This window comes from Escherichia sp. MOD1-EC6475 (genome assembly GCF_003046645.1).
Classification (GTDB): Bacteria; Pseudomonadota; Gammaproteobacteria; order Enterobacterales; family Enterobacteriaceae; genus Escherichia; species Escherichia ruysiae.
In genome coordinates, this window is record NZ_PZKQ01000047.1 from 1 (window position 1) to 87,542 (window position 87,542).

At 51.7% G+C, this 87,542-nt stretch carries 77 protein-coding genes; 57 read left to right on the top strand and 20 right to left on the bottom strand.

Features of this window, described 5'->3' with window-relative positions; genetic code table 11:
* On the top strand, positions 1-224 hold a 224-nt coding region (locus A7589_RS23325), incomplete at its 5' end, for a hypothetical protein (RefSeq protein WP_235613316.1).
* A 116-nt stretch (positions 225-340) separates the two neighbouring features.
* The gene (gene kgtP, locus A7589_RS15275; protein WP_000852117.1) at positions 341-1,639 is read left to right on the top strand and encodes an alpha-ketoglutarate permease; all 1,299 of its coding nucleotides are present in this window, start codon (positions 341-343) and stop codon (positions 1,637-1,639) included.
* Here the strand turns inward: kgtP and A7589_RS15280 are convergent.
* The 5 genes from A7589_RS15280 to trxC all read right to left on the bottom strand — a co-directional run bounded on the left by A7589_RS15280 (position 1,636) and on the right by trxC (position 7,355).
* The gene (locus A7589_RS15280; protein ID WP_071988118.1) at positions 1,636-1,959 is read right to left on the bottom strand and encodes a YfiM family lipoprotein; all 324 of its coding nucleotides are present in this window, start codon (positions 1,957-1,959) and stop codon (positions 1,636-1,638) included. The two genes, kgtP and A7589_RS15280, sit on opposite strands and share 4 nt — an antisense overlap.
* Positions 1,960-2,005: 46 nt before the next feature.
* On the bottom strand, positions 2,006-3,361 hold the full coding sequence (gene pssA, locus A7589_RS15285) for a CDP-diacylglycerol--serine O-phosphatidyltransferase (RefSeq protein ID WP_000949267.1): 1,356 nt from the start codon (positions 3,359-3,361) through the stop codon (positions 2,006-2,008).
* A gap of 113 nt (positions 3,362-3,474) precedes the next feature.
* Positions 3,475-6,135, bottom strand: a complete 2,661-nt coding sequence (patZ, locus tag A7589_RS15290; protein WP_105282873.1) for a peptidyl-lysine N-acetyltransferase PatZ — start codon at positions 6,133-6,135, stop codon at positions 3,475-3,477.
* Positions 6,136-6,166: 31 nt separating this feature from the next.
* A complete protein-coding gene (tapT, locus tag A7589_RS15295) occupies positions 6,167-6,865 on the bottom strand; it encodes a tRNA-uridine aminocarboxypropyltransferase (protein ID WP_000138188.1) in 699 nt (232 codons plus the stop codon).
* Positions 6,866-6,935: 70 nt separating this feature from the next.
* Complete coding sequence (trxC, locus tag A7589_RS15300) at positions 6,936-7,355, bottom strand: thioredoxin TrxC (protein WP_001098726.1); 420 nt, start codon at positions 7,353-7,355, stop codon at positions 6,936-6,938.
* 206 nt (positions 7,356-7,561) lie between these two features.
* On the opposite strand from trxC, the gene A7589_RS15310 reads away from it, so the two are divergent.
* Positions 7,562-8,599 carry a tRNA/rRNA methyltransferase gene (locus tag A7589_RS15310; RefSeq protein WP_000997406.1) on the top strand — a complete coding sequence of 346 codons (1,038 nt, stop codon included), beginning with the start codon at positions 7,562-7,564 and terminating at the stop codon, positions 8,597-8,599.
* A gap of 47 nt (positions 8,600-8,646) precedes the next feature.
* On the opposite strand, the gene ung is transcribed toward A7589_RS15310, so the two are convergent.
* Positions 8,647-9,336, bottom strand: a complete 690-nt coding sequence (ung, locus tag A7589_RS15315) for a uracil-DNA glycosylase (protein WP_000184513.1) — start codon at positions 9,334-9,336, stop codon at positions 8,647-8,649.
* A 303-nt stretch (positions 9,337-9,639) separates the two neighbouring features.
* On the opposite strand from ung, the gene grcA reads away from it, so the two are divergent.
* Positions 9,640-10,023 carry an autonomous glycyl radical cofactor GrcA gene (grcA, locus tag A7589_RS15320; protein WP_000627804.1) on the top strand — a complete coding sequence of 128 codons (384 nt, stop codon included), beginning with the start codon at positions 9,640-9,642 and terminating at the stop codon, positions 10,021-10,023.
* A gap of 60 nt (positions 10,024-10,083) precedes the next feature.
* On the opposite strand, the gene eamB is transcribed toward grcA, so the two are convergent.
* On the bottom strand, positions 10,084-10,671 hold the full coding sequence (gene eamB / locus A7589_RS15325; RefSeq protein WP_000189200.1) for a cysteine/O-acetylserine transporter: 588 nt from the start codon (positions 10,669-10,671) through the stop codon (positions 10,084-10,086).
* Between the two features lie 102 nt (positions 10,672-10,773).
* Between eamB and A7589_RS15330 the strand changes: the two genes are divergently transcribed.
* Positions 10,774-11,655 (top strand): LysR family transcriptional regulator, encoded by an 882-nt coding sequence (locus A7589_RS15330; protein ID WP_016158805.1) that lies wholly within the window; start codon positions 10,774-10,776, stop codon positions 11,653-11,655.
* 206 nt (positions 11,656-11,861) lie between these two features.
* On the opposite strand, the gene srmB is transcribed toward A7589_RS15330, so the two are convergent.
* Positions 11,862-13,196 (bottom strand): ATP-dependent RNA helicase SrmB, encoded by a 1,335-nt coding sequence (gene srmB / locus A7589_RS15335; RefSeq protein ID WP_000219187.1) that lies wholly within the window; start codon positions 13,194-13,196, stop codon positions 11,862-11,864.
* Between the two features lie 131 nt (positions 13,197-13,327).
* Between srmB and trmN the strand changes: the two genes are divergently transcribed.
* Entirely contained in the window at positions 13,328-14,065 is a 738-nt protein-coding gene (trmN, locus tag A7589_RS15340; RefSeq protein WP_010349146.1) for a tRNA(1)(Val) (adenine(37)-N(6))-methyltransferase TrmN, read from the top strand.
* Here the strand turns inward: trmN and nadB are convergent.
* Positions 14,050-15,672 carry an L-aspartate oxidase gene (nadB, locus tag A7589_RS15345; protein ID WP_001020196.1) on the bottom strand — a complete coding sequence of 541 codons (1,623 nt, stop codon included), beginning with the start codon at positions 15,670-15,672 and terminating at the stop codon, positions 14,050-14,052. The genes trmN and nadB overlap by 16 nt on opposite strands.
* A gap of 255 nt (positions 15,673-15,927) precedes the next feature.
* Here nadB and rseD point away from each other — a divergent pair, with 255 nt between their 5' ends.
* The 13 genes from rseD (at position 15,928) to shoB (ending at position 26,117) form a co-directional block, all read left to right on the top strand.
* Positions 15,928-16,083: a rpoE leader peptide RseD gene (rseD, locus tag A7589_RS22855; protein WP_032147913.1), complete on the top strand. Its 156-nt coding sequence runs from the start codon at positions 15,928-15,930 to the stop codon at positions 16,081-16,083.
* Positions 16,080-16,655, top strand: coding sequence for an RNA polymerase sigma factor RpoE (gene rpoE / locus A7589_RS15350; RefSeq protein WP_001295364.1), 576 nt, complete (start codon positions 16,080-16,082; stop codon positions 16,653-16,655). Before rseD ends, rpoE begins: the two co-directional genes overlap by 4 nt.
* Before the next feature lie 32 nt (positions 16,656-16,687).
* Positions 16,688-17,338, top strand: a complete 651-nt coding sequence (rseA, locus tag A7589_RS15355) for an anti-sigma-E factor RseA (protein WP_001168448.1) — start codon at positions 16,688-16,690, stop codon at positions 17,336-17,338.
* The gene (gene rseB / locus A7589_RS15360; protein ID WP_000812043.1) at positions 17,338-18,294 is read left to right on the top strand and encodes a sigma-E factor regulatory protein RseB; all 957 of its coding nucleotides are present in this window, start codon (positions 17,338-17,340) and stop codon (positions 18,292-18,294) included. The genes rseA and rseB overlap by 1 nt, the downstream gene beginning before the upstream one ends.
* Complete coding sequence (gene rseC, locus A7589_RS15365) at positions 18,291-18,770, top strand: SoxR-reducing system protein RseC (RefSeq protein ID WP_000589061.1); 480 nt, start codon at positions 18,291-18,293, stop codon at positions 18,768-18,770. Before rseB ends, rseC begins: the two co-directional genes overlap by 4 nt.
* A gap of 197 nt (positions 18,771-18,967) precedes the next feature.
* Positions 18,968-20,767 (top strand): translation elongation factor 4, encoded by a 1,800-nt coding sequence (gene lepA, locus A7589_RS15370; RefSeq protein WP_000790174.1) that lies wholly within the window; start codon positions 18,968-18,970, stop codon positions 20,765-20,767.
* Between the two features lie 15 nt (positions 20,768-20,782).
* Positions 20,783-21,757 (top strand): signal peptidase I, encoded by a 975-nt coding sequence (gene lepB, locus A7589_RS15375; RefSeq protein WP_000002551.1) that lies wholly within the window; start codon positions 20,783-20,785, stop codon positions 21,755-21,757.
* 272 nt (positions 21,758-22,029) lie between these two features.
* Positions 22,030-22,710, top strand: a complete 681-nt coding sequence (rnc, locus tag A7589_RS15385) for a ribonuclease III (protein ID WP_001068343.1) — start codon at positions 22,030-22,032, stop codon at positions 22,708-22,710.
* Complete coding sequence (era, locus tag A7589_RS15390) at positions 22,707-23,612, top strand: GTPase Era (protein WP_000020735.1); 906 nt, start codon at positions 22,707-22,709, stop codon at positions 23,610-23,612. Before rnc ends, era begins: the two co-directional genes overlap by 4 nt.
* A 131-nt stretch (positions 23,613-23,743) precedes the next feature.
* The gene (recO, locus tag A7589_RS15395; RefSeq protein WP_024257370.1) at positions 23,744-24,472 is read left to right on the top strand and encodes a DNA repair protein RecO; all 729 of its coding nucleotides are present in this window, start codon (positions 23,744-23,746) and stop codon (positions 24,470-24,472) included.
* Between the two features lie 11 nt (positions 24,473-24,483).
* The gene (pdxJ, locus tag A7589_RS15400) at positions 24,484-25,215 is read left to right on the top strand and encodes a pyridoxine 5'-phosphate synthase (RefSeq protein ID WP_010349139.1); all 732 of its coding nucleotides are present in this window, start codon (positions 24,484-24,486) and stop codon (positions 25,213-25,215) included.
* Positions 25,215-25,595, top strand: a complete 381-nt coding sequence (gene acpS, locus A7589_RS15405) for a holo-ACP synthase (protein ID WP_000986045.1) — start codon at positions 25,215-25,217, stop codon at positions 25,593-25,595. The genes pdxJ and acpS overlap by 1 nt, the downstream gene beginning before the upstream one ends.
* Before the next feature lie 441 nt (positions 25,596-26,036).
* The gene (gene shoB / locus A7589_RS15420) at positions 26,037-26,117 is read left to right on the top strand and encodes a type I toxin-antitoxin system toxin ShoB (RefSeq protein ID WP_000128779.1); all 81 of its coding nucleotides are present in this window, start codon (positions 26,037-26,039) and stop codon (positions 26,115-26,117) included.
* A 190-nt stretch (positions 26,118-26,307) separates the two neighbouring features.
* On the opposite strand, the gene yfhL is transcribed toward shoB, so the two are convergent.
* On the bottom strand, positions 26,308-26,568 hold the full coding sequence (gene yfhL / locus A7589_RS15425; protein WP_001196294.1) for a 4Fe-4S dicluster ferredoxin YfhL: 261 nt from the start codon (positions 26,566-26,568) through the stop codon (positions 26,308-26,310).
* Between the two features lie 55 nt (positions 26,569-26,623).
* Positions 26,624-27,472, bottom strand: coding sequence for a MurR/RpiR family transcriptional regulator (locus A7589_RS15430; protein WP_001013777.1), 849 nt, complete (start codon positions 27,470-27,472; stop codon positions 26,624-26,626).
* Positions 27,473-27,680: 208 nt separating this feature from the next.
* Here A7589_RS15430 and yfhb point away from each other — a divergent pair, with 208 nt between their 5' ends.
* Both yfhb and tadA read left to right on the top strand, forming a co-directional pair.
* The gene (gene yfhb, locus A7589_RS15435) at positions 27,681-28,316 is read left to right on the top strand and encodes a phosphatidylglycerophosphatase C (RefSeq protein ID WP_000190662.1); all 636 of its coding nucleotides are present in this window, start codon (positions 27,681-27,683) and stop codon (positions 28,314-28,316) included.
* A 57-nt stretch (positions 28,317-28,373) separates the two neighbouring features.
* A complete protein-coding gene (tadA, locus tag A7589_RS15440; RefSeq protein WP_016158802.1) occupies positions 28,374-28,877 on the top strand; it encodes a tRNA adenosine(34) deaminase TadA in 504 nt (167 codons plus the stop codon).
* On the opposite strand, the gene mltF is transcribed toward tadA, so the two are convergent.
* The gene (mltF, locus tag A7589_RS15445) at positions 28,874-30,430 is read right to left on the bottom strand and encodes a membrane-bound lytic murein transglycosylase MltF (protein ID WP_000734182.1); all 1,557 of its coding nucleotides are present in this window, start codon (positions 30,428-30,430) and stop codon (positions 28,874-28,876) included. The two genes, tadA and mltF, sit on opposite strands and share 4 nt — an antisense overlap.
* A 257-nt stretch (positions 30,431-30,687) precedes the next feature.
* Here mltF and purL point away from each other — a divergent pair, with 257 nt between their 5' ends.
* The 5 genes from purL to glnB all read left to right on the top strand — a co-directional run bounded on the left by purL (position 30,688) and on the right by glnB (position 39,238).
* Complete coding sequence (gene purL / locus A7589_RS15455; protein ID WP_000970151.1) at positions 30,688-34,575, top strand: phosphoribosylformylglycinamidine synthase; 3,888 nt, start codon at positions 30,688-30,690, stop codon at positions 34,573-34,575.
* A gap of 634 nt (positions 34,576-35,209) precedes the next feature.
* The gene (gene qseE, locus A7589_RS15460; RefSeq protein WP_108188908.1) at positions 35,210-36,637 is read left to right on the top strand and encodes a two component system sensor histidine kinase QseE/GlrK; all 1,428 of its coding nucleotides are present in this window, start codon (positions 35,210-35,212) and stop codon (positions 36,635-36,637) included.
* Positions 36,638-36,801: 164 nt separating this feature from the next.
* Positions 36,802-37,515 (top strand): two-component system QseEF-associated lipoprotein QseG, encoded by a 714-nt coding sequence (gene qseG / locus A7589_RS15465; RefSeq protein ID WP_105282589.1) that lies wholly within the window; start codon positions 36,802-36,804, stop codon positions 37,513-37,515.
* Positions 37,505-38,839: a two-component system response regulator GlrR gene (gene glrR, locus A7589_RS15470; protein ID WP_000018522.1), complete on the top strand. Its 1,335-nt coding sequence runs from the start codon at positions 37,505-37,507 to the stop codon at positions 38,837-38,839. The genes qseG and glrR overlap by 11 nt, the downstream gene beginning before the upstream one ends.
* Positions 38,840-38,899: 60 nt before the next feature.
* On the top strand, positions 38,900-39,238 hold the full coding sequence (gene glnB / locus A7589_RS15475; RefSeq protein ID WP_000717694.1) for a nitrogen regulatory protein P-II: 339 nt from the start codon (positions 38,900-38,902) through the stop codon (positions 39,236-39,238).
* Positions 39,239-39,281: 43 nt separating this feature from the next.
* Here glnB and hmpA read toward each other — a convergent pair whose 3' ends face one another.
* Positions 39,282-40,472 (bottom strand): NO-inducible flavohemoprotein, encoded by a 1,191-nt coding sequence (gene hmpA, locus A7589_RS15480; protein WP_000883106.1) that lies wholly within the window; start codon positions 40,470-40,472, stop codon positions 39,282-39,284.
* A gap of 327 nt (positions 40,473-40,799) precedes the next feature.
* On the opposite strand from hmpA, the gene glyA reads away from it, so the two are divergent.
* Complete coding sequence (glyA, locus tag A7589_RS15485) at positions 40,800-42,053, top strand: serine hydroxymethyltransferase (RefSeq protein WP_000919151.1); 1,254 nt, start codon at positions 40,800-40,802, stop codon at positions 42,051-42,053.
* A 63-nt stretch (positions 42,054-42,116) separates the two neighbouring features.
* Here glyA and A7589_RS15490 read toward each other — a convergent pair whose 3' ends face one another.
* Positions 42,117-43,310 carry an ROK family protein gene (locus tag A7589_RS15490; protein ID WP_010356351.1) on the bottom strand — a complete coding sequence of 398 codons (1,194 nt, stop codon included), beginning with the start codon at positions 43,308-43,310 and terminating at the stop codon, positions 42,117-42,119.
* A gap of 117 nt (positions 43,311-43,427) precedes the next feature.
* On the opposite strand from A7589_RS15490, the gene A7589_RS15495 reads away from it, so the two are divergent.
* The 6 genes from A7589_RS15495 (at position 43,428) to A7589_RS15520 (ending at position 52,357) form a co-directional block, all read left to right on the top strand.
* The gene (locus A7589_RS15495; protein ID WP_105282587.1) at positions 43,428-46,709 is read left to right on the top strand and encodes a DUF5107 domain-containing protein; all 3,282 of its coding nucleotides are present in this window, start codon (positions 43,428-43,430) and stop codon (positions 46,707-46,709) included.
* A 96-nt stretch (positions 46,710-46,805) separates the two neighbouring features.
* A complete protein-coding gene (locus A7589_RS15500) occupies positions 46,806-47,789 on the top strand; it encodes a substrate-binding domain-containing protein (RefSeq protein ID WP_001124983.1) in 984 nt (327 codons plus the stop codon).
* 22 nt (positions 47,790-47,811) lie between these two features.
* Positions 47,812-49,323 carry a sugar ABC transporter ATP-binding protein gene (locus A7589_RS15505; RefSeq protein ID WP_000493498.1) on the top strand — a complete coding sequence of 504 codons (1,512 nt, stop codon included), beginning with the start codon at positions 47,812-47,814 and terminating at the stop codon, positions 49,321-49,323.
* Positions 49,324-49,347: 24 nt separating this feature from the next.
* Complete coding sequence (locus A7589_RS15510; RefSeq protein ID WP_001276673.1) at positions 49,348-50,346, top strand: ABC transporter permease; 999 nt, start codon at positions 49,348-49,350, stop codon at positions 50,344-50,346.
* Between the two features lie 32 nt (positions 50,347-50,378).
* Positions 50,379-51,473, top strand: a complete 1,095-nt coding sequence (locus A7589_RS15515) for a zinc-dependent alcohol dehydrogenase family protein (protein WP_024191155.1) — start codon at positions 50,379-50,381, stop codon at positions 51,471-51,473.
* Positions 51,474-51,484: 11 nt separating this feature from the next.
* On the top strand, positions 51,485-52,357 hold the full coding sequence (locus A7589_RS15520; RefSeq protein WP_000158520.1) for an aldose 1-epimerase: 873 nt from the start codon (positions 51,485-51,487) through the stop codon (positions 52,355-52,357).
* Positions 52,358-52,472: 115 nt separating this feature from the next.
* Here the strand turns inward: A7589_RS15520 and A7589_RS15525 are convergent, their stop codons facing one another.
* The gene (locus A7589_RS15525; RefSeq protein ID WP_001094719.1) at positions 52,473-52,895 is read right to left on the bottom strand and encodes a DoxX family protein; all 423 of its coding nucleotides are present in this window, start codon (positions 52,893-52,895) and stop codon (positions 52,473-52,475) included.
* A 256-nt stretch (positions 52,896-53,151) separates the two neighbouring features.
* Here A7589_RS15525 and A7589_RS15530 point away from each other — a divergent pair, with 256 nt between their 5' ends.
* Positions 53,152-54,291, top strand: a complete 1,140-nt coding sequence (locus tag A7589_RS15530; protein ID WP_000244170.1) for a 3-phenylpropionate MFS transporter — start codon at positions 53,152-53,154, stop codon at positions 54,289-54,291.
* Here the strand turns inward: A7589_RS15530 and csiE are convergent, their stop codons facing one another.
* The 3 genes from csiE to suhB form a co-directional block, all read right to left on the bottom strand.
* Entirely contained in the window at positions 54,292-55,566 is a 1,275-nt protein-coding gene (gene csiE, locus A7589_RS15535) for a stationary phase inducible protein CsiE (protein ID WP_000987936.1), read from the bottom strand. It abuts the gene before it with no gap.
* Between the two features lie 174 nt (positions 55,567-55,740).
* The gene (locus A7589_RS15540) at positions 55,741-56,601 is read right to left on the bottom strand and encodes an alpha/beta hydrolase (RefSeq protein WP_001207721.1); all 861 of its coding nucleotides are present in this window, start codon (positions 56,599-56,601) and stop codon (positions 55,741-55,743) included.
* Positions 56,602-56,745: 144 nt separating this feature from the next.
* Complete coding sequence (gene suhB / locus A7589_RS15545; protein WP_000553451.1) at positions 56,746-57,549, bottom strand: inositol-1-monophosphatase; 804 nt, start codon at positions 57,547-57,549, stop codon at positions 56,746-56,748.
* Between the two features lie 118 nt (positions 57,550-57,667).
* Here suhB and trmJ point away from each other — a divergent pair, with 118 nt between their 5' ends.
* The 11 genes from trmJ (at position 57,668) to sseB (ending at position 66,537) form a co-directional block, all read left to right on the top strand.
* On the top strand, positions 57,668-58,408 hold the full coding sequence (gene trmJ / locus A7589_RS15550; protein WP_000940022.1) for a tRNA (cytosine(32)/uridine(32)-2'-O)-methyltransferase TrmJ: 741 nt from the start codon (positions 57,668-57,670) through the stop codon (positions 58,406-58,408).
* A gap of 269 nt (positions 58,409-58,677) precedes the next feature.
* On the top strand, positions 58,678-59,166 hold the full coding sequence (iscR, locus tag A7589_RS15555; RefSeq protein ID WP_001241355.1) for a Fe-S cluster assembly transcriptional regulator IscR: 489 nt from the start codon (positions 58,678-58,680) through the stop codon (positions 59,164-59,166).
* A gap of 115 nt (positions 59,167-59,281) precedes the next feature.
* Positions 59,282-60,496: a cysteine desulfurase gene (gene iscS, locus A7589_RS15560; protein WP_010357141.1), complete on the top strand. Its 1,215-nt coding sequence runs from the start codon at positions 59,282-59,284 to the stop codon at positions 60,494-60,496.
* 27 nt (positions 60,497-60,523) lie between these two features.
* Positions 60,524-60,910 (top strand): Fe-S cluster assembly scaffold IscU, encoded by a 387-nt coding sequence (gene iscU / locus A7589_RS15565; RefSeq protein WP_000331707.1) that lies wholly within the window; start codon positions 60,524-60,526, stop codon positions 60,908-60,910.
* 16 nt (positions 60,911-60,926) lie between these two features.
* Positions 60,927-61,250, top strand: a complete 324-nt coding sequence (gene iscA, locus A7589_RS15570) for an iron-sulfur cluster assembly protein IscA (protein WP_000028953.1) — start codon at positions 60,927-60,929, stop codon at positions 61,248-61,250.
* Positions 61,251-61,345: 95 nt separating this feature from the next.
* Positions 61,346-61,861: a co-chaperone HscB gene (gene hscB, locus A7589_RS15575; RefSeq protein ID WP_000384413.1), complete on the top strand. Its 516-nt coding sequence runs from the start codon at positions 61,346-61,348 to the stop codon at positions 61,859-61,861.
* 16 nt (positions 61,862-61,877) lie between these two features.
* The gene (gene hscA / locus A7589_RS15580; protein WP_001196619.1) at positions 61,878-63,728 is read left to right on the top strand and encodes a Fe-S protein assembly chaperone HscA; all 1,851 of its coding nucleotides are present in this window, start codon (positions 61,878-61,880) and stop codon (positions 63,726-63,728) included.
* 1 nt (position 63,729) lies between these two features.
* Positions 63,730-64,065 (top strand): ISC system 2Fe-2S type ferredoxin, encoded by a 336-nt coding sequence (fdx, locus tag A7589_RS15585; protein WP_001124469.1) that lies wholly within the window; start codon positions 63,730-63,732, stop codon positions 64,063-64,065.
* 11 nt (positions 64,066-64,076) lie between these two features.
* Positions 64,077-64,277 carry a Fe-S cluster assembly protein IscX gene (iscX, locus tag A7589_RS15590; RefSeq protein WP_000523616.1) on the top strand — a complete coding sequence of 67 codons (201 nt, stop codon included), beginning with the start codon at positions 64,077-64,079 and terminating at the stop codon, positions 64,275-64,277.
* 58 nt (positions 64,278-64,335) lie between these two features.
* Positions 64,336-65,619 (top strand): aminopeptidase PepB, encoded by a 1,284-nt coding sequence (pepB, locus tag A7589_RS15595; RefSeq protein ID WP_000133551.1) that lies wholly within the window; start codon positions 64,336-64,338, stop codon positions 65,617-65,619.
* Between the two features lie 141 nt (positions 65,620-65,760).
* On the top strand, positions 65,761-66,537 hold the full coding sequence (sseB, locus tag A7589_RS15600; RefSeq protein WP_010357136.1) for an enhanced serine sensitivity protein SseB: 777 nt from the start codon (positions 65,761-65,763) through the stop codon (positions 66,535-66,537).
* Between the two features lie 31 nt (positions 66,538-66,568).
* Here the strand turns inward: sseB and timP are convergent, their stop codons facing one another.
* Together timP and sseA are read right to left on the bottom strand one after the other, a co-directional pair.
* Entirely contained in the window at positions 66,569-66,694 is a 126-nt protein-coding gene (timP, locus tag A7589_RS23520) for a small toxic inner membrane protein TimP (protein WP_258286489.1), read from the bottom strand.
* A gap of 601 nt (positions 66,695-67,295) precedes the next feature.
* Positions 67,296-68,141: a 3-mercaptopyruvate sulfurtransferase gene (sseA, locus tag A7589_RS15605; protein ID WP_000108603.1), complete on the bottom strand. Its 846-nt coding sequence runs from the start codon at positions 68,139-68,141 to the stop codon at positions 67,296-67,298.
* Positions 68,142-68,346: 205 nt separating this feature from the next.
* Here sseA and yfhM point away from each other — a divergent pair, with 205 nt between their 5' ends.
* The 12 genes from yfhM to sinH all read left to right on the top strand — a co-directional run bounded on the left by yfhM (position 68,347) and on the right by sinH (position 87,413).
* On the top strand, positions 68,347-73,305 hold the full coding sequence (gene yfhM, locus A7589_RS15610; protein WP_105282585.1) for an alpha2-macroglobulin: 4,959 nt from the start codon (positions 68,347-68,349) through the stop codon (positions 73,303-73,305).
* Positions 73,306-75,618, top strand: coding sequence for a peptidoglycan glycosyltransferase PbpC (gene pbpC / locus A7589_RS15615; protein ID WP_108188909.1), 2,313 nt, complete (start codon positions 73,306-73,308; stop codon positions 75,616-75,618).
* Positions 75,619-75,766: 148 nt separating this feature from the next.
* On the top strand, positions 75,767-76,198 hold the full coding sequence (ndk, locus tag A7589_RS15620; protein WP_000963837.1) for a nucleoside-diphosphate kinase: 432 nt from the start codon (positions 75,767-75,769) through the stop codon (positions 76,196-76,198).
* A gap of 149 nt (positions 76,199-76,347) precedes the next feature.
* Positions 76,348-77,502, top strand: a complete 1,155-nt coding sequence (gene rlmN / locus A7589_RS15625; RefSeq protein ID WP_000003311.1) for a dual-specificity RNA methyltransferase RlmN — start codon at positions 76,348-76,350, stop codon at positions 77,500-77,502.
* Between the two features lie 284 nt (positions 77,503-77,786).
* Positions 77,787-78,797 (top strand): cytoskeleton protein RodZ, encoded by a 1,011-nt coding sequence (rodZ, locus tag A7589_RS15635; RefSeq protein WP_021551220.1) that lies wholly within the window; start codon positions 77,787-77,789, stop codon positions 78,795-78,797.
* A 26-nt stretch (positions 78,798-78,823) separates the two neighbouring features.
* Positions 78,824-79,942 carry a flavodoxin-dependent (E)-4-hydroxy-3-methylbut-2-enyl-diphosphate synthase gene (gene ispG / locus A7589_RS15640; RefSeq protein ID WP_000551807.1) on the top strand — a complete coding sequence of 373 codons (1,119 nt, stop codon included), beginning with the start codon at positions 78,824-78,826 and terminating at the stop codon, positions 79,940-79,942.
* 110 nt (positions 79,943-80,052) lie between these two features.
* Complete coding sequence (gene hisS / locus A7589_RS15645) at positions 80,053-81,327, top strand: histidine--tRNA ligase (RefSeq protein WP_016158779.1); 1,275 nt, start codon at positions 80,053-80,055, stop codon at positions 81,325-81,327.
* 17 nt (positions 81,328-81,344) lie between these two features.
* A complete protein-coding gene (gene yfgM, locus A7589_RS15650; protein WP_000409213.1) occupies positions 81,345-81,965 on the top strand; it encodes an ancillary SecYEG translocon subunit YfgM in 621 nt (206 codons plus the stop codon).
* A gap of 10 nt (positions 81,966-81,975) precedes the next feature.
* Positions 81,976-83,154 (top strand): outer membrane protein assembly factor BamB, encoded by a 1,179-nt coding sequence (gene bamB, locus A7589_RS15655; RefSeq protein ID WP_001177080.1) that lies wholly within the window; start codon positions 81,976-81,978, stop codon positions 83,152-83,154.
* 117 nt (positions 83,155-83,271) lie between these two features.
* On the top strand, positions 83,272-84,738 hold the full coding sequence (der, locus tag A7589_RS15660; RefSeq protein WP_024257348.1) for a ribosome biogenesis GTPase Der: 1,467 nt from the start codon (positions 83,272-83,274) through the stop codon (positions 84,736-84,738).
* Between the two features lie 67 nt (positions 84,739-84,805).
* On the top strand, positions 84,806-85,021 hold the full coding sequence (locus tag A7589_RS15665) for a zinc ribbon domain-containing protein (protein ID WP_000422356.1): 216 nt from the start codon (positions 84,806-84,808) through the stop codon (positions 85,019-85,021).
* Positions 85,022-85,232: 211 nt separating this feature from the next.
* Positions 85,233-87,413, top strand: a complete 2,181-nt coding sequence (gene sinH / locus A7589_RS15670; RefSeq protein ID WP_000946972.1) for an intimin-like inverse autotransporter SinH — start codon at positions 85,233-85,235, stop codon at positions 87,411-87,413.
* Positions 87,414-87,542 lie beyond the last annotated feature (129 nt).

An 87,542-nucleotide genomic window follows, 5' to 3' on the forward strand; every position in this document is an offset into this window, starting at 1 on the left:
AGGGAACTGCCAGGCATCAGATAAAGCAGAAGGCCATCCGTCAGGATGGCCTTTTTGCATTGGCGCAGAAAAAAATGCCTGATGCGACGCTGCGCGTCTTATACTCCCACATATGCCAGATTCAGCAACGGATACGGTTTCCCCAACTTGCCTACTTCCATACGTGTCCTCCTTACCAGAAATTTATCCTTAAGCTCCTCAATAACCATTTTCCTGCTAACTAAATTCATGGTTAAGGTTGCATAATGATATGCAACAAATGTATAACATTTTCTTTACCAGAAGAAATAAACAAAAGCGACCGACAAAAGCATCGGATTACGGCAGGAGACATAATGGCATGGCTGAAAGTACTGTAACGGCAGACAGCAAACTGACAAGTAGTGATACTCGTCGCCGCATTTGGGCAATTGTAGGGGCCTCTTCAGGCAACCTGGTCGAATGGTTTGATTTCTACGTCTACTCGTTTTGTTCCCTCTACTTCGCCCACATCTTCTTCCCTTCTGGTAACACGACCACTCAACTACTGCAAACAGCCGGTGTTTTTGCAGCAGGATTCTTGATGCGCCCAATAGGCGGCTGGTTATTTGGTCGAATTGCCGATAAGCATGGCCGCAAGAAATCGATGCTGTTATCAGTATGTATGATGTGTTTCGGCTCTCTGGTTATCGCATGTTTGCCAGGCTATGAAACTATTGGCACCTGGGCTCCGGCGTTGTTACTTCTCGCGCGTTTATTCCAGGGATTATCTGTAGGTGGAGAATATGGCACCAGCGCCACCTATATGAGTGAAGTCGCAGTAGAAGGTCGTAAAGGTTTTTATGCCTCATTTCAGTATGTCACGTTGATCGGCGGACAACTGTTGGCACTACTGGTTGTCGTGGTTTTACAACACACCATGGAAGACGCTGCACTCAGCGAGTGGGGATGGCGCATTCCCTTTGCGTTAGGAGCGGTGTTAGCCGTTGTGGCTTTGTGGTTACGCCGTCAATTGGATGAAACTTCACAACAAGAAACACGCGCTTTAAAAGAAGCTGGATCTCTGAAAGGATTATGGCGCAATCGCCGTGCATTCATCATGGTTCTCGGTTTTACTGCTGCGGGCTCCCTTTGTTTCTATACCTTCACCACTTACATGCAGAAGTATCTGGTGAATACTGCGGGAATGCATGCCAACGTGGCGAGTGGCATTATGACTGCCGCATTGTTTGTATTCATGCTTATTCAACCACTCATTGGTGCGCTGTCGGATAAGATTGGTCGCCGTACCTCAATGTTATGTTTCGGTTCTCTGGCAGCCATTTTTACAGTTCCTATTCTCTCAGCATTGCAAAACGTTTCCTCGCCTTATGCCGCTTTTGGTCTGGTGATGTGCGCCCTGCTGATCGTGAGTTTTTATACTTCAATCAGTGGAATACTGAAGGCTGAGATGTTCCCGGCACAGGTTCGCGCATTAGGCGTTGGCCTGTCATATGCGGTCGCCAATGCTATATTTGGTGGTTCGGCGGAGTACGTAGCGTTGTCGCTGAAATCAATAGGAATGGAAACAGCCTTCTTCTGGTATGTGACCTTGATGGCCGTGGTGGCGTTTCTGGTTTCTTTGATGCTGCATCGCAAAGGGAAGGGAATGCGTCTTTAGTGATGCGCCAGTTGCCAGATGGTATAGCCGGTAGTTGCACCGGCGACATCCCAGGCAAAATCTTTCCAGCTCCAGCCGCTCCCCTCGGGGCGGCTATCCCAAAATTCTTTTGACGCGCCCAGCCCAACAGAGAACATCAGCCCGAAAGTCGCACTGCCATCGCGACTCATCCCCTGATGCTGTGCATATTCATTTCCGACTGCGGAAAGCATCGCCGAGGCGATAAAGTGTTGAGCTTTATCCTGCCCGCTCCAGCTATCGTTAGCCATATGGCTGCATCCAGAAAGTAACAATAGCGAACAGATAAAAAGAATACGCAAAACGTGGGCCTCCAAAAAACAAACCCCGTACAGGACGGGGTTGTGATTACAGGATGCGACTAATTAATCGGTCGATGCGGATACGGCGCAAACGGCGGATAAGTTTGCGGACCTTCACCGGATAATCGGCAATACTTTGCAGATCGCGGTAGTGCTTAACGATGGTGGTATGCTCGCGGATCAGCTCCAGTTCTTTCTCACGCTGTGGCGCAAGTTCCAGTTGCGGATCGTGGATCAAAATGGCATTTTCCAGATCCAGACGCCAGGCGCGTGGGTTCAGGTTATTACCGGTTACCAGCATCCACTTATCATCAACCCACATTCCTTTCAGATGATAGGTGTTGTCGTCATCTTTCCATAACCGAACCACTAACTGGTCAGTATTAACGTAATACTGCAAACGGCTCAGGAAGCGACGCAGATTGATCTCATAGAGATAAGGCAGTGCGCCAATTATCTTGAAAGGTTCATCTTCCGGAATGTAGAAGTCATTCGCGGTTTTATCACCAACAATAATTTCGACCTTTTTTCCTTCGCGCAGCAACTGGATGATATTGCGCACAAGGATTGCTGGCAGGTTGAAGTATGGCGTACAGATGGTTAGTTTCTGCTCGGCACAAGGCATAAGATGGAAAATGGTCTTGTTCAACAGACTCGATTTCCCCAGCCCCACTAGCGGCGTTACGGAAAGCTGATCGTTATCGGCATCGCCCTGGAAATGATAAGCGGCATCACGCAGTTCCTGGCGGAACAGGCGAATGTCGTTCTTGATTTCCGGACTTTTTGGGCGATTAACATCATCCAGACGGTTAACTCCGCGACCATTCATAATATTCTGTGTAACCCATTCAAACATAATGTCTGACATCTTACGGTTACGGATCAGATGATAACGGTCGTAGCGGTATTTATCGTGCTGATGCAGATAAACATCGTTCAGGCTGGCACCGCTATAAAGTACGCTATCGTCGATGATAAAGCCTTTAAAGTGCAGAACGCCAAGGGCTTCACGGGTATTGATTGGAACGCCATAAACCGGAACATCTACGCCCGGATTTTCCTGCGCCATGCGGCAGTACCAGTCAGCATTAGTGTTAGATGCCGCAGCGCCAATGCGTCCACGTTGTGCACGATGCCAGTCGACCAGCACCCGCACATCCAGTTCCGGACGCTGCCGTTTAGCCTCATACAACGCGTTCAGAATGCCTTTGCCACCGTCATCCTGTTCGAGATACAGGGCAACGATGCAAATGCGCTGCTTCGCGCTGGCTATTTTTTCCAGCAGCGTCTCCCGGAAGTCGGCGGGAGCGTAAAAGAAATCGACATCATCAACTGATTGAGAAATCTTGGGTAGTTGGGCAAGGTGTTGTTGATGTTTATTACGCTTAAATTTTGACAACATCACAGTGCATTTCTTCTCTGTTCATTGAAGGGTCCTCTGTGCAATGCAGACGACATAAGCGGGCAATAATAACACCAGTCCCGATTAAGTGGTCAACATTTCCAGTACCTTACTCATGATTCCTCGCGCTGGGCAAGATTTAGCGTAAGCCCAACGATCCCCTCTTCGAGCTGGATATCAACGTTAAACCCGAGCTTGCGGGCCAGCGCCACCATGCCACGATTGTTTGGCATCGTAATACCATTCAGACGTTGCAGTCCGTGATCTCGCGTATAGGTAATCAACTTTTCCATTAAGCGGCGGCCTAAGCCTAATCCTTTGAGGTCCGATCGAACCAGTACGGCAAATTCGGCATCGATGTTATCAGGGTCAGAGATCGCTCGTGTGACGCCAAGGATCTCTTCTGTTTGATCAATACGTCGTACCGCCACAAAAGCCATTTCTCGATCGTAGTCGATCTGCGTCATGTTGGCTAAATCTTCATGGGTAAATTCGTTGATCTCGCTAAAGTAGCGGTAATAAAGATCTTCTTTGGTGACTCGCGAAATGAATTGCTGAAGCTGTGGCTCATCTTCCGGCAAAATCGGGCGGAACAAGCAGCGTTCACCGTTTTTCAATTCTACCCACTCTTCCAGCTGATGCGGATACGGACGCACAGCAAGGCGACTCTCGTTATCGCCTTCAAACGGCGCGATATCCAGCGTGACATCCAGCGCGGTAAATTCATTGCCGGAAGCCAGCAAAGGATGAATATCCAGCCGCTGAATCTCCGGGCAATCGACAATCAGGTTGGAAACCTGCACCAGAAGCTGACTCAAGCCTGCAACATCCAATGGACGTAGCGCACTGCGCGCACGAATCTTTTTACTTTTGATCCCCTGAATAACCAGATAGCGAGCCAGGTTCATGTTCAGCGGTGGCAACGCCACGACGGCTTGATCTTCAGGACGCCATTCCACACCGCCTTCACCAAGCATGATCAACGGCCCGAAAACCGGATCGTGCTCGACGACTACGCGCAACTCCTGAGCGCCTGCACGGTTAGCCATACTTTGCACCAGCAGTCCGTGGATCCGCGCCTGCGGCCAGGCCATTTTTACGCGATCGAAAATAGCGTTTGCCGCTTGCTGGACTTCGTTAGCCGTACGCAAATAGAGCATCACGCCCTGAACTTCTGATTTATGCGGAATATCCGGCGAGCGCAACTTCAGCGCCACCGGATAACCAATCTGTTCAGCAATATGCACCGCTTCGGTGCTATCGCTGGCAATCCAGGTGGGGAGCGTGTTCATGCCGTACGCTTGCAGGATTGGCTGAACTTCATGGGTATCGAGTGATGTCGCTCCTTCAGCAATGGCTTGCTGTAGCAGAATATGCGCTTCTGCGGTATTAGAGGTCAGATTGCTGGGCAGCGCCGGCGTTTCGCGTAGTTGCTTCTGGTTTCGCCGGTATTCCACCATATGCATAAAAGCGGTGATGGTTCCTTCCGGCGTTCGATAGGTTGGTAGTCCGGCTTCGCTGAATAAACGTCGTGCCTCTTGCGAGGAGTGCTCGCCACACCAGTTCGTCAGTAGAGATACATACTTGCTGCGGGGATGATGTTTTACCGCTTCAATTAATGCTTGCGCACTTTCTGTTGCGGGCGCTGCGGCGCTGGGCGAATGAATAACCATCAGTGCATCAAAATCCTGGCTGTGGAGCAGAATATCCAGCGTTTTAACATAATGTTCACTGCTGGCGTCATCGCGCAGATCGAGCGGGTTAGAGATAGCAACATGTTCTGGCAGCGCATCGCGCAGTTTCTGGCAAATCTCTTCACTGAGCGTTGCCAGTTTGCCATTGCGCGACCATAAGGCATCCAGCGCCAGCGCGGCAGGCGCGGCACCGTTGCTAATTATCATCAGCCGGTCGCCACGTAGCGGGCGCATATGGCTAAGGGTTTCCACTGCCGAAAACAGTTCGTGAGTGTCCTGCACTCGTAATAAACCTGCACGCTGAATAGCCGCATCCCACGCCGGATCCATTCCTGCCGTGGTGTTCAACAGACGTTGAGCCGCTGGGCTACGTCCGCTTTTAATCACCAGAATCGGTTTATTGCGAGAGGCGCTACGGGCAGCCGAAACAAAGCGTCGCGCGTCGCTTAACTGTTCGAGGTAGAGCAGGATGGCACTGGTTTTACTGTCGCGCGCCAGATAATCGAGCAATTCGTCAACGTCGATATCCAGGCTGTCGCCGAGAGCAATAAAATACGAAAAGCCCATCTCACGCTGTTGCGCCCAGTCGAGGATGGTGTTGGAGACGGCAGCAGACTGCGAAATAAACGCCAGCTTGCCGCGTTTAATCGGCACGGGCGAAAAGCTGGCATTCAGACCTTGCCAGGGAGCCAGTAAACCCAGACTGTTTGGTCCTAGCAGGCGCATGTTATGGCGCAGGGCGCAGGCGCGGAGATCTTCGTGTTGCGATGCTGGTGCAGAAAGAATAATGCAGGTTTTACAGCCTTTCTCGCCGAGCTCTTCCAGAAGAGCAAGATTGCGGCTGGCATTGGTACACAAAACCGCAAGGTCGGGTGTAAAGGGCAAGCTGGCAATATCCGGCCAGGCCAGCACACCCAACACCGCTTTCCAGGCTGGCGTCACCGGGAGTACCGGCCCGTTAAAGCCTCCCGCCAGCAGGTTACGCATCATCAGGTAACCTGCGCGATTGGGTTTCATCGATGCGCCAATTACCGCTATCGATTTTGGTCGCAGTAGTGCTTCCAGTCCTCGCTGACTCATACCGGTCTCCCGCAGAAGTGACCGAATGATTTTAAACGCTTTCTAACTGTTCTGCTGTGATGCTACCCAGATGTTGCGTTTTTCCTGCCAGATAGCGCGTTTTAAAACGAGTGAAATGCTCGCCTAAGCCCGTTGCTGCTTCGGTATCGCCCGCCATATCTAAAAGTGCGATGGCTACTTCGGCAGTACAATATTGGCCTTCGGCCTGGGCTTCACGCAGGCGATAGGCAGAAAGCCGGGAAAGATCGACGGAAATGACGGGAAGATTATCCAGATACGGACTTTTACGAAACATTTTCCGAGCTTCCGGCCAGGTGCCATCGAGCATGATAAACAGCGGCGGCTTACCGGAAGGCGGCGAGAAGATGACTTCCCGTTGCCCGCCGGCATACGAGGCGGGAAAAACCACCATTGGTTGGTAATCCGGGTTTTGTACCAGCTCCAGCAAATCTTGCGATGGTTCAGTGCGCGACCATTGAAACGCGACAGTATCCGGCAAGATATCAGCAATTAAACGTCCGGTATTGCTGGGCTTCATTGGCTCGGTATCGAACATCAGCAAACAAAAACGGCTTTTTGCTTCAGTTGGGGTGATTGTCGAACAGAGGCAAAGTTTCTCTGGCAAAAGGCAGCGTTGGCAACGACGAACGCGATTACCACGGGCAAGAAAAGGACGCGTTGCGCGTGCAATACGTTCGGCGCGTAACTGGAGAACAGCGTTTTCGGTCATGAGAGAGGGCGTCGAAAAACCGCCATTGTCGCAGAGGAGAAAACGGGGCACAAGATGCGCCCCGGTAAGATTAAAGAGATTCGTTCAACCAACTATCGAACGGTGCTTTCGGCACTGCGCCGTTGAGCATGTCAACAACCTGACCATTTTTGAAAATCATAATCGTCGGAATGCTACGAATACCAAAGCGGCTGCTTAATTCACGTTCAGCTTCGGTATTCACTTTTACAAAACGCACTTTACCGCTACGCTCTTGCGCAACATCTTCAAAAATCGGCGCGAAGTTACGGCAGGGGCCGCACCACGGCGCCCAGAAGTCGATCACTACAGGCAGATCGTCTTTCAGCAATTTGTCGAGTGTTTCACCGGTCGCATTAATCACCTCTCCGTCAAACAGGTCGTGACCGCAGCGTCCGCATTTTGCCGCATCTTCGATCCGATCGTCGGGAATGCGATTGATGGCCTGACAATGGGTACAAACGGTATTCATAACTAACCTCGAGATGAGTAAGGAGACTTATCGGCAATGACGCCGGTATGTTTCTAATATGTTACATATTATCAAAGGCAATGTTCCAGACAACAATCTGTTTTATTCAATAGGTATGATAGTCGCAGGCTTTGGTACGAAATCATGGCGAACCGCGCGCACTTCGGGTAATCTGCGCGCTTCGCGCAGCGCTGGTGGAGAAAAGCATGAACGATGAAATGAAAGGTAAAAGCGGCAAGGTCAAAGTGATGTATGTCCGCAGTGATGATGATTCTGATAAACGTACCCATAACCCGCGAACCGGGAAAGGGGGCGGGCGTCCAGGAAAATCTCGTGCCGACGGTGGCCGTCGCCCCGCCCGCGATGACAAACAGAGTCAGCCCCGTGACCGCAAGTGGGAAGATTCGCCGTGGCGCACGGTTTCCCGCGCGCCGGGTGATGAGACGCCGGAAAAGGCCGATCACGGTGGCATCAGTGGTAAAAGTTTTATTGATCCGGAAGTGTTGCGTCGTCAGCGTGCGGAAGAAACCCGCGTTTACGGCGAAAATGCATGTCAGGCACTGTTCCAGAGCCGTCCGGAAGCGATTGTTCGCGCCTGGTTTATCCAGAGCGTAACGCCGCGTTTTAAAGAAGCCTTGCGCTGGATGGCTGCAAACCGCAAAGCGTACCATGTAGTGGATGAAGCGGAACTGACAAAAGCGTCAGGCACGGAACATCACGGCGGCGTTTGCTTCCTGATTAAAAAGCGTAACGGCACAACCGTACAGCAGTGGGTAAGCCAGGCCGGCGCGCAGGATTGTGTACTGGCGCTGGAAAACGAATCTAACCCGCATAACCTGGGTGGCATGATGCGTAGCTGCGCGCACTTTGGCGTGAAAGGCGTTGTGGTGCAGGATGCGGCGTTGCTGGAATCGGGTGCGGCAATCCGTACCGCAGAAGGCGGCGCAGAGCACGTTCAGCCGATTACCGGCGACAACATTGTTAACGTGCTGGATGATTTCCGTCAGGCGGGTTATACCGTAGTGACCACTTCCAGCGAGCAGGGTAAACCGCTGTTCAAAACCAGTTTGCCAGAGAAAATGGTGCTGGTGCTGGGTCAGGAATATGAAGGGTTACCGGATGCCGCACGCGATCCGAACGATTTGCGCGTGAAGATTGATGGTACTGGCAACGTTGCCGGGCTGAATATCTCTGTCGCAACTGGCGTGCTGCTTGGCGAATGGTGGCGTCAGAACAAAGCCTGATAAATCAGCCGGATGGCAACGATGTCATCCGGCATTTTCCCGCAAATTTACTCACTCTCTGCCGGTAACACTGGCATCCAGTCAATCGGTTTTTCGCCACGTTGTTCCAGCCACTGATTTGCCAGCATAAAATGGTTGCAGCCAAAGAATCCACGATGCGCCGAAAGCGGCGACGGATGCGGCGCTTTCAGCACGTGATGGCGTTGCTTATCTATAATCGCCCCTTTCTTTTGCGCATGTGATCCCCATAACAAAAACACCACGCCTTCACGATGCTGATTAATCAGGCTGATGACTTTATCAGTAAACGTTTCCCAGCCGAGGCTGGCGTGGGAATGTGCCTGGCCTGCGCGTACCGTCAATACGGTGTTGAGCAGGAGAACCCCCTGACGTGCCCAGCTTTCAAGATAGCCATGTGTCGGGCGAGTAAAGCCTGGAAGGGTATTTTCCAGTTCTTTATACATATTCAGTAGAGAAGGCGGTATAGCAATACCTGGGCGAACGGAAAATGCCAGACCGTGCGCTTGTCCGGGGCCGTGGTAAGGATCCTGACCGAGGATCACCACTTTGACATCGCCCAGTTCAGTAAAGCGAAAGGCGTTAAAGACATCTTTTTGTGGTGGGTAGATGGTTATCCCGGACTGCCGCTCGCTGGCAACGGTCTGGAGGGTGTTAAGAAAATAGGGTTGCTGCTTTTCTTCAGCCAGCACATCATGCCAGGTTAATTGGTTAGTCATCTCGCTCTCCTGCGGATCTTCAATCCGCCTAGCTTAACTGCTTCTTTCTACAGAACAAAATCAAGCTCATTTTTTAGCCATAAACGAGTGCAAAAAAGTGTAAATTGGTAAAATCTCACGCTCGCATAAGTTGATGTAAAACAATAAAATCCATTTCTGACCACATTTGATGTGTGGTTTTTGTTGATTTAAATCAAAGAATCAAGGGTGTTTGAGGAGTATATATACACTCAAGCAACAATGGTTTTACCAATTGGCCGCGACAGGCTAATCAAATCAAATAATTTGCCGGGGAGGCATCACATGATTACAGGTATCCAGATTACTAAAGCCGCTAATGACGATCTGCTGAACTCTTTCTGGCTGCTGGACAGCGAAAAAGGCGAAGCGCGTTGCATCGTTGCGAAAGCAGGTTTTGCAGAAGACGAAGTGGTTGCAGTAAGCAAACTGGGTGACATTGAATACCGTGAAGTTCCAGTAGAAGTTAAACCAGAAGTTCGCGTTGAAGGTGGTCAGCACCTGAACGTAAACGTTCTGCGTCGTGAAACTCTGGAAGATGCAGTTAAGCATCCGGAAAAATATCCGCAGCTGACTATCCGTGTATCCGGTTATGCAGTTCGCTTCAACTCTCTGACTCCGGAACAGCAGCGCGACGTTATCGCTCGTACCTTTACTGAAAGCCTGTAAGGCTTAAGTAGCAAGTTATTAAGCGGAAGAGGGTAATCTCTTCCGCTTTTCTTTTGTCTTTCAATAGAAAATACGTACCGCACAATAGACCAGCAACAGCGCCAGAACGATATTCAACTGGCGACCATAGTGGCGAAACAATCGCTGAAACAGATGCCCCGCCAGCGCCCAGCACACATTGCCAAACGTCCCAATCATCGCCAGCAAAACGCTGACGCCAACTACCCAGCTTAACGCCTGTGTTTGCGGCAGAACAAACGTCGACAGTGCCGTAATGCCGTACAAAATAATTTTGACGTTCACAAACTGTAGCGCAAAGCTCGCCCAAAAGCTGATCGGTTTTGCCTGAAGTCCGTCTTCTTTTGTTGGACTGGTAGCGATTTTCCACGCCAGCCAGACAATATATGCCGCCCCCGCCCAACTCAACAGATGCACTGCTGCCGGGTCGATAACAGCCAATGAAAATGAAATTCCCGCACACAGCAGCATGACAATCAAAAATCCCAGACTCATCCCCGCCAGTACGCGGGTACTCTGACGAAACCCATGCGACGTGGTTGAACTCAGCGCAAGAATATTGTTCGGTCCAGGCGTGAGGGCAGTAATCAGGGTGTAGGTCCAGAAAGCACTTAATAGGGTCGGTGTCACTTGTTATCTCCTTTGTTTTGATAGACAGTACCCGACATGAAACATTTAAAAAAATGAATGTTTTTACATTCTAAATTCGACAATATCGATAGGTTTGGGTTTATGGATCTGCGCCGTTTTATTACGCTTAAAACCGTGGTGGAAGAGGGTTCCTTTTTGCGAGCTTCGCAAAAATTGTGCTGCACACAATCGACGGTGACTTTTCATATTCAGCAGCTTGAACAGGAGTTCTCGGTCCAGTTGTTTGAGAAAATTGGCCGACGGATGTGCCTCACTCGCGAAGGAAAAAAGCTGCTGCCGCACATTTATGAACTCACCAGAGTGATGGATACGCTACGCGAGGCTGCCAAAAAAGAGTCAGATCCGGATGGGGAGCTGCGCGTTGTTTCAGGCGAAACGTTACTCTCTTATCGAATGCCGCAGGTGTTGCAGCGTTTTCGGCAACGCGCACCAAAAGTGCGTTTATCGTTGCAGTCGCTGAACTGTTACGTGATCCGTGATGCGCTACTGAATGATGAGGCAGATGTCGGGGTTTTTTATCGCGTAGGGAATGATGATGCTCTGAACCGACGAGAGTTGGGTGAACAATCACTGGTGCTGGTGGCTTCACCGCAAATTGCAGATGTCGATTTTACTGAGCCGGGAAGACATAACGCCTGTAGCTTTATTATTAACGAACCGCAATGCGTCTTCCGTCAGATCTTTGAGAGCACGCTGCGTCAGCGGCGGATCACGGTGGAAAGCACCATTGAGCTTATAAGCATTGAAAGTATCAAGCGATGTGTCGCAGCAAATATCGGAGTCAGCTACTTACCGCGCTTTGCGGTAGCAAAAGAGCTGGAGTGCGGAGAATTAATTGAATTACCCTTTGGCGAACCGCCGCAAACCATTACGGCAATGTGCGCTCACCATGCCGGAAAAGCGGTTAGCCCGGCGATGCACATTTTTATTCAGTGTATTGAAGAGTGCTTTTTGCCGGGATAAAAATAATGCCGGGCTTAAACCCGGCATTCAATTTGTCGACAAATGCGCTTTGTTCATGCCGGATGCGGCGTGAACGCCTTATCCGGCCTACAAAATTGTGCAAATTCAATACATTGCATGAGTCTCGTAGGCCTGATAAGCGTAGCGCATCAGGCAATTTTGCGTTTGCCTGCACTTTTAATACCGGGCTTAACCCGGCATTATGATTACTCTTCTGTCGTTTGCGGCGGCACGCCCGTTCCGCTTGGTTTGCGGCGCTTACCAATATTTTTGGTATCGCGATGGCGTTTTTTCACCCGTGGCTTCTCTTTCTCTTTAGCCTTTTTCTTCTCGGCGCGTTTTGCCAACACTTTTTTCGATGGCTTGCCGGTCTGTTTCTCGCTTGGTGCACGGGTCTTCGGTCGTAACTCATCAATTACGCGTGCTTTAATCGGCTCTTCAATATAACGACCGACCTTACCCAGCAGCAGATGGTCATGAGCTTCAACCAGCGAGATAGCGATACCTTTACGACCAGCGCGAGCGGTACGCCCGATACGGTGCAAATAAGTATCGCCACTGCGCGGCATATCGAAGTTAAAGACGTGGCTGACATCCGGAATGTCGATACCGCGTGCGGCAACATCGGTTGCAACCAGCACGTTAACACGACCTTCGGTCAGGCGTTTGATCGCTTCGTTACGCTTGCCTTGTACCATCTCACCTTCGAGATAGCAGTTGTTGATGCCCGCTTCGCGCAGCCAGTTTGCCAGCTCATGCACACGCTCACGCTTACGCACAAACACAATTGAGCGGGTCGCTTCTGGTTGTTTTAACAGATGCACCAGCAACGCGGTTTTATGCTCAAGGTCATCGGCACGGTAATACCACTGATGAATTTTTTTGCGCTCACGAGTGGACGGATTCGCAGAAACCTCCACTGGATCTTCCAGTAGACGCTCGGCAAAATCCTGAATGGCATCGCCTTCCAGCGTTGCTGAGAAGAGCAGGGTTTGTTTACGCCAGCGAGTTTCGCCAGCAATATGTTCGATATCCTGGGCGAAGCCCATATCCAGCATACGGTCTGCTTCGTCGAGGATCAGTGTTTCAACCGCGCGGCAATCAAAGTTCTCTTCTTTTATATACTGCAGCAGACGACCGGTTGTGGCGACCACGATGTCCTGGTTTTCGCTGAACACTTCTGCGTGGTTCATATAAGCCACGCCACCAGTGATGGTGGCGATATCCAGATGCGTATGTTTCGCCAGTTCGCGGGCATGATCGGCCACCTGCATCGCCAGTTCGCGAGTTGGGGTGAGGATCAAAATACGCGGCGGACCGGATTTCTTACGCGGGAAATCGAGCAGGTGCTGCAACGCTGGCAGCAGATACGCCGCCGTTTTACCGGTGCCTGTCGGCGCAGAACCGAGTACATCACGGCCATCGAGCGCAGGCGGAATGGCGGCAGCCTGAATGGCGGTCGGGCGAGTGAAACCTTTATCCTGGAGAGCTTCCAGCAGGCTTTCGTCGAGTTCAAGTTCGGAAAAAGTCGTTACAGTCATGTTCTACCTCTGTGTGGGGCGCTGATTATAGACGTTACGGCTGCAATCTTCATCTGTTTGTATGGATATCGCTTCTCAGGTATTGTTCTTACCCGGTGCTATCGCCGTTTTTCCAGCAAGGTTTTATTTTCATGTCACAGTCTACATCCGTGCTTCGTCGTAATGGATTTACTTTTAAACAGTTTTTTGTCGCACACGATCGCTGTGCAATGAAAGTGGGAACGGATGGAATTTTGCTGGGCGCATGGGCTCCTGTGGCTGGGGTAAAACGCTGCCTTGATATCGGTAGCGGTAGCGGGTTATTGGCTTTGATGCTGGCGCAGCGCACCGATGATGGCGTGATAATCGATGCGGTTGAAATTGAAAACGAAGCGGCTGCCCAGGCGCAGAAAAATATCGCGCAGTCCCCGTGGGCAGAGCGGATTAACGTCCATACGGGGGATATTCAGCAGTGGCTTACCCAGCAGACAACGCGCTTTGATTTAATCATCAGTAACCCGCCGTATTATCAGCAGGGAGTAGAGTGCGCAACACCACAGCGGGAGCAGGCGCGCTATACCACTACGCTTGATCACCAGACGTTGCTCACTTGCGCGGCAGAATGCATTACCGAAGAGGGATTTTTCTGCGTGGTGCTGCCAGAACAGATCGGTAATGGTTTTACTGAACTGGCGTTAAATATGGGCTGGCATTTACGTTTACGGACGGATGTGGCGGAAAACGAAGCGCGACTGCCGCATCGGGTGCTGCTGGCATTCTCCCCACAGGCGGGGGAGTGTTTTAGCGATCGCTTAGTGATTCGTGGGCCAGACCAGAACTATTCCGAAGCGTATACGGCGCTGACCCAGGCTTTTTATCTGTTTATGTAATGATTGCCGGGGGTGAGAATCGATGGACCGGAATGCGTGAGTAGCTCCGGGTAATCCAGCGTGTAATGCAAGCCCCGACTCTCTTTGCGCATTATCGCGCAGCGAACAATCAACTCGGCAACCTGCACCAGATTACGCAGCTCCAGCAAATTATTCGACACACGGAAGTGAGCATAATATTCATCTATCTCCTGCTGCAGCATATTGATCCGCCGCAGGGCGCGCTCCAGGCGCTTTGTTGTGCGTACAATGCCCACGTAATCCCACATAAACAGGCGTAACTCATGCCAGTTATGTTGAATCACCACCAGTTCATCAGGATTCTCAACGCGGCTTTCATCCCACGGCGGTAACGTACTGACGCCGCGCACATAAGGCATACGCTTTGCAATATCTTCCGCTGCCGACCAGCCGTAGACCAGACACTCCAGCAATGAGTTAGAGGCCATTCGGTTAGCGCCATGTAATCCTGTATAGCTGACTTCACCAATGGCATACAGGCCATCAACGTCGGTACGCCCATAATCATCTACCATCACGCCACCGCAGGTGTAGTGCGCAGCGGGCACTATTGGCACAGGCTCTTTCGTGAGATCAATGCCCAGCCCCAATAATTTTTCATAAATCATTGGGAAATGCTGACGAATAAAATCGGCGGGCTTATGGCTGATGTCGAGGAACATACAATCCGCGCCGAGGCGTTTCATTTCATGGTCAATGGCGCGGGCGACAATATCGCGCGGGGCCAGTTCGCCGCGCTCATCAAAATCGGGCATAAATCGTGTACCGTCCGGGCGTTTCAAATAAGCGCCTTCGCCACGTAAGGCTTCCGTTAACAGGAAATTTCGAGCCTGTGGATGATACAGTGCGGTAGGGTGGAACTGATTAAATTCAAGATTAGCAACCCGGCAACCCGCGCGCCAGGCCATGGCAATACCATCGCCAGAGGAAATATCCGGATTGGTGGTATACTGATAAACTTTCGATGCGCCTCCGGTTGCCAGCACTACCGCTTTTGCGTGGCAGGTTTCTACCGCTTCTTTATTGCGATTCCACACCCATGCGCCAACAACCCGTCGCGTACCCGGCAGACCAATTTTGTCAGAAATAATCAGATCGACGGCGTTGCTGCGTTCCAGCACGCGAATATTCGGATGGTTCTGCGCCTTGCTCACTAGTGTGGTTTCTACTTCTTTACCAGTAGCGTCGGCGGCATGAAGAATACGACGGTGACTATGTCCACCTTCACGAGTCAGATGGTAGCTCTCTTCGCCATTTGGCTGAACGTGGGTATCAAACAACACCCCCTGGTCGATCAACCATTGCACGCAGGAACGCGCATTGCTGGCAACAAATTCAACAGCATGGCGATCGCAAATTCCGGCACCAGCAATTAAGGTATCTTCCACATGTGAATCGATGCTGTCAGTTTCATCAAACACGGCGGCAATTCCGCCCTGGGCGTAAAACGTCGAGCCTTCTGTAACTGGACCTTTACTTAGAACGATGACTTGATGCTTATCCGCCAGACGTAGCGCCAGTGAAAGCCCGGCGGCACCGCTACCAATAATCAACACATCACAAGAATGTTCAGGGAAAATATTCATTTTGATTGTTTAATTTACTAAACACCGTTCGGCCAGCATAGCATCATGTTGTACAATTAAACACCTGTTATTTTGATGTTTGTTGCATGGGCTAAACATGTTGATTCAGGGAGACGGGAAAAAGAGAAGTTGATCGTTGGCGGAGGATTAGGTGGTGAAATAAAAAGGCCGTTGGGTTACTCTTCAGGCAGTTAAATGGGCATTTCTACACAGATAATGCGTTATTCAGATTCTGTAGACTTATAATGATAGATAATGATCCGTCTACAGCATGACAAACAAAAACAGATGCGTTACGGAACTTTACAAAAACGAGACACTCTAACCCTTTGCTTGCTCAAATTGCAGCTAATGGAGTGGCGTTTCGATAGCGCGTGGAAATTTGGTTTGGGGAGATTTTACCTCGGATGAGCGAGCAGTTAACGGACCAGGTCCTGGTTGAGCGGGTCCAGAAGGGAGATCAGAAAGCCTTTAACTTACTGGTAGTGCGCTATCAGCATAAGGTGGCGAGTCTGGTTTCCCGCTATGTGCCGTCGGGTGATGTTCCCGATGTGGTACAAGAAGCTTTTATTAAAGCCTATCGTGCGCTGGATTCGTTCCGGGGAGATAGTGCTTTTTATACATGGCTGTATCGGATTGCTGTTAATACGGCAAAAAATTACCTGGTTGCTCAGGGGCGTCGTCCACCTTCCAGTGATGTGGATGCCATTGAAGCTGAAAACTTCGAAAGTGGCGGCGCGCTAAAAGAAATTTCGAACCCTGAGAACTTAATGTTGTCAGAAGAACTGAGACAGATAGTTTTCCGAACTATTGAGTCCCTCCCGGAAGATTTACGCATGGCAATAACCTTGCGGGAGCTGGATGGCCTGAGCTATGAAGAGATAGCCGCTATCATGGATTGTCCGGTGGGTACGGTGCGTTCACGTATCTTCCGAGCGAGGGAAGCTATTGATAATAAAGTTCAACCGCTTATCAGGCGTTGACGATAGCGGGATACTGGATAAGGGTATTAGGCATGCAGAAAGAACAACTTTCCGCTTTAATGGATGGCGAAACGCTGGATAGTGAGCTGCTTAACGAACTGGCTCACAACCCGGAAATGCAGAAAACCTGGGAAAACTATCACTTAATCCGTGACTCTATGCGGGGTGATACTCCCGAGGTGCTTCATTTCGATATCTCTTCCCGCGTGATGGCTGCCATTGAAGAAGAGCCAGTACGTCAACCGACGACATTGATCCCAGAGGCTCAGCCTGCACCGCATCAATGGCAGAAAATGCCATTTTGGCAGAAAGTACGTCCATGGGCGGCACAGCTTACCCAAATGGGCGTAGCAGCGTGCGTATCGCTTGCAGTTATCGTTGGCGTCCAGCACTATAATGGACAATCTGAAACGTCCCAGCAGCCCGAAACTCCGGTATTTAATACTCTGCCGATGATGGGTAAAGCCAGTCCGGTAAGTCTGGGAGTGCCTTCTGAAGCGACCGCGAATAATGGTCAACAGCAGCAGGTACAGGAGCAGCGTCGTCGCATTAATGCCATGTTACAGGATTACGAACTGCAACGTCGACTTCACTCCGAACAGCTTCAGTTTGAGCAGGCACAAACACAGCAAGCCGCTGTACAGGTGCCAGGAATTCAAACTTTAGGAACGCAATCGCAGTAATGAAGCAACTTTGGTTTGCCATGTCATTAGTGACAGGTAGCCTGTTATTCTCTGCTAACGCCTCGGCCACCCCTGCGTCCGGGGCGTTATTACAGCAGATGAACCTGGCTAGTCAGTCACTGAATTACGAGCTGTCATTCATCAGCATCAATAAACAAGGTGTTGAGTCCCTGCGTTATCGACATGCACGCCTCGATAACCGTCCTCTTGCACAGTTGTTGCAAATGGATGGGCCGCGTCGGGAAGTGGTACAGCGCGGCAATGAAATCAGCTATTTTGAACCGGGCCTTGAACCGTTCACACTTAATGGCGATTACATTGTTGATTCTCTGCCATCACTCATCTATACCGATTTCAAACGCCTTTCTCCTTACTACGACTTTATCTCCGTGGGGCGCACGCGTATTGCTGACCGCTTATGTGAGGTAATCCGCGTAGTCGCCCGTGATGGCACACGCTACAGCTACATCGTATGGATGGACACCGAATCGAAATTACCGATGCGGGTAGATCTCCTTGATCGCGATGGTGAAACGCTGGAACAATTCCGTGTGATTGCTTTCAACGTCAATCAGGATATCAGCAGCAGTATGCAGACGCTGGCGAAGGCGAACTTGCCACCGCTGCTTTCTGTACCAGTGGGGGAAAAAGCCAAATTTAACTGGGCTCCAACCTGGTTGCCACAGGGGTTTAGCGAAGTTTCCAGCAGTCGGCGTCCGCTACCGACGATGGACAACATGCCTATCGAATCACGTCTCTATTCCGACGGATTATTCAGCTTTTCGGTAAACGTTAACCGTGCTACGCCATCGAGCACCGACCAGATGTTGCGCACCGGACGCAGAACCGTTAGTACCAGCGTACGTGATAACGCCGAAATCACCATTGTTGGTGAACTGCCACCGCAAACGGCGAAGCGCATTGCCGAGAATATTAAGTTTGGGGCAGGGCAATGATTAAAGAGTGGGCCACTGTCGTCTCCTGGAAAAACGGGCAGGCGCTGGTCAGTTGTGATGTCAAAGCCTCATGCAGCAGCTGCGCTTCCCGTGCTGGTTGCGGTAGCCGCGTGTTGAATAAACTTGGCCCGCAAACCACACATACCATCGTCGTACCCTGTGATGAACCGTTAGTGCCGGGGCAAAAAGTGGAATTAGGAATCGCCGAAGGCAGCCTGCTCAGCTCCGCATTACTGGTTTATATGTCGCCGCTAGTGGGATTATTCCTCATCGCTTCGTTATTTCAGCTACTCTTTGCTTCAGATATTGCAGCATTATGCGGTGCGATTCTCGGCGGCGTTGGCGGATTCCTCATTGCGCGTGGACACTCACGTAAGTTTGCTGCCCGGGCAGAATGGCAACCTGTCATCTTAAGCGTGGCATTGCCACCTGGCCTTGTGCGATTTGAAACATCTTCGGAAGACGCGAGCCAGTGATTTCACTGGCTTTGTTGTATTTTGCATAACAAATGCGAGGACGTTTCCAGATACCACAATCCATACGGTATGAACATTTCCTCGCCTCAATGTTGTAGTGTAGAATGCGGCGTTTCTATTAATACAGACGTTAAGCTCAGAACAGCGACTTCTAAAAGCCTGGTTAACCGGGCATTAAGGCACAATAATCATACTTTATGAAGAATATACGTAACTTTTCGATCATAGCTCACATTGACCACGGTAAATCGACGCTGTCTGACCGTATTATCCAGATCTGCGGTGGCCTGTCTGACCGTGAAATGGAGGCACAGGTTCTCGATTCCATGGATCTTGAGCGTGAGCGTGGCATAACTATCAAAGCGCAGAGCGTGACGCTGGACTATAAAGCGTCCGATGGCGAAACCTATCAACTTAACTTTATCGACACCCCAGGTCATGTGGACTTCTCTTATGAAGTATCGCGTTCGCTGGCCGCTTGTGAAGGCGCATTGCTGGTGGTTGACGCCGGGCAGGGCGTAGAAGCGCAAACCCTGGCAAACTGCTACACCGCAATGGAAATGGATCTCGAGGTAGTGCCGGTACTGAACAAGATTGACCTGCCGGCAGCCGATCCTGAACGCGTGGCGGAAGAAATTGAAGATATCGTTGGAATCGACGCCACCGACGCAGTGCGTTGCTCGGCGAAAACCGGCGTTGGTGTGCAGGACGTTCTTGAACGTCTGGTGCGCGACATCCCACCGCCGGAAGGCGATCCGGAAGGCCCGTTGCAGGCTCTGATTATCGACTCCTGGTTCGACAACTACCTGGGCGTTGTTTCACTTATCCGTATTAAAAACGGCACCCTGCGTAAGGGCGACAAAGTGAAAGTCATGAGTACCGGGCAGACTTATAACGCCGACCGTCTGGGTATTTTCACGCCGAAGCAAGTTGACCGTACAGAGCTGAAATGTGGCGAAGTAGGCTGGTTGGTATGTGCGATTAAAGATATCCACGGCGCACCAGTCGGTGACACCTTAACGCTGGCGCGTAATCCGGCAGAAAAGGCGCTGCCAGGATTTAAGAAAGTTAAACCGCAGGTTTACGCCGGTCTGTTCCCGGTAAGTTCCGACGACTATGAAGCCTTCCGCGATGCGCTGGGTAAATTGAGTCTCAACGATGCCTCTTTGTTCTACGAGCCGGAAAGCTCCACGGCGCTGGGCTTTGGTTTCCGCTGCGGCTTCCTCGGCCTGCTGCACATGGAGATTATTCAGGAACGTCTGGAACGCGAGTACGATCTTGACCTGATTACTACCGCTCCGACAGTAGTGTATGAAGTAGAAACTACGGGGAAAGAAGTTATCTACGTCGATAGCCCGTCTAAGCTGCCTGCGGTAAATAACATCTACGAACTGCGCGAGCCGATTGCAGAGTGTCACATGCTGCTGCCGCAGGCGTATCTTGGTAACGTCATTACGTTGTGCGTAGAAAAACGCGGCGTACAGACCAACATGGTTTATCACGGGAACCAGGTGGCACTGACGTATGAGATCCCGATGGCTGAAGTGGTACTCGACTTCTTCGATCGCCTGAAATCTACCTCGCGTGGTTATGCGTCTTTGGATTACAACTTCAAACGCTTCCAGGCGTCCGACATGGTGCGTGTTGACGTTTTAATCAACGGTGAACGTGTTGATGCGCTGGCGTTGATCACCCACCGTGATAATTCGCAAAACCGTGGTCGCGAGCTGGTGGAGAAGATGAAAGATCTGATCCCCCGCCAGCAGTTTGATATCGCCATTCAGGCTGCGATTGGAACGCACATCATTGCGCGTTCTACCGTGAAACAGCTGCGTAAAAACGTACTGGCCAAATGTTATGGCGGCGATATCAGCCGTAAGAAAAAGCTGCTGCAGAAGCAGAAAGAAGGTAAGAAACGCATGAAGCAGATCGGTAACGTCGAACTGCCGCAGGAAGCGTTCCTCGCCATTCTGCACGTCGGCAAAGACAACAAATAACCATTAGGAGTTGGCATGGCGAATATGTTTGCCCTGATTCTGGTGATTGCCACACTGGTGACGGGCATTTTGTGGTGCGTGGATAAATTCTTTTTCGCACCTAAACGGCGGGAACGTCAGGCAGCAGCGCAAGCGGCTGCCGGGGACTCACTGGATAAAGCAACGCTGAAAAAAGTTGTGCCGAAGCCTGGTTGGCTGGAAACCGGCGCTTCTGTATTTCCGGTGCTGGCTATCGTATTGATTGTGCGTTCGTTTATTTATGAACCGTTCCAGATCCCGTCAGGTTCGATGATGCCGACTCTGTTAATCGGTGACTTTATTCTGGTAGAGAAGTTTGCTTACGGCATTAAAGACCCTATCTACCAGAAAACGCTGATCGAAACCGGTCATCCGAAACGTGGCGATATTGTGGTCTTTAAATACCCGGAAGATCCAAAGCTTGATTACATCAAGCGTGCGGTGGGATTACCGGGCGATAAAGTCACTTACGATCCGGTCGCGAAAGAAGTGACTATTCAACCGGGATGCAGTTCCGGTCAGGCGTGTGAAAACGCGTTGCCGGTCACCTATTCCAACGTGGAGCCGAGCGATTTCGTACAGACCTTCTCACGTCGTAACGGCGGGGAAGCAACCAGCGGATTCTTTGAGGTGCCGAAAAACGAAACTAAAGAAAATGGTATTCGTCTTTCTGAACGTAAAGAGACACTGGGCGATGTAACGCATCGTATCCTGACCGTGCCGATTGCGCAGGATCAGGTGGGGATGTATTACCAGCAACCAGGACAACAACTGGCAACCTGGATTGTTCCGCCAGGGCAATACTTCATGATGGGTGATAATCGCGATAACAGCGCGGACAGCCGTTACTGGGGCTTTGTGCCGGAAGCGAATCTGGTCGGTCGGGCAACGGCTATCTGGATGAGTTTCGATAAGCAAGAAGGTGAATGGCCGACAGGCGTGCGCTTAAGTCGCATTGGTGGCATTCACTAATTGCTGTTATCCGTTCACGTTGTCGCCGTTATGGCGACAACGTGAATTATTTATGAGATAAATCTCCCGTGGCTAACGACATCCCCCGTCGTTGTGTATAGAATATTCCCCCGAAGTTTAAGGTTGGCACCTCCAGGTCGCCACGGCACACGAAACAGCGTTGGTCCCCATATACAGGTCAACTGAAACTGCTGCAAAGCTGTTAGCAGAACCCTGCATATCAGGTCTGTTTCGTGTGCTGAATTGTTGACGCATTTATTTATTGGTATCGCATGAACCCCATCGTAATTAATCGGCTTCAACGGAAGCTGGGCTACACTTTTAATCATCAGGAACTGTTGCAGCAGGCATTAACCCATCGTAGTGCCAGCAGCAAACATAACGAGCGTTTAGAATTTTTAGGCGACTCTATTTTGAGCTACGTTATCGCCAATGCACTGTATCATCGTTTCCCTCGTGTGGATGAAGGGGATATGAGCCGGATGCGCGCCACGCTGGTCCGTGGCAATACGCTGGCAGAACTGGCGCGTGAATTTGAGTTAGGTGAGTGCTTACGTTTAGGGCCGGGTGAACTTAAAAGCGGTGGATTTCGTCGCGAGTCGATTCTTGCTGACACCGTCGAAGCATTAATTGGCGGCGTATTCCTCGACAGCGATATTCAGACCGTCGAGAAATTAATCCTTAACTGGTATCAAACCCGTCTGGACGAAATTAGCCCAGGCGATAAACAAAAAGATCCGAAAACGCGCTTGCAAGAATATTTGCAGGGGCGCCATCTGCCTCTGCCAACTTATCTGGTAGTTCAGGTACGTGGCGAAGCGCACGATCAGGAATTTACTATCCACTGCCAGGTTAGCGGCCTGAGCGAACCGGTGGTTGGCACAGGTTCAAGCCGTCGTAAGGCTGAACAGGCTGCCGCCGAACAGGCGTTGAAAAAACTGGAGCTGGAATGAGCATCGATAAAAGTTACTGCGGATTTATTGCCATCGTCGGACGCCCGAACGTTGGCAAATCCACACTGCTGAACAAACTGTTGGGGCAGAAGATCTCCATCACTTCCCGCAAAGCGCAGACAACCCGTCACCGCATTGTGGGTATCCATACTGAAGGCGCGTATCAGGCGATCTACGTCGATACCCCGGGTCTGCATATGGAAGAAAAACGCGCCATTAACCGCCTGATGAACAAAGCGGCGAGCAGCTCCATTGGCGACGTTGAGTTGGTTATTTTTGTCGTTGAAGGCACCCGCTGGACGCCGGACGATGAAATGGTGCTCAACAAGCTGCGTGATGGCAAAGCTCCGGTGATCCTCGCGGTGAACAAAGTGGACAACGTGCAGGAGAAAGCCGATCTTCTGCCGCATCTGCAGTTCCTGGCAAGCCAGATGAATTTCCTCGATATTGTGCCGATTTCTGCCGAAACCGGGCTGAATGTTGACACTATTGCGGCAATCGTGCGTAAGCATCTGCCGGAAGCGCCCCATCACTTCCCGGAAGATTACATTACCGATCGCTCGCAGCGATTTATGGCCTCTGAAATCATCCGTGAAAAACTGATGCGTTTCCTCGGTGCAGAACTGCCGTACTCCGTGACCGTGGAGATCGAACGTTTTGTCACCAATGAGCGCGGCGGCTATGACATCAACGGTTTGATTCTCGTTGAGCGCGAAGGGCAGAAGAAGATGGTGATTGGCAACAAAGGGGCCAAGATCAAAACCATCGGGATTGAAGCGCGTAAAGACATGCAGGAAATGTTCGAAGCGCCTGTCCACCTTGAGCTGTGGGTGAAAGTGAAATCTGGCTGGGCCGACGACGAACGTGCGCTGCGTAGTCTCGGTTACGTTGACGATCTCTAATTAGCACACTCTATGACTTTCGAGGTGCAGGAAGGCGGCAAGACCGTGAATCCCTGGTCACTTACTAAAGTAAGTGACCAGGGGGAACAGTTGCAGCCAGGGCACCTGCAACTTGAAAGGCGACGAGTATGATGGAAGGCTGGCAGCGCGCATTTGTCCTGCATAGTCGCCCGTGGAGCGAAACCAGCCTGATGCTGGACGTCTTCACGGAGGAATCGGGACGCGTGCGTCTGGTTGCTAAAGGTGCACGTTCAAAACGTTCTACCGTGAAAGGCGCATTGCAGCCTTTCACACCTCTCTTGCTACGCTTCGGCGGGCGCGGTGAAGTCAAAACGCTGCGCAGTGCCGAAGCTGTCTCGCTGGCGCTGCCATTAAGTGGTGTTACGCTTTACAGCGGTCTGTACATCAACGAACTTCTCTCCCGCGTCCTGGAATACGAAACGCGCTTCTCGGAACTCTTTTTCGATTACTTGCACTGCATTCAGTCTCTGGCAGGTGCCACTGGTACGCCAGAACCGGCGTTGCGTCGCTTTGAGCTGGCGTTGCTCGGGCATTTGGGTTATGGGGTCAACTTTACCCATTGCGCAGGTAGCGGTGAGCCGGTAGATGACACCATGACGTATCGTTATCGCGAAGAGAAAGGTTTTATTGCCAGTGTGGTTATCGATAATAAAACGTTCACCGGGAGGCAGTTGAAAGCGTTACATGCGCGGGAATTTCCTGACGCCGACACATTGCGAGCAGCGAAACGCTTTACCCGCATGGCGCTTAAGCCTTATCTTGGCGGTAAACCTTTAAAAAGCAGGGAACTGTTCCGGCAGTTTATGCCTAAGCGAACGGTGAAAACACATAATGACTGATGAGGATTGTCATGGCTGAATTACTGTTAGGCGTCAACATTGACCATATCGCAACGCTGCGTAATGCGCGTGGTACTGCTTATCCAGACCCGGTACAGGCGGCGTTTATTGCCGAGCAGGCGGGTGCTGATGGCATTACCGTGCATTTGCGCGAAGATCGTCGCCACATTACCGACCGCGATGTGCGAATCCTGCGTCAGACGCTGGATACCCGCATGAATCTGGAAATGGCGGTGACTGAAGAAATGTTGGCGATTGCCGTTGAGACGAAGCCGCATTTTTGCTGCCTGGTGCCGGAAAAGCGTCAGGAAGTGACAACCGAAGGCGGCCTGGACGTTGCGGGTCAGCGTGACAAAATGCGCGATGCTTGTAAACGTCTGGCAGATGCCGGGATTCAGGTTTCTCTGTTTATCGACGCCGATGAAGAGCAGATCAAAGCTGCCGCTGAGGTTGGCGCACCGTTTATTGAGATCCACACAGGCTGTTACGCCGATGCCAAAACTGATGCTGAACAGGCGCAAGAGCTGGCGCGTATTACTAAAGCTGCGACCTTTGCCGCAAGCCTCGGTCTGAAAGTTAATGCCGGTCACGGTCTGACCTATCACAATGTGAAAGCCATCGCCGCCATCCCTGAGATGCACGAACTGAATATCGGACATGCCATTATTGGCCGTGCGGTAATGACCGGACTGAAAGATGCCGTGGCAGAAATGAAGCGTCTGATGCTGGAAGCGCGTGGCTAATGGCAATATTAGGTTTAGGCACGGATATCGTAGAGATCGCTCGCATTGAAGCGGTGATCACTCGATCCGGTGATCGCCTGGCACGACGCGTATTAAGCGATCATGAATGGGAGATCTGGAAAACGCACCATCAGCCGGTGCGTTTTCTGGCGAAGCGTTTTGCCGTGAAAGAAGCGGCGGCAAAAGCGTTTGGTACTGGGATCCGCAATGGCCTGGCATTTAATCAGTTTGAAGTGTTCAACGATGAACTCGGCAAGCCACGGCTGCGGTTGTGGGGCGAGGCGTTAAAATTGGCAGAAAAGCTGGGTGTCGCACATATGCATGTGACGCTGGCAGATGAACGCCACTATGCTTGCGCCACGGTAATAATTGAAAGTTAAAACTCTTTCTCGAACACCTAAATAATACCGTTCTTTTAAAAAGTAAAACCCCCGAACTGGTAAGGAACGGGGGTTTTACTTTATAACTTAAATAATATTGTGCAGCACGCACCCTCAACGGGAGTGATTATGGATCAGGGGGGTTATCTTTTACAAGCAACTTGCAATCTTTAGCATAAAAACTCGAGCCTTGACGAAGAATTCGATATCGATGGAAAGATTAACGTGACTGCCAATTCATAAGCACTTTAAAATTGGCTTCGTTATTGGAGATTTTGCTGTGCTTTACACCATATCACTGAATTCCCCCATTGAAACGAGTGGTGTCGTCAAAGCTCTGGTGCGGAGTGCAGCATGTACCCTCAATAACTCGCACGTTCAGTTTTGGGGAGATGTAAGGGCTAATCTGAACGGCTGCATTCCTTGTTTAAGGAAAAACGAATGACTGATTGTCGATACCTTATTAAACGGGTTATTAAAGTCGTCATTGCTGTTTTACAGCTGATCCTTCTGTTCTTGTAACATCAGGAAACGTACTTAAGGCGCGTCGGCTTAACCAGCCAGACGCGCCTTTAATAATAATTAAGTGTCTGCGCAGATATTATCGAAATTCATTTAATGAATGTTTTTATTAATGACATCATAAAAATAAATATAATAATTTCGTTTTTACACGACTGAATAAGCAATATCCTGCTCCAGAGGAAAAATACTAAATCTTATCCGCATGATGCATCAGCACAAACTTGTCCCACAACTGTTCTTCTGTTTCAACATGCGCCGGATCTTTCACAATAGTATTGGGGATCGGGCACACTTTCTGGCAGGTTGGCGTCTCGTAATGACCTACGCATTCGGTACACTTGTCGCTGTTAATCTCGTAGATATGTTCACCCATCGAAATCGCCTCATTCGGGCATTCGGGTTCACACATATCACAATTGATGCATTTTTTAGTGATTAACAGCGCCATAAGGAAACTCTCAAAACAACACAAACCGGGCGGGCATTATACGCGCATTCTTTACTCAAACCAGTTTTTTCACCAGCGCCTCACTATGACGAATACGTTCTGGCGCCAGTTCCAGATCCTGCTGGATCAGCGCAATGAACAGCAAATCCGTTAACATTCCCTGAGCATGACATGCGGAGATCGAAGCACTGTTTGTCGCTTGTTCTTCGGCAATGGTATACAGGCAATGAGAAGCGCGCTGTTGCAGGGCATTGGGGGTGAAACCGGTGATTGCCAGCACTTTTCCACCCACTCGCAGCATTTCATCTGCTGCCAGGTTTAACTCGCGCCGTACACCTGTGTATGAGATGGCTAATAACAAATCGTCCGGTGACGAAGCTTGCACAGTTGCAAGCAACGCGTGCATATCACGCTCAGCGGCAGCATTAAAACCTATCTTCATCAGCTTCCAGGCAAAATTCTGCGCCACCAGACCGGAAGCGCCGATACCAGTCAGAATAACCCGTCGCGCAGAACGAAGCATCGACACGCATTCATGTAGCTTCTCCTCACTATTGACGTTCAGTGTTGCGTACATGGCAGCCGTGTTTTCTTTAATCAGCTTTTCGCCAACCAGCCGTAACGGATCATCACCGCGAATTTGGTTATGAATGGGTACGGAGGGCGATTCCGGTTGGCTTGCCAGAGCTTCGCTTAACGCCAATTTAAGTGCCGGAAAACCTTTATAGCCAAGTTTTTGCGCGAACTTCACTACGCTGGACTGACTGACTCCGGCTTCGTTGGCCAGTTGTTGGGAACTAAGGTGGCGGGCAGTGTCCGGTTGTAGCAGGAGATAGTCCGCCAGCTTTTTATCACTCTGGGCAAGCCCCTGGTAACGCTGACGGATACGAAGTAAGCCGTTCATATCTTTCCTCGCGATGAATTAATGGCGACAACAGGCAATATGAGATACAAGCGAGAGAATATTATATTCCATCAAAGTTAATTGCCATGAATTAAAAATTCCAGTCAACCATTATGCGATAGATTGTTGCCGGAAAAGTGATGATCTATCTGTTAGGCTATCTGGTAGTGAAAATTAATCAGGATGTATCAGTCCAGAGGGGTATGGTTTGGCAACTCACGAGCGCCGTGTGGTGTTTTTTGACTTAGATGGAACATTGCATCAACAGGATATGTTCGGCAGTTTTCTGCGCTACTTACTGCGCCGACAGCCGCTGAATGCGTTACTTGTTCTGCCGCTGTTGCCGGTCATTGTCATTGCATTATTAATCAAGGGGCGAGCGGCACGTTGGCCGATGAGTCTGCTGCTATGGGGCTGTACCTTTGGTCATAGCGAAGCACGTTTACAGGCGTTACAAGCCGATTTCGTGCATTGGTTTCGCGACAATGTTACGGCGTTCCCGCTAGTGCAGGAACGTCTGACCAGCTATTTGCTAAGCTCCGATGCTGACATTTGGTTGATTACCGGTTCCCCTCAGGCTTTGGTCGAAGCGGTTTATTTCGATACGCCGTGGCTGCCACGCGTTAATCTTATCGCCAGTCAGATCCAGCGCGGCTATGGCGGCTGGGTGCTGACTATGCGCTGTCTTGGCCATGAAAAGGTCGCGCAACTGGAACGCAAAATCGGCACACCGCTGCGGCTGTACAGTGGCTATAGCGACAGTAATCAGGACAATCCGCTACTCTATTTTTGTCAGCATCGCTGGCGGGTAACGCCTCGCGGTGAACTCCAGCAACTGGAATAGAGTAAAGCATAGCGTCCGTGTATAATGCGCCGCGCTTTTATAACCGGAGTTTTCTTTTTGTCTGAAGTCGAATTTAGCCACGAATACTGGATGCGTCATGCGCTGACGCTGGCGAAACGTGCCTGGGACGAGCGAGAAGTGCCGGTCGGCGCGGTATTAGTGCATAACAATCGCGTAATCGGCGAAGGATGGAATCGTCCGATAGGACGTCATGATCCTACTGCACATGCAGAAATCATGGCGCTGCGGCAAGGAGGGCTGGTGATGCAGAATTATCGCCTGATCGACGCCACGTTGTATGTCACGCTGGAGCCATGCGTGATGTGTGCCGGAGCGATGATCCACAGCCGTATTGGTCGCGTAGTCTTTGGCGCGCGTGATGCGAAAACTGGCGCCGCCGGATCATTAATGGATGTGCTGCACCATCCCGGTATGAATCATCGAGTGGAAATTACGGAAGGAATACTGGCGGATGAGTGCGCGGCGCTACTCAGCGATTTTTTCCGAATGCGCCGCCAGGAAATCAAAGCGCAGAAAAAAGCGCAACCCGCTACAGATTAATTTTGCTTTTCTTCACTCCCTTTCCTGGAAAACAGTAGAGAAGGGGAGTGCGTCAGATAATTAGATGACGACTGCGAAAGAAACGAGAGAAAGGGAAATTTTCCCTTACCCAATTCAGCGGGTGATACCGCCGGATAATCCTGGGCCAGCTGCATCGCCGCTTCTGTAGCCTGCTTCTCTTTCTCTTGCAGATAACCTACCAGGCTAATCTGATACTTACGAATATTTTCGACATAAGCATAGGCTTCATGCCCACGCGCATAGCCGTAAGTCAGCTTGCTGTAATAGGGTTTCTGGCTAAGTAAAGGCAGACGCTGTTTGACATCGGCCCAACTGTCAGGATTGCCTTTGGTTTTTGCTGTCAGGGCGCGGGCGTCCAGCATATGTGCATAGCCCATATTATAGGCGGCGAGCGCAAACCAGATCCGCTCATTTTCTGGCACGCTCTCTGGCACTTTACTCATCATATTCTGCAAGTAACGCGCGCCACCGCTGATGCTTTGTTCGGCATCAGTGCGGTCGGTAATACCCAGGCTTTGCGCGGTATTTTTGGTTAACATCATCATGCCGCGTACACCGGTCGGCGAAGTGGCCTGCGCATCCCAGTGCGATTCCTGATAAGCAATAGCGGCCAGCAAACGCCAGTCAATTTCTTCGGCGTATTTCTCAAACAGAGGCTTTAACTGCGGCAGTACCGCATCAACGGCGCGTAAAAATGTGCGTGTATCAACGTAATCAAAATCATCGCCATGTCCGAGATATTTCTCTTCAATACGCGCCAGTGTGCCGTCCTCATTCATTTCATTGAAGAAATCGAGCAGAGCCGCAGAAAGCGTATTATCGTTATCTAATTGACTAAACCAGGTCACCGGTTGTTCATCGGTGATATCCAGTGCCACAGCAAGTTCCGGGTGAACGCGCTGAAACAGGCTGATAGCGACAGAATCGGCAATGGTGTAATCGAGCTTACCTTCGATAACATCTTCCATTAACTCCACAGATCCTTTTCTGTCGTCCACTTTCCAGCTTAATTCCGGGAACTTAGTCTCTTTCAGTTTTTGCAGATCGTTAATGACAACATGCCCTGGAGCGACGGACAACTGTTCCGCCGTCAGATTGCCCAGCGTCCGTGGTCGATACTGACCCACTTTATAGACCAGTTGTTGTGAAACGGAATAATAGGTTGGGCCAGGCTGATAATTTTTAACCCTTTCGCTGTTATAGACCAGTCCCGCTGCCAGCAGATCGGCATCTCCGTTATCGAGATCGTCAAACAACTGGCTGATGTTCTGCCGTACGGTGACTTTCAGTTTTACGCCGAGGTAATCGGCAAACTGTTTTGCCAGTTCGTAATCCAGGCCAAAAGGTTTACCGTTGATTTCGTTATATGTCAGGGGAGTATGAATAGTACTCACACGCAACTCTCCCCGCGCTTGTATGGCGGCGATACGATTGTCGGCTTTACCAAACCAGGGAATGGATGGCCAAAGAGCGACCGCGAGAAGCAGTGCCAGAATGCCGATGAACAGATAATTAATCTTTAATTTTTTCAATTAGTTAATTCTCTGTGTCGTGCGCGTCCCAGCCTGAAAGATCGTAATGCTAAAGAAAGGTTTAATCATAAATGAGCGGCATTTTGCGTAAACTTGCGCCAGTTGGCAACTTATTACAGAGATTGGCGGCACGCGTTGCTAATTCATGATGGTGATTTTATTTCCACGCAAACGGTTTCGTCAGCGCATCAGATTCTTTATAATGACGCCCGTTTCCCCCCCTTGGGTACACCGAAAGCTTAGAAGACGAGAGACTTATGATGGAAATTCTGCGTGGTTCGCCTGCATTGTCGGCATTCCGAATCAACAAACTGCTGGCACGTTTTCAGGCTGCCAGGCTCCCGGTTCACAACATTTACGCCGAGTATGTCCATTTTGCTGACCTCAATGCGCCGTTAAACGATGATGAGCACGCACAGCTTGAACGCCTGCTGAAATATGGCCCGGCACTCGCCAGCCACGCCCCGCAAGGCAAACTACTGCTGGTGACCCCGCGTCCTGGCACCATCTCTCCCTGGTCTTCGAAAGCGACCGATATCGCCCATAACTGCGGGCTGCAACAGGTAAACCGCCTTGAGCGCGGCGTTGCTTACTATGTAGAAGCCGGTACGCTGACTAATGAACAATGGCAGCAGGTTACCGCTGAACTGCACGACCGCATGATGGAAACGGTCTTTTTCGCTTTAGATGATGCAGAGCAGCTGTTTGCTCATCATCAACCGACTCCGGTTACCAGCGTTGATTTGTTGGGGCAGGGGCGTCAGGCGCTGATCGACGCTAACCAGCGCCTCGGTCTGGCACTGGCGGAAGATGAAATTGACTATCTGCAAGATGCTTTCACGAAGCTTGGTCGTAACCCGAACGACATAGAGCTTTATATGTTCGCCCAGGCGAACTCTGAGCACTGCCGTCATAAGATTTTTAACGCCGACTGGATTATCGACGGTGAACAGCAACCGAAATCGCTGTTCAAGATGATCAAAAACACCTTCGAAACCACGCCGGATCACGTTCTCTCTGCTTATAAAGATAACGCCGCCGTAATGGAAGGTTCTGAAGTGGGCCGCTACTTTGCTGACCACGAAACAGGTCGCTACGATTTTCATCAGGAACCGGCGCACATCCTGATGAAAGTAGAAACCCACAACCACCCGACGGCGATTTCTCCGTGGCCGGGCGCAGCGACCGGTTCCGGCGGCGAAATCCGTGATGAAGGCGCAACCGGACGCGGCGCGAAGCCGAAAGCCGGTTTGGTCGGTTTCTCCGTATCCAACCTGCGTATTCCAGGCTTCGAACAGCCGTGGGAAGAAGATTTCGGTAAGCCTGAGCGCATTGTTACCGCGCTGGACATCATGACCGAAGGCCCGCTTGGCGGCGCGGCGTTTAACAACGAATTTGGTCGTCCGGCACTGAACGGCTACTTCCGTACTTATGAAGAAAAAGTGAACAGCCACAATGGCGAAGAGCTGCGCGGTTATCACAAACCGATCATGCTGGCGGGCGGGATCGGCAACATCCGCGCCGATCACGTACAAAAAGGCGAGATCAACGTTGGCGCGAAGCTGGTCGTTCTCGGTGGCCCGGCAATGAACATCGGCCTTGGCGGCGGCGCGGCGTCTTCTATGGCTTCCGGTCAGTCTGATGCCGACCTCGATTTCGCCTCTGTACAGCGCGACAACCCGGAGATGGAACGTCGTTGCCAGGAAGTGATCGACCGCTGCTGGCAGTTGGGGGATGCCAACCCGATTCTGTTTATCCACGACGTCGGCGCGGGCGGCCTTTCTAACGCCATGCCGGAGCTGGTGAGCGACGGCGGACGCGGCGGTAAATTTGAACTGCGCGATATCCTGAGCGATGAACCGGGCATGAGCCCGCTGGAAATCTGGTGTAACGAATCCCAGGAACGTTATGTACTGGCGGTTGCTGCCGATCAGTTACCGCTGTTTGACGAATTGTGTAAGCGTGAACGTGCGCCATACGCGGTAATTGGTGAAGCGACCGAAGAACTGCATCTTTCTCTGCACGATCGTCATTTTGATAATCAGCCAATCGATCTGCCGCTGGACGTGCTGCTTGGTAAAACGCCGAAGATGACCCGCGATGTACAAACACTGAAAGCGAAGGGCGATGCGCTGGCTCGTGAAGGGATCACCATTGCTGACGCGGTGAAACGCGTGCTGCATCTGCCAACTGTGGCAGAGAAAACCTTCCTTGTGACCATTGGCGACCGCAGCGTAACCGGCATGGTGGCGCGCGATCAAATGGTTGGTCCGTGGCAGGTGCCGGTCGCTAACTGCGCGGTCACTACCGCCAGCCTCGACAGCTACTACGGTGAAGCGATGGCGATTGGCGAACGTGCGCCGGTTGCGCTGCTGGATTTCGCCGCCTCTGCCCGTCTGGCGGTCGGTGAAGCGTTAACTAACATCGCCGCAACACAGATTGGCGATATCAAACGCATTAAACTTTCCGCCAACTGGATGGCGGCAGCAGGTCATCCTGGTGAAGATGCGGGCCTGTATGAAGCTGTTAAAGCCGTGGGTGAAGAACTTTGTCCGGCGCTGGGCCTGACGATCCCGGTGGGTAAAGACTCTATGTCGATGAAAACCCGCTGGCAGGAAGGTAACGAAGAGCGCGAAATGACGTCGCCGCTGTCGCTGGTGATTTCTGCATTTGCCCGCGTGGAAGATGTACGTCATACCATCACGCCGCAGCTTTCTACCGAAGATAACGCACTGCTGCTGATTGATCTCGGCCTTGGCAATAACGCGCTGGGCGCAACGGCGCTGGCGCAGGTTTATCGTCAGCTTGGCGACAAACCGGCAGATGTACGTGACGTCGTGCAACTGAAAGGCTTCTATGACGCGATTCAGGCGCTGGTTGCACAGCGTAAGTTGCTCGCGTACCACGACCGTTCTGATGGCGGCCTGCTGGTAACGCTGGCGGAAATGGCGTTTGCCGGTCATTGCGGCATTGAAGCGGATATCGCCTCTCTCGGAGAGGATCGCCTGGCTGCGTTGTTTAACGAAGAGCTGGGTGCGGTGATTCAGGTACGCGCAGCAGAACGTGAAGCAGTAGAAACCCTACTGGCACAGCACGGCCTTGCTGATTGCGTCCATTATGTCGGTCAGGCGGTTTCCGGTGACCGTTTTGTGATTACCGCCAACGGGCAGACTGTATTCAGCGAAAGCCGCACCACGTTGCGTGTCTGGTGGGCAGAAACTACCTGGCAGATGCAGCGCCTGCGTGACAACCCGGAGTGTGCCGACCAGGAACACCAGGCGAAATCTAACGATGCCGATCCGGGTCTGAATGTGAAATTGTCGTTCGATATCAACGAAGATGTGGCGGCACCATTTATTGCCACTGGCGCGCGCCCGAAAGTTGCCGTGCTGCGTGAGCAGGGCGTGAACTCGCATGTGGAAATGGCGGCAGCTTTTCACCGTGCAGGCTTCGATGCAATCGACGTACATATGAGCGACCTGCTGGCTGGACGCACGGGCCTGGAGGATTTCCACGCCCTGGTAGCGTGCGGCGGTTTCTCCTACGGCGACGTATTGGGCGCCGGTGAAGGGTGGGCGAAGTCTATTCTGTTCAATGACCGTGTACGCGATGAGTTTGCAACCTTCTTCCATCGTCCGCAAACGCTGGCTCTGGGGGTATGTAACGGTTGCCAGATGATGTCTAACCTGCGCGAACTGATCCCGGGTAGTGAGTTGTGGCCACGTTTTGTGCGTAACACCTCCGATCGCTTTGAAGCGCGTTTCAGCCTGGTAGAAGTAACCCAAAGCCCGTCGCTGCTGTTGCAGGGAATGGTGGGTTCACAGATGCCGATTGCCGTTTCTCACGGTGAAGGGCGTGTGGAAGTGCGCGATGCGGCTCATCTGGCAGCACTGGAAAGCAAAGGGCTGGTGGCGCTGCGCTATGTCGATAACTTCGGCAAAGTCACCGAAACTTACCCGGCTAACCCGAACGGTTCCCCGAACGGTATTACGGCGGTCACGACTGAAAGCGGTCGTGTCACCATTATGATGCCGCACCCGGAGCGTGTTTTCCGTACTGTCAGCAATTCATGGCATCCGGAAAACTGGGGCGAGGATGGGCCATGGATGCGTATTTTCCGCAATGCGCGTAAGCAGCTGGGTTAAGATATCGGGCAATATGCGCATCGCCTGATGCGCTATGCTTGTCTGGTTGGCTCGGATGTTTCCTGCAATGTATTGAATTTGCAATATTTTGTAGGCCGGATGTGGCGTTACACACAACCACTTAGCCAACAATTATAAGCTCCCAACACCGGGAGCTTTTTTGTGTCTGTAAATCACGACAATGTGTGATTTACCGTGTCGCTTATAGGTGACACTTAACTTGTTGATTTAATTTAAAACAAACAATTTCATCTTTGGATGTCTCTTTTAAACGACACAGTGGCTGATTTATAGCCAAACAGTGGAGTAGCCATTAATCCATCAAAGCTACATTTATCAGTACGTTATCAAACTATTTTATTTATTGGCACAGTTACTGCATAATAATAAGCAGTGGCTCATTCACCGACTTATGTCAGCCCCTTCGGGACGTGCTACATAAAATTAGAATGACGCACAACAAGGTGCCTGCCGTCCAACTTCTGATATCAGCTTAGCTATATCAACCATCGGGCGAAACGTCGAGTTAGGCACCGCCTTATTCCACAACAAAGCCGGGTAATTCCCGGCTTTGTTGTATCTGAACGTCCCCTCGGTTAGCATCAGTCTATTCGCGTCTGACGAGAGTAACACCTTGAAACGCTGGCCCGTTTTTCCCCGCTCATTACGACAGCTGGTAATGCTGGCATTCTTGCTTATTTTGCTCCCTTTGCTGGTGCTGGCATGGCAAGCCTGGCAAAGCCTGAATGCACTTAGCGATCAGGCGGCGCTGGTCAATCGCACGACGCTTATCGATGCCCGGCGCAGTGAAGCGATGACCAACGCGGCGCTGGAGATGGAGCGTAGCTACCGTCAGTATTGTGTGCTGGATGATCCCACTTTGGCGAAGGTGTATCAAAGCCAGCGCAAGCGTTACAGTGAAATGCTTGATGCCCACGCAGGCGTGTTGCCGGACGATAAACTCTATCAGGCATTGCGTCAGGATTTGAACAATCTGGCTCAACTTCAGTGTAACAACAGCGGTCCCGATACCGCTGCCGCCGCACGTCTGGAAGCCTTCGCCAATGCCAATACCGAAATGGTTCAAGCCACTCGCACTGTGGTGTTCTCTCGCGGGCAGCAGTTACAACGCGAAATCGCCGAACGTGGGCAATATTTTGGCTGGCAGTCGCTGGTGCTATTTCTGGTGAGCCTGGTGATGGTGCTGCTTTTCACGCGGATGATTATCGGTCCGGTGAAAAATATTGAACGGATGATCAACCGTCTGGGGGAAGGGCGTTCTCTGGGCAATAGCGTTTCGTTCAGTGGCCCGAGTGAGTTACGTTCGGTTGGGCAGCGTATTCTTTGGTTAAGCGAGCGCGTGTCATGGCTGGAATCCCAGCGGCACCAGTTCTTACGTCATTTATCTCATGAATTAAAAACGCCGCTGGCGAGTATGCGCGAAGGCACGGAATTACTGGCTGACCAGGTTGTCGGGCCGCTTACGCCAGAGCAAAAAGAGGTGGTGAGCATTCTTGATAGCAGTAGCCGCAATTTGCAAAAACTGATCGAACAACTGCTTGATTACAACCGTAAACAGGCGGACGGCGCGGTGGAACTGGAGAACGTAGAGCTGGCACCGTTGGTGGAGATGGTGGTTTCCGCTCATAGCTTGCCAGCACGGGCTAAAATGATGCATACCGACGTCGATCTCAAAGCAACAGCTTGCCTGGCGGAGCCAATGCTGCTGATGAGCGTGCTGGATAATCTTTACTCCAATGCGGTGCACTACGGGGCTGAATCCGGTAACATTTGCCTTCGCAGCAGTTTACATGGTGCGCGGGTTTATATTGATGTCATCAATACAGGCACGCCCATTCCGCAAGAAGAACGCGCCATGATCTTCGAACCCTTTTTTCAGGGAAGCCACCAGCGAAAAGGGGCGGTGAAGGGCAGTGGTCTGGGATTAAGCATTGCCAGGGATTGTATTCGCCGTATGCAGGGGGAACTGTATCTGGTCGACGAAAGCGGGCAAGACGTTTGTTTCCGCATTGAATTACCGTCGTCGAAAAACACAAAATAATGTTAAGAGCCTATCCCATCAGGCTATTTTATTTGCCAGTTTGGCTCCGGGCAGTGCTCGAAATCATCACGTACTATGTGTACGCTCCGGTTTCTCCGCGCTGTCCGTGTCCAAACTGCCTGCAACAATTACGCCCACTGGGATAGGCTCTAAGTCTGGTGAATATGCGACACATTTTTCAACGATTATTGCCCCGACGGCTGTGGCTGGCAGGGTTGCCTTGTCTGGCGTTGCTGGGTTGTGTGCAGAGTCACGATAAGCCTGCCATAGATACGTCTGCACAAGAAAAAATTCCGGTTTATCAACTGGCTGACTATCTTTCTACCGAATGTAGCGACATCTGGGCGCTGCAAGGTAAATCAACCGAAACTAATCCGCTTTACTGGCTACGGGCGATGGATTGTGCTGATCGTTTAATGCCAGCGCAGTCGCGCCAGCAAGCCCGTAAGTATGGTGATGGTAGCTGGCAAAATACCTTTAAACAGGGGATTTTGCTCGCCGACGCTAAAATTACGCCGTATGAGCGTCGCCAGATGGTCGCGCGCATAGACGCGTTAAGTACTGAGATCCCGGCGCAGGTTCGCCCGCTGTATCAACTCTGGCGCGACGATCAGGCGTTACAATTGCAACTGGCACAAGAGCGCCAACGCTACAGTAAACTCCAGCAGTCCAGCGACAGCGAACTGGATACCTTGCGCCAGCAGCATCACGTTCTACAGCAGCAACTGGAACTCACCACCCGCAAGCTGGAAAATCTGACCGATATTGAACGTCAGCTCTCGACCCGCAAACCGGCCGGAAATTTCGCGCCGGACACGCCGCACGAGAGTGAAACGCCCGCACCATCTACCAGTGAGGTCACCCCTGATGAGCCATAAACCTGCGCATTTATTATTGGTAGATGATGATCCCGGATTGCTGAAACTACTTGGCCTGCGTCTGACCAGCGAAGGCTACAGCGTGGTCACGGCAGAAAGTGGTGCAGAAGGATTACGGGTACTGAATCGCGAAAAAGTAGATTTAGTCATCAGCGACCTGCGAATGGATGAAATGGACGGTATGCAGCTGTTTGCTGAAATCCAGAAAGTGCAGCCGGGTATGCCAGTAATCATTCTTACCGCGCATGGTTCCATTCCTGATGCCGTTGCAGCGACACAGCAGGGCGTGTTCAGTTTCCTCACCAAACCTGTTGATAAAGACGCGTTGTATCAGGCAATTGACGATGCGCTGGAGCAATCCGCGCCAGCCACAGACGAACGCTGGAGTGAGGCGATTGTTACCCGCAGTCCACTGATGTTGCGTTTGCTGGAACAGGCGCGACTGGTGGCGCAATCAGATGTTAGCGTGCTGATTAACGGCCAGAGCGGCACCGGGAAAGAGATTTTCGCCCAGGCTATCCACAACGCAAGCCCGCGCAACAGCAAACCATTTATTGCTATTAACTGTGGCGCATTGCCCGAGCAGTTGCTGGAGTCAGAACTGTTTGGTCATGCGCGAGGTGCGTTTACTGGCGCTGTCAGCAATCGCGAAGGTTTATTCCAGGCGGCGGAAGGCGGTACGCTATTTCTCGATGAGATTGGCGATATGCCCGCACCGTTGCAGGTCAAACTGCTGCGCGTGTTGCAGGAGCGTAAAGTGCGCCCGCTGGGCAGCAACCGCGATATTGATATCGACGTGCGGATTATCTCTGCCACTCACCGCGACCTGCCAAAAGCGATGGCGCGCGGGGAGTTTCGCGAAGATCTTTATTACCGCCTCAACGTTGTCAGCCTGAAAATTCCGGCACTGGCGGAGCGCACGGAAGATATTCCACTGCTGGCAAATCACTTGTTGCGCCAGGCAGCAGAGCGACATAAACCCTTTGTTCGCGCGTTCTCCACCGATGCAATGAAACGCCTGATGACCGCGAGCTGGCCAGGCAATGTGCGTCAGTTGGTCAACGTGATTGAACAGTGCGTGGCGCTGACCTCATCCCCGGTAATTAGTGATGCGCTGGTGGAACAGGCGCTGGAGGGCGAAAACACGGCGCTGCCCACCTTTGTTGAGGCGCGTAATCAGTTTGAACTCAACTATTTGCGTAAGCTGCTGCAAATCACTAAAGGCAACGTCACCCACGCGGCGAGAATGGCGGGGCGCAACCGGACAGAATTTTATAAACTGCTTTCCCGACACGAGCTGGATGCAAACGATTTCAAGGAATGAATCGGCGTAATGTGTTACGTTTAGCAGATCAGAAGACAGGCGACCTTTTCAAGGAATAGCATGAAAAAGATTGATGCGATTATTAAACCCTTCAAGCTGGACGATGTCCGCGAGGCACTGGCTGAAGTCGGCATTACCGGCATGACGGTCACCGAGGTGAAAGGTTTTGGCCGCCAGAAAGGCCATACCGAGCTGTATCGCGGCGCGGAATATATGGTGGATTTTCTGCCGAAGGTGAAAATTGAGATTGTCGTACCAGACGACATTGTCGATACCTGTGTCGATACCATTATTCGCACTGCGCAAACCGGCAAAATCGGTGACGGTAAAATCTTCGTCTTTGACGTGGCACGGGTTATTCGTATCCGTACCGGTGAAGAGGACGACGCGGCAATTTAAACCGCGTCAGGGTTGCCGGATGTTTCCATCCGGCAATATCAAATCACAGCACCTTATGCGGGCCAAAGCATTCGTAATGAATGTTTTCCTGCTTCACGCCCAGATCCACTAACTGTTTCGCGGCAAACTGCATGAAGCCCACCGGACCGCAGAGATAGAACTGCATGGCCGGATCGCTGAACGCACCTTCCAGTTTGCTTAAATCCATCAGACCTTCGCTATCAAACTGACCTTTCGCGCGATCGGCCTCGCTCGGCTGACGATACCAGGTGTGTGCGGTAAAGCGCGGCAGTGATTGTCCCAGTTCCTTAACTTCATCAGCAAAGGCGTGAACATCGCCATTTTCTGCCGCATGGAACCAGTTCACCTGGGCGCTATGGCCTGCTTTTGCCAGCGTATCGAGCATAGCCAGCATTGGCGTCTGACCGACACCGGCAGAGATTAAGGTTACCGGTGTGTCATTTGTCACATCCATAAAGAAATCACCCGCCGGAGCCACCAGCTTCACGACATCGCCAACATTGGCGTGATTGTGCAGCCAGTTAGAAACCTGTCCGCCGTCTTCGCGTTTCACCGCAATACGATAGCCTTTGCCATCAGGTTTACGGGTCAAAGAGTACTGACGAATTTCCTGATGCGGGAAACCTTCCGGTTTCAGCCAGACACCGAGATATTGCCCCGGACGGTATTCTGCCACTGCGCCACCGTCGACTGGTTCTAGTTCGAAGCTGGTGATAAGCGCACTGCGCGGTGTTTTAGCCACAATGCGGAAATCGCGAGTACCTTCCCAGCCACCGGCTTTGCTGGCGTTTTCGTTATAGATTTCTGCCTCGCGATTGATAAATACATTTGCCAGCACGCCATAGGCTTTCCCCCACGCGTCCAGCACTTCCTGACCCGGGCTGAACATTTCGTCCAGCGTCGCCAACAGGTGTTCACCAACGATGTTGTACTGTTCCGGTTTGATCTGGAAACTAGTGTGTTTCTGTGCGATTTTTTCTACCGCTGGCAGCAGCGCAGGCAGGTTTTCAATATTACTGGCGTAGGCGGCAATAGCGTTAAACAGGGCTTCACGTTGATCGCCATTACGCTGGTTACTCATGTTAAAAATTTCTTTGAGTTCTGGGTTATGAGTAAACATACGATCGTAGAAATGGGCGGTTAACTTTGGCCCCGTTTCCACCAGTAAAGGGATGGTGGCTTTTACTGTAGCGATGGTTTGAGCGTCAAGCATATGGTCTTCCTTTTTTTGCATCTTAATTGATGTATTTCAAATGCATCTTATAAAAAATAGCCCTGCAATGTAAATGGTTCTTTGGTGTTTTTCATCAAGAATGTGATGAAGTGAAAAATTTGCATCACAAACCTGAAAAGAAATCCGTTTCCGGTTGCAAGCTCTTTATTCTCCAAAGCCTTGCACAGCCTGAAGGTAATCGTTTGCGTAAATTCCTTTGTCAAGACCTGTTATCGCAGAATGATTCGGTTATACTGTTCGCCGTTGTCCATCAGGACCGCCTATAAAGGCCAAAAATTTTATTGTTAGCTGAGTCAGGAGATGCGGATGTTAAAGCGTGAAATGAACATTGCCGATTATGATGCCGAACTGTGGCAGGCTATGGAGCAGGAAAAAGTACGTCAGGAAGAGCACATCGAACTGATCGCCTCCGAAAACTACACCAGCCCGCGCGTAATGCAGGCGCAGGGTTCTCAGCTGACCAATAAATATGCTGAAGGTTATCCGGGCAAACGCTACTACGGCGGTTGCGAGTATGTTGATATCGTCGAACAACTGGCGATCGATCGCGCGAAAGAACTGTTCGGCGCTGACTACGCTAACGTCCAGCCGCACTCCGGCTCTCAGGCTAACTTTGCGGTCTACACCGCGCTGCTGGAACCAGGTGATACCGTTCTGGGTATGAACCTGGCGCATGGCGGTCACCTGACTCACGGTTCTCCGGTTAACTTCTCCGGTAAACTGTACAACATCGTTCCTTACGGTATCGATGCTACCGGTCATATCGACTACGCCGATCTGGAAAAACAAGCCAAAGAACACAAACCGAAAATGATTATCGGTGGCTTCTCTGCATATTCCGGCGTGGTGGACTGGGCGAAAATGCGTGAAATCGCTGACAGCATCGGTGCTTACCTGTTCGTTGATATGGCGCACGTTGCGGGTCTGGTTGCCGCTGGCGTCTACCCGAACCCGGTTCCTCATGCTCACGTTGTCACTACCACCACTCACAAAACCCTGGCGGGTCCGCGCGGCGGCCTGATCCTGGCGAAAGGCGGTAGCGAAGAACTGTACAAAAAACTGAACTCTGCCGTTTTCCCTGGTGGTCAGGGCGGTCCGTTGATGCACGTAATCGCCGGTAAAGCGGTTGCGCTGAAAGAAGCGATGGAGCCAGAGTTTAAAATTTACCAGCAGCAGGTCGCGAAAAACGCCAAAGCGATGGTAGAAGTGTTCCTGGAGCGTGGTTACAAAGTGGTTTCCGGCGGTACTGATAACCACCTGTTCCTGGTTGATCTGGTAGATAAAAACCTGACCGGTAAAGAAGCAGACGCCGCTCTGGGTCGTGCCAATATCACTGTGAACAAAAACAGCGTACCGAACGATCCGAAGAGCCCGTTTGTGACCTCCGGTATTCGCGTGGGTACTCCGGCGATTACCCGTCGTGGCTTCAAAGAAGCTGAAGCGAAAGAACTGGCTGGCTGGATGTGTGACGTGCTGGACAGCATCAATGATGAAGCGGTTATCGAGCGCATCAAAGGTAAAGTTCTCGACATCTGCGCACGCTACCCGGTTTACGCATAAGCGAAACGGTTAATCTGTTGAAAAAAGGCTTCCTCCGGGAAGCCTTTTTACCTTATCGCGCCATCAAATCTGGCGTAACTGTGCTTCAACATACAAATAGCCTATCCCCAGCACCTGTTGTGAGCGGCTTAATTGCCCAAAGCCAATTTGCGTCGCTTTTACGCTCGGTCCTTCGTCGCGGTCGAACGGGTTAAATCCCGTCTGGCGAATTATGGTATTAAGCCAGTTCTCGCCAAAGGCGCAACTGCGACCATACAACCAAATCTGATTAATATTAAGGATGTTGAGGAAGTTATACAGACTCAAACCAATGGCGTTGGCACTGCGGTCAACCCAACTGGTGATCCACGGTTCTCCACTCTGCCATGCAGCGATTAATTGCGCGGTAGTCAGTTTTTCAGGATCAAGCTGAGTATTGCCAGGTTGTGATTTTAGCCATACCCGCGCCTGCTTTTTTAATGCGCTTAACGAGGCGACGGTTTCCAGGCAGCCGTAACGTCCGCAGTCGCAGGCGACGCCATCCGGATTAACGATGGTGTGACCAATCTGTCCGCTACCATACAAACTGCCGCGATAAATTTGCTCGTTAATCACGAACGACGAGCCAATGCCGTAATCAACGTTGATCACGCAGAAATCCCGTCCCTGTGAATTATTTTGCCATTTCTCCGCCAGCGCCAGCATTACGCAGTCATTATCGACCATCACCCGAATGCCCAGCTTCTCTTCCAGCAGATACTTCACCTCAACTGGCGTTGTCCACGGCGCTTGCGGCATGGTTTGCGACACGCCGGTCACCGGATCAACCTGACCGTGGATTGCCAGCGCCAGGTTGATGGTACGGTTCGGCCACAATTTACGATAGCGATGCCAGCATTTTTCGATTTCGGACAGCAGCGCCTGCGGTGTCGGTGCTTCAATCTGAAAATACTCAAATTCGCCTTTCGGACTTAGACAGGCATTGGCGACCTGACACTCAATGCTGGTGGGCGTAACGTTCAGGCACAGCGTCCAGTCACCCTCCGGCGCAATCAGCCATGTGCCGCTGCTATGCCCGCGTGTCTGGCTTTCATCGTCGATATTCACCACCCGTTTTTCGCTTTCCAGCTCCTGCAAAATATTACTTACCGCCGGAATCGAAATTTGCGCCAGCCGGGCCAGCGTTGATTTATTGGCGCGCTTTTGCCGGTACAGCAGTTCCAGAATCACGCATTTGTTATGGTGGCGGATCTGTTGATTGTTTATGCAGGCTCTCATCTTCACTAAACCTTGTTTAGTTAATTGCGTGATTATTCCGCGAAAACATTGCCAGATTGTTCAATACACTGCCACAAATCTTTTAATTCAGTATGTCTTGTTAATATTGAGGGCACCATGACTCCAGTAAAAGTGTGGCAAGAGCGCGTTGAGATCCCGACCTATGAAACCGGACCGCAGGATATACATCCCATGTTCCTGGAAAATCGCGTTTATCAGGGATCGTCCGGCGCAGTTTATCCCTACGGCGTGACGGATACGCTGAGCGAGCAGAGAATCCTGAAATCCTGGCAGGCGGTGTGGCTGGAAAACGACTACATCAAAGTGATGATCCTGCCGGAGCTGGGCGGTCGTGTGCATCGCGCGTGGGATAAAGTGAAACAGCGAGATTTTGTCTATCACAATGAAGTCATTAAACCGGCGCTGGTCGGGCTGCTGGGGCCGTGGATCTCCGGCGGGATTGAGTTTAACTGGCCGCAACACCATCGCCCGACCACCTTTATGCCTGTTGATTTCACCCTCGAAGCCCATGAAGACGGCGCACAGACGGTGTGGGTCGGCGAAACGGAGCCGATGCACGGTTTACAGGTGATGACTGGTTTCACCCTGCGCCCTGACCGTGCCGCACTGGAGATTGCCAGCCGCGTCTATAACGGCAACGCCACGCCGCGTCATTTTTTATGGTGGGCCAACCCGGCAGTGAAAGGTGGTGAAGGGCATCAGAGCGTTTTTCCGCCCGATGTGACTGCGGTGTTTGATCACGGCAAACGCGCAGTTTCCGCTTTCCCCATCGCCACCGGCACCTATTACAAAGTGGACTACTCCGCCGGCGTGGACATTTCGCGTTATAAAAACGTGCCTGTTCCTACCTCATATATGGCCGAAAAATCGCAGTACGATTTTGTTGGCGCGTGGTGTCACGATGAAGATGGCGGTTTATTACACGTTGCCAACCACCACATTGCGCCGGGTAAAAAACAGTGGAGCTGGGGACACAGTGAGTTTGGCCAGGCGTGGGATAAGAGCCTGACCGACAATAACGGTCCGTATATCGAGCTGATGACCGGCATTTTTGCTGATAACCAACCCGATTTTACCTGGCTTGATGCTTACGAAGAGAAGCGTTTCGAGCAGTATTTCCTGCCTTACCATTCTCTGGGCATGGTGCAAAACGCCTCCCGCGATGCGGTGATTAAATTACAGCGTAGCGAGCGGGGGATTGAGTGGGGGCTGTATGCCATCTCCCCGTTGAACGGATACCGTCTGGCGATCCGCGAAATCGGCAAGCGCGAAGCGTTACTTAACGATGCCGTGGCTCTGACGCCAGCAACCGCCATCCAGGGCGTGTTGCACGGTATTGAGCCGGACAGATTGACCATCGAACTTTCCGATGCTGACGGCAATATTGTTCTGAGTTATCAGGAACATCAGCCGCAAGAGTTGCCGCTGCCGGACGTCGCCAAAGCGCCACTGGCAGCGCAAGACATTACCAGTACAGATGAAGCCTGGTTTATCGGTCAGCATCTGGAGCAATACCATCATGCCAGCCGTTCACCGTTCGATTACTACCTGCGCGGCGTGGCGTTGGATCCGCTGGATTATCGCTGTAACCTGGCGCTGGCGATGCTGGAATATAACCGTGCCGATTTCCCGCAAGCGGTGGCGTATGCCAGTCAGGCGCTGAAACGCGCACATGCGCTGAACAAAAACCCGCAGTGCGGACAGGCAAGTTTGATTCGCGCCAGTGCGTATGAGCGTCAGGGGCAATATCAACAAGCTGAAGAAGATTTCTGGCGTTCGGTCTGGAGCGGTAACAGTAAAGCAGGCGGCTATTATGGTCTGGCACGGCTGGCGGCGCGTAATGGTAACTTCGACGCTGGTCTGGATTTTTGCCAACAAAGTCTGCGCGCCTGCCCAACCAATCAGCAAGTGCTGTGCCTGCATAATCTGCTGCTGGTGTTAAGTGGTCGTCAGGACAACGCGCGTTTGCAGCGCGAGAAACTGCTGCGCGATTATCCGCTGAACGCCACCCTGTGGTGGCTGAACTGGTTCGATGGTCGTACCGAGTCAGCCCTCACGCAGTGGCGTGGTCTGTGTCAGGGGCGTGACGTTAACGCCCTGATGACCGCCGGGCAACTGATTAACTGGGGAATGCCCGCCCTGGCGGCAGAGATGCTGAACGCACTGGACTGCCAGCGAACGCTGCCGCTTTATCTGCAAGCCAGTTTGTTGCCGAAAGCTGAGCGCGGCGAATTGATTGCGAAAGCCATTGACGTGTTCCCGCAGTTTGTTCGTTTCCCGAATACGCTGGAAGAAGTCGCGGCACTGGAGAGTATTGAAGAGTGCTGGTTCGCCCGTCATTTACTGGCCTGTTTCCATTACAACAAGCGCAGTTATGGCAAAGCGATAGCGTTATGGCAACGTTGCGTAGAGATGACGCCGGAGTTTGCCGACGGCTGGCGCGGGTTGGCGATCCATGCGTGGAATAAACAGCATGATTATGAACTGGCTGCCCGTTATCTTGATAATGCTTATCAACTTGCGCCGCAGGATGCACGTCTGCTTTTCGAACGGGATTTGCTGGATAAGTTAACCGGAGCTGCACCGGAGAAACGACTGGCGCGTCTGGAAAATAATCTGGCAATTGCCCTGAAACGCGACGACATGACCGCAGAACTGCTCAATTTGTGGCATCTCACCGGTCAGGCAAACAAAGCGGCAGATATTCTCGCCACGCGCAAATTCCACCCGTGGGAAGGCGGAGAAGGGAAGGTCACCAGCCAGTTTATCCTCAATCAGTTGTTACGTGCCTGGCACCACCTTGATGCCAGACAGCCGCAGCAGGCCGGCAAACTGCTTCATGCCGCGCTGCATTACCCGGAGAATTTGAGCGAAGGCCGTTTACCGGGGCAGACTGATAATGACATCTGGTTCTGGCAGGCAGTATGCGCCAAAGCGCAGGGTGATGAAGCTGAGGCGACGCGTTGTTTACGCCTGGCGGCGACCGGCGATCGCACCATCAACATCCACAGTTATTACAACGATCAGCCAGTTGATTATCTCTTCTGGCAAGGGATGGCGCTGCGATTGCTGGGCGAACAACAAACCGCACAACAACTGTTCACTGAAATGAAACAGTGGGCACAAGAGATGGCGAAAACCAGTATCGAAGCGGATTTCTTTGCCGTCTCGCAACCCGACTTGTTGTCGCTGTATGGCGATTTACAACAGCAGCATAAAGAAAAATGCCTGATGGTGGCGATGCTGGCGGCAGCGGGATTAGGGGAGATTGCGCAATATGAATCTGCTCGCGCTGAATTGACGGCGATTAATCCGGCCTGGCCGAAAGCAGCATTATTCACCACCGTGATGCCTTTTATTTTTAACTACGTTCACTAAACCCTATTAACTGTAATCTTTGAGCGGCACGCGCTGCCGCTCATCACTAAATAATTAGAATAAGCCGTTGTTAATAAAAACCCTACAGGAGGCACTATGCCTAAAAAAAGCAGAATAACCCGTAATCTATTATTAATGGCTACGCTATTAGGTAGCGCATTATTTGCCAGGGCTGCGGAAAAAGAAATGACCATTGGCGCAATATATCTTGATACTCAGGGATATTATGCCGGTGTGCGTCAGGGTGTTCAGGATGCGGCAAAAGATTCCTCAGTACAGGTTCAGTTAATAGAAACTAACGCGCAGGGCGATATTTCGAAAGAAAGTACTTTTGTTGATACGCTCGTGGCGCGTAATGTCGATGCCATTATTTTATCTGCTGTTTCTGAAAATGGCAGCAGCCGCACCGTTCGTCGCGCCAGTGAAGCGGGTATTCCGGTGATTTGCTACAACACCTGTATTAATCAGAAGGGCGTCGATAAATATGTCTCGGCGTATCTGGTCGGCGATCCGCTAGAATTTGGTAAAAAACTGGGTAACGCTGCTGCCGATTATTTTATTGCCAACAAAATTGCTCAACCGAAAATTGCCGTTATCAATTGCGAAGCCTTTGAAGTTTGTGTGCAGCGTCGAAAAGGATTTGAAGAAATATTAAAAGCTCGCGTTCCCGGTGCGCAAATTGTCGCTAATCAGGAAGGGACTGTTTTAGATAAAGCGATTTCCGTTGGTGAAAAACTGATTATCTCCACGCCGGATCTCAACGCCATTATGGGGGAATCTGGCGGTGCGACACTCGGCGCGGTAAAAGCGGTACGCAATCAAAATCAGGCCGGAAAAATTGCTGTTTTCGGTTCGGATATGACGACTGAAATTGCTCAGGAACTGGAAAACAACCAGGTGCTGAAAGCGGTGGTGGATATTTCCGGTAAGAAAATGGGCAATGCTGTTTTTGCGCAAACATTGAAGGTTATCAATAAACAAGCCGACGGTGACAAAGTGATTCAGGTGCCTATCGATCTCTATACCAAAACGGAAGACGGTAAACAGTGGCTGGCAACGCACGTTGATGGTCTGCCCTAATAGCTGATTCGCAGAGGTTCCTATGTTCACGGCAACAGAGGCAGTCCCGGTAGCAAAAGTGGTGGCAGGAAATAAGCGTTACCCCGGCGTCGTTGCGTTGGATAACGTTAACTTCACGCTCAATAAAGGCGAAGTTCGCGCGCTGTTAGGCAAAAACGGCGCGGGCAAATCGACCCTCATTCGAATGCTTACCGGCAGCGAACGTCCGGACAGCGGTGATATCTGGATTGGCGAGACGCGACTGGAAGGTGACGAAGCTACGCTGACTCGCCGTGCCGCTGAACTGGGGGTACGTGCGGTTTATCAGGAATTAAGTCTGGTGGAAGGGCTGACGGTGGCGGAAAACCTCTGCCTCGGTCAATGGCCCCGTCGCAACGGCATGATTGATTACCCGCAAATGGTGCAGGATGCCCAACGTTGCTTACAGGCGCTGGGTGTTGATGTTAGCCCTGAACAACTTGTTTCAACGCTAAGCCCGGCGCAAAAGCAACTGGTGGAAATTGCGCGGGTGATGAAGGGCGAGCCGCGCGTGGTCATTCTTGATGAACCCACCAGTTCGCTTGCCAGTGCGGAAGTTGAACTGGTGATAAGTGCGGTGAAAAAGATGTCGGCACTGGGCGTGGCGGTGATTTATGTCAGCCACCGGATGGAAGAAATCCGCCGTATCGCTTCCTGCGCCACCGTCATGCGCGATGGTCAGGTGGCGGGCGATGTGATGCTCGAAAATACCTCCACGCGTCATATTGTGTCGCTGATGCTCGGGCGCGATCACGTTGATATTGCGCCGGTTGTCGCTCAGAACATTGCAGATCAGGCCGTGCTGGAAGTCCGCGCGTTACGCCACAGACCCAAACTTACGGAGATCAGTTTTTCCCTGCGTCGTGGCGAAGTGCTTGGCATTGCTGGCCTGCTGGGTGCAGGGCGTAGTGAATTGCTGAAAGCGATTGTTGGGCTGGAAGCGTATGAGCAGGGTGAGATTGTTATCAACGGCGAGAAAATCGCCCGCCCCGATTACGGCGACATGCTGAAACGCGGGATTGGCTATACCCCAGAAAATCGCAAAGAAGCGGGGATCATTCCCTGGCTGGGCGTTGACGAAAATACAGTGCTGACCAATCGGCAAAAAATCAGTGCCAACGGCGTGCTGCAATGGTCCACCATCCGCCGCCTGACCGAAGAGGTGATGCAGCGGATGACGGTCAAGGCCGCCAGTAGCGAAACGCCTATTGGCACGCTTTCTGGCGGCAATCAGCAAAAAGTGGTGATCGGTCGTTGGGTTTATGCCGCCAGCCAGATTTTGTTGCTCGACGAGCCAACGCGCGGCGTCGATATCGAAGCCAAGCAGCAGATTTACCGTATTGTCCGCGAGCTGGCTGCCGAAGGAAAAAGCGTGGTGTTTATCTCCAGTGAAGTGGAGGAGTTGCCGCTGGTGTGCGACCGCATCCTGTTGTTACAGCATGGCACGTTCTCGCAGGAGTTTCACTCGCCGGTCAATGTGGACGAGCTGATGTCCGCCATTCTGTCTGTGCACTGATGAATTTTACCGAGGAACCTGAAGATGTCTGCTTCGTCATTACCTTTGCCGCAGGGCAAGAGCGTCTCGCTCAAACAATTTGTCAGTCGCCATATTAATGAGATCGGTTTGCTGGTGGTGATTGCCATTCTTTATCTGGTCTTCTCTCTGAACGCGCCTGGCTTTATCTCATTGAATAACCAAATGAACGTGCTGCGTGATGCCGCCACCATCGGGATCGCCGCCTGGGCGATGACGCTGATTATTATCTCCGGTGAAATTGATGTCAGCGTTGGGCCAATGGTGGCTTTTGTCTCGGTGTGCCTGGCATTTTTGCTGCAATTTGAGGTTCCGCTGGCGGTGGCGTGTCTGCTGGTGTTGCTATTAGGGGCGCTGATGGGAACGCTCGCCGGGGTGCTGCGCGGTGTGTTTAACGTGCCAAGTTTCGTGGCCACTCTGGGGTTGTGGAGCGCCCTGCGCGGGATGGGCTTGTTTATGACTAACGCCCTGCCAGTGCCTATTGACGAAAACGAGGTGCTGGACTGGCTGGGCGGGCAATTTCTCGGCGTGCCGGTATCCGCGCTGATCATGATGGTGTTGTTTGCGCTGTTTGTGTTCATTAGCCGTAAAACCGCTTTTGGGCGCTCGGTGTTTGCTGTTGGCGGTAATGCCACGGCGGCGCAGTTGTGCGGTATTAACGTTCGTCGGGTGCGCATTCTTATCTTTACTCTTTCGGGAGTATTAGCAGCAGTCACCGGGATTTTGCTGGCGGCTCGCCTCGGTTCCGGTAACGCAGGTGCCGCAAACGGGCTGGAGTTTGATGTCATTGCTGCGGTCGTGGTCGGCGGTACGGCGCTTTCCGGCGGTCGTGGCTCGCTGTTCGGTACGTTGCTTGGCGTACTGGTGATTACGCTAATCGGTAACGGTCTGGTGTTGCTCGGGATTAACTCCTTTTTCCAGCAGGTGGTGCGCGGCGTCATCATCGTGGTGGCGGTCCTGGCGAATATCTTGCTGACCCAGCGAAGCACTAAAGCGAAACGCTAAACCTTAACGCCCCTGGCGCGGGTGCGGCAGGGATGAAAATTAATCGTATTGTTAATGAGGGACTTATGAAAACGATGCTGGCAGCTTATTTACCAGGAAATTCGACCGTTGATCTGCGGGAAGTTGCGATGCCGACGCCGGGGATTAACCAGGTATTGATCAAAATGAAATCCTCCGGGATTTGCGGAAGCGATGTCCACTATATCTATCATCAACACCGCGCCACGGCGGCGGCGCCCGATAAACCGTTATACCAGGGATTTATCAACGGTCATGAACCGTGCGGGCAGATTGTGGCGATGGGGCAGGGTTGCCGCCATTTTAAAGAGGGCGACCGCGTGCTGGTGTATCACATTTCTGGCTGTGGTTTTTGCCCGAACTGCCGTCGCGGTTTTCCTATCTCTTGTACTGGCGAAGGAAAAGCGGCTTACGGCTGGCAGCGTGACGGCGGTCATGCCGAATACTTGCTGGCGGAAGAAAAAGATCTGATCCTCCTGCCGGATGCGCTGAGCTACGAAGATGGTGCGTTTATCAGTTGCGGCGTTGGTACAGCGTATGAAGGGATTTTGCGCGGCGAAGTTTCCGGCAGTGATAACGTGCTGGTGGTCGGTCTGGGGCCAGTCGGCATGATGGCGATGATGCTGGCGAAAGGTCGCGGTGCAAAAAGGATCATCGGTGTTGATATGCTGCCGGAACGTCTGGCGATGGCGAAACAGTTAGGCGTGATGGATCACGGTTATTTAGCAACCACCGAAGGTCTGCCGCAGATAATCGCCGAACTCACCCACGGCGGCGCAGATGTTGCGCTCGATTGTTCCGGTAATGCCGCAGGGCGCTTGCTGGCCTTGCAATCCACCGCCGACTGGGGGCGCGTGGTTTACATCGGAGAAACCGGAAAAGTGGAGTTCGAGGTCAGCGCCGATCTGATGCACCATCAACGGCGGATTATCGGCTCCTGGGTGACCAGTCTGTTCCATATGGAAAAATGCGCCCACGATCTGACCGACTGGAAACTGTGGCCGCGTAACGCCATTACCCATCGCTTCTCGCTGGAACAGGCAGGTGATGCCTATGCGCTGATGGCGAGCGGCAAATGCGGGAAAGTTGTGATTAACTTCCCGGATTAAGGAGTTAGCGGATGACCATCTATACCTTATCTCACGGACCGCTAAAGCTGGATGTCTCTGACCAGGGCGGCGTAATCGAAGGCTTCTGGCGTGACACGACGCCGCTCTTACGTCCTGGTAAAAAAAGCGGTGTGGCAACCGATGCCTCCTGTTTTCCGCTGGTGCCGTTTGCAAACCGGGTGAGCGGCAATCGTTTTGTCTGGCAGGGGCGTGAGTATCAACTGCAACCGAATGTTGAATGGGATGCGCACTATCTGCACGGCGATGGCTGGCTGGGCGAGTGGCAATGTGTAACGCGCAGTGATGATAGCTTGTGCCTGGTGTATGAACATCGCAGTGGTGTTTATCACTATCGGGCAATTCAGGCGTTTCATTTGACTGCGGATACGCTGACGGTCACGCTCTCTGTCACCAATCAAGGGGCAGAATCTTTGCCGTTTGGTACGGGCTGGCATCCTTATTTTCCGTTGTCGCCGCAAACGCGGATTCAGGCACAGGCGAGCGGTTATTGGCTGGAACGGGAGCAGTGGCTGGCGGGTGAGTTTTGCGAGCAGCTACCGCAGGAACTGGATTTTAACCAGCTCGCGCCGTTGCCGCGCCAGTGGGTGAATAATGGTTTTGCCGGCTGGAATGGTCAGGCACGCATTGAGCAGCCGCAGGAGGGTTATGCCATCACTATGGAAACGATGCCGCCTGCGCCATGCTATTTCATCTTTGTCTCCGACCCCGCATTTGATAAAGGATATGCGTTTGATTTCTTCTGTCTGGAACCGATGAGCCATGCGCCGGATGACCATCATCGCCTGGAAGGTGGTGACCTCGTTGCACTTGCGCCGGGGGAGTCAACAACCTCAGAGATGTCGTTGCGGGTTGAGTTGCTGTAATTTATAGAATGCCGGATGCGGGTAATTTCAATTTTGTAGCAATCGGTGCACCATGCCTGATGCGACGCTTATCGCGTCTTATCAGGCCTTGTATTCGCCGCATCCGGCATCTTTCCTAACGTCGATCGAGAGAAATTGCCCCCGGCCCGGTAATTGCCAGCAGCAGGAATGCGCCAGCAATACTGACATTCTTCCAGAAATTAATCATATTTGGCCCGACTGCATCCCCGGACATATCCCAGTAATGGTGACCAATCACCGCAGTACCCAGAGTGTAGAAAATAAACAGCACCGCCAGCGGACGGGTGAAAAAGCCAAGCACGATTAATATCGCGGCGGGGACTTCCATAACTACCGCAATAATGGCTGCCAGCATCGGCATAGGCGCACCCAGCGAGGCCATATATTGTACCGTACCATCAAAGCCCATCATTTTGGGAAAACCAAAAATAATGAAAATTAAGATGACGGCAATACGAGCAATTAATAACAACACGGGGCGGGCTGCGCCAAAATCAAAATAACGTAGTGTGTTCATAACCAATCCCTTTGCAAGATAATGTGATTTAAACGTAATACACACACTCGCACCTCGCCACGCCTCAGCAGATGAGAAATTTGGTAATTATCCAGGTCAACATCCAGCACATTTTCTGTAGGTGATATTTTGTTAGTGGTATTAACGATAATTTTTTCCAGAATGGTGTACTGGAAGTGGCCCTGATTTTCTTATTTTTCAACTTGCAACAACATTCGATTAACTTCAGACTAACGCCTCCTGACGGGAGGGACTCATGGTTTTGCAATCCACGCGCTGGCTGGCGCTCGGTTATTTCACATACTTTTTTAGCTACGGTATTTTTCTACCTTTCTGGAGCGTCTGGCTTAAGGGGATTGGCTTAACGCCAGAAACTATCGGCCTGTTGTTGGGGGCAGGGCTGGTTGCCCGTTTTCTCGGCAGTTTGATAATTGCGCCCCGCGTCAGCGATCCTTCTCGCCTGATTTCTGCACTTCGTGTACTGGCGTTGTTGACACTGCTGTTCGCCATCGCCTTCTGGGCTGGCGCGCATGTGGCATGGCTGATGCTTGTGATGGTTGGTTTTAACCTCTTTTTCTCACCGCTGGTGCCGTTAACTGACGCGCTGGCGAATACCTGGCAAAAGCAGTTCCCGCTTGATTACGGCAAAGTGCGACTTTGGGGCTCAGTGGCGTTTGTCATTGGTTCGGCGCTGACGGGCAAACTGGTCAGCGTGTTTGATTATCGGGTGATCCTCGCGCTGTTGACGTTGGGCGTGGCATCCATGCTACTTGGTTTTCTGATTCGCCCGACCATTCAACCGCAAGGGGAGAGCCGCCAGCAGGAGAGCACGGGGTGGCCGGCCTGGCTGGCGCTGGTTCGCCAGAACTGGCGCTTTCTGGCCTGCGTTTGTCTATTGCAGGGGGCGCACGCGGCATATTACGGGTTTAGCGCCATATACTGGCAGGCGGCGGGTTACTCGGCTTCGGCGGTGGGCTATTTATGGTCGCTTGGTGTAGTGGCGGAAGTCATTATCTTTGCGCTGAGTAACAAACTTTTTCGTCGCTGTAGCGCCCGCGATATGTTGTTGATCTCGGCGATTTGCGGGGTAGTACGTTGGGGCATTATGGGGGCAACCACTGAGCTAGCGTGGTTGATAGTGGTGCAAATTCTGCATTGCGGCACCTTTACTGTGTGCCACCTGGCCGCCATGCGCTACATTGCTGCTCGTCAGGGAAGCGAGGTTATCCGTTTACAGGCGGTTTATTCTGCCGTCGCGATGGGCGGCAGTATCGCTATCATGACCGTCTTCGCCGGTTTCCTGTATCAATATCTCGGACATGGCGTGTTTTGGGTGATGGCGCTGGTGGCGCTTCCGGCAATGTTTTTGCGCCCGAAAGTGGTTCCCTCATGCTGACTATTCCAGCATTTTACGGATCTGCTCCTGTTGGTGTACGGTCAGGATCTGATTCGTATGAATCAGCGGCGGCGAAAAGAGCGGTAAAGGGATGGTATAAGGTGTAATAATCAGCACCGTGTTTCTCGGGGTGCCATTTCGTAAAAATGTCTTCACCGATATATGCTTAATATTGAGTGGCAATAGTGTAAGTTCGCGCAATTGCTGCTCAATATTCGCTTCTCTTTCACTGTCATTGCCCGTCAGCAAAATAATCTTTTTTTCGTTAATTTCATTTGCTTGCATCAGCCATGCGCCGAAAATCACCGCCACCAGGCCACTTTCCTCATCGGAAAAACGGACATTGTATTCACTTTCAAACCCGGCCAGCGCCGCGCGAGTTGTACGAACCAGGCGTGGGTAAAGTCGGCTGAACTCTTCTGGCAAGGTGTTATCAATACCGATGGTAAACAAACTGCGGCGTAATGCCTGAGCGAGATGAGTATAAAGCTGATCGCATAACCCCTGTTCATCATAGAAACGAACATTTCCCTGCTCACGAAAACGTTGTACCAAACGAACAATGGCCTGGTGTAATTGCCGATCGCGCTGATGAGCATCCTGCAGCGGATTGGGAACTCGCAACATGGAAAAGAGTAACGCCATAAACAACGGCTCATCTGGTGGTACAGGCTGGCGTGCCCGCCGTTGCCAGTGGCGACCAATTTCCTTTGCTACCTGAAACTCAAGACAGGACTCAGCCCATCGACGTTGCAGTGGGTTAAATTGTGGCGAGATCCCGGCATGATGTTGTAGCAGGCAATATTGCAGATACAGGCACAGAAAATGAACATCACGTGCTTCAAAGCATTTTTGCAACCGTCGTGCACAGAGATTAACTAAAGCTTGCAGGTTGGTATCGTCGTAAAAGTTGCGAGCAATCCCACGGCGCTTCAGTTCTTCCTTTAGGGCTGGGGTGAAACGGCTGGTGATGAATGATGGACATAAACGAAAACCGCGTCGTAGCCAGTGAAATAAACATAAACGTTGGTTAAGTACTGTACCTTCAACCCGGTAGCTACCGTCATAACCAGTAGTGAGCGTGAGCTGGTGATAGCGGAGGATTTCCCGTCCTGTTTCGCTGATATCGCGAACCGCAATATTATCATCCACACCATTAAGCTCGCTGAGAGTGGCCGTGGTGGCGGTCAACCCCGGCTGAAATAGTGTCAGCAAGATCTGGCAGCGGCGCTGGGGAGCAGAAAGGACAGATGGTGGAGCAAGTGTAGACATCATCTGTAGATCTCCCATAAGCATAATTGATAAGAATAGCTAAAGTTTGCTTAGGGAAATGGGGAATGGAATGCTAATTATCAGAAATGCTGGCAGACATCACAGAATTTTTATCGATATAAACGGATATGACCAGTTTAATACCATGTCTTAATGTGATTTATTGCTGTTTTATTCTTAGGGGGAATTCCCGGGATTCAACGCACTGAGGATAAAATCCACCATCTGCTCACGATAAACATCACCATGACGATCGGAAAAGGCATCAATGTGTTCGCCGTCAGGGATCAGAATCAGGCGTTTTGGCTCTTTCGCCAGAGCATATAACTTTTCACTGTGTTGCCACGGGATAACGTGATCGGCTTTACCGTGAATCAGTAAAAGCGGGATCGGGCTGACGCTGGCGATGTAATTTTCGCCGCTATAACTCTCATCAAGTAAGTAGCCACTGCCAGGGATCATCTGGTTGGCGATGGTCGCATAAGAGGCAAATGTGGAGTCGAGGATCACCGCACGTATGCCCTCACTACCTCCTTGACCAATAACATCAAGAATATTCGCCCCTCCAATACTCTGCCCGAACAGCACCAGCCGTTGTGGGTTTACATCACTGCGATGACGCACCACGCTGATGGCGCTTAGCGTATCGTCCAGTAATCCAGCCTGGGACGGCGTGCCTTTTGATTTACCAAACCCGCGATAATCAAACATAAAAACGTTGAAATTACGCTCGGGTAACCAACTGACCAGCGGCCAGTGGGAGGACATATTTCCGGCATTGCCGTGAGCATGAATAATGGTAGCAATGGCGTTATCAGCAGGGCCCGTCGAAGAAGGGATAAACCAGCCTTGCAGATGAGTACCGTCCTTAGCCGTAAATTCGACGGATTCCGCCGACCAGGGTTCGGGACCGTAAATTTTGTCGTCAGGATAATAGAAGAAATTGATGGCAACGCGCGGCACTAAATAAACGCAGAAGGCAACAACAAAGAGGATAAACAGAATTTTGAGAACGCGTTTGTTCACTGGCAGTGCCATAACCTTTCCTTGCGACTTCTTTATAATCCATTAATCGGGGAAAGATGGTGGGAGAGCGGCGAAAGAAAGTAAAGCGGTGAGGAAGTATTTCGGAATAGCGCCTGAAAGGCGAGGGCGGGTGAGTGGCATCACCCGCCAGAGTCATTAACGCTTCAGGGCGTCGCTTAACTCGTCACGCATGTTCGCCAGCATGGCTTTAACAACGCGCGGGTTACCAGCAACGATGTTACCGGTCAGCATGTAGTTATGACCACCGGTGAAGTCGCTGACGATGCCGCCCGCTTCACGAACCAGCAGCTCGCCTGCGGCGAAATCCCACGGACGCAGACCGATTTCAAAGAAACCGTCAACGCGACCCGCAGCAACGTAAGCCAGATCCAGTGCCGCAGAACCGGTACGACGGAAGTCAGCGCATTCGTTGAACAGTTTGCCGACGATATTGATGTAGGTGGTTGCGTACTGTTTCGCTTTGAAAGGGAAACCGGTCGCCAGAATAGTACCGTCGAGATCGCGAGCGGTGCTGCCGCGCAGACGATAGCCGTTTAACTGTGCGCCCTGACCGCGAGTCGCGGTGAACAGTTCGTTACGCATAGGATCGTAAACCACAGCAACTTCGGTGCGGCCTTTGATACGAACAGCGATAGATACCGCGAAGTGCGGCAGACGTTTGATAAAGTTGGTAGTGCCATCCAGTGGATCGATAACCCATTGAACATCCTGATCAGTACCTTCAAGTTCACCGCTTTCTTCGGTGATGATGGTGTGCTGCGGGTAAGATTTACGAATCGTGTCGATAATCACCGCTTCGGCAGCTTTATCTACGTTGGTCACGAAATCGTTGCTGCCTTTCTGGCTCGCTTCTACAGCGTCCGGGGTTTCATAGTTTTTGGCAATTAAATTACCCGCCTTGCGCGCTGCGCGCACGGCGATGTTCAGCATCGGATGCATCGGTCTCTCTCACTGGATGTTAAAGAACGGGAAAACGGCGCAGAGTATAGCAGCGAGATCGGCATCTGTCTTCGTTTTATGATAAGATGCGCGAATAATCTTTAGACGAAGAAAGACAATGCTGCAAAATATTCGAATTGTGCTGGTGGAGACGTCACACACCGGCAATATGGGTTCTGTTGCCCGTGCCATGAAAACAATGGGATTAACCAATCTGTGGTTGGTTAATCCACTGGTGAAACCTGACTCTCAGGCCATCGCGCTGGCGGCGGGAGCCAGCGATGTGATTGGTAATGCTCACATCGTCGATACGCTCGACGAAGCGTTAGCCGGTTGTAGCCTGGTGGTTGGCACCAGCGCACGCTCCCGCACGCTGCCGTGGCCGATGCTCGACCCGCGCGAATGCGGACTGAAAAGCGTCGCTGAAGCGGCAAATACCCCGGTGGCGCTGGTTTTTGGTCGCGAGCGCGTCGGCTTGACCAATGAAGAGTTGCAGAAATGCCATTATCATGTCGCGATTGCCGCTAACCCGGAATACAGCTCGCTGAACCTGGCGATGGCGGTTCAGGTTATTGCGTATGAAGTGCGCATGGCCTGGCTGGCGACTCAGGAAAACGGCGAGCAGGTTGAGTATGAAGAGACGCCGTATCCGCTGGTCGATGATCTTGAGCGTTTTTACGGTCATCTGGAGCAAACGCTGCTGGCAACCGGCTTTATTCGTGAAAACCATCCGGGGCAGGTGATGAATAAATTGCGCCGTCTGTTTACCCGTGCGCGCCCGGAAAGCCAGGAGTTGAATATCCTGCGCGGGATTCTGGCTTCCATTGAGCAGCAGAATAAAGGTAACAAGGCTGAATAACAGTCGTTGCCTGATGCGACGCTTATCGCGTCTTATCAGGCCTGGAAGTGTACAGAACCCCAGGTCGGATAAGGTGTTCACGCCGCATCCGATAACAGGTACAAACGCCACGATAAAAAATGGCACTGAAGGTTAAATACCCGACTAAATCAGTCAAGTAAATAGTTGACCAAATTACTCGGGAATGTCAGACTTGACCCTGCTATGCAATACCCCCACTTTTACAATAAAAAACCCCGGGCAGGGGCGAGTTTGAGGTGAAGTAAGACATGAGACTGACATCTAAAGGGCGCTATGCCGTGACCGCAATGCTGGACGTTGCGCTCAACTCCGAAGCAGGCCCGGTACCGTTGGCTGATATTTCCGAACGTCAGGGAATTTCCCTTTCCTATCTGGAACAACTGTTTTCCCGTCTGCGTAAAAATGGTCTGGTTTCCAGCGTACGTGGACCTGGCGGTGGTTATCTGTTGGGCAAAGATGCCAGCAGCATCGCCGTTGGCGAAGTGATTAGCGCCGTTGACGAATCTGTAGATGCCACCCGTTGTCAGGGTAAAGGCGGCTGCCAGGGCGGCGATAAATGCCTGACCCACGCGCTGTGGCGTGATTTGAGCGACCGTCTCACCGGTTTTCTCAACAACATTACTTTAGGCGAACTGGTTAATAACCAGGAAGTGCTGGATGTGTCTGGTCGTCAGCATACTCACGACGCGCCACGCAGCCGCACACAAGACGCGATCGACGTTAAGTTGCGCGCATAAAAGATAAAAAGTATTCAGAATCAGGCCGGGGCGTATCGCGCTCCGTAAACACGGTCGTACATCCAGCCGGTAGCCTGATTCCTTGCATTGAGTGATGTACGGAGTTTATAGAGCAATGAAATTACCGATTTATCTCGACTACTCCGCAACCACGCCGGTGGACCCGCGTGTTGCCGAGAAAATGATGCAGTTTATGACGATGGACGGAACCTTTGGTAACCCGGCCTCCCGTTCTCACCGTTTCGGCTGGCAGGCTGAAGAAGCCGTAGATATCGCTCGTAATCAGATTGCCGATCTGGTCGGTGCTGACCCGCGTGAAATCGTCTTTACCTCTGGTGCAACCGAATCAGACAACCTGGCAATCAAAGGTGCAGCCAACTTTTATCAGAAAAAAGGCAAGCACATCATCACCAGCAAAACCGAACACAAAGCGGTACTGGACACCTGCCGTCAGCTGGAGCGCGAAGGTTTTGAAGTCACTTACCTGGCACCGCAGCGTAACGGCATTATCGACCTGAAAGAACTTGAAGCAGCGATGCGTGACGACACCATCCTCGTTTCTATCATGCACGTAAATAACGAAATCGGCGTGGTACAGGATATCGCGGCTATCGGCGAAATGTGCCGTGCTCGCGGCATTATCTATCACGTTGATGCAACCCAGAGCGTGGGCAAACTGCCTATCGACCTGAGCCAGTTGAAAGTTGACCTGATGTCTTTCTCCGGTCACAAAATCTATGGCCCGAAAGGTATCGGTGCGCTGTATGTGCGTCGTAAACCGCGCGTACGCATTGAAGCTCAAATACACGGCGGCGGTCACGAGCGCGGTATGCGTTCCGGTACTCTGCCTGTTCACCAGATCGTCGGTATGGGCGAAGCCTATCGCATCGCAAAAGAAGAGATGGCGACCGAGATGGAACGTCTGCGCGGTCTGCGTAACCGTCTGTGGAACGGCATCAAAGATATCGAAGAAGTTTACCTGAACGGTGACCTGGAACATGGTGCGCCGAACATTCTCAACGTCAGCTTTAACTACGTTGAAGGTGAGTCGCTGATTATGGCGCTGAAAGACCTCGCGGTTTCTTCAGGTTCCGCCTGTACGTCGGCAAGCCTCGAACCGTCCTATGTGCTGCGCGCGCTGGGGCTGAACGACGAGCTGGCACATAGCTCTATCCGTTTCTCTTTAGGTCGTTTTACTACTGAAGAAGAGATCGACTATACCATCGAGTTAGTTCGTAAATCCATCGGTCGTCTGCGTGACCTTTCTCCGCTGTGGGAAATGTACAAGCAGGGCGTGGATCTGAACAGCATCGAATGGGCTCATCATTAATCGGTATCGGAATCAGGAGAATTTATAATGGCTTACAGCGAAAAAGTTATCGACCATTACGAGAATCCGCGTAACGTGGGTTCCTTCGACAACAACGACGAAAACGTGGGCAGCGGCATGGTGGGTGCACCGGCCTGTGGCGACGTGATGAAGTTGCAGATTAAAGTCAACGATGAAGGTATCATTGAAGACGCGCGTTTTAAAACTTACGGCTGCGGTTCCGCTATCGCTTCCAGCTCCCTGGTGACCGAATGGGTGAAAGGGAAATCTCTGGACGAAGCACAGGCGATCAAAAACACCGATATTGCTGAAGAACTTGAACTGCCGCCGGTGAAAATTCACTGTTCTATTCTGGCAGAAGACGCGATCAAAGCCGCCATTGCGGACTATAAAAGCAAACGTGAAGCAAAATAAGAGTTGAGGTTTGGTTATGTCGATTACACTGAGCGACAGTGCAGCAGCGCGAGTAAATACCTTTCTGGCTAACCGTGGTAAAGGGTTTGGCCTGCGTCTGGGCGTGAGAACCTCCGGGTGTTCAGGTATGGCTTATGTACTGGAATTTGTTGACGAACCGACGCCGGAAGACATCGTGTTTGAAGACAAAGGCGTGAAAGTCGTGGTCGATGGAAAAAGCCTGCAATTTCTGGACGGTACGCAACTGGACTTTGTAAAAGAAGGCCTGAACGAAGGGTTTAAATTCACCAACCCGAACGTCAAAGATGAATGTGGTTGCGGCGAAAGCTTCCACGTCTGATGCGCATACCGATAACCCCACCGTGGTCGCCTGCGCGTGGGGTTTGTTTTACCTGATTCGCCGCCATCGCGGCGGATCGCAGCCCTGAGAATGTTATGGATTACTTCACCCTCTTTGGCTTGCCTGCCCGTTATCAACTCGATACCCAGGCACTGAGCCTGCGTTTTCAGGATCTACAACGTCAGTATCATCCTGATAAATTCGCCAGCGGAAGCCAGGCGGAACAACTCGCCGCCGTACAGCAATCCGCAACCATTAACCAGGCCTGGCAAACGCTGCGTCATCCGTTAATGCGCGCGGAATATTTGCTTTCTTTGCACGGTTTTGATCTCGCCAGCGAGCAGCATACTGTGCGCGACACCGCGTTCCTGATGGAACAGCTGGAACTGCGCGAAGAACTGGACGAGATCGAACAGGCGAAAGACGAAGCGCGGCTGGAAAGCTTTATCAAACGCGTTAAAAAGATGTTTGATACCCGTCACCAGTTGATGGTTGAACAGTTAGACAACGAGACGTGGGACGCGGCGGCGGATACCGTGCGTAAGCTGCGTTTTCTCGATAAACTGCGAAGCAGTGCCGAACAACTCGAAGAAAAACTGCTCGATTTTTAATTTCTGGAAGCTAAACATGGCCTTATTACAAATTAGTGAACCTGGTTTGAGTGCTGCGCCGCATCAGCGTCGTCTGGCGGCCGGTATCGACCTGGGCACAACCAACTCGCTGGTGGCGACAGTACGCAGCGGTCAGGCCGAAACGTTAGCCGACCATGAAGGCCGTCACCTGCTGCCGTCTGTTGTTCACTATCAACAGCAAGGGCATTCGGTGGGTTATGACGCGCGTACTAACGCTGCGCTTGATACCGCCAACACTATTAGTTCTGTTAAACGCCTGATGGGGCGCTCGCTGGCTGATATCCAGCAACGCTATCCGCATCTGCCTTATCAATTTCAGGCCAGCGAAAACGGCCTGCCAATGATTGAAACGGCGGCGGGGCTGCTGAACCCGGTGCGTGTTTCTGCGGACATCCTCAAAGCACTGGCGGCCCGGGCAACTGAAGCCCTGGCCGGCGAGCTGGATGGTGTGGTTATCACCGTTCCGGCGTACTTTGACGATGCCCAGCGTCAGGGCACCAAAGATGCCGCGCGTCTGGCGGGGCTGCATGTTCTGCGCCTGCTTAACGAACCGACCGCTGCGGCTATCGCCTACGGGTTGGATTCCGGTCAGGAAGGTGTGATCGCCGTTTATGACCTTGGCGGCGGGACTTTTGATATATCCATTCTGCGCTTAAGTCGCGGCGTGTTTGAAGTGCTGGCGACCGGCGGTGATTCCGCGCTCGGCGGCGATGACTTTGACCATCTGCTGGCGGATTACATTCGCGAGCAGGCGGGCATTCCTGACCGTAGCGATAACCGTGTTCAGCGTGAACTGCTGGATGCCGCCATTGCAGCCAAAATCGCGCTGAGCGATGCGGACTCTGTGACCGTTAACGTCGCGGGCTGGCAGGGCGAAATCAGCCGTGAACAATTCAACGAACTGATCGCACCGCTGGTAAAACGTACCTTATTGGCCTGTCGTCGTGCGTTGAAAGACGCGGGCGTAGAGGCTGATGAAGTACTGGAAGTGGTGATGGTTGGCGGTTCTACCCGTGTGCCGCTGGTGCGTGAACGGGTAGGCGAATTTTTCGGTCGTCCACCGCTGACTTCCATCGACCCGGATAAAGTCGTCGCTATTGGCGCGGCGATTCAGGCGGATATTCTGGTGGGTAACAAGCCGGACAGCGAAATGCTGCTGCTTGATGTGATCCCGCTGTCGCTGGGCCTCGAAACCATGGGCGGCCTGGTGGAGAAAGTAATCCCGCGTAATACCACGATTCCGGTGGCTCGTGCCCAGGATTTCACCACTTTCAAAGATGGCCAGACAGCGATGTCTATCCATGTTATGCAGGGTGAACGTGAACTGGTGCAGGACTGCCGTTCGCTGGCGCGTTTTGCGCTGCGTGGTATCCCGGCGTTACCAGCTGGCGGCGCGCATATTCGCGTGACTTTCCAGGTCGATGCCGACGGTCTTTTGAGCGTGACGGCGATGGAAAAATCGACCGGCGTTGAGGCGTCTATTCAGGTCAAACCGTCTTATGGTCTGACTGACAGCGAAATCGCCTCAATGATCAAAGACTCAATGAGCTATGCCGAGCAGGACGTAAAAGCCCGTATGCTGGCAGAACAAAAAGTCGAAGCGGCACGCGTACTGGAAAGCCTGAACGGTGCGCTGGCTGCTGATGCCGCGCTGTTAAGCGCCGCAGAGCGTCAGGTCATTGACGATGCTGCCGCTCATCTGAGTGAAGTGGCGCAGGGCGATGACGTTGATGCCATCGAACAAGCGATTAAAAACGTAGACAAACAAACCCAGGATTTCGCCGCTCGCCGCATGGACCAGTCGGTTCGTCGTGCGCTGAAAGGCCATTCCGTGGACGAGGTTTAATATGCCAAAGATTGTTATTTTGCCTCATCAGGATCTCTGCCCTGATGGCGCTGTTCTGGAAGCTAATAGCGGTGAAACCATTCTCGACGCAGCTCTGCGTAACGGTATCGAGATTGAACACGCCTGTGAAAAATCATGTGCTTGCACCACCTGCCACTGCATCGTGCGTGAAGGTTTTGACTCGCTGCCGGAAAGTTCTGAGCAAGAAGACGACATGCTGGACAAAGCCTGGGGGCTGGAGCCGGAAAGCCGTTTAAGCTGCCAGGCGCGCGTCACCGACGAAGATTTAGTGGTCGAAATCCCGCGTTACACTATCAACCATGCGCGTGAGCATTAACAGAGGTTAGTATGGGACTTAAGTGGACCGATAGCCGCGAAATTGGCGAAGCACTGTACGATGCGTATCCCGATCTCGACCCGAAAACGGTTCGATTCACCGATATGCATCAGTGGATTTGCGATCTGGAAGATTTCGACGACGATCCGCAGGCATCTAACGAGAAAATCCTCGAAGCGATTTTGTTAGTCTGGCTGGACGAAGCTGAGTGAGTAAACGGGCTGCCTGGGGGTGGCCCGTTTTGCTGTTAAACAAATAAGGATAACTAAAATGACAGAAGCGATGAAAATTACCCTCTCGACCCAGCCTGCCGACGCGCGCTGGGGAGAAAAAGCGGCTTACAGCATTAATAATGATGGCATTACCCTGCATTTGAACGGGGCGGACGATCTGGGTCTGATCCAGCGTGCGGCGCGCAAGATTGACGGTCTGGGCATCAAACATGTTCAGCTAAGCGGTGAAGGCTGGGATGCGGATCGTTGCTGGGCATTCTGGCAAGGTTACAAAGCCCCGAAAGGCACGCGTAAAGTGGAGTGGCCGGATCTGGACGATGTTCAACGCCAGGAGCTGGATAACCGCCTGATGATCATCGACTGGGTGCGTGACACCATCAACGCACCGGCGGAAGAACTGGGGCCATCGCAACTGGCACAGCGTGCTGTTGATCTGATCAGCAACGTCGCGGGCGATCGTGTGACTTACCGGATCACCAAAGGCGAAGATCTACGCGAACAAGGCTATATGGGGCTGCACACCGTCGGACGCGGTTCAGAACGTTCTCCGGTATTGTTGTCGCTGGATTACAACCCAACTGGCGATAAAGAAGCGCCGGTGTACGCGTGCCTGGTAGGCAAAGGCATCACTTTTGATTCCGGCGGCTACAGTATCAAACAGACTGCGTTTATGGATTCGATGAAGTCCGATATGGGCGGTGCGGCAACGGTTACTGGGGCGCTGGCATTTGCCATCACTCGCGGTCTGAACAAGCGCGTGAAGCTGTTCCTCTGCTGTGCGGATAACCTGATCAGCGGCAACGCGTTCAAGCTGGGCGATATCATCACCTATCGCAACGGTAAAAAAGTCGAAGTGATGAACACCGATGCGGAAGGGCGCCTGGTGCTGGCAGATGGCCTGATTGACGCCAGTGCGCAGAAACCAGAACTGATTATTGATGCCGCGACCCTGACCGGAGCGGCGAAAACCGCACTGGGTAATGATTATCACGCGCTGTTTAGTTTTGACGATGCGCTGGCAGGGCGTTTGCTGGCGAGTGCCGCGCAAGAGAACGAACCATTCTGGCGTCTGCCGCTGGCAGAATTCCACCGCAGCCAGTTGCCGTCAAACTTTGCTGAACTGAACAACACCGGAAGCGCGGCATATCCGGCAGGTGCAAGCACGGCGGCGGGCTTCCTGTCGCACTTTGTTGAGAACTATCAGCAAGGCTGGCTGCATATAGACTGTTCGGCGACTTACCGTAAAGCGCCGGTTGAACAGTGGTCTGCGGGCGCGACCGGGCTGGGTGTGCGCACGATTGCTAATCTGTTAACGGCGTAATCGTTATGCCGGATGCAGCGTAAACGCCTTATCCAGCCTACAAAGTATTGCAAATTCAACAAATTGCGATTCCTTTGTAGGCCTGATAAGCGTAGCGCATCAGGCACTTCCGCCCCGAACGTTGAATGAATTGTGGTTCTTATGTCCGAAACAAAAAACGAACTTGAAGACCTGCTGGAAAAAGCAGCAACCGAACCGGCTCATCGTCCGGTTTTTTTCCGTACTCTATTAGAATCCACCGTCTGGGTGCCAGGTACAGCGGCGCAGGGCGAGGCTGTGGTTGAAGATAGCGCACTTGATTTACAGCATTGGGAAAAAGAAGACGGCACCAGCGTCATTCCTTTTTTCACCTCGTTAGAAGCACTTCAACAGGCGGTTGACGGCGAACAGGCATTTGTCGTAATGCCCGTTCGCACGCTGTTTGAGATGACCCTTGGTGAAACGCTCTTTCTCAATGCCAAACTGCCTACCGGTAAAGAATTTATGCCGCGTGAAATCAGTTTGCTGATCGGTGAAGAGGGTAATCCGCTGAGCAGTCAGGAAGTACTGGAAGGCGGCGAATCGCTGATATTATCGGAAGTCGCAGAGCCGCCAGCACAAATGATTGATTCACTCACTACCTTATTTAAAACTATTAAGCCGGTGAAGCGTGCTTTTATTTGTTCAATTAAAGAGAGCGAAGAGGCACAGCCTAATCTGCTTATTGGCATTGAAGCCGATGGTGATATCGAAGAAATTATTCAGGCGGCGGGAAGTGTAGCGACCGATACATTACCTGGCGATGAACCTATTGATATTTGCCAGGTGAAAAAAGGGGAAAAAGGAATTAGCCACTTTATTACCGAACATATTGCGCCATTCTATGAACGTCGCTGGGGTGGCTTTTTGCGTGATTTTAAACAGAATCGGATAATCTAAAATATGCCGCCCAAAAGGGCGGCATTCGGGCTTACTTGCTGCTCTGAAGGATGTTAGCCACCAGTAAATAATTATCAGAGAGACTCCGGTTATTATTTACTTCGGAAAACAGCGCACCAGAAACAATAAGTACGATACAAAAGCACCGTATCTTCATTGTGCGGTCCATGCGAAGACCGCATCACGACAGCACCACTGGCGATATTGCCGCGATAGCAAGCACTGAGACGCGCTTGCCCTAACGGTCGCGGAACATCCTTTCCTTAAGCCAGCGCCCGCTTGCGAGACGGCGGAAAGGGCCTCAGTGGATAATACACTAACAGAACAATAGTAACTCTCTTTTGCTTGACAAAAAGAGAGTTACTGGCGAGTATTGTCTTCGCTGAGACGCGCTTGCATTACTACGGTAATACAACCTGCTGGAAAGGCCGCGAACCAAACCGGCAACAAATAACCGCCTGATTTTGGCGGTTTTTTGTTTTTTAAGAAAAGTGAATTTACACGTTTAAGTAATATCTTTTACCGGTTAGTATTTTAAATATTGAGCGGGATTTGTTTATATTTGTCTGCATTCGGACTAATAAGCCAAATGAATTCAAAACCTATCCTTTTTTATCTACTTGACATCGTTGATGCATAAAGCGAGTATTGAGTAGACGAGATACACTTGCAGTAATACAACCAGCTGGAAAGGCCGCGAACCAGACCAGCAACAAAAAACCGCCAAATTCGGCGGTTTTTTGTTGCCTGTAAAAAGCTTATTTCACTGGTTCGACCGGTAAATCTGCTCGCGCGCCCCATTCACTCCATGCGCCGTCGTACAGTTTCACGTTTGGCACATCCAGCGTAGCAAGTGCCAGCAACACAACGGCGGCCGTTACACCAGAGCCACAGCTGACAATAATCGGTTTGTCATAGCTGATACCGTAACCAAAAAATATCGCATCGAGTTCATCTGTCGTTTTCAGTTCACCTTCACGCACCAGTTCTGTCCACGGAACATTCAGCGCACCAGGAATATGCCCGCGACGTAAACCAGGGCGAGGTTCATCAATTTCAGCGTTAAAACGCGCAGCCGGACGGGCATCAATAATTTGTGCCGTTTTTTCATGGCTTGCCAGCAATACATCGGTTACTTTCACCACGGCTTCCGGGTTAAAGGCGGTGTTAAACTCTCCTTCTGGCAGCTCCACTTCGCCTTCTTCTAACAGTAGGTCATCACGCTGCCAGCCCGCCAGTCCACCGCCAAGAATCGACACTTTCTCTACGCCAAAGGTGCGCAGCATCCACCATGCTCGCGGGGCTGAGAAAAGATTACCTTCGTCATAGACAATCAGATGTTTGTCCTGATTAACGCCCAGTTCACGCATCGCTACGGCGAACGTTTCCGGGCGCGGCAGCATGTGCGGAAGCGGGGAGGTGTGATCGGAAAGAGCTTCGATATCGAAAAATACTGCGCCGGGGATATGCCCATTGAGATACTCCTGGGCAACGTTACGATCTTCCTGTCCGGGCGGTGCCATGCGGGCATCAATAATCTGAATTTCAGGATCATCAATATGTTCGGCGAGCCAGTCGGCTCCTACAAACCATGTCGTGGACATAGGCATCTCCATTTTTGCCGGGGTAGGCTAAATTGTCGGACGTTTAGTGAAAAGCGACAAGCAAAAGAGGCTGATTTGGCTGCCTGAGCCACATTTATCACCAAAATTCAGATTCTGTGGACGTGATACTGAATTACATAACGTTAATTCTCACGCATAATAATTATTCGACGTTGCTAACGGGCCATTGTGGCAGGGATGATAAATGAAAAAGTTACGCATAGCCGCCTGCATGTTAATGCTGGCGCTGGCAGGGTGCGACAACAACGATAACGCGCCAACAGCGGTGAAAAAAGATACCCCTTCTGAAGCTGCTAAAGGTACATCTTCAGAAAACGCGAGTTCAGCAAAACTCTCTGCGCCGGAGAGGCAAAAGCTGGCACAACAGAGTGCCGGTAAGACACTGACATTGCTTGATCTCTCTGAGGTCCAACTCGATGGTGCAGCCACGCTGGTGCTGACTTTCTCCATCCCCCTCGACCCGGATCAGGATTTCTCGCGTGTTGTTCATGTCGTCGATAAAAAGAGCGGTAAAGTGGATGGTGCCTGGGAGCTGTCAGATAATCTTAAAGAGCTGCGTTTACGCCACCTCGAACCTAAACGTGATTTGATCGTGACTATTGGGCAGGAAATGAAGGCGCTCAATAACGCAACCTTCAGTAAAGATTACGAAAAAACGATCACCACCCGCGATATTCAACCCAGCGTCGGTTTTGCCAGCCGTGGTTCGCTGCTGCCTGGAAAAGTCGTTGAAGGACTGCCGGTAATGGCGCTCAACGTTAACAATGTCGATGTTAACTTCTTCCGTGTTAAACCCGAATCTCTGCCAGCATTCATTAGCCAATGGGAATACCGCAATTCGCTGGCGAACTGGCAATCTGACAAATTGCTGCAGATGGCGGATCTAGTCTACACCGGACGTTTTGATCTCAATCCTGCGCGTAATACCCGTGAAAAATTATTGCTGCCGCTGGGTGATATCAAACCGCTTCAGCAGGCGGGCGTGTATCTGGCTGTGATGAATCAGGCCGGACGTTACGATTACAGTAATCCCGCGACTCTGTTTACATTAAGTGATATCGGCGTATCGGCTCACCGTTATCACAATCGTCTGGATATCTTTACCCAAAGCCTGGAAAACGGTGCGGCTCAGCAAGGAATTGAAGTCTCGTTATTAAATGAGAAAGGGCAGACTCTGACTCAGGCGACCAGTGATGCACAGGGTCATGTACAGCTGGAAAACGACAAAAACGCGGCATTACTGCTGGCACGTAAAGATGGTCAGACAACGCTGCTCGATTTAAAACTTCCCGCGCTGGACTTAGCGGAATTTAACATTGCTGGTGCACCGGGTTATAGCAAACAGTTCTTTATGTTTGGCCCGCGCGATCTTTATCGCCCGGGTGAAACCGTAATCCTCAACGGCTTACTGCGTGATGCAGACGGTAAAGCATTGCCCGATCAACCCATCAGGTTAGACGTGATTAAACCTGACGGGCAGGTACTGCGTAGTGTCGTTAGTCAGCCGGAGAATGGCCTCTATCACTTTACCTGGCAACTGGATAGCAGTGCGGCAACCGGCATGTGGCATATTCGCGCTAACACTGGCGATAACCAGTATCGGATGTGGGATTTCCACGTCGAAGATTTTATGCCAGAACGCATGGCGTTGAACCTGACCGGCGAGAAAATCCCGTTAACGCCGAAAGATGAGGTGAAATTCTCCGTGGTGGGTTACTACCTGTACGGTGCGCCTGCTAACGGTAATACTTTGCAGGGGCAGCTTTTCCTGCGCCCTCTGCGTGAAGCGGTTTCTGCATTACCTGGTTTCGAATTTGGCGATATAGCTGCCGAAAACCTTTCCCGCACGCTGGATGAAGTTCAGTTGACGCTGGATGATAAAGGGCGCGGCGAGGTTTCTACAGAAAGCCAGTGGAAGGAAACGCATTCCCCATTGCAGGTTATTCTCCAGGGCAGTTTGCTGGAATCTGGCGGTCGCCCGGTGACGCGCCGTGCTGAACAGGCTATCTGGCCTGCCGATGCGCTCCCTGGGATCCGCCCGCAGTTCGCCTTGAAATCGGTTTACGATTACCGTACTGACACGACTGTAAAACAACCCATTGTTAATGAAGGCAGCAACGCCGCTTTTGACATCGTTTATAGCGATGCGCAGGGCGTGAAAAAAGCCGTTTCGGGCTTGCAGGTGCGTCTGATTCGCGAACGTCGAGATTACTACTGGAACTGGTCAGAAGATGAAGGCTGGCAGTCACAGTTTGATCAAAAAGATCTGATCGAAAATGAACAAACGCTGGATCTTCAGGCGGATGAAACTGGTAAGGTAAGTTTTCCGGTAGAGTGGGGCGCTTATCGTCTGGAAGTCAAAGCGCCGAATGAAGCGGTCAGTAGCGTGCGTTTCTGGGCTGGCTATAGCTGGCAGGACAACAGCGACGGTAGCGGTGCGGTACGTCCGGATCGCGTCACGATGAAACTGGATAAAGCCAGTTATCGTCCTGGCGATACCATTAAGTTGCACATTGCCGCGCCAACGGCGGGTAAAGGCTATGCGATGGTCGAGTCCAGTGAAGGGCCGCTGTGGTGGCAAGAGATTGATGTTCCGGCACAAGGGTTGGATTTAACGATTCCGGTCGATAAAACCTGGAATCGGCACGACCTCTATTTAAGTACGCTGGTGGTGCGTCCTGGCGATAAATCTCGCTCTGCGACGCCAAAACGCGCGGTTGGCGTGTTGCATTTGCCGCTTGGCGATGAAAACCGTCGTCTCAGTCTGGCGCTGGAAACACCGGCAAAAATGCGCCCCAATCAGCCATTAACTGTGAAAATCAAAGCCAGCAATAAAAATGGTGATATGCCAAAACAGGTGAATGTGCTGGTGTCTGCCGTTGATAGCGGTGTGCTGAATATTACTGATTACGTTACGCCAGATCCGTGGCAGGCGTTCTTCGGTCAGAAACGCTATGGCGCAGACATATACGATATTTACGGTCAGGTCATTGAAGGACAGGGACGCCTGGCAGCACTGCGTTTTGGTGGCGATGGCGATGAACTGAAACGTGGTGGTAAGCCGCCGGTCAATCACGTCAATATTGTCGCGCAACAGGCACAGCCGGTAACGCTCAATGAACAGGGCGAAGGTACGGTTACACTGCCGATTGGCGATTTTAACGGTGAATTGCGCGTCATGGCGCAAGCTTGGACGGCAGATGACTTCGGCAGCAACGAAAGCAAAGTGATTGTTGCTGCACCAGTGATAGCCGAACTGAACATGCCGCGCTTTATGGCGCGTGGCGACACTTCGCGTCTGACGCTGGATATCACTAATCTTACTGATAAACCGCAAAAACTGAACGTTGCCCTGACCGCCAGCGGTTTGGTTGAACTAGTAAGCGATTCACCCGCACCTGTTGAATTAGCGCCAGGCGTGCGTACTACGCTGTTTATCCCGGTGCGAGCATTGCCGGGTTATGGCGATGGTGAAATTCAGGCGACTATCAGTGGCCTGAATTTGCCAGGAGAAACCGTTGCCGATCAGCATAAGCAGTGGAAAATTGGCGTCCGTCCGGCATTCCCGGCGCAAACCGTCAATTATGGTACGGTGTTGCAGCCTGGTGAAACATGGGCGATACCGGCTGGCGGACTGCAAAACTTCTCGCCTGTTACGCTGGAAGGGCAATTGTTGTTGAGCGGCAAGCCACCGCTGAACATCGCACGTTATATCAAAGAGTTAAAAGCATATCCGTACGGCTGTCTGGAGCAAACCACCAGCGGTCTGTTCCCGTCGCTCTATACCAATGCAGCCCAGCTACAGGCGTTGGGCATCAAAGGCGACAGTGATGATAAACGCCGTGCGGCAGTCGATATTGGCATTTCCCGTTTGTTGCAAATGCAACGCGATAATGGCGGTTTTGCGCTATGGGATAAATACAGTGACGAAGAGTACTGGCTGACGGCTTATGTGATGGATTTCCTGGTTCGCGCAGGTGAGCAGGGTTACAGCGTGCCGACAGAAGCTATTAACCGGGGTAATGAGCGTCTGCTGCGCTATTTACAAGATCCGGGCATGATGTCGATCCCGTATGCCGATAATCTCAAAGCCAGTAAATTCGCAGTACAGTCTTACGCTGCGCTGGTGCTGGCTCGTCAGCAAAAGGCTCCGCTGGGTGCGCTGCGTGAAATCTGGGAGCATCGTGCAGATGCCGCTTCTGGTTTACCGCTGCTGCAACTTGGCGTTGCGCTGAAAACCATGGGTGATGCGACGCGTGGTGAAGAAGCGATTGCGCTGGCGCTGAAAACGCCGCGTAATGATGAGCGGAAATGGCTGGGCGATTACGGTAGCCCACTGCGCGACAACGCGTTAATGCTCTCCTTGCTGGAAGAAAATAAACTGCTACCCGATGAGCAGTACACTTTGCTGAACACGCTTTCGCAGCAGGCGTTTGGTGAACGCTGGCTATCGACGCAGGAAAGTAACGCGTTGTTCCTGGCTGCCCGTACGATTCAGGATTTACCGGATAAATGGCAGGCGCAAACCTCTTTCTCAGCTGAGCCGCTGACAGGCGAGAAAGCGCAAAACAGCAATCTGAATAGCGATCAACTTGCCACCTTGCAGGTGAGCAACAGTGGCGATCAGCCGTTATGGCTGCGTGTGGATGCCAGCGGTTATCCGCAATCCGCACCTTTACCGGCGAACAATGTGCTGCAAATCGAGCGTCATATTCTTGGTACTGATGGTAAGAGCAAATCGCTGGACTCGTTACGTAGCGGCGATCTGGTGCTGGTCTGGTTGCAGGTAAAAGCCAGTAACAGCGTGCCGGATGCGTTAGTCGTGGATCTGCTGCCTGCGGGTCTGGAACTGGAAAACCAGAATCTGGCGAACGGTAGCGCCAGTCTGGAGCAAAGTGGTAGCGAAGTGCAAAACCTGCTTAATCAAATGCAGCAGGCGAGCATTAAGCACATTGAGTTTCGTGACGATCGCTTTGTGGCGGCGGTTGCCGTTGATGAATACCAGCCGGTTACGCTGGTATATCTGGCGCGGGCGGTGACGCCGGGAACGTATCAGGTGCCGCAGCCGATGGTGGAATCGATGTATGTTCCTCAATGGCGGGCGACCGGCGCGGCTGAAGATCTGTTGATTGTCAGACCGTAAATGCCTCGTCTGTTAAGTAAACGCGGCTGCTGGATAACGCTGGCAGCTGCGCCCTTTATTATCATTCTGGCGGCGTGGGGAGCAGATAAACTCTGGCCTCTGCCGCTGCATGAAGTCAATCCCGCACGTGTGGTTGTGGCGCAGGATGGAACGCCGCTCTGGCGCTTCGCCGATGCTGACGGTATCTGGCGTTATCCAGTGACTATCGAAGATGTTTCTCCGCGTTACCTTGAAGCACTGATCAATTACGAAGATCGCTGGTTCTGGAAGCATCCGGGCGTAAACCCGTTCTCGGTGATGCGCGCCGCCTGGCAGGATCTAACTTCTGGTCGGGTTATCTCCGGCGGGAGCACGCTCACCATGCAGGTTGCTCGTTTGCTTGATCCTCACCCCAAAACGTTTGGCGGTAAAATTCGCCAGCTCTGGCGCGCGTTGCAACTGGAGTGGCATCTGTCTAAACGTGACATTCTGACCCTGTATCTTAATCGCGCCCCGTTTGGTGGCACGTTGCAGGGGATTGGAGCGGCAAGCTGGGCTTATCTTGGAAAATCGCCCGCGAATTTAAGCTATTCCGAGGCAGCAATGCTGGCTGTGTTACCGCAAGCGCCCAGCCGACTGCGCCCGGATCGCTGGCCGGAGCGTGCTGAGGCCGCGCGTAATAAAGTGCTCGAACGGATGGCTGTGCAAGGTGTGTGGTCCCGCGAGCAGGTAAAAGAGTCAAGGGAAGAACCCATCTGGCTGGCACCCCGACAAATGCCGCAACTGGCACCGCTGTTTTCACGGATGATGCTCGGTAAAAGTAAAAGCGACAAAATTGTTACTACGCTGGATGCCGGTCTTCAGCGGCGTCTGGAAGAACTGGCGCAAAACTGGAAAGGACGATTGCCACCGCGCAGTTCACTCGCGATGATCGTGATTGATCATACCGATATGCGTGTTCGCGGCTGGGTGGGATCGGTCGATCTCAACGATGATTCACGCTTTGGTTATGTTGATATGGTCAATGCGATCCGATCGCCAGGATCGGTGCTCAAACCCTTTGTTTATGGTCTGGCGCTGGATGAGGGATTGACCCATCCGGCATCGTTGTTGCAAGACGTTCCCCGACGCACCGGTGATTACCGGCCTGGTAACTTTGACAGCGGTTTTCATGGCCCGATCAGCATGAGCGAGGCGCTGGTTCGCTCGCTGAACTTACCTGCTGTGCAGGTGCTGGAAGCCTATGGCCCGAAACGGTTTGCGGCAAAATTACGCAATGTTGGATTGCCGTTGTATCTGCCCAATGGTGCTGTGCCGAATCTTTCGCTCATTCTCGGCGGTGCTGGCGCAAAACTGGAGGATATGGCGGCAGCGTATACCGCTTTTGCCCGCCACGGTAAGGCAGGCAAATTGCGCTTACAGCCTGACGATCTGCTGCTTGAACGCCCCTTAATGTCGCCGGGCGCCGCATGGATCATCCGCCGAATCATGGCTGATGAAGCGCAGCCCTTGCCGGACGGTGCCTTGCCGCGCGTCGTACCCCTGGCGTGGAAAACGGGCACCAGCTACGGCTATCGTGATGCCTGGGCGATAGGTGTAAACGCTCGCTATGTGATTGGCATCTGGACTGGCAGACCGGACGGCACGCCCGTTGTCGGTCAGTTTGGCTTTGCCAGCGCCGTACCGTTGTTGAATCAGGTTAATAATATTTTGTTGTCGCGCAGTGCAAATCTGCCGGAAGATCCGCGCCCGAACTCAGTCACTCGTGGCGTTATCTGCTGGCCTGGCGGGCAGTCTTTACCAGAAGGTGACAGTAACTGTCGCCGTCGTCTGGCAACCTGGTTATTGGATGGAAGCCAGCCGCCAACCCTGTTACTGCCAGAGCAAGAAGGGATTAATGGCATCCGTTTTCCCATCTGGCTGGATGAAAATGGCAAACGCGTCGCCGCCGATTGCCCACAGGCGCGACAAGAAATGATGAATGTCTGGCCACTACCACTGGAACCCTGGTTGCCTGCATCAGAACGCCGCGCTGTGCGCTTGCCACCAGCCTCGACAATTTGCCCACCGTACGGTCACGACGCTCAGCTCCCGCTGCAATTGACTGGCGTTCGTGATGGCACCATTATCAAGCGTTTACCTGGTGCGGCGGAAGCGACTTTGCCGGTGCAATCCAACGGTGGTGCCGGAGAACGCTGGTGGTTTCTGAATGGCGAACCGTTAGCTGAACGCGGGCGTAGTGTAACTCTGCATTTAACGGAAAAAGGTGATTATCAATTGCTGGTAATGGATGAAGTGGGGCAGGTAGCGACAGTGAAATTTGTTATGCAATAGTCTGTTTCCACCATGTTTGTTGCTTAAACTAGGTTTATTTTAAAAAAATGTTACCTTCATCAATAGTCAACGGCTCTGTTGCTCATTATAATCCGCGCCATCTCGTACGCTGGTACAGACAACAACAGAATAATTTACAGAGGTAAAAATGGCTATTGAACGTACTTTTTCCATCATCAAACCGAACGCGGTAGCAAAAAACGTCATTGGTAATATCTTTGCGCGCTTTGAAGCTGCAGGGTTCAAAATTGTCGGCACCAAAATGCTGCACCTGACCGTTGAGCAGGCTCGTGGCTTTTATGCTGAACACGATGGGAAACCGTTCTTTGATGGTCTGGTTGAGTTTATGACCTCTGGTCCGATCGTCGTTTCCGTGCTGGAAGGTGAAAATGCCGTTCAGCGTCACCGCGATCTGCTGGGCGCGACCAACCCGGCGAACGCTCTGGCGGGAACTCTGCGCGCAGACTACGCTGACAGCCTGACTGAAAACGGCACCCACGGTTCTGATTCCGTAGAATCTGCCGCTCGCGAAATCGCTTATTTCTTCGGTGAAGGCGAAGTGTGCCCGCGCACCCGTTAATAATTTCGTAAATGCCGCGTGCAAACGTGGCATCCGTGCGCCAGAATTTGTACAATGCAGCGCCCCCGGACGAGCAGCCGCTCACCGGGGCGTTTCTTTTTTCAACCCTCCAGGGGCCATAACGTGTAATAACGAGGCCGGAATAGCATATGTCTGAACAATTAGTCACACCTGAAAACGTCACCACGAAAGATGGAAAAATTAACCTGCTGGATCTCAACCGTCAGCAGATGCGGGAGTTTTTTAAAGATTTAGGTGAAAAACCCTTCCGCGCCGATCAGGTGATGAAGTGGATGTATCACTATTGCTGCGACAACTTTGATGAGATGACCGACATCAACAAAGTGTTGCGTGGCAAACTGAAAGAGGTGGCGGAAATCCGCGCACCGGAAGTGGTTGAAGAACAGCGTTCATCCGACGGTACCATCAAATGGGCGATTGCTGTTGGCGATCAGCGTGTCGAAACGGTGTATATCCCGGAAGACGACCGCGCCACGCTTTGTGTCTCCTCGCAGGTAGGTTGTGCGCTGGAGTGTAAATTCTGTTCCACTGCCCAGCAGGGTTTTAACCGTAATCTGCGGGTGTCGGAAATTATCGGTCAGGTGTGGCGTGCGGCGAAAATCGTCGGCGCAGCAAAAATCACCGGTCAGCGTCCGATCACTAACGTAGTGATGATGGGCATGGGCGAGCCGTTGCTCAACCTGAACAATGTCGTTCCGGCGATGGAAATCATGCTCGATGATTTCGGTTTTGGTCTGTCTAAACGTCGCGTGACGCTTTCCACTTCCGGTGTGGTTCCGGCGCTGGATAAACTGGGCGATATGATTGACGTTGCGCTGGCAATTTCCCTGCACGCGCCGAACGACGAAATTCGTGATGAAATTGTACCAATCAACAAAAAGTACAATATCGAAACGTTCCTTGCTGCAGTGCGCCGTTATCTGGAGAAATCCAATGCTAATCAGGGGCGCGTCACTATCGAGTACGTGATGCTTGACCACGTTAACGATGGCACTGAACACGCGCACCAACTGGCGGAGCTGCTGAAAGATACGCCGTGTAAGATTAACCTGATCCCATGGAACCCGTTCCCGGGCGCGCCGTATGGTCGTAGTTCGAACAGCCGTATCGACCGCTTCTCAAAAGTGCTGATGAGCTACGGTTTCACCACCATTGTGCGTAAAACTCGTGGTGATGATATCGATGCCGCCTGTGGTCAGTTAGCGGGAGATGTCATCGACCGTACTAAACGTACTCTGCGTAAACGGATGCAGGGTGAAGCCATCGATATTAAAACGGTCTGATAGTTATTACGCCATGGTTACTTTATGTACCGTGGCGTAATGTTTTATGAATGTAGCATTAAGTTGCAATTGTCTGATCAATATTAACGGTGCGTTTTTGCTGACTTTAAGGCAGTATGTAACGATGCAACAGTAAGTTAGCTTTGCTTCATGTGGGCTTTGTCACGAGCACACAGACAGTCTTATACTGTATGATAAAGGTTAACTTTACGGATGTTTCGCGGTGTGGGTGGGCGTGATGGTTCACCGGCATCCCAATTCTCTTTTAAACGTACCTGCAGCGAATGAATACTGAAGCCACGCACGACCAAAATGAAGCACTTACCACCGGCGCTCGCTTGCGTAATGCCCGTGAACAACTTGGACTTAGCCAGCAAGCCGTTGCCGAACGACTTTGTTTGAAGGTTTCCACGGTACGCGATATTGAAGAAGATAAGGCACCCGCCGATCTTGCTTCAACATTCTTGCGCGGGTATATCCGCTCTTATGCGCGTCTGGTCCATATTCCGGAAGAAGAACTGCTGCCGGGACTGGAAAAGCAGGCTCCACTGCGAGCCGCAAAAGTTGCGCCAATGCAGAGTTTTTCCCTCGGCAAACGCCGCAAAAAACGCGATGGCTGGTTGATGACTTTCACCTGGCTGGTGCTGTTTGTGGTGATTGGCCTGAGCGGCGCCTGGTGGTGGCAGGATCACAAAGCCCAGCAGGAAGAGATTAGCACCATGGCTGATCAATCCACTGCGGAGCTGAATAATAACCAGAGCCAGAGTGTACCGTTAGATACATCTGCTACCGAAACCCAGACGACTACATCGCCTGCGGCTGTAGATACCACTGCCACGAACACGCAAACGCCAGCCGTGACGACGCCAGCCCCCGCTGTAGCGCCACAGCAAGACGCGGTTGTTCCTCCTTCACAGGCAAATGTTGATATCGCGGCTACTACTACACCAGCGGCGCCAGTTGCAACAACAACGCCAGATGGCGCTGCGCCGTTGCCAATTGATCAGGCTGGCGTGACCACTCCGGCGGCTGATCCTAATGCGCTGGTGATGAACTTTACTGCTGATTGCTGGCTGGAAGTCACCGATTCTACCGGCAAAAAACTGTTCAGTGGGATGCAGCGTAAAGGCGGTAATTTGAATTTAAGCGGTCAGGCACCGTATAAACTGAAAATTGGTGCACCAGCCGCAGTACAGATCCAGTATCAAGGGAAACCTGTCGATCTGAGTCGTTTTATCAGAACTAACCAGGTTGCGCGTCTGACCCTCAATGCCGAACAATCACCGGCGCAGTAACAGACGGGTAACGCGGGAGATTTTTCATGCATAACCAGGCTCCAATTCAACGTAGAAAATCAACACGTATTTACGTTGGGAATGTGCCGATTGGCGATGGTGCTCCCATCGCCGTACAGTCCATGACCAATACGCGTACGACAGACGTCGAAGCAACGGTCAATCAAATTAAGGCGCTGGAACGTGTCGGCGCTGATATCGTTCGCGTCTCTGTACCGACGATGGACGCGGCAGAAGCGTTCAAGCTCATCAAGCAGCAGGTTAACGTACCGCTGGTGGCCGACATCCACTTCGACTATCGCATTGCACTGAAAGTAGCGGAATACGGCGTTGACTGTCTGCGCATTAACCCAGGCAATATTGGTAATGAAGAACGCATTCGCATGGTGGTTGACTGTGCGCGCGATAAAAACATTCCGATTCGTATTGGTGTTAACGCCGGATCGCTGGAAAAAGATCTGCAAGAAAAGTATGGCGAACCGACGCCGCAGGCGTTGCTGGAATCTGCCATGCGCCATGTTGATCATCTCGATCGTCTGAACTTTGATCAGTTCAAGGTCAGTGTGAAAGCATCTGACGTTTTCCTCGCGGTTGAGTCTTATCGTCTGCTGGCAAAACAGATCGATCAGCCGTTGCACCTGGGGATCACCGAAGCCGGTGGCGCACGCAGCGGGGCGGTGAAATCGGCCATTGGTTTAGGTCTGCTGTTGTCGGAAGGCATTGGCGACACGCTGCGCGTCTCGCTGGCGGCTGACCCGGTCGAAGAGATCAAAGTCGGTTTTGATATTTTGAAATCGCTGCGTATTCGTTCGCGTGGCATCAACTTCATCGCCTGTCCGACCTGCTCACGTCAGGAGTTTGACGTTATCGGTACGGTTAACGCGCTGGAGCAACGTCTGGAAGATATCATCACCCCGATGGACGTTTCGATTATTGGCTGCGTGGTGAATGGCCCAGGCGAGGCGCTGGTTTCTACGCTTGGCGTTACGGGCGGCAACAAGAAAAGCGGCCTCTATGAAGATGGCGTGCGCAAAGACCGTCTGGACAATAACGACATGATCGACCAGCTGGAAGCACGCATTCGTGCGAAAGCCAGCCAACTGGACGAAGCGCGTCGAATTGACGTTCAGCAGGTTGAAAAATAATAACGTGATGGGAAGCGCCTCGCTTCCCGTGTATGATTGAACCCGCATGGCTCCCGAAATATTGAGGGAAGCGTTGAGGGTTCATTTTTATATTCAGAAAGAGAATAAACGTGGCAAAAAACATTCAAGCCATTCGCGGCATGAACGATTACCTGCCTGGCGAAACGGCCATCTGGCAGCGCATTGAAGGCACACTGAAAAACGTGCTCGGCAGCTACGGTTACAGTGAAATCCGCTTGCCGATTGTAGAGCAGACCCCGCTATTCAAACGTGCGATTGGTGAAGTCACCGACGTGGTTGAAAAAGAGATGTACACCTTTGAGGATCGCAATGGCGACAGCCTGACTCTGCGTCCTGAAGGGACGGCGGGCTGTGTACGCGCCGGCATCGAGCATGGTCTTCTGTACAATCAGGAACAGCGTCTGTGGTATATCGGGCCAATGTTCCGTCACGAGCGTCCGCAGAAAGGACGTTATCGTCAGTTCCATCAGTTGGGCTGCGAAGTTTTCGGTCTGCAAGGCCCGGATATTGATGCCGAACTGATTATGCTCACCGCCCGCTGGTGGCGTGCGCTGGGTATCTCTGAGCACGTTACTCTCGAACTGAACTCTATTGGTTCGCTGGAAGCTCGCGCCAATTACCGCGATGCGCTGGTTGCGTTCCTTGAACAGCATAAAGAAAAGCTGGACGAAGACTGTAAACGTCGTATGTACACCAACCCGTTGCGCGTGCTGGATTCTAAAAATCCGGAAGTGCAGGCGTTACTCAACGACGCTCCGGCGTTGGGCGATTATCTGGATGAAGAGTCTCGCGAGCATTTTGCCGGTCTGTGCAAACTGCTTGAGAGCGCAGGCATTGCCTATACCGTAAACCAGCGTCTGGTGCGTGGTCTGGATTACTACAACCGTACCGTTTTCGAGTGGGTGACTAACAGCCTCGGTTCTCAGGGCACAGTGTGCGCAGGCGGTCGTTATGACGGTCTGGTGGAACAACTGGGCGGTCGCGCCACACCGGCAGTCGGTTTTGCGATGGGCCTGGAACGTCTGGTGTTGTTAGTTCAGGCAGTTAACCCGGAATTTAAAGCCGATCCCGTTGTCGATATATACCTGGTGGCTTCGGGTACTGATACACAATCTGCGGCTATGGCATTAGCTGAGCGTCTGCGTGATGAATTACCTGGCGTGAAACTGATGACCAACCACGGCGGCGGCAACTTTAAGAAACAGTTTGCCCGCGCTGATAAATGGGGTGCCCGCGTTGCTGTGGTGCTGGGTGAGTCTGAAGTGGCTAATGGCACGGCAGTAGTGAAGGATTTGCGCTCTGGTGAGCAAACGGCAGTTGCGCAGGATAGCGTAGCCGCGCATTTGCACACGTTACTGGGTTAAGGAAGGAGAAGGACAGCGTGGAAATTTACGAGAACGAAAACGACCAGGTTGAAGCGGTTAAACGCTTTTTTGCTGAAAATGGCAAAGCACTGGCTGTTGGGGTGATTTTAGGCGTTGGCGCACTGATTGGCTGGCGCTACTGGAACAGCCATCAGGTTGAGTCCGCACGCTCCGCTTCTCTTGCCTATCAAAATGCGGTTACCGCAGTTAGCGAAGGCAAACCGGACAGCATCCCAGCGGCAGAAAAATTTGCTGCTGAAAATAAAAATACTTACGGCGCGCTGGCTTCTTTGGAACTTGCGCAGCAATTTGTTGACAAAAATGAACTAGAGAAAGCCGCCGCTCAATTGCAACAAGGGTTGGCGGACACGAGCGATGAAAATCTCAAAGCCGTGATAAATCTGCGTCTTGCCCGAGTTCAGGTGCAGCTCAAGCAGACTGATGCTGCGCTGAAAACCCTTGATACCATAAAAGGTGAAGGGTGGGCTGCCATTGTTGCCGACTTGCGTGGTGAAGCATTACTGAGCAAAGGTGATAAGCAAGGTGCGCGTAGTGCATGGGAAGCAGGCGTGAAAAGCGATGTGACCCCGGCACTGAGTGAAATGATGCAGATGAAAATTAATAATTTGTCCATCTGAGAGGGACCCGATGCAATTGCGTAAATTACTGCTGCCAGGAGTGCTTTCCGTTACCCTTTTAAGCGGCTGTTCGCTGTTTAACAGTGAAGAAGATGTGGTCAAGATGTCCCCATTGCCGACCGTTGAAAACCAGTTTACGCCGACCACGGCGTGGAGCACTTCCGTTGGTAGCGGCATTGGTAACTTCTACTCTAATCTTCATCCGGCACTGGCGGATAACGTTGTCTATGCAGCCGATCGCGCTGGTTTGGTAAAGGCGATGAATGCGGATGACGGTAAAGAAATCTGGTCTGTCAGCCTGGCTGAGAAAGATGGCTGGTTATCTAAAGAGCCGGCATTACTTTCTGGCGGTGTGACCGTCGCAGGTGGTCATGTCTATATTGGCAGCGAAAAAGCGCAGGTTTACGCGCTGAACACCAGCGATGGCACTGTGGCATGGCAAACCAAAGTAGCGGGTGAAGCACTTTCTCGCCCGGTGGTCAGCGACGGTCTGGTGTTAATTCACACCAGCAACGGTCAGCTGCAGGCGCTGAACGAAGCTGACGGCGCTGTTAAATGGACTGTTAACCTTGATATGCCTTCGCTTTCTCTGCGTGGTGAGTCTGCGCCAGCAACTGCATTTGGTGCGGCAGTCGTCGGTGGCGATAATGGTCGCGTCAGTGCTGTGTTGATGCAGCAGGGACAGATGATTTGGCAGCAGCGTATCTCCCAGGCGACCGGTTCAACCGAAATTGACCGTCTGAGCGATGTTGATACTACGCCAGTGGTTGTGAACGGTGTTGTTTTTGCGCTGGCCTATAATGGTAACCTGACGGCGCTTGATTTGCGCAGTGGTCAGATTATGTGGAAACGCGAACTGGGTTCGGTGAATGATTTCATTGTTGACGGTAACCGTATCTATCTGGTTGATCAAAATGACCGGGTAATGGCGTTGACCATCGATGGTGGCGTGACGCTGTGGACACAAAGCGATCTGCTGCACCGCCTGTTGACTTCTCCGGTGCTGTATAATGGCAACCTGGTGGTGGGTGATAGCGAAGGTTATCTGCACTGGATTAATGTGGAAGATGGTCGTTTCGTTGCCCAGCAAAAAGTTGATAGTTCCGGTTTCCAGACTGAACCGGTTGCCGCTGATGGCAAACTGCTGATCCAGGCAAAAGACGGAACCGTGTACTCTATTACACGTTAATCGTCTCTGTCGTTCACTTTGAAAACGGCTCCTGGACAGGAGCCGTTTTCCTGTTTTTAACAACGACGCGAAAATAGCGTGCGTTGTCTGATGATTTATAAAAATGAGGCTTTAAACATGGTACCTGTGGTCGCGCTTGTCGGGCGCCCTAACGTAGGAAAATCCACGTTATTTAACCGTCTAACTCGCACCCGAGATGCGCTGGTTGCGGATTTCCCGGGTCTGACTCGTGACCGTAAGTACGGTCGTGCGGAAATTGAAGGCCGCGAGTTTATCTGTATTGATACCGGCGGGATTGACGGTACAGAAGACGGTGTAGAAACTCGCATGGCGGAACAGTCGCTGCTGGCGATTGAAGAGGCGGATGTGGTGCTGTTTATGGTGGATGCGCGCGCGGGTCTGATGCCTGCGGATGAAGCCATTGCCAAACATCTGCGTTCTCGCGAAAAGCCAACCTTCCTGGTGGCGAACAAAACCGATGGACTGGACCCGGATCAAGCAATCGTTGATTTTTATTCACTTGGTTTAGGTGAAATTTACCCAATTGCCGCTTCGCATGGTCGTGGCGTATTAAGTCTGCTGGAGCACGTGCTGCTGCCGTGGATGGAAGATATCGCGCCGCAAGAAGAAGTCGACGAAGACGCTGAATACTGGGCGCAATTTGAAGCGCAAGAGAACGGCGAAGAAGAAGACGACTTCGATCCGCAAAGTCTGCCGATCAAACTGGCGATTGTTGGTCGTCCAAACGTCGGTAAGTCTACACTCACTAACCGTATCCTGGGTGAAGAGCGCGTCGTGGTTTACGACATGCCTGGCACGACGCGTGACAGTATCTACATTCCGATGGAACGTGACGGACGTGAGTATGTGCTCATTGATACTGCGGGCGTGCGTAAACGCGGCAAAATTACCGATGCGGTAGAGAAGTTCTCGGTAATCAAAACATTGCAGGCCATTGAAGATGCCAACGTGGTGATGTTGGTGATTGACGCACGCGAAGGTATTTCCGATCAGGATCTCTCCCTGCTTGGCTTTATTCTCAATAGTGGGCGCTCACTTGTGATTGTGGTGAACAAGTGGGACGGCCTGAGCCAGGAAGTGAAAGAGCAGGTGAAAGAGACGCTGGACTTCCGTCTGGGCTTTATCGACTTCGCTCGTGTGCATTTTATCTCTGCATTGCACGGTAGCGGTGTTGGTAACCTGTTTGAATCGGTACGTGAAGCATATGACAGCTCTACCCGTCGCGTGGGGACATCTATGCTGACGCGTATCATGACCATGGCTGTTGAAGATCACCAGCCGCCGCTGGTTCGCGGGCGTCGTGTGAAGCTGAAATATGCCCACGCTGGTGGTTACAACCCGCCGATTGTGGTGATTCACGGCAACCAGGTGAAAGACCTGCCTGACTCGTACAAACGTTACCTGATGAATTACTTCCGCAAATCTCTGGACGTGATGGGTACGCCGATTCGTATTCAGTTCAAGGAAGGGGAAAACCCGTATGCGAACAAGCGTAACACTCTAACGCCGACCCAGATGCGTAAACGTAAGCGTCTGATGAAGCACATAAAAAAAAGTAAGTAACCATATGTAAGTATTTACCTACAATTCCCTCTACGTAAGTAGAGGGATACATACCGGAGTAACATTTATGGAACTCAATTGCCCTATCTGTCAAACCCCTCTCGAACGCAATGGTGAGACTGCCCATTGTGAAACTTGTGACAAAGATTTCACCGTCCAGGCGCTTTGCCCTGACTGTCATCAGCCGTTACAGGTATTAAAAGCCTGTGGCGCGGTGGATTATTTCTGCCAGAATGGACACGGTTTAATTTCTAAAAAACGCGTTGAATTTACCACTGCTTAATATCACGGGAATATATGTTTTTCTTTTATATATTCCCAGTATAAATATTATGAGTTAATTTCTATTAGTCTAACACGTAATTAGAGTGAACAAACTCCCATTATTATAATTTTAAGAATATATTTAGCATTTCTGGTGTGCAATCTCTGAACTATCTGGAATACAATGCCGAAGCTAATTTCAGATTATAAAATCGTTACAGGGAAAAGGCATGTTGCGATGGATACGCTATTTTATGCTAATCTTTATCTCTGGTGCTGCTTATGCGGAGCCAGAGATAAATGTTAAGAAAAGTGACTCTTCATTACCGGATTTGGGAAGCGAAGCTGCCTTACAAGAAGAACAAAATAATAAAGGTAAATCCTTCAAAGAGCGTGGTGCCAACTACGTCGCCGAATCCGCCCAGCAGGGGTTTGAGAACCTGACCCCAGAAGCTCTGGAATCCCAGGCCAGAAGCTATCTGCAAGGGCAAATCACCTCATCAGCACAGTCTTATATTGAAGGCGCACTTTCTCCATACGGTAAAGTCCGCTCAAATATTTCTCTCGGTCAGGATGGCTCGCTGGACGGTAGTTCAATCGACTATTTTGTTCCTTTATACGATTCTCAAAAAAGTGTTTATTTCAGCCAGTTATCCGCTCAACGTAAAGAGGAACGCACGATAGGTAATATAGGTTTTGGGGTGAGGCATAATTTTGATAAATGGCTTCTGGGTGGAAATATATTTTACGATTATGATTTCACTCGCGGACATCGCCGTTTAGGGTTAGGGACTGAAGCCTGGACGGATTATTTAAAACTTTCTGGTAACTATTACCATCCACTTTCTGACTGGAAAGACTCAAAAGATTTCGACTTCTATTTAGAACGACCTGCGCGTGGTTGGGATGTGCGTGCGGAAGCCTGGCTACCTTCTTATCCACAGTTGGGGGGCAAAGTTGTTTTCGAGCAATATTATGGTGACGAAGTTGCGCTGTTCGGCACTGATAATTTAGAGAAAGATCCGTATGCGGTGACGCTTGGAGTTAACTATCAACCAGTTCCGTTATTGACAGTCGGGACGGAATATAAAGCAGGCACTGGAGATAACAGTGATCTTAGTATTAACGCTACCGTTAACTATCAATTCGGTGTACCACTTAAAGATCAACTGAATAGCGATAATGTCAAAGCAGCCCACTCGCTGATGGGTAGCCGACATGACTTTGTTGAGCGAAATAATTTTATTGTTCTGGAATATAAAGAAAAAGACCCTCTCGACGTTACGCTCTGGCTAAAGGCTGATTCCACTAACGAACATCCGGAATGTGTTATCAAGGACACCCCGGAAGCTGCGGTGGGACTGGAAAAATGTAAGTGGACCATTAATGCGCTGATCAACCATCACTATAAAATTGTCGCCGCCTCCTGGCAGGCGAAAAACAATGCCGCCCGCACGCTAGTGATGCCTGTGGTGAAAGCCAACACCATCACCGAGGGTAACAATAATCACTGGAATCTGGTGTTGCCTGCCTGGCAATACAGCTCTGATCAAGCCGAACAAGAAAAGCTCAACACCTGGCGAGTGCGTCTGGCGCTGGAAGATGAAAAGGGTCATCGGCAAAACTCCGGTGTGGTAGAAATCACCGTACAGCAGGATCGTAAAATTGAGCTGATCGTCAATAACATTGCTAACGTGCCTGAAGAAAACAATCACAGCCATGAAGCCAGCGCCCAGGCTGATGGTGTCGATGGCGTGGTGATGGATCTTGATATCACTGACAGTTTTGGTGATGACACGGATCGTAACGGTGATCCGCTTCCAGACAATGGTCTGAGTCCACAACTTTATGATGCACAAGACAAAAAAGTCACGCTCGCCAATAAGCCCTGCTCAACCGATAACCCCTGTGTCTTTATCGCGAAGCAAGATAAAGAGAAAGGAACTGTCACCCTCTCCAGTACGTTACCCGGCACTTTCCGTTGGAAAGCAAAAGCTGCTCCGTATGACGACAGCAACTATGTGGATGTGACATTCCTTGGTGCGGGGGGGAATGATGTTAATGCGTTTATCTACCGTGTATCTGCGACTAACCCCGTCAATCTTATCGACAATGAGAAAGAGCATTTACCTGTGGATAACGCCTACCGTTTTGTCTTATGGCGTGACGCCAATAAAGATGGTGTTTTCCAGCAGTCGGAAAAACTGACGGAAGAAGAGATGGCGCAATACGACTACCAGTGGGAATTTACCGGGCACAGCGTTAATGGCTACACCGGTGCGCAATCGAATACCAGTAATGAAGATATTGTCATCCCTGCCACCAACGACGAGGCCGTGCAGAAGTTCGGTGCTCAAAAAGAAGATGGCGTGCAGGGATATGGATTACGTGTGGTTTACAGCAAGCACTAGATCGGCGTAATGGCCGATCGGCCAGCCGCTGGAAATTAATCAAGGAGAGAGTTGAATGAAACATTATTTAAAGCGACCGATGACCAAAGTCGCGCTGGCACTGGCTCTGGCAGGGTACTGCGCAGTACC

Excerpts from the sequence above, each read along its gene's own strand:
- kgtP (WP_000852117.1), top strand. The coding sequence starts at position 341 with ATGGCTGAAAGTACTGTAACGGCAGACAGCAAACTGACAAGTAGTGAT.
- pssA (WP_000949267.1), bottom strand. The coding sequence starts at position 3,361 with ATGTTGTCAAAATTTAAGCGTAATAAACATCAACAACACCTTGCCCAA.
- patZ (WP_105282873.1), bottom strand. The coding sequence starts at position 6,135 with ATGAGTCAGCGAGGACTGGAAGCACTACTGCGACCAAAATCGATAGCG.
- tapT (WP_000138188.1), bottom strand. The coding sequence starts at position 6,865 with ATGACCGAAAACGCTGTTCTCCAGTTACGCGCCGAACGTATTGCACGC.
- trxC (WP_001098726.1), bottom strand. The coding sequence starts at position 7,355 with ATGAATACCGTTTGTACCCATTGTCAGGCCATCAATCGCATTCCCGAC.
- A7589_RS15310 (WP_000997406.1), top strand. The coding sequence starts at position 7,562 with ATGAACGATGAAATGAAAGGTAAAAGCGGCAAGGTCAAAGTGATGTAT.
- ung (WP_000184513.1), bottom strand. The coding sequence starts at position 9,336 with ATGACTAACCAATTAACCTGGCATGATGTGCTGGCTGAAGAAAAGCAG.
- grcA (WP_000627804.1), top strand. The coding sequence starts at position 9,640 with ATGATTACAGGTATCCAGATTACTAAAGCCGCTAATGACGATCTGCTG.
- A7589_RS15330 (WP_016158805.1), top strand. The coding sequence starts at position 10,774 with ATGGATCTGCGCCGTTTTATTACGCTTAAAACCGTGGTGGAAGAGGGT.
- srmB (WP_000219187.1), bottom strand. The coding sequence starts at position 13,196 with ATGACTGTAACGACTTTTTCCGAACTTGAACTCGACGAAAGCCTGCTG.
- trmN (WP_010349146.1), top strand. The coding sequence starts at position 13,328 with ATGTCACAGTCTACATCCGTGCTTCGTCGTAATGGATTTACTTTTAAA.
- nadB (WP_001020196.1), bottom strand. The coding sequence starts at position 15,672 with ATGAATATTTTCCCTGAACATTCTTGTGATGTGTTGATTATTGGTAGC.
- rseD (WP_032147913.1), top strand. The coding sequence starts at position 15,928 with ATGATCCGTCTACAGCATGACAAACAAAAACAGATGCGTTACGGAACT.
- rpoE (WP_001295364.1), top strand. The coding sequence starts at position 16,080 with ATGAGCGAGCAGTTAACGGACCAGGTCCTGGTTGAGCGGGTCCAGAAG.
- rseA (WP_001168448.1), top strand. The coding sequence starts at position 16,688 with ATGCAGAAAGAACAACTTTCCGCTTTAATGGATGGCGAAACGCTGGAT.
- rseB (WP_000812043.1), top strand. The coding sequence starts at position 17,338 with ATGAAGCAACTTTGGTTTGCCATGTCATTAGTGACAGGTAGCCTGTTA.
- rseC (WP_000589061.1), top strand. The coding sequence starts at position 18,291 with ATGATTAAAGAGTGGGCCACTGTCGTCTCCTGGAAAAACGGGCAGGCG.
- lepA (WP_000790174.1), top strand. The coding sequence starts at position 18,968 with ATGAAGAATATACGTAACTTTTCGATCATAGCTCACATTGACCACGGT.
- lepB (WP_000002551.1), top strand. The coding sequence starts at position 20,783 with ATGGCGAATATGTTTGCCCTGATTCTGGTGATTGCCACACTGGTGACG.
- rnc (WP_001068343.1), top strand. The coding sequence starts at position 22,030 with ATGAACCCCATCGTAATTAATCGGCTTCAACGGAAGCTGGGCTACACT.
- era (WP_000020735.1), top strand. The coding sequence starts at position 22,707 with ATGAGCATCGATAAAAGTTACTGCGGATTTATTGCCATCGTCGGACGC.
- recO (WP_024257370.1), top strand. The coding sequence starts at position 23,744 with ATGGAAGGCTGGCAGCGCGCATTTGTCCTGCATAGTCGCCCGTGGAGC.
- pdxJ (WP_010349139.1), top strand. The coding sequence starts at position 24,484 with ATGGCTGAATTACTGTTAGGCGTCAACATTGACCATATCGCAACGCTG.
- acpS (WP_000986045.1), top strand. The coding sequence starts at position 25,215 with ATGGCAATATTAGGTTTAGGCACGGATATCGTAGAGATCGCTCGCATT.
- shoB (WP_000128779.1), top strand. The coding sequence starts at position 26,037 with ATGACTGATTGTCGATACCTTATTAAACGGGTTATTAAAGTCGTCATT.
- yfhL (WP_001196294.1), bottom strand. The coding sequence starts at position 26,568 with ATGGCGCTGTTAATCACTAAAAAATGCATCAATTGTGATATGTGTGAA.
- A7589_RS15430 (WP_001013777.1), bottom strand. The coding sequence starts at position 27,472 with ATGAACGGCTTACTTCGTATCCGTCAGCGTTACCAGGGGCTTGCCCAG.
- purL (WP_000970151.1), top strand. The coding sequence starts at position 30,688 with ATGATGGAAATTCTGCGTGGTTCGCCTGCATTGTCGGCATTCCGAATC.
- qseG (WP_105282589.1), top strand. The coding sequence starts at position 36,802 with ATGCGACACATTTTTCAACGATTATTGCCCCGACGGCTGTGGCTGGCA.
- glrR (WP_000018522.1), top strand. The coding sequence starts at position 37,505 with ATGAGCCATAAACCTGCGCATTTATTATTGGTAGATGATGATCCCGGA.
- glnB (WP_000717694.1), top strand. The coding sequence starts at position 38,900 with ATGAAAAAGATTGATGCGATTATTAAACCCTTCAAGCTGGACGATGTC.
- hmpA (WP_000883106.1), bottom strand. The coding sequence starts at position 40,472 with ATGCTTGACGCTCAAACCATCGCTACAGTAAAAGCCACCATCCCTTTA.
- glyA (WP_000919151.1), top strand. The coding sequence starts at position 40,800 with ATGTTAAAGCGTGAAATGAACATTGCCGATTATGATGCCGAACTGTGG.
- A7589_RS15490 (WP_010356351.1), bottom strand. The coding sequence starts at position 43,310 with ATGAGAGCCTGCATAAACAATCAACAGATCCGCCACCATAACAAATGC.
- A7589_RS15495 (WP_105282587.1), top strand. The coding sequence starts at position 43,428 with ATGACTCCAGTAAAAGTGTGGCAAGAGCGCGTTGAGATCCCGACCTAT.
- A7589_RS15500 (WP_001124983.1), top strand. The coding sequence starts at position 46,806 with ATGCCTAAAAAAAGCAGAATAACCCGTAATCTATTATTAATGGCTACG.
- A7589_RS15505 (WP_000493498.1), top strand. The coding sequence starts at position 47,812 with ATGTTCACGGCAACAGAGGCAGTCCCGGTAGCAAAAGTGGTGGCAGGA.
- A7589_RS15510 (WP_001276673.1), top strand. The coding sequence starts at position 49,348 with ATGTCTGCTTCGTCATTACCTTTGCCGCAGGGCAAGAGCGTCTCGCTC.
- A7589_RS15515 (WP_024191155.1), top strand. The coding sequence starts at position 50,379 with ATGAAAATTAATCGTATTGTTAATGAGGGACTTATGAAAACGATGCTG.
- A7589_RS15520 (WP_000158520.1), top strand. The coding sequence starts at position 51,485 with ATGACCATCTATACCTTATCTCACGGACCGCTAAAGCTGGATGTCTCT.
- A7589_RS15525 (WP_001094719.1), bottom strand. The coding sequence starts at position 52,895 with ATGAACACACTACGTTATTTTGATTTTGGCGCAGCCCGCCCCGTGTTG.
- A7589_RS15530 (WP_000244170.1), top strand. The coding sequence starts at position 53,152 with ATGGTTTTGCAATCCACGCGCTGGCTGGCGCTCGGTTATTTCACATAC.
- csiE (WP_000987936.1), bottom strand. The coding sequence starts at position 55,566 with ATGATGTCTACACTTGCTCCACCATCTGTCCTTTCTGCTCCCCAGCGC.
- A7589_RS15540 (WP_001207721.1), bottom strand. The coding sequence starts at position 56,601 with ATGGCACTGCCAGTGAACAAACGCGTTCTCAAAATTCTGTTTATCCTC.
- suhB (WP_000553451.1), bottom strand. The coding sequence starts at position 57,549 with ATGCATCCGATGCTGAACATCGCCGTGCGCGCAGCGCGCAAGGCGGGT.
- trmJ (WP_000940022.1), top strand. The coding sequence starts at position 57,668 with ATGCTGCAAAATATTCGAATTGTGCTGGTGGAGACGTCACACACCGGC.
- iscR (WP_001241355.1), top strand. The coding sequence starts at position 58,678 with ATGAGACTGACATCTAAAGGGCGCTATGCCGTGACCGCAATGCTGGAC.
- iscS (WP_010357141.1), top strand. The coding sequence starts at position 59,282 with ATGAAATTACCGATTTATCTCGACTACTCCGCAACCACGCCGGTGGAC.
- iscU (WP_000331707.1), top strand. The coding sequence starts at position 60,524 with ATGGCTTACAGCGAAAAAGTTATCGACCATTACGAGAATCCGCGTAAC.
- iscA (WP_000028953.1), top strand. The coding sequence starts at position 60,927 with ATGTCGATTACACTGAGCGACAGTGCAGCAGCGCGAGTAAATACCTTT.
- hscB (WP_000384413.1), top strand. The coding sequence starts at position 61,346 with ATGGATTACTTCACCCTCTTTGGCTTGCCTGCCCGTTATCAACTCGAT.
- hscA (WP_001196619.1), top strand. The coding sequence starts at position 61,878 with ATGGCCTTATTACAAATTAGTGAACCTGGTTTGAGTGCTGCGCCGCAT.
- fdx (WP_001124469.1), top strand. The coding sequence starts at position 63,730 with ATGCCAAAGATTGTTATTTTGCCTCATCAGGATCTCTGCCCTGATGGC.
- iscX (WP_000523616.1), top strand. The coding sequence starts at position 64,077 with ATGGGACTTAAGTGGACCGATAGCCGCGAAATTGGCGAAGCACTGTAC.
- pepB (WP_000133551.1), top strand. The coding sequence starts at position 64,336 with ATGACAGAAGCGATGAAAATTACCCTCTCGACCCAGCCTGCCGACGCG.
- sseB (WP_010357136.1), top strand. The coding sequence starts at position 65,761 with ATGTCCGAAACAAAAAACGAACTTGAAGACCTGCTGGAAAAAGCAGCA.
- timP (WP_258286489.1), bottom strand. The coding sequence starts at position 66,694 with ATGAAGATACGGTGCTTTTGTATCGTACTTATTGTTTCTGGTGCGCTG.
- sseA (WP_000108603.1), bottom strand. The coding sequence starts at position 68,141 with ATGTCCACGACATGGTTTGTAGGAGCCGACTGGCTCGCCGAACATATT.
- yfhM (WP_105282585.1), top strand. The coding sequence starts at position 68,347 with ATGAAAAAGTTACGCATAGCCGCCTGCATGTTAATGCTGGCGCTGGCA.
- pbpC (WP_108188909.1), top strand. The coding sequence starts at position 73,306 with ATGCCTCGTCTGTTAAGTAAACGCGGCTGCTGGATAACGCTGGCAGCT.
- ndk (WP_000963837.1), top strand. The coding sequence starts at position 75,767 with ATGGCTATTGAACGTACTTTTTCCATCATCAAACCGAACGCGGTAGCA.
- rlmN (WP_000003311.1), top strand. The coding sequence starts at position 76,348 with ATGTCTGAACAATTAGTCACACCTGAAAACGTCACCACGAAAGATGGA.
- rodZ (WP_021551220.1), top strand. The coding sequence starts at position 77,787 with ATGAATACTGAAGCCACGCACGACCAAAATGAAGCACTTACCACCGGC.
- ispG (WP_000551807.1), top strand. The coding sequence starts at position 78,824 with ATGCATAACCAGGCTCCAATTCAACGTAGAAAATCAACACGTATTTAC.
- bamB (WP_001177080.1), top strand. The coding sequence starts at position 81,976 with ATGCAATTGCGTAAATTACTGCTGCCAGGAGTGCTTTCCGTTACCCTT.
- der (WP_024257348.1), top strand. The coding sequence starts at position 83,272 with ATGGTACCTGTGGTCGCGCTTGTCGGGCGCCCTAACGTAGGAAAATCC.
- A7589_RS15665 (WP_000422356.1), top strand. The coding sequence starts at position 84,806 with ATGGAACTCAATTGCCCTATCTGTCAAACCCCTCTCGAACGCAATGGT.
- sinH (WP_000946972.1), top strand. The coding sequence starts at position 85,233 with ATGTTGCGATGGATACGCTATTTTATGCTAATCTTTATCTCTGGTGCT.